Below are 114900 nucleotides of genomic sequence, written 5' to 3'. Positions count from 1 at the left end.
CCCGCGCCCAGTACGCGCCCTATGTCGAGAGGCTGCTGCTCGACGGCGCGCGCTCGAAGCTGACCCGCGCGGCGTTGGAGACCCTGGCGGTGGTGGCCTACCGTCAACCGGTGACCCGGGCCCGTGTCAGCGCGGTGCGCGGCGTGAACGTCGACGCGGTGATGCGTACCCTGGTCGCGCGCGGTCTGATCACCGAAGCCGGTACGGACCCCGATTCGGGTGCGGTCACCTTCGCAACCACCGAGTTGTTCCTGGAACGGCTCGGATTGTCGTCACTGACCGACCTGCCCGACATCGCGCCGTTGCTGCCGGATGTGGACGTGATCGACGATCTCAGCGAAAGTCTGGACGCCGAACCGCGCTTCATGAAGCTCAACGGGGCAGCGGCGGCGGAGACCCCGGCCGCCATCGATGTGGATCAGGACTGACAATGACCGACGATGACGGGGTGCGCCTGCAGAAAGTGTTGTCGCAGGCGGGAATTGCGTCTCGGCGGGTCGCCGAGAAGATGATCCGCGACGGACGGGTCGAGGTGGACGGGAAGATCGTCACCGAGCTGGGCACCCGGGTGGACCCGCAGCAGGTCCAGATCCGCGTCGACGGTGCGCGCATCGCGCTCGACGACTCGTTGGTGTACCTGGCGATCAACAAACCGCGGGGCATGCACTCGACGATGTCCGACGACCGCGGCCGGCCCTGCGTGGGCGAACTGGTCGAACACCGAGTCCGCGGGAACAAGAACCTGTTTCACGTCGGACGGCTGGACGCCGACACCGAGGGCCTGCTGCTGCTGACCAACGACGGCGAGCTGGCGCATCGATTGATGCACCCGTCGTTCGAGGTGCCCAAGACCTATCTGGCCACCGTGGCCGGTTCGGTGCCGCGCGGGCTCGGCCGCACTCTGCGCGCCGGGGTCGAACTCGACGACGGCCCGGTCACCGTCGACGATTTCGCCGTCGTCGACGCCGTGGCCGGCAAGTCCCTGGTGAAGGTCACCCTGCACGAGGGACGCAAGCACATCGTGCGACGGCTGCTGGCCCATGTCGGGTTCCCGGTTCAGGAGCTGGTGCGCACCGACATCGGCCCCGTGGCGCTCGGTGACCAGCGTCCGGGCAGCATCCGGGTGCTGACACAGAAGGAAATCGGGGAACTGTACAAGGTGGTAGGACTGTGAACCGAGCCCTGGTGGTGGCCATCGACGGACCGGCGGGTACGGGAAAGTCCACCGTGGCAAGGGGTTTGGCTACCGCGCTGGGTGCGAGCTATCTCGACACCGGAGCGATGTACCGGATCGTGACCCTCGGGGTGTTGCGTGGCGGTGTCGACCTCACCGACCCGGACGCCGTCGCGCGGGCCGCCGCCGAGGTCGAGGTGGCGGTGGGTCATGACCCGGCGCAGGACAAGTGTTATCTCGGTGGCGAGGACGTCTCGGCGGAGATCCGCGGCGACGCCGTCACCGCGGCGGTCTCGGCGGTCTCGGCGGTGCCCGAGGTGCGCCGCCGGCTGGTGGCGCTGCAGCGTGAGCTGGCCGGGGCCGAGGGTTGTGTGGTGGTCGAAGGACGGGACATCGGCACCGTCGTGTTGCCCGATGCCGAGGTGAAGATCTTCTTGACGGCCTCGGCGGAGGAGCGGGCCCGGCGGCGCAACGCGCAGAACATCAGCAACGGGTTGCCCGACGCCTACGACGCGGTGCTGGCCGACGTCCGACGGCGGGACCACCTGGATTCCACCCGCGCGGTGTCGCCGCTGCGTGCGGCCGACGACGCGGTGGTCGTCGACACCAGCGACATGAGCCAGGCCGAGGTGATCGCCCATCTGACCGGGCTGGTCGAACAGAAGGCAGGTGCAGCGCGATGACCGACGACGCCGACGGCACCTGGGTAGACGAAAGCGACTGGGAACTGGGCGCCGAACAGGTCGCCGACGCGGTCGAGGAGGCTTCCGCGCCGCCGCCGGTGGTGGCGGTGGTCGGGCGGCCCAACGTCGGGAAGTCCACGCTGGTCAACCGGATCCTCGGGCGCCGCGAAGCCGTGGTGCAGGACGTCCCCGGGGTGACCCGCGATCGGGTGTCCTATGACGCGTCCTGGTCGGGGCGCCGGTTCGTCGTCCAGGACACCGGCGGATGGGAACCCGACGCCAAGGGTTTGCAGCAACTGGTGGCCGAGCAGGCATCGGTGGCGATGCGCACCGCCGACGCGGTGATCTTCGTCGTCGACAACGTCACCGGCGCCACCACCGCCGACGAGGCCGCCGCCAAGATTCTGCAGCGCTCCGGCAAGCCGGTGTTCCTGGCCGCCAACAAGGTCGACAACGAGCGCGGCGAGGCCGACGCCGCGTCGCTGTGGTCGCTGGGGCTGGGCCAGCCGCACCCGATCAGTGCCATGCACGGCCGCGGGGTGGCCGACCTGCTCGACAACGTCCTCGAGGCGCTGCCCGCGGTCTCGGAGGTCGCCGGGGGATCGGGCGGTCCGCGTCGGGTGGCGCTGGTCGGCAAGCCCAACGTCGGCAAGTCCTCGCTGCTCAACCGGCTCTCCGGCGACGAACGGTCCGTGGTGCACGACGTCGCCGGCACCACTGTGGATCCCGTCGACTCGCTGATCGAGATGGAGGGCCGGCTGTGGCGCTTCGTCGACACCGCGGGTCTGCGCCGCAAGGTGGGCCAGGCCAGCGGGCACGAGTTCTACGCCTCGGTGCGCACCCACTCCGCGATCGACTCCGCCGAGGTGGCGATCGTGCTGATCGACGCGTCGCAGCCGCTGACCGAACAGGACCAGCGGGTGCTGGGCATGGTGATCGAAGCCGGCCGCGCACTGGTGGTGGCGTTCAACAAGTGGGACCTGGTCGACGAGGACCGCCGCTATCTGCTCGACCGCGAGATCGATCTGCAGTTGGCGCAGGTGCAGTGGGCGCCGCGGGTCAACATCTCGGCCAAGACCGGCCGAGCGGTGCAGAAGCTGGTGCCAGCGCTGGAGACGGCGCTGCAGTCGTGGGACAGCCGCATCTCGACCGGCCGGCTGAACACCTTCTTCAAGGAGATCGTCGCCGCGACACCGCCGCCCGTGCGCGGGGGCAAGCAGCCGCGGATCCTGTTCGCCACCCAGGCCACCACGCGGCCACCGACGTTCGTGTTGTTCACCAGCGGGTTCCTGGAGGCGGGGTATCGCCGCTTCCTGGAACGGCGGCTGCGGGAGACGTTCGGCTTCGAGGGCAGCCCCATCAGGATCAACGTCCGGGTGCGCGAGAAGCGCGGCCACCGTTCCCGGTGATTTCGGCGTGATTCGCGTCGGTCAGCGTCGATAACCACGCCCAAATCGCTCGGATAGGGTGCCCGAGTGCCCGTTGTCGACATGCTGTTGATCGCGTTGGCCGGTGTCGGCGCGGGTGCCATCAACGCGCTGGTCGGCTCCGGCACCCTGATCACCTTCCCGACCCTGGTCACCCTGGGCTATCCACCGGTCACCGCGACGATGTCGAATGCGGTCGGGCTGGTCGCCGGCGGGATCTCGGGGACCTGGGGATACCGGCGCGAGCTGCGCGGCCAATGGGATCGGTTGCGCTGGCAGCTGCCCGCGTCGTTCATCGGCGCCGGCTTCGGCGCCTGGCTGCTCCTGCACCTGCCCGAGCGGGTGTTCGTCACCGTCGTGCCGGTGCTGCTGGTGGCCGCGCTGGTGCTGGTGGTGATCGGGCCGCGTATCCAGAGCTGGGCGCGCAGCCGCGCCGAGGCCGCCGGCCGGTCCGCCGACCACGTCTCGGCGGCGCGGATGACCGCGCTGGTGGCGGCAACGTTCGCGGTCGGGGTGTACGGCGGCTACTTCACCGCGGCGCAGGGGATTCTGCTCATCGCCGCGATGGGTGCGCTGCTGCCCGAGGACATGCAGCGAATGAACGCGGCGAAGAACCTGCTGTCGCTGGTGGTCAACGTGGTGGCGGCGGTGGCCTACACGGTGGTGGCGTTCGACCGGATCAGCTGGGCCGCGGCCGGGCTGATCGCGGTGGGTTCGCTGATCGGGGGATTCCTCGGTGCGCACTACGGCCGCCGGCTCTCGCCGGCCGTGCTGCGCGCCGTGATCGTGGTGGTGGGACTGATTGGGCTCTACCGGTTGTTGACCGTGTAGTCTGACCGGGGTTTACGAACTTCAGACGTTGGGACTGTCGATGGTTGATTGCGTGGTGGTGACACCGGCGCCGTCCGACGTGTCCGCGCTGCAGCCGTTCTGGCCCTCCCGCCGCTTGATGGCGTTCGACGAATGGTGTTGTCCGCGTCCCTGACGCGTACCCATCCGTTCAACTGTGGTCGCCTCGCGGTGACCCTGCCTCCTGAAAGCAGCCATGCGTTCGCTTCTCATCTTCACGCTCGTCGGTGCCGGTGCTCAGCTCGTCGACGGGGCCCTGGGAATGGCGTTCGGGATCACCGCGACGACGCTGCTGGTGCTCTCCAGCGTCGGCGCGGCGCAGGCCAGCGCCGCGGTCCATCTCGCCGAAGTGGGCACCACCTTCGCATCGGGCTTGTCGCACTGGAAGTTCCAGAACATCGACTGGCGGTTGGTGCTCAAGCTCGGTGGGCCGGGTGCGGTCGGGGCGTTCCTCGGCGCGACGGTGCTGTCGTCGCTGGCCACCGAGCACGCCACCCCGCTGATGGCCGCGATCCTGATGTGCATCGGCACCTATGTGCTCCTGCGGTTCTCGCTGCGCACCCCGTTGACGTTCGGTGCGCGGGGCACCAGCCACAGCGCGAAGTTCCTGGCCCCGCTGGGCCTGTTCGGCGGTTTCATCGACGCCTCCGGTGGTGGCGGTTGGGGACCGGTGACGACGAGCACGCTGCTCTCCCAGGGCAAGACCGCACCTCGGACGGTGATCGGGTCGGTCAGCGCGTCGGAGTTCCTGGTCGCGGTGTCGGCGTCGGCCGGATTCCTGATCGGGTTGCGCGAGGAGTTCCTGGCGAACTGGCCGGTGGTGGTCGGGCTGATGGTCGGCGGCGTGGTCGCCGCTCCGTTCGCGGCCTGGCTGGTCAGCCGGGTCAGCCCGGCGCTGCTGGGCAGCGCGGTCGGCGGGGTCATCGTGTTGACCAACAGCCAGAAGCTGGTGCACTTCTTCGACATCCACTGGCCGTGGTCGACGGTGATCTACTCGCTGATCGTGGTGGTGTGGCTGTCGCTGCTGGGCTACGCGTGGCGGGTCTCGCGGGCGCCGCGGTTCGCGCCGGAGGACCAGCCGGTCAGCGAGCCGGAGTCAAAATCGGTCCCGCGCTGACTCCTGCTCCAAAACCGCGTCGAGATCGCCGAGCCGCTCCATCGACGACACTGCGCGCCGGGTGCGCATGTTCTTGGCCAGCCGGTCCCGGTGGCGGTGGGTGAAGGCCCAGTAGCCGGCGGTGAACGGGCACGCGTCGTCGCCGAGGCGCTTCTTCGGGTCGAAGGCGCAGTCCCCGCAGTGGTCGCTCATCTTGGCGATGTAGGCGCCGCCGGAGGTGTAGGGCTTGGTGGCCAGCAGGCCGCCGTCGGCGTGCTGGCTCATCCCGATGACGTTGGTCGGCATCACCCAACGGAACCCGTCGACGAAGGCGGTGGCGAACCACTCGGTGAGCTCGTCGGGGCGGTAGCCGCGCTGCAGCGCATGGCTGCCCAGGATCATCAGGCGCTGGATGTGGTGGGTCCAGCCGCGGTCGTGCACGCCTTGGAGCGCGTGGTGCAGGCAGTTGGCGGTGACGGCATCTGCGTCGAGGTCGGTCCACCACTTCGGTAGCTTCGTGCGGGCGTCGAGCGCATTGTTCTTGCGGTAGTCCGGGCCGAAGTGCCAGTACAGGTGCCACATGTATTCGCGCCAGCCCAGGATCTGGCGGATGAACCCCTCGACGGCGGACAGCGGGGCCCTGTTGTCCCGGTAGGCCGCCTCGGCGGCCTCGACCGCGTCGAGGGGGTGCAGCACCCCGAGGTTGAGCGGCACCGACAGCAGCGAATGCGACATCGCCCAGTCCTGGCTCATCATCGCGTCCTCGAAGCGGCCGAACAGGTCGAGGCGGTGATCGATGAAGCGTCTGAGGGCGCGCTTGGCCTCGGCGGGGGTGACGGCGAACAGCCGGGGCCCGTCGGCGCCGACGGTGTCGAGGTTCATCGTGTCGAGGTCGCGGCGGACCTGCGCGTCGATGTCGTCCTCGCGGGGCTTGTACGGCGCGGGCACGTCGAGCCGGGACTGCTTCTTCGGCGGCGGTTCGCGGTTGTCTTCGTCGTAGTTCCACCGGTTGCCGACGGGTTCCGCGCCGTTCATCAGGACGCCGAAGCGGCGGCGCTGGTCGCGGTAGAAGTCCTCCATCCGGAACCGGGTGCGGTTGCCGGCCCAGGTTTCGAAGTCGGCGCGCGGCAGCGCGAACGTGGGCGTGGGCAGGACCTCGGCGACCAGCCCCCGCTCGTGGAGTCGGTGGACGAACCTCTCCGCCGCGTGGGAGGTCGGCTGGTGGACCAGGACGGGACGTTTCACGCGCTCGAGGCCGTCGGTGTAGGTGTCGGCTTTGATCAGGGTGGCGCGGTCGCCGAGGTCGCGTTCGGCGTGGCGCAGCGCCGAGAGGATCAGGTGCAGCTTCTGGCGGTGGTAGCGGCGCTTGGCCAGTGCCGACGTCGCCTCGATCAGCACGACGTCGCGGTGCGCGTGTTCACCGCCGTGCACCGCGGGGCCGAGCTGGTCGGCGAACAGCCACAGCGGGGTGTCGTCGCGCGTCGTGGTCACCCGCCAGAAGTACCCACCCGCGGGACCGGCGACGCGGTTGGGATTCGGAGGAGAGCCTGCGGTAGAGTTTCGTCCGCCTACCGGCGATCCCGGAGGCACCGCGGGCTGTGGCGCAGCTTGGTAGCGCACTTGACTGGGGGTCAAGTGGTCGCAGGTTCAAATCCTGTCAGCCCGACAACGAAAAACCCGCTCTGGCCAGTGTCGGAGCGGGTTTTCTGTTTCGGTGGTTTCGTTTGATTTTGAGCCAATGGGCCAGCAGTGTCCCAAGGGAGTTCTAGCGGGCCAGACCTATCCGAAGAGGGCGGCGCCGGCAGCGCGCAGGTCGTCCCGCTGGGCGTCGGAGTAGATCGACAGCGAGACTGCCGGATCGTGGCCGTGCCACGCTGCCACGACGTGCACCGGCAAACCGCCGGCCAGCATCAGGCTGACGCTGGTGTTGCGTAGTCCCTTGAGGTGGATGCGGCGTAGACCGGCGCGCTGGCGGAGGCGTTGGAATTCGTCTGAGTACCACTCGTGGCGGATCGGGGAGCCGTCCTCGCGTACCGCGACCAGACCGTCGTCCGACCACGGAATGCCGAAGGCTTTGGCTTCGTCTTGCTGGCGCGTCTTGAGGTCTTCCAGCGCGCTCGCCAGCTCGGCGGGCAGCGGTAGTTCCCGAAGGCTACGGCGGGACTTTGGCATTCCCTCGATGGTCTCTTTGCCGACCGCGACGCGGCTGCGGCGGATCGACAACGTGTCGCCTTCAAGTGCAGACCACCGGATACCGAGGACCTCGGAGCGGCGAAGCCCGTAGCAGCTCAGGAGCCAGCAGGCGAATAATCTGTCGTTGCGTATCGAGACGCGGAACTTCTGGACCTCGGCGGGAGTCCAGGATTTCGAGGTCTCGGGCTTGTCCTCAATGAGTTCATCGGCCGGGCGCTCTACGAGCGCGACAACGTTTCGCGGGAGTGCGCCCTGGTCGACGAAAGACTGAACGACCATTCCGAAGGTGGTCAGTGTCGAGCGGACAGTTACGGGTTTGACCCCGCGCACAGACGACCCCTCTGGCTTCGCTGTATTGATGGCGTAGACGCCTCGGCGAAGCCGGGTGACGCGACTGGCTCGGAGCAGACCTGCCAAGCAGGTGTGGACGTCCTCACCGGGGTAGGCAGCCGCGAGGCTTGCTGCGGAGATGCCCTCGGGGTGTTTCGCGATCTGTTCCGTGACGCGTCCCGCCAGACTGCCCGGGCGGGATCGCTTTCGTGAGCTGCGGCCCTGTGTGAGCATCCAGTCAACCAGCGCATCGCCGTCGGCTTTGGTGAGCTGCTGCAGCTTCTTGTTGCCCAGGAATCGGCGTACTGCGGCGAGGTCGTGGGTGTAGCCCTGGAGGGTCACGCTACGGACCCCGCGGCGTCCAGCCAGCCATTCGTCGCACGCTCCAGCGACAGTAATGACTGATCTCTTTGTATATTGACCTGCGGCGACTTCCGTTGTGATGCGACGGTATTCGCGCTTCGCCTCAGCCAAAGTTCGGTAGGTAAACCGGCGGCGATCCCGACTGCCGTCAGGCTTGCTGCCGACGTCTGCACGAAACTCGTAGGTGACCAAGCCGTTCTTCGAAGATCTCTTGGTGATCGGCTCTGCGCGGCGCGTGCGCTTGACCGGCTGTGCTTCGCCATCGACGTGGCCGGCGGTTTCGGGGCTCACCGCGAATCCTCCTGCCGTTGGAGTCTGCCAGACCGTTGGACGCGGGAGACGTCACGTCTCGTCGGCCGCGGAGGCAACACGAGGCGAGCTTCCGCTGCGGGTAAGCACAGGGCTTTGGACTGGGTCATGCTGCGACGAGCTCGCGAAGTTCTGAAGTGACGATATAGATGCGGCCGCCGAGGCGCCGGGACGGCAGTTCTCCTGTGGCCGCGAGACGGTACGCCGACGCGCGGCTGATACCCAGTAGCTCGGCCGCCTGGGGAACAGGGAGAAGTAGCGGGAGTGCATCAAAACTTTTGCTATTCACTGTGATTCACCTCCTCGCTATCCATCCGACAGTGATGCTCGCGACCCGTCCCGTTTGACGGGTCGCGTCGGCTTTGTGTCGATGGATTGGAGAGTATGGGAATCCCGGACGAACCGTCCACCACGATCGCCCACTTAGCTCGAAAGATCCTTAAAAGCAGTCAAATTCGCCATCTGTCCGCATCGAGCGCGGACAGGTGGGGACAGTGCGCAGCTTGGTTTACGTCCATGGGCAGATGCACCGAGTGACGGCCGAAGGCGGTCGGGCCACGTCGACGCTGCTTGACGTCGGACTGTCGTGTGCGCAGGCGGGCCGGCGCTATACCTCTGCTAAAGAGGCTGCGCGGAATCACCGCTGTCAGCGGTGCGCAGGCCTTCTCCGGATTCGTTATGGGAGTCGAGGAGCCGACTGGCCGGTACGCCGAGCGCATCAGCGATGTCGAACAGCCGCTCATAGAGCAATCCTCGTCGACCATGTTCGACGGCGAGCAGCACATTGCGAGTGACGCCCGACTGCAGGGCAAGCGCCTCCTGCGTCAGCCCGCAGGAAATGCGCAGCCTACGGATATTATCGCCCACAGTACGACGGTGCGCCGCCCATGCCGAGACCCGCTCAGGATCATTCTGGCTGGGTCGCGTAGGCACGTTACCCAGTAACGGGTGCTCAAGGTTCGAGCACTGCCCTACTAGTAGTACATTGCCGAAGTGTGACCGAGAGCAACGACAGGCCAGATGATGACTCGGCGTCGCCGCTGGGACTTCAGATCCTCGAAGAGCTGCGCATACATCTGCTTCAGTGCCAGCTGGTGCTGATTTCACTGGCCGATGAGGTCGATCTGAACTTCGAAGAGTGCATTGCTGGCCTGACCGCAGTCCGCGATCTAGTTGGGCATGCGTCGGGCGCTGCGAGCCTACTGTCGCAGAACGCCGCGCTCGATTCCTCGTGGTCCATAGGTCCGTCGAGGCCGAAGGCCATTTACGCCCGGCACACTGCTGCCGTCAACGCGGGTGCGTCGCGTCTGACTCCGACTTCGAGTCTGATCGACACAGTGGAGGCTCGGCTTGAGCGGCTCCCGCATTCCGACCTGTCGCAGAATTACTCTGGGTCTCGGCCGGTCTGCACCGGCTATGTGGCAAAAACTGGCAAGCGCTGCACCAACACTGCCATCTATCTTGGTGCGGGATCTTTTGCGCAACATTGCTATTCGCACTGCACGCCCGGTGAACGCCAACGCTATCGCGAGCATCAAGACCGCCAGAACCAGGCTCTTGAAGAGTCGTGGTTACAACGGCAGGAGCTATTGCAGTGCATTGGACGAAACATCATTGACGAGTGGGTTCAGAATCGAACACAGCCACCGCCATGGTTGATAGAGCTGGTCGACATGCCGTAGGCGACCACCGCAATCCGTAGCGAGCGGGAACTTCGGCAGCGACTCACGAAGGTCTGCGATATCGGGTGGGTCGTCTAATTCTCGGCTTCACCGATTTGGTCCTGGAAATCCGCATCTAGGGATTCCCAAGCATCAACTTCGCCTGGAGGTAGCGGCTCATCGAAGTCAGCCTGGACACGCAGGCCGGGAAGCTGACCGAAGCGGCGTCGCGGAGTAGGCAGAGGACGTCCGGACCCATTGTCGCCGCCACCCTCGCTTGCCATCGTTCTACGATAGGCACCGCCGTTAAGCCGTCAAACCCAAACGAGCAGGATTCGCTGGGTGTATCGCACTCTGTTGCGCCGCCGTCTCGTCGCGTCCTACGCAGCCGGTGTGCCACTGACGGGCTTGTTGCATACGGCGCCATATCGTCGTCCGGTGTTGCAGCCACTGGGCTGAGGGAAGGTTTGGGAGCGTCACCGGATCCGCGTATAAACCTGACACTGGCTGGCTCAGATATGAAAAAGTATAAAGGCGGTAACGTGCGGCGATTGTGTCGTGCCATCGTCAACGCTTGGGCGGCAAGGCTTTTGTCCACTCTTGCTTTTCGTTGAGGTTGTCAGTCCATGTCACGGTGACTTGATCGCTGACGCCCCAGGCGTTCAGACCCGTGAACTGGACCTCCTGAAATGCCGGCACTTCGACTTCCCGAATCGGTCCTCGAAGTACAGCGTCCCCCGAAATCTTGACGTCGTCTTGTGGGTACTGAGTGCGATTCACCAGCGCATACTTGGAACCGTTAACGTGCTCCAGGCTCCATGTAGGTCCGGGTACAAGAACCGGCTCGGATTCGGCGCTTGATGCGCTTGCCCAATCCCGGATCGCAGAAGCGACTTCCTCGACCGCCTTGGCTGACCGCTCGGATGCAGAAACGGTTCGCCGCTTCAGTTCCTCTGCGTCTTCGGCTGACCTCTTGGATCGCCGCTCTGAGACGTATGCCCTTATAGCGATGACGATGGACACGATGACTGCTGCCCACGAGGCGAGTGCTCCCCAGTCCATGAAGTTAACCCGTCATCAAAGTGCATAGGTTTTCCACCGCTCCGAGCCGATCGCAGACTTCGACCGTGCCCGCGAGCACCAGGAGCAGCACAAAGGCGATCTGGAACCTCAAGGCTCTCTTGAGTCGGTTTGCCCGATTCTGGTTCTCTGGACGAACACTCTTGATGAATTCGACGTCTCGGATAGCGGCGATCCGTCCCGCTTCGCTGTCGGACACTCCCCACTTGTCTCCGACCATCAAGTCCAAAGTGCTGTCAGCGGTCAGCATGTATTCGCTCGTTCCTGCTTGAACCCGAGCAGCAAAGATGACCGATACGACAAAGGTGCCGACAGCGATCAAAGTGACGAATGCCGTAATAGGGGAGACGTGGAGCGGCATTGACCGCCCGATAGTGAAGGTGGCGATCGCGGCGGCAGCCGTCAGAAGTGCCAAGTCTGTCCGCAGGATCAACGCGCCGCGACCCTCAAGCGTTTTCATCCGATCGAACTCAAGATCCCGGAGACCTGCTATGTGCTCGGAGAAGACCCCGCCGGTTCGGTCACCATCTGCCACAGCCTTGTCACCTGTCGTCGGGCGGCGGGCCACAGCTACCAGTTAATGCCTGGCTGCAACCCCAGTCGGTAAAGGCCGCTTCGTCGGGCTGTCCTTGTGCGGTGTCCGAGATGATGACTTCAATCTTGTCACCGCCTTCGCCTGGTATCACGACGACTTCCGCTTATCGTTCGGATCGTCGTCGCTGCGGGTAAACAGCTCGCTGCTACCCCAGTCATCGAAGGGAGGGTCGTCGCACTCCTGATGCGAATCGACCTCGTTGGACGAATCGACGTCCTGTTGGTCTCGTGGTCCGGTCATATCGTCCCCTGGGTTCTGTCAACCGCTCATCTTACAGCGATGTAATTTTCGCTGCTCCTGCAAAACGGCGAGCGGACGGGCGGTTAGTGCGGAAGGCGTTGAATGAGATTGGTCCAGGTGTCGACGAGGTCGTAATGCACGTGCTCTCGGCCCATAGCCGCGGTTCTCAAAGCGCAAGCCCAGGGCCTGATGGCGACGCGTGGGTGGAGAGGACGCTCGTCGCCGCGGCCGGTCAGCCCACGTTGGAGCGGCGTCGTCTCGGTAGCCGGGGCCGAGCTACCCGCGGTGCGACGGGTGGACCCGAGCCGCGGCGATCTGCTCCAGCTCGTCTATGGACAGCAGGTAGTCGTCCGGGTCGAACCCTCGGCTGCGGCTGTCCTTGATGCGGCGGTGCTGGGCCAGCATCCGCGTGTAGGTGTCGAGTACCCGGTGGTGGGAGTTCCCGTCGTCGTGGCGTTTCAGCTGCGGCTGCAGCTCGGCCCACCGGCCGTCGCTCATCAGGTGCTCGACGTAGCTGGCCATGTGGCCTTCGAGTCCGTCGTTGTGGTCGAAGCCGCGGAACTCCAGCTGGTATCTCAGCTCCTTGCTGGCGGTGGTTCCTTGCTGTTCCAGCCGTTTGATGCTGTAGGTGATCGCGCGGAACATGTCGAGGAGGTCCAGTACGCGGCCGCAGTCACGCTTTGATAGCTCGGTTCTGAATCCGGCGACTTCCCGCCAGTACTCCCCGGTGAAGCCCGACTCGATTACCCGCGCCCGCCTTAGCTGGTATTCCGCGTCCCCATCCTCGTCTTTGGCATCCTCGGGCAGAACGCGCGCGAGGATGCGGTGAAGCAGCGAGAGCGTCTGCCGGTCGGTGATCCGCATGGTTTCTGGTGCCGGCTCGTCGCCGTGCCGCACTGGCGGCTCGTACACGGGGACGATCGCCGCCATGACTAGATCGCGGACGTACTCGCTGACGGTAACTCCCTCAGCATCGGCCATTTCCTTGAGCTGATCGCGGATCCGGTCTTCGACTCGGATGTTCAAGACAGCCATGCCGCCTCCTCCGCGTTTGTGTATGACGAAGATCGTATCACTGTCATACAAAATTACGCACGATGTATCGGTGGCGGATCTCCTGGAGTAGATGGGGGCAACATGTGCGTAGTGGCGCGCGCGCCGGTATCTCCAGTCCAGAAACGAGACAGGGCTACATGCCTCGGGTTGCGGTCAGATAGCACCACGTCGCGGTGTCTCATTTCTTGTCTCACACGGGGTGTCTCATATCCTCGATGTCGGAGGGCAATGAGACGGTAGCGGTGTGACAGCGATTCTCGGGTACGCGCGGGTCAGCACGCTGGGTCAGGACCTCGATGCGCAGCTCGCCGCGCTCGCCGCCCAGGGCGTCGAATCCGGCCGAATTTTTGCCGACAAGCTGTCGGGTGCGGTGAACACCGTTCGGCCGGGCCTGGCGGCCCTGCTGCATTACGCCCGCGAGGGCGACATTGTGGTGGTCACCGCCATCGATCGGCTGGGTCGATCCGTCGCGGAAGTAACCCGCACCATCGCGGATTTGGGTGAGCGCCGAATTCTGTTGCGCGCCTTGCGTGAAGGCGTGGACACCGGCACACCAACAGGGCGCGCGGTGGCCACCATCATGGCGACGCTGGCTGAGCTGGAACTCGAACTCGGCCGTGAGCGTCGCGCCGCCTCGCGTGACTCGCGACGAGCCCGCCAACTACCGGCTACAAAGCCGGCCAAGCTGACCCCTGAACGTCAAGAGCAGCTGCGCCGGCTCGCCGGGACGGGCGAGCCCGTACACGAACTTGCTCAAGCGTTCGGGGTAAGCCGGGCGACGGCCTACCGCTACCTGGCGAAACTCAGTTTCCAGTCAGGAGTCGCGTGATGACCGCCGACGATTTGCACCCGTCCACTCACCTGCGGGCCGCAGCGTGGGTCCCCGATGACGTCGAGGATCGGCCGTGGGAGGAAGCCGTCGCCCTGGCCGCCGACTGGATTTGGGAACGCAGTCGCGAGGAGGATTTGGCGCCGCTGCTGGTGAGCAATGCGCAAAATGCGGCGAGCTTTGGTTATGCCGACCTCGACGAGATCATCCGAGCGGGCGGGCATGCCACACCGCAGAGCAGTAGCCGACCCGATCGCGGTCCTGTTCTGGCGTTCGTGCCAGACGAACGGTCGTTGCACTTTGCGATGGGCTTGGCTCGGGGTTACTCGCTTGCTGTCGTCGAGGGCTCCACTCCCTTGGCCGAATGGGCTGCTGGCGCGGCCGCGATCAACCTGCTGACCGGACAGGTCACAACGTCCCAAGTCGACGACGATGTCCGTAAAGACCTTGATTCCGTCATCTTCTACGGCGGGCGTAACGGCTGGACCGGAGCAGATGAGAAGGCTCAAATGCGGCGGTATCTGGGCGACCACATCAGCGGCGGCCGACTGACCCCTGATCAGGCCGCTGCGTATGCCCTGTCGTCTCAGTCGGTGTCAGACCGCGGAGCCAAGCGACTGCGCGAGCTACTCAACCGCAATCGGTGATCACCACGCGCAAGTGTGTCTAAACCGTCTTTTTAGACACACCCGCCGTCACCTGCACTGATTTGCCAAGTGTTATCTATAGGCAACAGAGCTGCGGAAAGTCGCCATTTCGAATGTGCCTGCGGCGGTGGCCGGGTGTCACTTGCTCGCGATAACGTCGTGTCATGACCATGAGGGACCGGCGGCGTCACCGCACCGGGATCACCGCCGCCACGGCGGCATTCGTGGTCGCAGTAGGTGCCGTGGTGACCAGCGGCCTGGCCCTCGCCCATCCGACCGTACCAGCCCGGCACACAGTGAACGTGGTCCCCTCGCCGCCACCCACCTACAGCAGCAGCGACACCCAGCCCGCCAAGGCGGCCGCCTGCACGGCGTGGGATCGAGCGGCGCGGTCGACGGCGCGGGCGAGCAAGTCCAGCGCCGAGGCGATAGAGCAGAGCTGGACAAGTCCGGAGAGCCTCGCCGCATTGGCCACGGAGAAACGTACCGGTGTGGCTGCGGTCTCGTATCTGCGTACGCAACTGTCTGACGCCACACCAGCTTCAACGGCAAAGCCTCTGCGTGCCTGGATGACAACGAGAATCGACATGCTGCACGCGCTCAACATGCGGCACTGGGACGAGGCCGCCCGTGAACTAAAACGCGGCAACGATCTGATCGATGCCATCACGTCCGAGTGCGGGTTGCGCTGATGCCTGCTGTCGGAGGGTCTGCGGGATCGTATGGGCGGCTGATCGTTACGCCAGACATGGAGCCACCGGACGCTGGGCATTGGGACGCCCAGGAGCAGACCTACCGGGTCGGTGCGACGACGTGGGACGGAATCCACCAGAAGATCGTCACTGACAACGCGGAGTTTCGCGATGCCGCGGATTCGCAGGGCTTCGACGAAGCCCACCGGGCGGGCGCAGTGTTGGCCGAGGAAGCCAAGACGATCGCTGAGTGGCACGACAAGTGCGCCAACAAGTGCGCCGATATCGCCACGGTGCTGCGCGATACACGCGCCGGTCAAGAGCAGCTCGTCCGCGAGGCAGACGCCAAGATCGCGAGCGCGAAGCTCCCAGGCGAAGCCGAAGCCCTGGTGACCCAGTACCACGGCATAGCCCGATACCAAACCGAGGCGGGAGTAACCGCCGCAATGGCCTCCCACACCGTCTTCAAGGCGAGCACCGAAAACACCAGGGCACTCGATCTTTTGACGAAGTGGGGCGATGCTCCTACCGCTCCACCAGTCCAGCCCGTCGACCACACGTCGCCGGGAATCGAACAGGACGAAAACCCCTACAGCGACACCGAAAAGCGGGAAGCTGGGGCCGACGCACCTAAGCCTGTGGACGACGCGCCGACCGATCCTGCAGGTACGTCAACCACGCAGCCTGGAGTTAGTCCCGGCAGCAAGTCGGCCGCTGGTGATGAGAGCATCAAGGCCGCGACCGGGCCGGTAACGCAGCCGACGCCTGGCGTGACTTCTTCACCAGCGGCCTCAGCGCTCGGCGGTGCCGGCATGCCGTCGATGGGCGGTATTGGTGGCGGCGGGATGGGTTCCGGTGGCGGAATTCCGAAGATGCCCGGCGGTCTGGGCAGTGGCGGCATGCCGGGGATGGGGTCTAACCCCAATACCGTTCAGTTAAGACTACATGGGTGTAGTTTGTTGGTATGCCTCGCGCGGGTTGGCGGAAGCCTGAATCGGATCGTCGGTTGTCGGATCTGGTGTCTGTGGGTGTCCTGACGAGGGTGTTCCCGCCGGCGATGGTTGATGAGGTGATCGAGGCGACGGGGCGTACTCAGGTGCGTCATCGTGCACTGCCGGCACGGGTGATGGCGTATTTCGCCATCGGCATGGGCCTGTACTCCGATGGCTCCTACGAGGATGTGTTATCCCAGCTCACGGATGGTTTAGCGTGGGCTTCCGGGTGGCGTGAGCAGTATCAGTTGCCGGGGAAGTCGGCCATTTTCCAGGCGCGGGAGCGATTGGGGTCCCAGCCGTTGGCTGCGTTGTTCGCGAGGGTCGCTCGTCCGTTGGGCGCGGCGGATACGCCGGGGACGTGGGTGGCCGGACGCAGGGTGGTCGCGATCGACGGGACGTGCCTGGATGTGGCGGATAGCCCGGTCAATGAGGAGTTCTTCGGGCGTCCGGGGGTGAACAAGGGTGAGAAGTCGGCGTTTCCGCAGGCGCGGTTGTTGGCGGTCGCCGAGTGCGGCACTCATGCGATCTTCGCGGCCACGATCGGCGCCTACCGCGACGCGGAGTCCACGATGGTCGAGCACGTGCTCGATGCACTGACACCGGAAATGCTCGTGCTGGCTGATCGTGGATTCTTCTCATACGCGTTGTGGCGTAACGCTTCCGATACCGGAGCCGATCTGCTGTGGCGCGTGAGCACCGGACGCAACGGCCCGACCCCCACTCACGTCGAGGATCTCGCCGACGGTTCGTGGCTGGCCCACCTGCGCGCGGCCAAGGACCGACACGGCGAGCCAATGCTGGCTCGCGTCATCGACTACACCGTCGACGACGGCCGCGACAACCCCGTGGCCTACCGGTTGCTCACCACGCTGACCGACCCGGACACCGCACCCGCGGTCGAGTTGGCGGCCGCGTACGCCCAGCGCTGGGAGATCGAGAGCGTCTTCGACGAACTCAAGACCCACCAGCGTGGGTCGAAGGTGGTGCTGCGGTCGAAGTCGCCCGACCTCGTCCTGCAGGAGATCTGGGGATACCTGTGCTGCCACTACGCGATTCGCTCGTTGATGAGCCAAGCCGCACACCACAGCGGACACGACCCGGACCGACTCAGCTTCACCGCCGCGTTGCGCGTCGTGCGCCAATCCGTCGCCCATCAGGGCGCTTTTTCCCCCTAACCGGCGCCGATCCGCCGACCCTCACTGGCAGGCGTTCCTCCGTCGCCTCCTCGACCGCATCAACCCGGCACGCCGCACACGGTCAGCTCCCCGCGTGATCAAACGCAAAATGCCCAAGTGGCATGTCAAAAGATCAGCGCACCAACACTGGCCACAACCCGAACACCCACCCAGCGTCACCGTCATCAGCCACTAACTGAACGGTATTGGGTCTAACCCGCTGAGTGGCGGTGTCGGTCAGATGCCCGGCGCAGCAAGTGGTTTGCCGAACCCAGGAGCCGTGCCAGGTGCGGGCAGCGCGTCGCCGTTGTCGTCGGCGTTCAACCAGGGAATGGCGACTACGGCGGGGATGGGCGGCGGAATACCGTCTGCACCACCTCCAGCCCCAGCGAGTCCGTCACCGGCCCTATCGGCCGGTGGTGGGCATGCGGCGCCCCCGGTGTCGGCGGCCCCCGGTGGGGGAGTCTCGCCGGCCGGGGCGCAGGCGGGCATGGTGTCCCCAGCCACCCCGGCGGCCGCCGCGCCTACCGGCGCGGGGATCGGCGGCGGTGGTGCGCCGATGATGCTGCCGCCGGGTTCGATGGGTCCCCCAGCAGGTGCGCCACCCCCGGCACCGACCGTGCCGGCGGGCACTGTCGGCTCGACAAGTGCCCCGGCAGCGCCCGCCCCGTCCGCAGCGAGTGCGGCTGCGGGCCCGACTCTGATTCCGGCCAGTGTGGTCGCTGCGGGTCAGACCGCAGCCGCACGGGAGCGCCGCGAGTCCGCAGACGCCGCGGCGGCCAAGGAGTTGGTCTGGAAGCTGCAGCACGCCGCGTACGTGGCGCTCAATCCCGCGGCGGGGTGGGCGGTCGGGGTGTTCCGGTCTCCGAGCGGCACCGAGACGGTCATCACCTCCAATGACGGGTCCAGCTACATCCCGGCGGGGGTGTTCGTTCCGCGCTCCGTGCGGGTGTTGGCCACAGATCCGTTGGTAGACGATTCTTTTCGGCAGAGGTGGTTTGGCTGGGGCGATCCGGCACGGGTCCTCGTTGAGTACGCCCAGCTGCGCGCCCAGTGGGGCTGGAAGCTGGTTGCAGCAGCCACCACGGCGGGGGTCAGCGTCTTGCGCGATGCCGGGGTGGAGCATCCGCCGTCGTGCTCGGGAGACACCAACCCGCTGCTACAACAAGGCGTCGATGTGCCCGCCCCGGTGCTCGACGACATGCACATTCATCGGCTAGCGGTGCTGTGGCCCGAGGTGTATCCGCGGCTGCTGCGCATCATGGACGCCGACCCTCTCTGTCAGGACCGGATTGTCTCGGCGGTGACCGCGGCGATGATCAACGCAGCAACGACCCAGGCTCAAGTCATCGATGGCGGTATCGACGAGGCGTTACGCCTGGTCTGGGCGGTCCGCGGGAGTGACCGCGAGCCAACCGTGCAGCAGTGGGCGGACTACGACAAGGCGGCCAAGGCGCTCAACGTCATGACCGCGATGCGCCGACCGGCTTTCGCCACCAATACCGGCGCGGTCGCCGATCCCAGCGACACGACCGAATTTCTGGCCGACTACCGGGCGCACTGGCTGGTTGCGCGTACCGCCGAACACATCGGCGGGTGGTCCAGGCGCCCGCTGCCGCTCCCCGATATGTGTTACGCCGCAGCCGCTACCGGCGACCCTGACCTGCGTGACATGATCGTCAAGGCCCTTGTCAGCGTTGAAGAGGACCTCCAATATGAGGCTCCTCGATGACGACTCCAGAGGGTGCGGACGGCGCGGCCTGGAGGGTCGAGCTGGAGCGCTGGCATGCCGAGCTGGCCAACACCATCGACCAAGCGTTTCTGTGGGCACGGGAGTTTCACGTGTCCACCGGGGACGGTCGCTGGGGCGCGACCTCGGCACCGCGGAGCTATCCGCTGCTCGGGTACGCCCACCGGCTGGAACAGATCGGCGCGACGCTGAAGATGGTGTGCGCGAACGCCTCTCTCGACCCGCCGGTCTTGAGTTGGGATCGCACCACGCTGCAAGCACCGCCGAAGATCGGGATACCTGGGCGCGACCCCGATTGGCGAGAGGCCGACTACATCGAGGGCGGCCAATATCTCCTGCACATCCGGCCAACCGCCCCTAATCCCGATATCGTTACTGCGCAACAGCATTGGCGCACTGCACTCGGGTTCGCCGCTCCGTCGGTGCTGGAACGCGATTTCGGGATACCGCAGCTCGCTACCTACGCGGAGCAGGCTCAAGGGCTGTTCGACATCGCCCATGACACGGTGCGTGCGGCGTTCCGTGACAGCGTGGCCGCCACCTACGGCCGGATATGGGCCACGTGGCCCACAAACGGTGAAAGTGCCCGACCGCTGATGATGTGGATGACAGAGCTTACTCAGTTCGGCTGTTCAGCCGAGGAGTGTGAAGCCGTGCTCCGCGATATCGAGGTGATCGATTCTCAGGCCGTCGCCATTTGCCGCGCGACTCTTACAACCTGGCTGCGGGACACAGCCTGACCGTTGGGGTTATGCGGCGGTGATGGCGATGTGGAGGCGTTTCCCGCAGGCTGCGGCGAGCCGTTCCAGGGCGTCGATACCGGGGATGCGTGCACCGTTCTCCCAGGCGGCGACGGCGGATTGGCTGGTGCTCATGGCGGCGGCGAGCTGGGTTTGGGTGAGGCCGGCCTCGGTGCGGGCGGCGTAGACCAGCTCGGCGAGGTCCATCGCCCGGCCGGCGTCGTGGTAGGCCTGCTCGTAGGTCTGGCGCTGCTCGTCGGTGAGGGCGGCCTGGCGCTGGGCGCGGGCGGTTCGATAATCGACCCCACCGCTGGCGGTGGCGACCTTCTTGGTGGCGACCTTCTTCGCAGCGGCGGGGGCTTTCTTGGCGGCCTTCTTCGGGGCAGCGGTCTTCTTCGCGGTGGCGGTCTTGACGGCCATGGTTGGGTTATCCCTTCTTGGTCTGGTGGCGGCGTAGCGCTTTGCGTGCGCGGGTGATCTCGTTGCGTTCGTTTTGGCGTTGTTTGCGGAAGGTGGTCAAGGTGACCAGCTGGCGGTCGGGGTCGGCGGTGTAGGTTATGCGTTGGTTGACCTGTCCGCAGCGAAACCGCAACTCCCACAGTTTCTCTGAGAGATAGCGGTTGTGCGGCATGCCCAGGGTGATGCCCTCGGCGGTGAGCCGGTCGAGGGCCTGATCGGCCTGGGCGAGTTCACTTTCAGACAGACCGGCATACCAGCGCTCCACTTCGCCGCTGAGCATGATCCGCCACTCACCCACGCCTCCACTATATCGATTCCGGTATATACCGTCAACGGTATATGCCGGGTGCGGTGGGTGTGCCCGTTAGTCGATGTCGAGGCCGTGTCCGCGGTCGCGGTCTCTGCCTCGATCGCGCGTGGGTCCGGTGGTGAGGGTTCTCCAGCTGCGGGCGGCGATGGCGCGGTGTTCGTCGGCGGCGGCGGCGAGTCTGGGATTGTCGATGCCCGCTGCGGGGCGGGTGTTTTCAGCCCAGGGGAGGGTGAGTCCGTCGAGGAGTCGTCGGGCGCTGCCGAGCTGTCCGTTGTCAACGAGTAGGAGGCGGCCGTGTGCGGGGACCAGGGCGGTGGCCACCGCTGCGAGGGCGTCGGGGTCGGCGGCGGCGTCCTCGACGACGATGACCGGTCCGCGCCGGGTGGGTTCGTGGATGGTGATCTGCTCGGCGAGGTGGTTGAGGCTGAGCCGGTCGGGCTGTGGTGTCGCGGTGATGCGGACGTGGTGGCGGTTGGCGTCGGTGGCCGCTGTGTGGATCGCTTCGGCGAGTTCGGGGGTGTAGCGCTCGGCCGCCACGGTGGCCACGACGTAGGGCAGCGACAGCGCGACCGCGGCGGGGTCGGTGCGTGGCCGCGCCAGGGGGAGCGGGTCAGCGTTGCGCCAGGAGGCGGCCAGAACCTCGACGAGCGCACGCTCAGCGGCAATGCTTGCGTGCAGGCCGTCGCCCTGGGCGGTGGCGTGGTCGACGACGGTCCGATCGGGTATGGCCGCAGTGCGGGACAACGCGTCGGCCAGCCGCCACCACAACGCCGCGGCGGGCATCTCATCGGGCAACGGTCCTCGCTGGGCCGCCGCGGTGATCGCATCGCTAATGTCGTTGCCGCGCGCGGCATTTGTGAGGTGGGCGGCCAGGGTGGGCCAGTAGGCGTCGGCGCGGATGCGGGGGTCGATCTGGTCGAGGAGGTCGTTGAAGCGGGTGGGGTCGGCGCTGTTGCGCTCGATGGCGTCGGTGCCGTGGCGTTGCAGCAGGTCTTGGATTGCGCGGGTGGCCACCGGGTATTGGGCTGGGCCGGTGAGGCGGGTGTCGGCGCCGTCGACCCCGGTGGCGGCTCGGAACACGGCGATTTCTGCGGCCAGGGCAGGGTTGGCCGTGACCAGGGGCTGTGCCCAGCTCGGCGCGGTATCGGGGGTCCACGCGCGGGCTTGTTCGCGGATCTGGTCGGCCAGGTCGCTGACGAGTTGTCCGCGGCGGCGCAGGTAGTCGCCCCATTGCGGGTCGCCGGCCAGACGGTCGGGGATGGCGGGCAGCCAGCGCAGCGGCCCGCAGTCGCGGCCGGCGGAACCGGTGGGGTCGATGCGGTAGTCCAGCACCGCGGCCGCGTCGGCGGCATCGTCGAGGCCGCCTCGAGCGTGGGCGGCGGCCAACAGTTCGCCGGGATCGGCACCGGAGAGCGCCCGGACGGCCAGGCGACGACGCAGTACCGGCCACGCTGCGCAGGTACTGAGATCGGTATGCACTGATTCAGCGATGGCGTCGAGACGGTCGCGGGCACCCGCGCCGAGCTGGTGCTCGGCCGCAGCGCCGAGAGCGTCGGTGAACATGTCGGCGGCTGCGGCCAGTCTGCGGGTCGGGTCGGCGGCCTGGCGGGCGGTGGTGGTGGCCGAGACCTGGCCGCCGCCGCGGGCCACGATCCGGGACAGGACGTCCACGGCGGTGTCGGGGTGGGTGGCCTTGGGGGCCAGGATGCGGTGCGGGTCGGTTTCGGCGGTCGAGAGGTACAGGTGGTTTTCGGCGCGGCCGCGGGTGAGGGCGACGTAGAGCTGTTGGCGGGTCAGGTGCTCAGCACCCACCACGTGGCAGCTGTACCCGGCGGTGGAGCCCTGGGCGCCGTTGATGGTGCTGGCATAGCCGAGGGTGACGTGTTCGGTGACGTAATCGGCCGGCAGGGTGATCTCATGCCCGGTGCCGCTATGGCGAGCCCGGAGCGCTCCGTCGCGGGCGACATCGAGGATGTCGAAGGTGTAGCCGTTGCGGACGTAATCAGTGCCCGACAGGGGCAGCCAGCGGGCGTTGTGGCGGGTGCGGATGACGTCTCCGACGCTGGCGCGGAGTTGGTCGGCGAGCACGGTTTCCCGACCCGGCCGCCAGTTCGGGTCAGCTTCAACGTGGGCAGCAATTCGTGCGGTGCGGGCGCGGGCGTTGAGGTCGTCGACGATCGCGTTGGTGGGTCCTAGGAGCAGGCTGTCGCGCCCGGCGTTGCGGTCGGCCAGCCACGCCGAAAACGCGGTGTCCGCGGCGGTTTGTTCGGTACCGACGTGGATGCGCCCGGAGTCGATGTAGAAGCCGATCCCGGCCGGATCGCCGCCGCGCAGCGCCAGCGACGCCGCGGCCTCGGCGCGGGAGTGAAACCGCACGACTTCCGAAAGCGTCAGCGCACCGGTCTCTGTGGCGATGTCGCGCAACACCCCGCCAGCGGAAATCGACGCCAATTGGCAGTCATCAGCCACCAGCCGCACACTCGCGCCCTTGCGCTGCGCGTCAGCGATCATCGCGTCCAGACCCGCGGTGGACGCCATGCCGGCCTCATCGACGATGATCAACGTGTCCGGTCCGATGTCGGTGAACCACTGCGGTGTTCCGAATGTCGCAGCGTTGTCCGGATCAGCGCAGTGGACGTACTTGTCGAGGGTGTCGGTGGTCGCGCCCAGATCCTCCCCGAGCACGATCGCCGCGGCCGCGGTCGGGGCCAAACCGAGGACATGTCCGCCCGAGCTGCGCCACGCATGCGCCAGCGCGGCCATGGCCGTGGTCTTGCCCGCCCCGGCGGGCGCCAGCGCCAATGCGACGCGGCGTCCGCTGGTGGCCATCTGCTCGACGAGCGCGGCCTGACCGAGGTTGAGTGGCTTGCCGCGGGCGGCCGAATCTGACAGCGCGAGATCGACCTCGGACGCCGTCGCCATACGACCGTCGCGGCGTGCGACAGCGGCCAGGATGCGCTCCTCGGCAGCGAGCACGTCGCGGCTGGTGTAGGTCGCCACGCCGTGGCGGCTGTAGACGCTCGAACCGTCGCGACGACGCAATGCGACAGGCTCGCCCAACTCGCCGTCCTCGACGCGGGCGTGGGGCACCGAGAACGCCTCGGAAAGTGCGGTGTCGGTGAGCCGTTCGACAAGCCCCGCCACGTGTGCGACGCCTTCGGCGCGGACCATCCGCAGGGCCTCGGCGCGCACGTGGTGGGCCTGCCACGTCGCGCGTGTTTCGGCCACGGTGGCGACGAGTGCGACAGCACGCGACGCCACCCATTCCGCGGTGATTTCCGGCGTCTTCTGGGCGCGACGCGGGGCCAAAACTGTGGCCAGCATGCGGTTCAATCCATCGTGTCCGAGGACTTCAATAGCTTGGTTGCGCCAGGTGGCGCGCTGCTCTGCGAACGAGCGCGGTTCGTGCTTGGCTTCACGCGACTCCAGCGTCGCTTGTTGAGCCAATGCGAGGGATTCGATGGTGGTGGGTTCGCGGCCGTGATCGTGCTGGAACTGCTTGGCCAGCTCGGCGGTGCGGGCCTTGATCGCGATACCGCGACTCGACCACCGCATCATCAATTCCACTGACATCCCGACGATCTCGCGCACGGGTCGTTTACCGCGTCCACGGGACGCCTCGGCGAAGTCCACACCGAGGCGGTCGATGGTGTGAACTTCCATGCGGGTGTTGTACATCTCCGAAGCCGCCACGATGACTCGGTGCAGCGGTTGTCCATCCAGCGCGAGCCAGCGGCGCACCCCATTTTGATCGAGGTAAGACACCTTGTTGGCGATCGCTACATGGGTGTGTAGATCGGGGTCCCCGGCACGCGAATCGCGATGGGTGAACACCGCCGCGATGAGCCCTTCGGTGTCGACCTGTGCGACACCGTTGGTGCCGGTACGGGTGAAGGCGGCTTTGTCTTGCAGCCACTCCAACACGTCGGCCACCGCGGCCTCGTGAGCGGCCTCGATCTGCTCGGCTATCTCCGGCGGGGCAATCGCCCACAGCGCCGAAATCGACTTCACCGGAGAGAACGTCAAGTCATAGCCGGCCACCGCTGTAGTGCGTGCCCTGGTGGCCCGCGCAACGAACCCTGACAGCTCCCGATCATCGGCCGGGTCGCGGCCAAATTGCTCGGCGAACATCTCCCGGGCCACCTGTGTACGGATGCCTGCCCGCACGTCATCGTCGATGGTGGCGTTGCCCGCCAGACCGGCCTCGATGTTGTGAGCGCGGAACGCTTTTCCGACACGACGGGTGAACTCCGACGACGGCTCCTCCTGCGCAGGATATTTGCGGCCTAACTGGCCAGCCGCGGTTGCGGGTTGAACGCCCAACCGCGGGGACAGATGGCCATAAATCTTGTCGGCGTTGGGGTGCCAACCCAACCCAAACAAGGCCTTCATTTGCGCCTCAGTGACCACGGATCCGCCTTCGACGGCCCACACGTTTTGACGCACTTCGTCGCTGACCTCACGGGCTCCGGTGTCGGCCAACGCAGCCAGGCCGCGGCCCATCCAGCGGCCCGGCGATTCGCCCTTAGCCGAGTAATAGTCAGCGAGGCTGGAGCGGCCCCGTTCGGTGCTGTCGGCGGCCGCGACTTGGCGCACCAGGTACAGGTAACCGTCCCCGGCGGTCAGCTTGTGCATCGACATCACCGCCGAGCGCACCCCTCGGTCTGCATGCGCCCGAAAGTACGGAGCCAGCCGCGGAAAAAGCCACCACCACAGCCATCTTCGAAATCGCCGTTACCAAACCGTGACCTTCATGCAAGAGGTGTGTGGGCTTTCTGTGGGTCGTGGAAGGGGCCTGTGAGGGGGTGAGCTGAGTGGGCGGTGCGGCGGCGGTGCGGGGACGGGCTGCACGGATGGTGAGCGGAGCGCGGTGGTGCGGTAGGGGCGGCGAACGAAAAAACTGGTGGGTGGCGAATGTGGCTGTGGTGGTGGCACGTCGGGCCCGGCCGGTTTTATTGTCCCGGTCATGACAGCAGCAGGAACGTCCAAGTTGGAAGCCCGGCGACGGGCCGTGGAAGCGACCCGGCGCGCCAACGAAGCGTGCGCTGCGCGGGATAAGGCGAACATCGACGACGCCACGAACTTTCTATACGAGGTCGGCAACGTCGCCGAGGTCGAGGTTTGGAAGAAGGAGCGTATGGCCCAGCTGCGCGAGCAAGTCGACGCCGAAGCTGCGAAGCGAGTCGCTACCCACCGGGCGAAGGCCGGCGCGGCGATTGCACGCATGCAGGGCCGTGGTGAGACGCTGACCACGATCGCCGCACGGACAGACGTCGGGATCGGAATGGTGCGGACCATTCTGCGGCACGCTCCGAAAGTCGAGAAGTCCACGCCCAGCAACGGTTCGCATGCAGTTGTCGGCGGCGATGGGGTCGCATAGTCAGCAGCGAACCCCAGCGGTGTCGCTCCCGACAATCTCTGGGCAGACTCGGCGTGACGGCGGAGATGCCGGGCGGCGCTGTGCCGAGAGTCTGGAGCATAGTGGCGCGACCAGGCCGCGGTGCACGGGTAGCACGGTGCTCAGCTGCCCGCTGTCGAGCGCACCGACACGCGACAAGGAGCCGCGCTGTCGGCGGTCAGCTCTTGGTCCGACGTAGCCGGCCCGAGTGGGCAGCGTCCGCCACTGCGGCCGCGGCGTGTGTCGGTGCCCGGTTCTGGGGTCGAAGGTTACGAAGAGCGCGGGCCTACTGAGTGCGATCGGCAGCTGCATGCCGCCGAGATTGCGCGCTTCCAAATTCACGTCGTCTGCGGGCCAAAAGCCTTCGGACTGCGACATATGGCCCGTGCGGTCGGGAAGGACGGCTACGACCGGTTCTACCTCACGCGCGACGGCGTGGGGTTCTGGGTGCGTCCGTATCGCTCCGCGTCGGCGATCGCAGGTCGCAGGGTGGCAGCGGGGGGACTGGCTTACATGAGTGCGACAACCCGGTATGCGTGAAGTGCATGGCCGACACGGATGTTCGACAGCACGTCGTTTCCGGCACAGTCGCGATGTGCGGCGCGGACCTTCGGTGGCGCTGCGTATGCGGTACGGCACGGCTGGAATGCTGCAGCGGTGCACGCGGCGCAGCTTGGCGACCAGCCCACGCTGTGGTGAGCACTGCGTCTCGCTGAGGTGCTCGAACGCGGTGTCGGCAGTGGGCCCCGGGGCCGGGGCCCACGCGGGGGGTGGCGCGCCGTGTCGCAATGCCCGAGCCGAGGAGCTGGAACGGGCTGAGCAAGGGCCCCGCTGCAGCGTTCAGCGGTGGTGAGCTCATACAGGCCGGTGTGACGTGTAGCGCGTGCCCGGTTGAAGCCAGGAGGAGCCCGGTATTCGGTCCTTGCGACCGACCCGGGCTCTTTGCTTTGAACAGCGTTGCCCGCGGCTGAAAGCCCACCTTCCTTCTTGGCAGCTGCACGACGACGAGCGACCGCGACCCGAGAAGCCGCGTACGACGCTTTTGGGTTGGGCCGCCAGTAGCCCCTCGTTCTATGCCGAGGTTTGTCGGCTCGACCTGGGACAATGGCGCCAGCACGGCCGCGACCGCTTGCCTGGAAAAAAACTTTCTCCGGGTTTCAGGGGTCCGCGGTACGTGCGGACTTAAGAGGAAGCGACAACCGTAGGGATCGGTTGTCTCTTTCTCGCCTCCTGGAGATGTAGCCATGGATCGACCGGCCCGCCGCCCCGGCCCGCCCGTTGATGCCGCGCGCTTACAACAGGACATCCAGGCCGACATCCAGCACATCGACGATGGCGTAGTCAGTGCCTGGCTCGACGGCCCTGATCTCACCGCCGAACTCGCTGACGAACTGGAACGAATCCGGCGTCTTCAAGCAGACGAGGAGCTGCTGTTGGCCCTGCAGTTGCACCAGTTCACCGGCCGGCTGTGGGAGCGGTTTTCCCGCGAGCTGTCCCGTTACGGCCTCGGGGTGCTGCGCGCCTGGATCCGCCACGGCACCATCTACGGCAAGGCCAAGGCGCTGACCGGCTACGGGCTGGGCCGCATCGAGGGCTGGCCCGACGATCAGACCATCGACGACATCGCCACCGACACCGTGGTCGCCGCGCTGATCTACTTCCGCGACAAGGTGCTGATGACCCACCGCTGGCAATCCTCGGGAGGCGCGTCGCTGGGCACCTTCTTCATCGGCCAGTGCCTCTATCAGTTCGCCAACATCTACCGCAGCGCCCTGCGGGCCGAGAAAGAGCGAATCCAGGAGGCCACCACGCCGATGGCCGAGCTGCCCGAAGACCGGTTCGACATCATCAAGGGCATCGAGGAGACCATCGTCGCCAACGACACGGTGGCCGAGGCGATGGCGCTGCTGAGCACCGACCGGGCACGCCGAGCCCTGTTCATGCAGGAGCACGGCTTCACCCAGCGCGAGATCGCCGACGAGCTGGGCCTGCCCGACGCCAAGCGCGTGGAAAACCTCCTCGGCTATCAACTCCGCCAACTCCGAAAGAGGACGTCGTGACCACCATCAAGCACCTCACCGCACTCATCAACGCCAGCTCGTTGGGCACCCGCACCGCGCGGGCAGCACGCAGGTCGGTGACCGCCGCCGAAGGCGACGCACTGGCCCGGCGTGCGGCTGAGGGCGGCCATGGGCACGACGACTCACAGGAATTCAGGGGTCGAGCCGCCCAGCGCACTTATAGACCGGTATCCGGCTCAACACCGGGCCGGAAAACACGAAAGGACAAAACAATGGCCAAGGGACATCACCGCAGCGCAGCCACCGGTCGCTACGTCAAGGCGTCCACCGCGGCGCGCAACCCCAAGACCACGGTCACCGAACGGGGCTCCAACCGCAGCAGTGGAACTCATCACCGCAGCGCCATCACCGGCAAGTTCGTGAAGGGCTCCACGGCCGCACGTCACCCCAACACCACGGTCACCGAACGCGGTTGATTATCAACCGAATTCGGCGGTGTCCCCTCGGCTGGACAGGCGGGCTGAGGGGACACCAGACCGACCACTTCTGAGAGGCAATCCGATGATCCGTACCACCGTTGAAGCCCTGGGCGGCGCGCAAGCTGTCCCCAGTGAGCTGATCCCGGCCCGCGAACTGCACCAGCACCTGATAAATCAGGTGGCCACCAGCGCAGGCAACGTCATCCTGGCCGATACGGCCAGCAAGCCCGCGGCCGTCGTCATGTCCATCCAGCGCTATCAGCAGCTGCTCGATGAGCTGAACTCGCTGCGCGGCAACAACTCCAACGACACCTGACAAGGGAGGGCATCGCGTGTTGACCGACGACGACGTGCTGACACTGGATCGACGAGCCCGTGAGGTCGGCCGCCACATTGGCTGGGATCTGCAGTTCGTCGTCGCGGGCAATCCCGAGTTCGTCGGCCTGGTGGTTGGCGGCGGGGCTGATCAGGCTGAGCAGATCGTCGTCCTGGGGCCCAGCCGCATAGCCGATCTCGCCGTCCATGAGATTGATCTTGCGCTCGACGCGCTCCAGCGCGGCGATCCGCACATCGTGCTCGACGAAGACGGCGACCCCCGCCTGATCTGAATGCGGCTCGTCCTTCGCGGGCAAATTCTCAACCCTCGCGGGAGGGGCGTCCGTCCCACGTGGCCAGCTCCGTCTCGGGTAGTGGGTCGTCGAAGTCATCTGAGACCGCAAGGTCGGGCAGCTGACCGAAACGGCGCGGGGGAGCGGGGGACAGAGGCAGCGTCGACTCGGTGTCACCGCACTCGCTCGTCACGTCTCCAGGATAGGGAAGTCGGAACATCTGGCGTAGGAACTGGGCAGCCCGCTCTCCCAGCCAGGCGATACGCCCAGGATGCTTGCTTCCCTGCTGGCGCATCTAACTGCGAGTACAGTGAATGAGGTGCCGTTAGTGCGCCCAAAATCCGGTTAGCGCGCCGACACGCCCACCAGTGAGACGTCCTCTCCGTTGCCCTACCTCGACAGGTAAGATTGCCGCACAGATGCAGTGGCTCGACTGTGCCCACATCCAGTCGCTACCGCGAAATCTTCCTCCCGCCCCTGCTGGCGGGGTCCACCGAACAACTGGCGTACACAGCCAGTTCCGTATGTCGTCCAGTCATCCAAATGTAGTGCTGGACTGATCTTTTCATGGTTTTACCATGAAAGGGCGCGCTTATTTGCGCGTTGAAGTCGGGGTCTTCCCGGCTTTTTTTGTGCCCGGCCATCGGTCGGGCACTTTTCTGTTGGTACACCTCGCAAGGAGGTCAATGTGGTCGTCTCGGACGCGTGGAATCTGGTCTGGATTCTGCTTGTACTGGTGATGGTCAACCGGGCGGTGTTCTGCCGGCGCGATGAGCCGATGGAGCGCATCATCGCCTTCCTGAAGGGGCTGACCGAGTTAGTCGGCGCTGCCGCGGTCGCGCTTCGCGAGTGGCGGCGTTAGCCCTCTTCTGATGAGCACTCTTGTCACCGGGAGAATCCTGCCGATGCCGCCGTAACCGCCTGCGCGCCGGGCGGCCACCGTCAGCGGCCCCCGCATGCGCACACCACGCTGGCTTTCGCCTCGCAGACGTCGAATCTCGATTTCGACGCGCGAGGCTTTTTCATGCCCGCACTCGGATTGGGATATATGCCTAGCATGCGGGCGATCTGGGCGCGGGGATGCCAGGCCTGCTCATCGAGAGGCTTGGGCGGCCGCGATGGTATCGACCGTATGGACTGGGTAGGAGTGATCAACTTTTGTCCCCTTTCGATGTGGCAGCGCGACGGTCGGTGCGGAGGCGCCCCAATCCGGGTAGGAAGCGACCAACAGTGGCGGTGTAGCGGTCATAGGGTTCGCCGTGGATGCGGTGCAGGTGGGGCTCCTCGATGCGGCGCACTTGGGTTTCGATCCCAACGAGGGCAAGGACCCAGCCGATGAGTGCGACGAGGTTGGGGACCATGAGTGTCAGGCCGAGGATCGTGACTAGCACCGCGGTGAAGATGGGGTTGCGCACCCAACCGAACGGGCCGCTGGTGACCAGTGCGGTGCGTTCACTTTGGTCGACCCCGATCCGCCAGGACGCGCCCAACGCCATCTGCGCACCGAAGGCGGCCAGGATGCCCAGAACCGCCAGGACCACGCCGAGCACGTGAATGGGAGGGTGCTGCAGCACGCTCACCGGCGCTAGCCCCAGCCAGTGCGCCAAGGGGCCGCCGACACCCACCATGAGGTAGCCGACGTCGGTGGCGGTGAGTGCCGACCAGCCCAGCGAGCCGCGCGGTGACAGTGTGCGCCGGTTGCCGCTGTCACCGGTGCGGTGCCGTTGGATGAGGGTGCGCAGCGCCCCGGCGAGCAGCATCATGACCACGAACAGGGTCAGCGCGGCCGCGGCCATCATCGCCCACCGTCCGCAGCGAGTGGCTTGGCGGCGACGCCGAGCAGGTAGTCGCCTTGGATGCGGGTCACCGATCCGAGAATGACCAGCCCGTGCCGGCCCAACTCGTCGAGGAAGTCCTCGGCGGTGAACCGGTCATCGGTGGGGTGGTCGAACAATAGCCGGTAGGTGGGGCGGCTCAGGGCGTGGGCGGTGACTTCTTCGAAGTAGAACCGCCCGCCGGGGATGAGCACTCTGGCGGCTTCGGCGACCGCAGCGCGCCAGTCGGGGATGTGATGGATGATCCCGAAGTCGAACACCGCGTCGTAGCTGCCATCATCGGCGTTGAGCGCCTCACGCAGATCGGTGGCGCTCCCGGTAGCCAGGTGTACCCGGTCGCCGTAGGGGGCGAGCCGGGTTCGTGCCCGCTCGATCATCGCCGGGTCCAGATCGACCGCGTCGATCCGCGCGGCGCCGAAGCGCTGCAGCACCAGCTGCGAGCCGTAGCCCGACCCACAGCCAATTTCGAGGGCGCCGCTGCCCGGGGGAAGCCGACCCCCGAAGCGCAGCAGCACCGGCACCTCATAGAGGCGCTGCAGCCAGCGCCGAGGTGGCGAGTTGATCAGAGCTGTTTCTGCCCGGTTCATCAACACCGCAACTCCTTCCACTCAGTAGCGGTTGCCACAGCGTCCGAATGATCGCCCTTCGTCGGTGGCATCGCCGTTTAACGATCTATGGAAGACGCTATCATCGTTTAGTGACGATGAATAGGCTTGGCGGTAATGCAGCTGCCGGTCCGCGCTGGGGCGGCGCGGCGCGGCTGCGGCCGGGTTGCTGGCCTTCACCGGATCGATCGGCCCCACTGACACCCATGCCCACCATGCCGTTCAGATCATCACCGCAACAACGGCGTTCACGGTGCTCGACGAGCACGGCGCGCGGACACTGCGGCACGGAGGTGGTCGTGCCCGCCAACGCGACACACCGGATCGAGGTCGGCTCGGAGTCCGACCTCACTTCGAAATATCGCCGGCGACCGGGTATCATCGTCATATGACGATGAATAAGGCGGATGGCTGCCTCACCGGAACCACCTCGGAGAGCTCGAATCTGGATGCCGCGGTGGCGCTGTTTCACAGTCTCTCCGATTCTGCGCGGTTGGCGATCGTGCGCCGCCTGGCTGACGGGGAGGCCCGCGTGGTCGACTTGATCGGGGAGCTGGGCCTGGCGCAGTCCACCGTGTCGGCCCACGTAGCGTGCCTGCGGGACTGCGGCCTGGTCACCGGTCGCCCCGAAGGTCGGCAGGTGTTCTACTCGCTGACCCGCCCCGAGCTGCTCGACCTACTGGTCTCGGCCGAGACGCTGTTGGCCGCCACCGGCAACGCCGTCGCGCTGTGCCCCACCTACGGAACCCGCTCCGGCACCGTCGCGACGCCGGGTACGCAGGAGGCTCACCGATGAGTGATGCATGCGGCTGCGGCAACGACGAACCCCGCGGTGCTGAGGAGCAGGAGCGTGAGCCCGAGCGGCTCTGGCAGATCAAGGAACTGCAGTTCGCCGCCCTCTCGGGGGTGTTCCTGCTGACAGCGGTGATCGCCGGCTTCCTCGACGCCGCTGAGCCGGTCGTCGTGGCGCTGGAAGCGGTGGCGCTGCTGGCCGGCGCCTACACCTTCGTGCCGTCCACTCTCAAGCGGCTGGTGAAGGGCAAGATCGGGGTCGGCACGCTGATGACCATCGCCGCAGTGGGCGCGGTGATCCTCGGCGAGGTGGGTGAGGCCGCGATGCTGGCCTTCCTGTTCTCCATCAGCGAGGGACTGGAGGAGTACTCGCTGGCCCGCACCCGCCGCGGGCTGCGCGCGCTGTTGTCGCTGGTCCCCGACGAGGCGACCGTGCTGCGCGACGGCGCCGAAAAGACCGTCGCGCCTGCGGATTTGCGGATCGGCGACCGGATGCTGGTCAAGCCCGGTGAGCGTGTCGCGACCGACGGCATCGTCCGCCAGGGCCGCACCGCGCTGGATGTCTCGGCCATCACCGGCGAGTCGGTTCCCGTGGAGGCCGGGCCCGGTGATGAGGTGTTCGCCGGGTCGATCAATGGCACCGGGGCACTCGAGGTGGAGGTCAGCACCACCGCCGAGGACAACTCGCTGGCCCGCATCGTGCGCATCGTGGAGGCCGAGCAGTCCCGCAAGGGCGCCTCCCAGCGCTTGGCCGACCGCATCGCCAAACCCCTGGTGCCCGGAATCATGATCGTCGCCGGGCTGATCGCGGTGATCGGCAGCCTGCTCGGGGACTCGGCCACCTGGATCGAACGAGCCTTGGTCGTGCTGGTCGCCGCCTCACCGTGCGCCCTGGCGATTTCGGTGCCGGTCACCGTGGTGGCCGCTATCGGCGCCGCCAGCAAGCTCGGCGCGCTGGTCAAGGGCGGCGCCGCACTGGAAGGGCTGGGCAAGATCCGTGGCGTCGCGCTGGACAAGACCGGCACGCTCACCGCGAACCGGCCCGCCGTCATCGACGTGGCCACCACCAACGGTGCGACTCCCGAGCAGGTACTTGATGTGGCCGCAGCGTTGGAAGCGCGCAGCGAGCACCCGCTGGCCGCGGCGATCCTCGCCGCAGCCGATGACGTCATCCCTGCCACCGACGTCGAGGCCGTAACCGGCGCCGGACTCACCGGACGTCGCGACGGGCACACGCTTCGCCTCGGCCGGCCCGGCTGGCTCGACCCCGGCCCACTCGCCGGTGATGTCACCCGGATGCAACAGGCAGGGGCCACCGCGGTCCTCGTCGAAGACAACGGCCAGGTGATCGGTGCCATCGCCGTGCGCGACGAGCTGCGGCCCGAGGCCGCCGAGGTGGTCGCACGGTTGCGCCGCGACGGCTATCACGTGGCGATGCTCACCGGCGACAACCAGGCCACCGCCGCCGCGTTGGCCGCTGATGTCGGAATCGAAGCCGTACACGCCGAGCTGCGCCCCGAAGACAAGGCGCGGCTGATCGAACAACTGCGGGCCCAACGCCCCACGGCGATGGTCGGCGACGGCGTCAACGACGCTCCTGCGCTGGCCACCGCCGACGTGGGCATCGCGATGGGCGCGATGGGCACCGACGTGGCCATCGAAACCGCCGACGTCGCGTTGATGGGCGAAGACCTGCGCCACCTGCCCCAAACGTTCCGCCATGCCCGCCGGGCGCGGCGGATCATGCTGCAAAACGTCGGCCTGTCCCTGGGCCTGATCATCGCGTTGGTGCCGCTGGCGCTGTTCGGGGTGCTCGGGCTGGCCGCGGTGGTGCTGGTCCACGAACTCGCCGAGATCGTGGTCATCGCCAACGGTGTGCGAGCCGGACGCACCACACCGCTGGCCGCCGCACCGATCGATCCGGCACCCAGCCATACCCGCGCGGCGCCAGTGGGCGCGCCGTCGTGACCGCCGGCCACACCGGCGTTGTGGCTAGTCGCCCGGTCAGCGACACCGCAGACACGGGGGGAGCCCCATGATCCTGTCGTCTGTTCTGCCCGCGATCGGCCTGTTCATCGTCACCAACATCGACGACATCATCGTGCTCTCGTTGTTCTTCGCCCGCGGCGCGGGACAACGCGGGACCACGGCCCGGATCACCGCCGGGCAATACCTGGGATTCGCGGGAATCCTCGGCGCGGCTGTGCTGGTGACGCTGGGTGCCGGAGCATTCCTTCCCCCGCACGTCATCCCGTACTTCGGGCTCATCCCCCTGGCCCTGGGACTGTGGGCGGCATGGGGAGCCTGGCGTGGCAACGACGACGATGACGACGATAACAAGGTCGCCGGCAAGAACGTCGGTGTCTTAACCGTCGCAGCAGTCACCTTCGCCAATGGCGGAGACAACATCGGGGTCTACGTTCCGGTCTTCTTGAGCGTGGGACCGGCAGCCGTGGTGGCCTACTGCGTCGTCTTCCTCGTGCTCGTCGCGGTCCTCGTCATCGCCGCCCGATTCGTCGCCACCCGCCGGCCGATCGCCGAAGTCCTCGAACGCTGGGAACACGTCCTGTTCCCGATCGTCCTGATCGCCCTGGGCATCTTCATCCTGGTCAGCGGCCTTGCCTTCGACAACTAGGCAGTCATGAACACCGGCGGTGGAATCGGCGACAACGTGATCGTCGAGAGGAGTACTCGTGACTAGCCTCAGGCGATCTGTCGCCGTCGTGGCAGCCCTTGTCGTCGCAACAGCCTCGGTCACCGGCTGCACCACCGGCGAGGATGCCGTCGCCCAAGGCGGCACCTTCGACTTCGTCTCACCCGGCGGCAAGACCGCGATCTTCTACGACCCTCCCTCGACACGGGGCACGATCGGCAATCTGAGCGGACCCGATCTGTTCACCGACGAACCGATCCGGCTGTCGGATTTCACCGGAAAGGTCGTCCTCATCAATGTGTGGGGCTCCTGGTGTGCGCCATGCCGCACCGAAACTCCGGAGCTGGAAACGGTGTACGGCGAATATCGCGACCGCGGCGTGCAGTTCCTCGGTATCGACGTCCGCGACAACCGCGACACCGCACGCGATTTCGTCACCGACCGCAACGTGCAATATCCCTCCATCTTCGACCCCGCAATGCGCAGCCTCATCACACTGGGACGCAGCTATCCGACCAGCGTGGTGCCCACCACCATGGTCCTCGACCGCCAGCACAGAGTCGCCGCGGTGTACCTCATGGCACTACTAGCCGAAGACCTACGGCCGCTACTGGACCGGCTGACCACCGAGCGCTGACGCCCCACACCGACGGCAGCTTCGAGGGCCCGGTCGCCGTGGCGGTGTTCATCTGCTGGTTACGGCTGCGGCGAGGTCGTCGGGAATGGGCATCGGTGTCATCAGTCCTGCCGTGACGCGGCCGGTGTTGCCGACGGGATACCGACCGGTCATCGACCCGGGGGCAGCGACAATGAGGCGCAGCACCTGCCCGAGTGCTTCGCGGCGGTTGCGCTGGCGCACGGCCAACACCAGCATGGCGGCGTGGTTGCCGGTGTGCAGCCACGGATCTGGCTGCGACACGATGTGAGCCCGCTCCAAATGTCGCCACCGCACCAGCGAATCGTCGGCTTTCCTGGCGGCGTCCATCTCGTCTCGATACACAAGGCGGGCCTGCGCACTGATCCTCGGCATCACACTCACGCTCCTATCCTGCGGTCGGCAGCTCGGGCATCGCAGCAAGACTGATACCGCGACCAGCTGCAAAACTGTTACTTGTCAACGCTTTTCACGTCCGCCCGGAAGTCGGCCGCGGACTGCGGGCTACAGCAAGCATCAGCCACGATTCGGGCTTACTCCAGCAACCGCGGCCACACCGGTCAGCACCGCTGCCGTCAACTGTCGCCCGCGCTCGGTCAGCCGATACATGACCATCTTCCCCTGGCGCCGCGAGGACACCAGTGACGCATTCTTAAGCTGGCGCAGATGGTGCGACACCAAACCTTGAGACAACCCGACCACCCAGGCCACGTCGCAGACGCACAATTCCTCGCCCGCGGCCAACGCGGCCGTAATGGACAGCCGGGTGCCATCCCCCAACCCACGCGCGGCCGCGGCGGCGGCCTGCACCGTGGCGCTGTCGGGCACCGCGGCCCGGATCTCCTCCGCGTGGAGCAGGCCTAAACACAGAAGATCGCACGTATCGAGCGGCTCGGCCATATCGATATACTAAAGTACGTTGATATGAACATGAAGGGCCTCGGCTCGATCCTGGCCAACACCCGCGTGCTCCTCACGGTCTTCGTCATCGCGGTCGCAATGGTGGGGACCGTGGTGTTTCTCTCCGTTCGCGACAAGGACTCAGCTCCCGACATCGCACTTGACGGGTCACCAGCCGGGCAGACGGTCAGGGAGAACAGTCACCGACTCAACTCAGTACCCGACAGCGAGGTCTATTTCGTCGAGTTCCTCGACTTCGAGTGCGAAGGCTGCCGGGCGCTCTATCCCGCGGTCGAGCAGCTGCGCGCCGAGTACGGCGACCGGGTGAACTTCGTGCTGCGCTACTTTCCGCTGCGATCCCACTTCAACGCCGAACGCGCCGCACGCGCGGTGGAAGCCGCCGCCCAGCAAGGCCAACTCGAAGCCATGTACCGCAAAATGTATGAGACACAAGCCCAGTGGGGCGAAAAGCAGATCCCCGCCGATGACGTGTTCCGCGGCTTCGCCCAACAACTGGGCCTGGACATGGAGGCCTTCGACGCCACCTACAACGACCCCGCGACCCTGGAACGCATCCAACTCGACATCGCCGACGGCACCGCACTCGGCGTGCAGGGAACTCCCACCTTTTTTATCAACGACGAACGGATCCAGCCCCGCAGCTACGACGACCTGACCACCGCACTCGACCAGGCCTTGGAACGTGGATAGGGCCACTGTCTCGTTTTCTAGCAGGACGCGCGAATATAGAGCCCGGTTCACAAGCCGTCAATGAGTCGATCAGCAGCCCGGCGCCGCAACGCCCCGGTCAGCTGTGTGACCGTCGGCAACCCCATCAGGCCCGCATCGGTCTGGTACAGCCGGCACGCCAACTCGGTCACCGGCAGCGCATCGTCAAAAGCGTCTGTGTCATCGAGGAGGATGGTTGGAGAGCCCGCGAACGGCAAGGCCGCCGCCTCTGTGTCCGTAGTGACTCGCCGATAGGTGATCTCGACGTCAACCAGTCCTGCTGCTGCCGCGTCCACACGCGCACCGACTTCCTGCCAGTTCGGGCATCCGTCGAAATAGAGAATCTCCACTCTCATGTGCCAATTATGGACGCCATCGCTAAGGGATCACCCCCAATCAGAGGCCTCTCCGCACCCCACCCTGAATCTCGTTTCTAAAGAAATGAGACGGCCTTGCATGGCTCACGCTGTAGTCGCATCGCGCCAGGTCGCGGTGTCTCATGTCTTATCTCACACGGCATGTCTTAGATCCTCGATGTCGGAACGAGACGGTGGTGGTGCGACAAAGCGATCCGGACGCTCGAGCACCGCAGGAGAGGACCTCGGTCCGTAGCTCACCGCGCTTGCCGCAGCTGGTGTCGAACCGCGTCAAGTCTTCATCGCTCCGTCGCCGAGGTCGGCGACACCGAGATGGTCGTGCCCTCAAGTGAATTGCGTGTCGGAGACCGAATGCTGGTCAAGCCCGGTGAGCGGATCGCCACCGACGGCATTATCCGGAACGGCCGCACCGCGCTGGATTTCTCGGCCATCACTGGTGAGTCGGTGCCCGTGGAAGCCGAACCGGGCCACGAGGTGTTCGCCGGCTCGATCAACGGCACCGGCGTGCTGGAGGTCGAGGTCACCACCACCTCCGAGGACAACTCGCTGGCCCGCATCGTGAAGATTGTGGAGGCCGAACAGTCTCGCAAGGGCGCCTCTCAGCGATTGGCCGACCGCATCGCCAAGCCGCTGGTGCCCGGGGTGATGATCGCCGCGGCCCTGATTGCAGTGATCGGCAGCCTGCTCGGCGATCCGGCCGTGTGGATCGAACGTGCTCTGGTGGTACTGGTCGCGGCCTCGCCGTGCGCGTTGGCGATCTCGGTGCCCGTGACCGTGGTCGCCGCGATCGGTGGGGTGCGCGGCGTCGCCCTGGTCAAGACCGGCACCCTGACCGCCAATCGGCCCGCTGTCGTCGAGGTGGCCACTACCCACGGCGCCACTCGCGAGCAGGTGCTCGATCTGGCCGCAGCGCTGGAAGCGCGCAGTGAACACCCGCTGGCCGCGGCGATCCTGGCCGCCGTCGACGAGGTCACCCCGGCTACTGACGTGCAGGCGGTGACCGGCGCCGGGCTCACCGGCCGCCGCGACGGCGACACGATTCGCCTGGGCCGCCCCGGGTGGCTCGATGCGGGCGCGTTGGCGGATGCCGTGGTACGGATGCAGCAGGCCGGCGCCACCGCCGTGCTCGTCGAAAACGACGGCCAAACGGTCGGCGCGATCGCCGTGCGCGACGAACTCCGTCCCGAGGCGGCCGAGGTCGCCGCCCAGCTGCGCCGCGACGGCTTCCACATCGCGATGCTCACCGGCGACAATCGCACCACCGCCGCCGCGCTCGCCAAAGATGTCGGTATCGATGACGTGCACGCCGAGCTACGTCCCGAGGACAAGGCGCGGCTCATCGAAGAGCTGCGTGCCCAGCGCAACACAGCCATGGTCGGCGACGGGATCAACGACGCCCCCGCCCTGGCCACCGCCGACCTCGGTATCGCGATGGGGGCGATGGGCACCGACGTAGCCATCGAGACCGCCGACGTGGCATTGATGGGTGAAGACCTGCGCCACCTGCCGCAGGCATTCAGCCACGCCCGCCGCGCCCGACGGATCATGCTGCAAAACGTCGGCCTGTCACTTGCGCTGATCATCGTGTTGATACCGCTGGCGCTGCTCGGTGTGCTCGGTCTGGCCGCCGTCGTGCTGGTCCACGAGCTGGCCGAGGTCGTCGTCATCGCCAACGGTGTGCGCGCCGGCCGCGCCAAGCCCCTGCCCCTTGCACCGGCCGACCAACCAGCAACAGCCCACACAGCAGCGGCGCCTTCATGATCGGCGGGAGTTGTCCGACAATCTCCATCAGCGCACACGCCCCGTGGCAGGGAAAGCGAACCGGGCTGAGGCCGCATGCCAACCCACACACCACACCGCGCACACAGGGCCGGTCAAGGGCATATCCGCGGGCGGTCGGGTCGCCGGAGCGGCACGGATCGCCACGCCGTGTTGGATCCGCCCCGAAAACCGCCCTTGCTATACCCGCAGGGGTATTGGAGAATAGGGTTCACGCTGAGAGGTAGCAGGAAAATGATCCTCGAGCCAATGCCGCCGAACTACGGAGACAGGCACTTTCTGGTTTCGGCACGGCTTGCGGGCATGTTGAGGCACATCGGCCCTACCGCCCGAGCGCCCTGCCAGTCCATCGTGGTGTCAGGTGAGACATTTCCCGGCCAGTCAGATGAAAGGGGTTCACCACCATGATGTACGGCACAGACGACTGCATGTGGGGCGGTTGGGGATGGGGCGGCTGGATCCTCATGGGCGTGGTGATGGTGCTGTTGTCGGCCGCCCTGATCACCGCGGTCGTGCTGGCCGTTCGGCATCTCGCCGGTAGCGATGCACAGCGCAACCGCACGGATTCAGGGACCTGGTCGCGGCCGGAAGATGCTCTAGCCCAACGGTTTGCGCGCGGCGACATCGATGAGGATGAGTATCTGCGGCGGATGACGCTGCTGCGCGAACACCAGGAACCGCGATGACTCACGTGCCGACAGCTCAGCGTCGGCCGATAGCGCGGTGCCAGTCGACCGAGGACCTCAAAAATGGATGCAGCGAAGGAGATTGAAAGAATGACCGATACACCTGAATCAACGAGCGAACGAATCGCCGCGGCCGGACAGCGCAGAGGGGTGAACCACGCCTTGGCGTGGAGTGGTATTGCCGCCGCTGCGGTGTTCATCGTTGCGGTGGTGTTCTTTTCCGGGTTCTTCATCGGCAGGGCCACCGACGGTTTCGGCGGCAATCGGGGGCACTGTCAAGGAACGCCCGGCATGATGGGACCCGGCATGATGGGACCCGGCATGATGGGACCGCAGGGCTCGTGGCCACCGGGGAACATGGGGCCCTCTGGCCCCTGGGGGCCCGGCCAGTCGCAGCCGCCGACAACCACTCCAACCACACCTCGGCCGTAGCGCACAAGCACAGGTTCACGCTGCGACGGCAGCAATTTCACGTTGTCTCGTCGAGTCGGCCATCGTCGGCCACGAAGCCGCCATAGCCCCAAGACGGACGCAACTCGCACCGCGCGTTCGCCCACAACGCGATTGTCACGGCACACGTCGAGCACGCGAAGGGATCATCGGAAATGACCGGAATGAGCAGGCGAGCGGCGCTGAGAATGCTCGCCACCGGTGGGGCCCTCTTCGGCCTGGGGTATGTCTTGCGCAACATTATCGACATACCAATCAGCCGTGCCCAACCCGGGATGGGTGGCGCGACCGGCATGGACATGCGCGCCTACATGAACATGTTCATGCGGCATCAGGAGCTTCGACGCAGCGTGGAAGAGATTCCCGGAGGCGTGCGCACCACCACCGAATCCGACTCCGCCGACCTCGTCACCGAACTGCAGGCCCACGTCTCATCGATGTACACCCACCTCGATCAGGGCAGTGAAGTCACCTGCATGAGCTCAAGCCTGCCCACCCTGTTCCGCCGCGCTGCCGATTATCAACGTCAGATCACGCTCACACCCAGCGGCGTGGTGGTGGTCGAAACCTCCAGCGACCCAGAACTGACCAACGCCATTCGCGAACACGCCCGCGAAGTCACCGGATTCGTCGTTGAAGGGATGCCGGCGATGATGAGCGGAATGATGGGCGGCGGGATGATGGGACCTGGCATGGGCCACGGAATGATGGGTCCCGGCATGGGTCACGGCACGATGGGACCGGGCCGCTGAACCGAAGCAAGCAACTCCCACCGGACGGAGCCGCCACAGGCACTGGTAGTTGCCGCAGCACGGCACCATGTGGTGACTAATGACACGGCGGGCACCGCACGGGCCCGACTAGCGATTACGCAAGACAACCTTCCTTCGGCCCCCCTTAACAACATTGACAAGTGCCAGTGAAGTAGAAGCAACTTTGATCAGCAGCGCCGCGACTTCGGGCCCAGCGGCTCACGGCGATGGTCGACGATGGCGTGAACGACGCTCCTGCGCTGGCACCGCCGACGTGGGTGTCGCGATGGGAGGTGCGCCGACGTGGACATCGAAACCGCCGACGTGGCGTTGATGGGCGAAGACCTGCGCCACCTGCCCCAAGCGTTCAACCATGCGCCGGGCGCGGCGGATCATGCTGCAAAACGTCGGGCTGTCCGTGGGCTTGATCATCGCGTACCGGCTTCGGCGCCGGCGCACGTCTCGGCAGATCCGATAATGGGCCTGAACTGCTGTTACAGGATTCCTGTAGTCGCAGGTAGGAGGTGTCGTGTGCCAGTCCGGTTGCCGGCTTCAGTCGTGTGCGCCGTCGAACGTCGCTCGTCGCCCGAGGGCGTCATTGCGCAGCGGAAGGCCCTACCCCCGCTGTGCCGAGAGTGTGCCAGGACGTGCAGCGACAGTCGCTATAGCCATGGACGTTTGGACACGGACGAGACGGCTGAGCTGGACGTATGTGCATCCATGCAACGACCTTGAACTACAGGGAATTCAGTGCTGCGAAATTTACACACCAGTGGTCGACCGTTCGATCGTCCGAGGTAACCAGGGTGCTTTCACGGGCCAACGTGGTGACCGGTGAGATCGCCGCGTCCGCTTGTGTTAGCAAAGTGCCAACGGCTCGGCCGTTATGAGACCAGCTGGGCGTCCTGCTCGGGGAGCTGAATCACCCGGGATTCCTGGATACATCGACCTCCAAGGTGCGCCTCAGAGAGGGTCGAATCGCTGCGTGGCCCGGTGTCCCATCAATGTCCCAAGACACGCTCAGACGCCGCTAGATGAGGCGACACAGATGAGACATGCAAAACGCCCTGACCATTACCTATGCGACGCAGCGGAACAGCAGTTCACACATTTGAGCTCCCTGGGGGTCAAGTGGTCGCAGGTTCAAATCCTGTCAGCCCGACAATGTGATGTCGCAAGACATCGGAATAGCCGTGGACCTACTTCAGGTCTGCGGCTTTTTCTGTTCTCGGGCCTCGGCGGCGCGGTCCTTCACGGTTGCGGTGCCGCGTCCTGCTCGATCATGACGGGCTTGTGTACGGTGTCGCTGCGGCGGTCGCCGGGAAAGCAGGGCGACGACCCGATCCGCGAAGGCGCTTGCGCTGGCTCGGGGCGCCTGGATCTGAAGGGTGTAGCCGTCGGGCCCGTAACCGAACCGGTTCGGCTTGTTGAAGCCGTCTCTTTCGAGCACCTCCCACCCCCACTGCTGCCATACGCCTCCGGTCTGCGCGATGAGAGCAGCGAAGTCGGTGCCTGCGTGCGATGAGCGCGCGTAGCCGTTTGTCTCCATGCACGACGTGAAATGTAGGGGCTGTCCATCCGGGCTCGAGCGGAGTAGGACTGCCAGCATGATGACTGCGGAGGAGTTGGCTCGCGAACTCGCTCACCCTGGCGCCCAACAGTTGCTCTCGGGGGCGATGGCCCGGTTGGCCTACAACGGCCCTGACGGCTTCCCGCGCGTCGTTCCCGTCGGGTTTCACTGGAACGGCAAGCGCATCGTCGTGTCCACCGCGCCGACCTCCCCGAAAGCGCGCGCACTGGCGGTCCGTCCCGAGGTCGCGTTGACCATCGACACCGGCTCCACGCCGGAGGAGGCCAAAGCTCTTCTCGTGCGCGGCGTGGCGATCCTCGACACCGTTGAGGGGGTCAGCGACGAGTACCTGGAGTCGGCGCGCAATTCCCTGGATGACGCCGCGTTCACCGAGTTCGAACGAAACGTGCGTGCGACCTATCCGCAAATGGTGCGCATCTCCATCGAGCCCCGGTGGGCCCGCTTCTTCGACTTCGGCGCGGGCCGGCTGCCGGCCTTCCTCGCCGACCTTGTCGGCGGGGGCGACGGGTCGTGAGCGCCACAGCCCGGCCCGGTTTCCGGAGCGTTACGGCACTGTTTCGGTCGTCACAGTCATGGCGGGTATGAAACCGACTGGTGCACAGACGACTTCGTCACACCGCGCGACCCGTCCGGTCGTGCGGATCTAACATCTGTAGCGCCGCTGTTCCCCCGACTCGGAAGTTGCGCATGCCTCTCATCCTCATCCCCCGTGCGGTTCTCACCGCGGACCCCGTGACCCAGGAAGTGTCCTGCGTCTCCGATCAGGCGGTGGTGATCGAGGGTGGGACCATCACCGAGGTCGGCGCCGCCGGCCCGATATGCCAGAAGTACCCCGATGCGGCTCCCCAGCGCTTCGAGAACTCGCTTCTGACACCGGGTTTCGTCAACGGCCACCACCACGTGGGAGTGACGCCGGTGCAACACGGGTCCCCGGACTCGCCCCTGGAAACCTGGATCGCCGCCCGAGCGGCCAACGTGGAGATCGACCTCGGCGTCGACACCGCCTACTCCGCGATCCAGATGATCCGCAGCGGCGTCACCACCGTGCAGCACCTGCAGGGATGGTACGACAGCGACGCCACCGACCCCGCCGCCGCCGGCCGCGCGGCGATCGACACCTACCGGCGGATCGGGATGCGCGCCTCCTACGCCAAGCTTCTGCGCGACCAGAACTTCTTCATCCACGACGACGATCTCGCGCTGCTGCCGGAGCTGCCCGAACGCTGGCGCCCGCGGTTCACCAGCCTCGTCGAGTTCTTCCGCACGCCGCTGGACGACACGCTCGCCGCCTTCCACACCTTGACCGAGCGGTACGCCGAGGACCCGCTGGTCGCAATCCAACTCGGCCCCTGCAACTTTCACTGGCTCAGCGACGAAGCGCTGAGCCGCATCGGTGACCTGTCGGCGCAGACGGGTGCGCCGATGCACCTGCACCTCCTCGAAACCGTCTACCAGTCGCAATACCTCGACGCCCGGGCCGGCGAGCGGCGCCTGCAGTACCTCGCCGACTCCGGCGTGCTCGGCGACCGGCTGACCCTCGGCCACGGCACCTGGCTCCGCCCCGATGACATCACGGCGCTGAACGATGCCGGCGCCAGCGTCTGCACCAACTGCAGCTCCAACTTCCGCTTGTCCAGTGGCCGTCTGCCGCTGCTCGACGTCCTCGACGCGGGAGTCAACGTCGGTATCGGCATCGACGAGGCCGGCCTCAACGACGACCGAGACATGCTGCAGGAGATGCGCCTGATCTACACCGTCAACCGCGAGCCGGGCTTGTCCGGACGCCGGGTCACCGCAGAACAGGTCTTCGCAATGGCTACTCTCGGCGGAGCCCGCACCACGGGATTCGGGAGCGGCCACGGCACCATCACCGCCGGCGCGCCGGCCGACCTGGTGCTCTTCGACGAGAACAAGCTGCGCCATCCGTTCCAACTCGGCGGCGTCGGTGAAGTCGAACTGCTGATCGCCCGCTCGCGCACCGAGACCATTACCGACGTGATGATCGGCGGCCAGTGGGTGATGAGGGAGGGCGAGCTCACCACCGTCGACGAAGCGGGCGTCGTCGACGAAGTCGCCCGGCAGTGCGCGGCGGTCGACCGCGACAAGCATTGTGGCGACCGGGAATTCGCCGTTGCGCTGCAGCGCGCGGTCCACGGCTGGTTCCTTCGGCGCTACGGGCTGTAGGGCGCCGGTCGCGGACCCACCCGAGCCGCGGACGATGTCGACTTTTGCGGAACTGTTGATTTCCGGAACTGAGTAGTTCAGGATTGTTCCATGGGCGCGATCCCGCTGCCGACCGAGGGCAGTGTCCGGCGCGGGCGACCGCGAGACGACCGTCTCGACGCCGCCATCATCGACGCGGCGATCAAAGAGGTCGCCGCCAAGGGTTGGTCGGGAGCGACGATCGAGGGCATCGCCTCCCGCGCGGGCGTCGGCCGCGGTTCCATCTATCGGCGCTGGTCCAGCAAGAACGAGCTGTTTCAGTACGCGGCCTCGTCGATCACGCGATCCGCCGACGTGGTAGACACCGGCTCCTTCATCGACGACCTGTTCGCGGCGATGCTGCCGATCGCCGAGATGCTCATCGATCCCGAACTCGCCGCCCTGTTGCCGGCGCTACTCGCCGAAGCGTCCAACGACGACTCGATCCGCCAGACGCTGTACACGTTCGCCGGGCAGTCTCGCCAGCACGCAATCGACGCGGTCGAACGTGCCCGCCGCCGCGGCGACATCCCCGGCGACACCGACGCCGACGCACTCGTCGACATGCTCGCCGGCGGCCTGGTCTACCGCCGGCTGCTGCGTGGCCAGACCACCGATGCCGACACGGTCCGAACGCTGATCAGGCAGGCCGTGTCCAGCCTCAACCAGGCAGGAGAACAACCGTGACCGAACTCCTCGACGTCGATCTCACCGACCCGCAGCTCTACACCCAGGGCTTTCCGCACGACGTCTTCACCGAGCTGCGCCACCGCGGCGCGGTGCACCGGCACGCCGCGGTCGAGGGCCGCCCGGCGATTCCGTCCATCCCGTTCTGGTCCATCGTCACCCACCCGGAGGTGCAGCAAGCCAACCGCGACTGGCAGACCTTCGCCGCTGCCGGCGGGCCGATGATGGACGCCGACCCGCTGCTCAACGCCGGGCGGGTCATCGTCGCGCTAGATCCGCCCGAGCAGGCCCAGCTGCGCCGGACGATCACCTCGGAGTTCACGCCCCGGATGATCGGCCGACTGGAGCAACTCATCGCCACCCGAACCCGAAACATTCTGGCCACGGCCGCCGCCGGCGGCACCTGCGATTTCGTCTCCGATATCGCCTACCAGGTGCCGATGCATCTGATCGCCGACATCGTCGGCATCCCGGAGTCCGACCGCGGCTGGGTGTTCGAGCGAACCGATCTGCTGCTCAAAACCGGCAACCCGTACAACGGCTACACCGACGAGGAGCGCCTGGCCGTTCAGGCCGAACTGTTCGACTACGCCCAACGGCTGACCGCCGACAAGCGAGCCAACCCGACCGACGATGTGTGGACCAAACTGGCGGGCCAGCTCGACGGGTTCGAGCTGGAGATGTTCTTCCTCATCCTGGCCATCGCCGGCAGCGAGACCACCCGCAACGCGTTGACCCAAGGGCTGGTCGCGCTCCTCGACGATCCGGACCAATTCGACCAGTTGCGCGCAGAACCCGCCCTGGCCGTGACAGCGGCCGACGAGGCCATCCGGTGGTCGAGCCCGGTCTTGTTCTTCGGCCGCACCGCCACCCGCGATGTGACCGTCGGGGGACAGGACATCACCGCCGGTGACCGCGTGCTGTTCTGGTATCCGTCGGCCAACCGCGACGAGAACGTCTTCGAAGCTCCGTTCCGCTTCGACATCCACCGCTCACCCAACCCGCACGTGTCCTTCGGCGGCGGCGGCGTGCACTACTGCCTGGGCGCCAATCTCGCCCGCAAGGAGGTGCAGGTGGTGCTCGGGACCGTCGCGGCGGGCTACGACGTCGAGCTCGCGGGCCCGCCTGTGTGGGCCGGCGGAGGACCGGTGCACAACGTCGGCATCGGGATCGATTCGCTACCGGTACGGATCACCGCGCGCTGAGGTGTCACCACCGCGCCGACACGTTGTCGGCGATCTGCGTGGCGACCCGCACCGCCGAGTCACCCGGGTTCGCGGCGCAGGTGTTGATGTCGACGATCACATTGTTGCGCAGGGCCAGCGCCCGCCCGCAGGCCCAACCGCCGGCACGCGCATGCTGCTGGGTCGCCACCACACTGAGGACGCCGTCGGCGTTGGTGATCGGACCAGGAACCCACTCCGTACCGCTCTGCAGATGGGTGTAGTACCGGCACTGCGGCCACTGCTGAGCCGACGCATCGAAGAACGCCTGGGCCTTCTCGACGAGCGGGAACACCACCACCGCCTGCTTGAGGTAGTGGGTGAAGTCGTCACCGTTGTTCAGGCTCTCGTCGCGCGAGGCGCTGTAGCCGCTGCCGGCATAGACCGGCGCCTCCGCGGCCGCGTCGACGGCCAGGCACTCGATCGGCGCCATGTCGGCGCTGCTGTCGGACAGAGCAGTCTGCGAGCCGGTCAGCGCCATCCCCGTGGTCCCCATCGTGACGTTGATTTCGTCTGGGCTGAGCAACAATTCGGGTAGCTCGCGCTCGACGAGCGGGCGCGGGATCATCGTCCTGGTCGGCGTGATCGACTCGGCGTTGCCGATCGAACTGCCACACCCGGCGACCAGGGCGCAGATCATCGCCAACCCGAAGGTGGCTGCTGGCTGGCGCATGCCTTCCTCCCATACAGATGTGCCCAACCGATCCGCGCGGCGCGCATCCCCCGCGAGGCACGACGCGTGCATTCATCGTGCGAGATCGCACTTGCCGATGGTCGCAACCCGGCGGCGTTTCTCGGTAACGATGCGCGTGGCATTTGGTAACGAATGCGCGCGACCGCAACCCCGTCAAATGCGGCGTGTCGCCGCGGAGAGCCGCGTAATTTACGCGAAGGTACAAATACCTGTCATCGCCGTCAGGTGCGCCCGCCGCGCCCGCCGGCCTGCGGAGGGAGCCTCATGGGCCACGCCACCTGTATCGGCCGCATCGGCGCGCTCGCGGTGACACTCGGCGTCGGTGTCGCGCTGGGCAGCATGCCGGCCGTTGCGTCCGCCGAGCCGGGAACCTCGTCGGAGTCCTCCCAGGGCTCCCAGCCGTCGCGCGAGCGCGACACTGCGTCCTCGGGTTCGCGCACGGGCGACACCACCGAGCGCCGGAGCAATCGCCGGGAGAGCCGATCCGAGGAACGGACCACTTCTCGACGAGCCACCCGGGACAGCACCGAGGCCACCGTCGACGAGGCGTCCGACGTCGCGGCGCCGGCCCGCAAGCAGGAACGCGATCACGACCTGACGGCGGAAGCGGCCGTGGTTGCGCCGGCCTCCTCGCCGCCCCCGTCCGGCGAGGACGTCACCGCACCCGAGTCCGCCACCCCCCGAGCCGAGGAACCGGAGCCGGCAGTCACCCCAGCCGCGAGCACGACCCAGGAGGCCACCACCATCCAGACGACCCGGACGCTGCAGACGACGCCGACCACCCCGCAGCGCCGCGCCCCGAAGTCGGCGCCCACCCGCGAACGCGCCACCCTGGCCGGTGCGGTCTCCAGCTTCGTCTCCGCACTGCTGAACCCGACGGCCGGCCCGGGCCGCGGAACCCCACTGCAGGCGCCGGTGATGCTTGCCGCGATGGGTGCGGTGCGCGACGAGCTCGAACGCAACACGGAGCGCCGGCTGGCGAATGAGGTTGCGGCGCAAGTGAATGCCCAAGCACTCGCGGAGAACGTTCTGGTGATCGGCGTCGACGGGGTCAACCTGAGCCGGGTGCTCACCAACCCAGCGATGGTGAACTTCTGGAACCTGATGGGCGACGCCACCACCGCCCCGGCGAGCATCGTCGGCCACACCACCATCTCCAACCCGTCGTGGACGGCGATCCTGACCGGCGTATGGGGGGAGCGCACCGGCGTCATCAACAACGTGTTCACCCCGTGGACCTATGACAAGTGGCCGACGGTCTTCGATCTGATCGAGGGCCAGAGCGCGGCGGTCCAGACCACCTCGATCGCGAACTGGAACGTCATCTCGGCCATCGCCGACGCCGGAAACGGCGGCGCCGACGTCGTCGTCAACGTCGACCAGGTGCCAGGGGACACCGACTGGCTGTTGACCGACGACGCGGTCGGCGCGGCGACCGTCGCCGCCATCAACGGCGCGAATCTGGCCGACCCCAATTTCGTGTTCAGCTACTTCGTCGGCGTCGACGAGAACGGTCACCTGTACGGCGGCGCGTCCGATCAGTACCGCATCGCGCTGGAGAACTTCGACGAGAACCTCGGCGCGATCCTGACCGCGATCGACAACTCCGACGAGGAGTGGACGATCTTGATGGTCACCGACCACGGCCACCAGCCCCAGAAGGGTTTCGGGCACGGTTTCCAGTCCCCGGACGAGACGTCGACGTTCGTCCTCGCGCGCAACGGCGGGCTGTTCACGCCGGGCGCGATGAACCTGCAATACGAGATCGTCGACGTCACCCCGACCGTGCTGGCCCTGTTCGGCCTCGACACCCCCGGCGATCTGGACGGCGAATCCCTGATGGACCAGGGCGGCACCGCCGTGCCGGTCGGCGACGACCCCGACGAGGCCCTGCGCGAGGCGCTGCAGGATGCCATCGACAACTACGGCTACCCCGACATCGGAACCCAGATCGCGTTGGGCGCGCGCACCGTTTTCGGCGCGATCCCCTATTACGTGGACGGGCTGACCGACACCGTCACCTCGGGGCTGCAGGCGGTAGCCGAGATGGACATCTTCCTGGTCAGCCTGCTGGCCGAGGTGGCGATCGCCCCGGTGCAGCTACTCGGCGACGTGCTCTACGTCGCGACCAACATCGTCGCCCAGATCGTCGCCCGGCTCACCGGGGTCACCGGGGCGAGCATCTTCCCGCTGTGGCCGCCGGCCCCGCCGCCGTCGGAGTTCACCCCGCAGGATCCCGCCGACGCCCGGATCGGGTCCGTGTGCGGTGCGCGCTCGGCGGCGGTGCTGCTGTGCAGTCCGGACAGTGTCGCGGTGTGACCGCTACCGCTGCATCGACCCGATGAAGTAGGTCTCGTCGCCGGTGGGGTAGCCGCCGCCGTCGGTGGCGATGTGCACATGGTCGAAATGGTTCAACGTCTCCGAGCCATAGTCGGCGGTCCAGCTCGGCGCACCGATGCCCGGGTAGAAGCCCTGCCGCCAGATGACGTGCAGCACGCCCCAGCGTTTCGCGTTGGCCAGCGCGAACCCGGCGATCTGGTTGCCCAGTTCGATGCCCTCGTCGCTGTTGTGGTTGGGAATCATCACGTCGATGGCCAGCCCGTTGGGGTGCCACTTCAACGGATCCTGCCGGTACCCGCCGATGGTCTTGATCTCCGGGAACATCATGCTGATCGCCCTGGCCGCCCAGATCGTCTTGACCTGTAACCCGCCCTCGTGGGTAACCCCGGCCGGCAGCGCCATGTCGAAGACCCGGGCGTCGACGGGCGCGCTGGCGGCCAGCAGTTCGGCTTCGGTGGGTACCGGGGCCGACGCCGCGACCGGCGGCGCCGGATCGAACGCTGCCGGGGGAGCCGCGGGCTGCTCGGCAGCCGGCGGCACCACAGCGGTCTGGGCGTAGATCATGCCCGCCGATGCGACCACCGACACAGCAACAGCCAACCACCGGCCGCGGCCGTTAGCTAACACCTTGCTGCCCACCAGAGCACCATAAACGGCGACCTCCGGGCACCGGCGGCTTTTGTCGCACCCGGCGGCGCGTCGGGACTCAGAACGGCTGCACGCGGTCGGTCCCGACGATGGCCCCGCGACCGGTCCGGTCATTGGTGAACCGCATCCCCGTCGGGGTCACCGCGATGGTCCAGCCCAACGCCCGGTAGGTCTGACCCGACAGCGTGACCGGCTCGGCCGCGCCGAGATTGCCGTCGACGTAGGAGCCCGTCCCGTCGGCGTTGATGCGAACCCCGTGGTACGGCCCGCTGCCGTCGGCGTGCTGCGGCCAGCCGGTGCCGCTGGTCTGGCAGCCGACGAACGCGGCCTCCACGATGCACTGCGTGTCGCCGCCCGCGGTCTGCACCACGACATAGCCGAACTGGTTCGGCGCCAGATCGACGACCTGACCCGAGGGCAGCGTCGCGGGGGTATCGCCGACGCCGCGCTGCAGGGCCGTCGAGCGGTAGGACACCACCTGAAAGCCGAACTGATCGAGCGGCTCGAGGTCGCTCGCCTCGCCCGACGGGGTCCAGATCGCCATCGGCTGTCCGTCGACGACCGTCTTGGCGATGTGCGGAGACGGGGTCCACGACAGCACCGAATCCATCGCCGCGGCCGATTCGAAGTGATCGAAATGCACAACGCCGTCGCCGTCGGCGGGCACGCATGAGGAGCCGCGCACGATGTGCCGGGTTCCCGACGCGTCGGCGGCGCCGTCGCGGCACACCGCGGCCTGCCAGTCCGACGGCGTCCCGGACACCGCGACCTCGGCGGCGCGGGCGGGCGCCTCCGGTGTCGGGGCCGACGAGCACCCCACCATGGTCAATCCCACCACCGCGGCCGCGCCGCAGGTCGCCCACCAGCCGGCCGGTGTGAGTGTCATATCGATGTCCTTCTGCCCGAACCTCGCCGAGTTTGCTCGACGGCGTGAATGTATCTGCGCCCCAGCGGCGCAACGTCCAACGCGCCGGATCCTGTCCCAACCGTGACGGTGCCGTGACGGCAGCGAAGCCCGAGCTGACCCTCCGTGGGCCATCCCACGTTCGGTAGTCTGCGCCAGAAGGGTCACAGCTCTTCGAACTGACGCCAGAGACCTACGCCGGGAGACAGCACACATGAGCGCCGAGCAGCCGACCATCATCTACACGCTGACCGACGAGGCGCCACTGCTGGCGACGTTCGCCTTCCTCCCGGTGATCCGCACCTTCGCCTCCGCGGCGGGCATCGACGTCAAGTCCACCGACATCTCGGTGGCCGCGCGCATCCTCGCGGAGTTCAGCGACCGGCTCACCGACGAGCAGAAGGTGCCCGACAACCTCGCCGAGCTCGGCGAGCTGACCCAGCTGCCCGAGACCAACATCATCAAGCTGCCCAACATCAGCGCCTCGGTACCGCAGCTGCTGGCCGCCATCAAGGAGCTCAAGGCCAAGGGTTACGACCTGCCCGACTACCCGGGCGACCCCAAGAACGACGAAGAAAAAGAGATCAAGGACCGCTACGCGAAGGTTCTCGGCAGCGCGGTCAACCCCGTTCTGCGCCAGGGCAACTCGGATCGGCGCGCCCCGAAGGCGGTCAAGGAGTTCGCCCGCAAACACCCGCACAGCATGGGGCAGTGGTCGCAGGCCTCCCGCACCCATGTGGCGACCATGAAGGACGGCGACTTCTACCACGGCGAGAAGTCGATGACCATCGACAAGGATCGCAAGGTCAAGATGGTGTTGACCACGAAGAGTGGCGAGGCGCTGGTGCTCAAGCCGGAGGTGGCGCTGGAGGCCGGCGACGTCATCGACAGCATGTTCATGAGCAAGAAGGCGCTGTGCGACTTCTACGAAGAGCAGATGCAGGACGCCTACGAGACCGGCGTGATGTTCTCGCTGCACGTCAAGGCGACCATGATGAAGGTCAGCCACCCCATCGTGTTCGGCCACGCGGTGAAGGTCTTCTACAAGGACGCGTTCGCCAAGCACCAGAAGCTGTTCGACGAACTCGGGGTCAACGTCAACAACGGCATGAGCGACCTGTACGACAAGATCGAGAAGCTGCCCGCGTCCCAGCGGGACGACATCATCGAGGACATCCACCGCTGCCACGAACACCGCCCCGAGCTGGCGATGGTCGACTCGGCGCGCGGAATCACCAACTTCCACTCGCCGTCGGACGTGATCGTCGACGCGTCGATGCCGGCGATGATCCGGCTCGGCGGCAAGATGTACGGCGCCGACGGCCGCACCAAGGACACCAAGGCCGTCAACCCGGAATCCACGTTCTCCCGGATCTACCAGGAGATCATCAACTTCTGTAAGACCCACGGCCAGTTCGACCCCACCACCATGGGCACCGTCCCCAACGTCGGGTTGATGGCGATGAAAGCCGAGGAGTACGGCTCCCACGACAAGACCTTCGAGATTCCCGAGGACGGGGTCGCCGACATCGTCGACGTCGACACCGGCGAGGTGCTGCTGAGCCAGAACGTCGAGACCGGTGACATCTGGCGCATGCCGATCGTCAAGGACGCCGCGATCCGGGACTGGGTCAAGCTGGCGGTCAGCCGGGCCCGGGCGTCGGGCATGACCGCGGTGTTCTGGCTCGACGACGAACGCCCGCACGAGAATGAGCTGCGCAAGAAGGTCAAGACCTACCTCAAGGAAGAGGACACCGAGGGTCTGGAGATCACGATCCTGCCGCAGGTATGGGCGATGCGGTACACGCTGGAACGGGTGATCCGCGGGCAAGACACGATCGCGGTGACCGGCAACATCCTGCGTGACTACCTGACCGACCTGTTCCCGATCCTGGAGCTGGGCACCAGCGCCAAGATGCTCTCGATCGTGCCGCTGATGGCCGGCGGCGGCATGTACGAGACCGGGGCCGGCGGCTCGGCACCCAAGCATGTGCACCAGCTGCTCGAGGAGAACCACCTGCGCTGGGATTCGCTCGGCGAGTTCCTGGCCCTCGGCGCCTGCTTCGAAGACCTGGGCCGCAAGACCGACAACGAACGGGCCGCGCTGCTGGGCAAGACCCTCGACGCGGCGATCGGCACGCTGCTCGACAACGACAAGGGCCCGTCACGCAAGGCCGGCGAACTCGACAACCGCGGCAGCCAGTTCTATCTGAGCCTGTACTGGGCCCAGGAGCTGGCCCAGCAGAGCAGCGACAGCGAGCTCGCCGAGTACTTCAAGCCGCTGGCCAAGGCGCTGGCCGAGCAGGAGGAGACGATCATCTCCGAGCTCAACGAGGTCCAGGGCGAGTCAGTCGACATCGGCGGCTACTACTACCCGGACCGGGAGAAGACGACCGCGGTGATGCGCCCGAGCAAGACCTTCAACGAGACGTTGGAGCGCGCCGGCAGCTAGCGCGGCCACAGCTATCGCGGGGGCTTCGCGGTGTGCGGGTGGCGGGGTTCGCCGTCGGGGATCCGGCGCCGATGGGTGACCTGAGTAACATCTGTCCCAGGAGCACCGATAAACAGCCATCACTGGTAGTCGACTAGGGGTAGCTATGCGGGTAATGGGCTTGTCACTGACCGCGACGAGCGCGGTGTGGGTGCTTCTCGACACCAGCAGCGGCACGGTCCTGGCCGAGGAGGTCGTCGCGGTCACCTCGGTCGACGAGGTAGCCAAGGCTGCCGCGCAGAGCGTGCAGGCGTTCGCCGCGCAAACCGACCACGACATCGACAGCGTGCATCTGACCTGGACCGAGGACGGCCGCCAGCACGGCATCCGGCTGCGGACCAAGCTGCGGCTCTACGGCTTCGACGCGATCGAGACGATCACCCCGGACGAGGCCCGCGAAGGGCGCAACCGCACCGCGCGGCACATCGCCCCGCACCTGGCGATGGCCTACGGCGCCGCTCGGGCGACCCACGCCGACGACACCGGTTCGGCGTTGCAGCGGCTGACGGCGCTGGTACCGCACCGCTCCGCGGAGCCTGGCCCCGTCCGCGACGGGGTCGGCGCCCGGCTGGCCGCGGTCGGCGACAACGCCCGCGACTCCATGGCCCGGCTCGTCGACACCAGTCGTGCAACTCTGCAGTCGGCGGGTGCCCGCGTCCCGCTGCGGATCGCCGCCGCGGTCGGCGTCGCCGCCGTCGTCGGAGTCGCGTTGTACGCCTTCGTCGGTGTCAGCCCGACCCCGGCGCCGGCACCTGAACCGGCCAGCGCCGTAGCCGAGCCGACCTCCGCCCCCTCGGGAGACCCCGAACCCGCCGTCCCGGCACCGGCACCCGAGCCGGTGCTGGCACGGCCGGACGTAGCCGGCGCCACCCAGCGCGACGCCGGCTCCTCGCCGGAGTCGACGATCGTCGCCGAAGCCGCGCCCGCGGTCGAGGCGGTTCCGGAGGTCAGCACCCCGCGGCGATCGGCGTCGGTGCCGGTGACCCCCGCGGTCGAGGACACTGCGGTCGCGAACAGTGCAGTTGAGAACACCGCCGTCGCCGAAACAAGCCCCCAGGTTTCCCCGGTGGCAGAGGTGGCTTCGGCGCCAGCCCAGATGGCACCCGCCGAACAGATGCCGTCACCGGCCGGGCGCCCGCATCTGAGCAATCCCGCCCCGGTGGCCGGGCCCATCGCCGTTCCGGAGCCTTCGGCGCCGGTCGCGCCCGCGGCGCCGGAACCGCCGCCGGGACCGCTGAACGTCTTCCTCGGAGCTCTGCCCTGACGGGCGTCAGCGCCCCATCGGCACCGAGATCAGCCGACTGCCCGCGGCTTTCACCGAGCCAGGCAGCACCTGCGCGACGGCGCCCCATCGCCTTTGAGCTCAGTGAACTGACCACCACCTGCTTGCCCCCGCGCATGAGTGCCTCGAAGCCCTGACGGGCTACGTCGGCCGGGTCGTCCTTGCTGCCCTGGAGGCGCCGGTGACGAGGGCCCCCTTCAGTCATGACTGCCGCGTACCCGGCCCGGAGGAGCGAAAGCCCGAGCGGTGCCCGGGCCCCGGCGCACCGTTTTCGCAACACGCGCGCCAACTTTCGAGAAAAACTTGATTCCGTCCAGAAAAGGGGCCAAGATCGAGAGGATGGCCGAAGATTCCGACTATGCGGGCGCGCTCCGCTCGGCCGCTCTGCGCGTCACCCGTCCCCGGATGGCGGTGCTGCAGGCAGTCGAACAGCATCCGCATGCTGACACTGAGCTCATCATCAGGGCTGCACGCGACGTGCTGCCCGACATCTCCCGTCAAACGGTCTATGACGCGCTCAACGCGCTGGCCGCGACGGGGTTGGTTCGACGGATACAGCCGGCAGGCTCGGTGGCCCGGTATGAGACCCGGGTCGCCGACAACCACCACCACATGGTGTGCCGGTCCTGCGGGGTGATCGCCGACGTGGATTGCGCGGTCGGCGACGCCCCGTGCCTGACGGCTTCCGACGACCTCGGCTTCGACGTCGACGAGGCGGAGGTCATCTACTGGGGGTTCTGCCCTCGGTGCACGGCATCTCGTATGTCCCGATCACATCCGTGATCAAACAGCCCCATCATTTACCGAATGTATGGATCAGGAAGGGAACACAGTGTCATCTGATACCTCCGATGCTCGGCCCCCGCACGCTGACAGCAAGACCGCCAGCGACAGCGAAAGCGAAAACCCGGTCATCGAATCCCCGAAGCCCAAGTCGCACGCTCCGCTGACCAACCGCGACTGGTGGCCCGAGCAGGTCGACGTGTCGGTGCTGCACAAGCAGAACGAGAAGGGCAACCCCCTCGGCGCGGACTTCGACTACGCCGAGGAGTTCGCCAAGCTCGACGTCGAGGCCTTCAAGCGTGACGTCTTCGAGGTCATCACCACCTCCCAGGACTGGTGGCCGGCCGACTACGGCAGCTACGCGGGTCTGTTCATCCGGATGAGCTGGCACGCCGCGGGCACCTACCGCATCTTCGACGGCCGCGGCGGCGCCGGGCAGGGCGCGCAGCGCTTCGCCCCGCTCAACAGCTGGCCCGACAACGCCAACCTGGACAAGGCCCGCCGCCTGCTCTGGCCGATCAAGCAGAAGTACGGCAACAAGATCTCGTGGGCGGACCTGATCGCCTACGCGGGCAATGCTGCGCTCGAGGTCTCCGGCTTCAAGACCGCCGGTTTCGCGTTCGGCCGCGAGGACATCTGGGAGCCCGAGGAGATGCTGTGGGGCCAGGAGGACACCTGGCTGGGCACCGACAAGCGCTACGGCGGCACCAACGACAGCGATCGCAAGCTGGCCGAGCCGTTCGGTGCGACCACCATGGGCCTGATCTACGTCAATCCCGAAGGCCCGGAAGGCAAGCCGGATCCGCTGGCCGCGGCCCACGACATCCGCGAGACGTTCGGCCGGATGGCGATGAACGACGAGGAGACCGCCGCGCTGATCGTCGGTGGCCACACCCTGGGCAAGACCCACGGGGCCGGCCCCGACGAGGGCATGGGTCCCGAGCCCGAGGGTGCTCCGCTCGAGGAGCAGGGCCTGGGCTGGAAGTGCCCGTTCGGCTCCGGCAAGGCCGGCGACACCGTCACCAGCGGTCTGGAAGTGGTCTGGACCGACAAGCCGACGCAGTGGAGCAACCGCTACCTGGAGATCCTCTACGGCTATGAGTGGGAGCTGACCAAGAGCCCCGCCGGAGCGTGGCAGTTCGAGGCCAAGGACGCCGAGGCGGTGATCCCGGATCCGTTCGGCGGTCCGCCGCGCAAGCCGACGATGCTGGTCACCGACGTGTCGATGCGCCAAGACCCGATCTACGGCAAGATCACCCGGCGCTGGCTCGATCATCCCGAGGAGATGGACGCGGCCTTCGCCAGTGCATGGTTCAAGCTGATGCACCGCGACATGGGACCCGTGAGCCGCTACCTCGGGCCGTGGATCCCCGAGCAGCAGCAGGTCTGGCAGGACCCGGTGCCGGCGGTCGACCACGAGCTGATCGACGAGTCCGACATCGCCGCGCTGAAGACCAAGCTGCTCGACTCCGGCCTGACCGTGCAGCAGCTGATCAAGACGGCGTGGGCGTCGGCAGCCAGCTTCCGCGGCACCGACAAGCGCGGCGGCGCGAACGGCGCCCGGGTCCGGCTGGAGCCGCAGAAGAACTGGGAGGCCAACGAGCCGGCCGAGCTGGCCAAGGCGCTTCCGGTGCTCGAGCGGGTGGCGCAGGAGTTTAACTCCTCGGCCACCGGCGGCAAGAAGGTGTCGCTGGCCGACATCATCGTGTTGGGCGGTTCGGCGGCCGTCGAGAAGGCCGCGCGCGACGCGGGCTACGAGATCGACGTGCACTTTGCGCCGGGACGCACCGACGCCACGCAGGAGCAGACCGATGTGGAGTCGTTCGCGGTGCTCGAACCGCGGGCCGACGGTTTCCGCAACTTCGTCCGGCCGGGTGAGAAGGCGCCGCTGGAGCAGCTGCTGGTCGAGCGGGCCTACATGCTCGACCTGACCGCTCCGGAGTTCGCTGCGCTCATCGGTGGTCTGCGCGTGCTCAATGTCAACCACGGCAGCAGCAAGCACGGCGTGTTCACCGACAAGCCGGGGGTGTTGAGCAACGACTTCTTCGTCAACCTGCTCGACATGCGGACGGAGTGGAAGCCTTCGGAGGCCACGGAGAACGTCTACGACGGTCGCGACCGCGTCACCGGTGAACCTCGCTGGACGGCCACGGCCAACGACCTGGTGTTCGGCTCGAACTCGGTGCTGCGCGGCATCGCCGAGGTCTACGCGCAGGACGACAGCAAGGGCAAGTTCGTCGAGGACTTCGTCGCTGCCTGGGTCAAGGTGATGAACAACGACCGGTTCGACTTACGGTGACCCGCAGGCCCTACAGGTAGTTCTCGGGTCCGAGGAGCGCCCACACCGTCTTCCCGTCGGTCCTGGGGTGAGAGCCCCACGCGCGGCTCAGCGCCGCGACGATGGCCAGACCGGAGACGGTGTGGGCGCCGGACTCTGCATGCTCGTGCCGCACCGCGGGTCGATGGCTGCTGTCGCTGACCGCGACGGCCACGGTCCTCGGGCCGGCTTCGAGCACCAGCGTCGGTGCGCTCGAGGTGTGGCGCAGCACGTTGTCGATGAACACGGTGGCGATCGTCTGCGCGGTGATCCCGGCTTCCGGGCGATCCCATTCGTGCAGCCACTGCGAAATGAGCTGACGGCTTCCGCGCAGACTGCTCAGCGTGGCCGGTAGCTCGGCTCGAGCGCGCCGACGGACGCGGCGTGTGTCCACGATCAACTCGGAGTCTCCGGGTGAGTGGGCGTAGACGGGGACATAGCGCTCGATCGCGTTGCGTTTGATCGCGGCTCGGCGCTGGTCGTCGCTGCAGACCAGGATGATCGGGATGTCGGGCCACGTACTGACGTGCCAGCGGGCGCTGGTGAACGCCGTCCACGCTGAACCGGACGGCACCTGCAGGTTGCTGACGTCGACCTCGACGACTCTTGGCTCGTCGAGGGCGGCCTTGATGACGCTGTCGCGCACCTCCCGGTAGGTCGAGCTGTCCAGGTCCCCGACATCGCCAGGGTGATCCGGTCGGGTCCGTATCGGATGGTGATGGACACCAAGTGCTGTTCAGACATCTCGCGGAGTGGGTCGGGGTGTCGAGGGGGCCAGCCTCTCGCGCAGCACGGACTGGGCTTTGTCGGCCTCTTCGGCCAGCGCGAGGTAGCGGTCGCGCACCGCAGCCGACGTCGCCTTCACCGCGAGCTGATGCACCAGCCGCGACTTCTCATGCAGGATGCGGACCGCGATCCAGAGAGCCCGCTGGACTTCCTCATCACGCTCCGAGAGCAACGAGTCGGCTGTCCACGCGTGGCCCACCTGACAACGGAACCGCCCGTCGCCGAGGGCATGCAGGGAGCCGTTGCAGTCAGGGCAGGTGAACCCTGAAGGCGGGCCCAGAGACTCACCGCTGATACCGGTGGAGAAACGGTCCGCCATCGCGATGCGGTTCTCCAGCTCCATGTAACCGTCCGGCGGACGGGGGACGTCGCAGTCGCGGTGACGTTTGCAGAGTTTGCCGATCAGCGGGCCGAGGTCGGCAGCGGTGGCGGTCTGATCGACGACGCCCGCCTGGATTGCGTGCGCCGGCATGTCGGGAAACAACGCATCCGAAGGCGTCTGGCACAGGGTGACCCCGCCGCGGGCGCGGACCGCTGCCAGCCCGAGCACACCGTCGTCGAGCACCCCGGAGAGCAGCACCCCGATCGCGGCGGGGCCGAACGCGAGCGCGACCGAACGGAACATCGCGTTCAGGGCCGGGCGGTGGCCGTTCTCGCTCGGCCCATCCGAGAGCACGATCCGATGATCGCAGCTGAGCAGGTGGCGGCCCGGCACCGCGACATAGATGTGTTCTGCCTGCATGACGGCTCCCTGCTGGGCCGAGACCGCCCTGAGGGGACCCCGGCGTTCGATGATCTGCGCGAGCACACTCGGGCCGCCCGCGGACAGATGCAGCGCCATCAGCACCGCGTACGGCAGGTCCGCGGGCAGCCCGGCGGCGATCTTGGACAGCGCCTCCACGCCACCTGCCGATCCGCCGATCGCCACCACGCCCTCGGCCTGCTGCTCCGAGTCGGAGTTCACGAACGCGCGCATACCCCCACTATCGGCCGTTATGCAGACGATGAGGGGCAGACCGCTCATATCCGAAATACGAACGGTTCGGGACGCCGAACGAAGCGATCCGGTCGAAAAGTTTGCGTAGCCAACGAAGTGGACTCCCAACCTGATGGGTGCAGAGTCGCCGTCGTAGTGAGGGGTTGTATGAGACTGGCTTTGGTGGGGGATCTGTCGGACCGAACCTACGATCTCGCCACGATGGCCGACGCGCTGACCCGACGAGGCCACGACGTGCAGGTGTACTCCGCTGACGGCACCGACCGCCAGGCCCGGGACGCCCGCTACGTCCCGGTGCCGGTGCCGGTGCACACCATCGACGATCGCCGACCGGAAGCCCTCCTGCCGTTGGTCGGTGAGATGAGTCGATTTCTGCTCGATGCCTGGCAGTCCGACCGACCCGACGTCGTGCACTGCACCGGCCGGGCCTACGGGCTGGCCGCCCAACTGGCAGCCAAGAAGGCGCCGGTGGCCACAGTGCAGGGCTTTCACGGGCTGTCCACCACAGCTGCGCGGTATGCAAGACCCGCCGGCGCACCGAACGACGCGGCCAAGATCGAGGCCTTGTTGGCCAAGAACGCCACCATGGTGACCACCACCTGCACCGATGACAAACTCGAGGTGATCCGGATGGGGTGCCCCCGAGCGCGGGTCGCGGTGTTGCCGGCCGGTGTCGACGTCGACGAGGTCGGTGCCGCGACGCCACCGGCTACGCCGAGTCCGAGCCGCCACCGCGTGGTGTCACTGACACACAACCTCGCCGAACATTGCGGCGTCGACGAACTGATCACGGTGATGCCGTCACTGACCACCGCCGAGCTGACGATCGCCACGATGCAGCCGGCCGACCCGCGTGATCTCGACCGGGTACACCGCATGGTGCGGCGCGCCGGTGTCGGCGCCCGGGTCGGCGTGCTCGCCGCCCCCACCGAACACGAGCTCTGTGAGCTGCTCAGAACCGCCGACACGGCCGTGTGCCCGTCGGCCTACGACCCGCACGCGACCCTGGCGCTGCGGGCGATGGCATCGGGTGTGGCGGTGGTCGCGGTCGAGGCGGGTGGCCCGCGGGACGCGATCGTCGCCGACGTCACGGGGCTGCTCGTACCGCCCGGAAACACCCGAGCGCTGGGCCGCGCCGTGCACTCCGTGCTGCATCGGAGTGTGCTGCGGCAGGGCATGGGACTTGCCGGGCGGGCCAGAATCCGGTCGCGGTACTGCTGGGACCGAATCGCCACCGACGCGGAGATCGTCTATCAGGCTGCCGTGGAGGGCGTCGACGCCGCGCTGGCCCGGTAACAGCCACGCGGCCCACGAAAACGCCTGTCCAGAAGGTCATTTCGTATGGCTGGAAGGTTGCTGCCCGCCCCGTAGGACCTGCGTTTCCGCGCAATGGGCGAGCCAACGGCCCGATTCTGGCATTCTCGGCGCATGGACTCCGGTGTGGACGACGACTCCGACGAAGAGGCTGAGGCCTTCGAAGCACTTCTGCGGTATGTCCGGGATACCCGTGGGTTCGACTTCACCGGATACAAGCGCACCTCGCTGATGCGACGGGTGCCGCACCGCATGGAACAGGTGGGGCAGTCGTCGTTCGAGGAGTACCTCGACACGCTGCAGGCCTCCGCCGACGAGTTCTCCATGCTGTTCAACACGATTCTGATCAACGTCACCGGCTTCTTCCGGGACGCCCCGGCATGGGATTATCTGCGCGCCGAGGTCGTGCCGGCCCTGCTGGCCGAGCGGAATCCGTCCGACCCGATCAGGGTGTGGAGCGCAGGCTGTGCCTCCGGTCAGGAGGCCTACACGCTGGCGATGATTCTGGCCGAGGCCGTCGGCGCCGAGGAGTTCCGCCAACGCGTGAAAATCTACGCCACCGATGTCGACGATGAGGCGCTCAGTGAGGCGCGTACGGCCTCCTACGACGCCAAAGCCGTCGAATCGGTACCCGCAGAGCTGCTCGACCGGTACTTCGAGCCGGTCAACGGCCGGTACGTGTTCCACAAGGACCTGCGCCGCGCGGTCATCTTCGGACGCAACGACCTGGTCAGAGACGCCCCGATCTCGCGGGTCGACCTGCTGGTGTGCCGCAACACGCTGATGTACCTCAACGCCGACACCCAACGCAGCGTGCTCAGCCGCCTGCACTTCGCCCTGGCCCGCGAGGCGTGTTGTTCCTCGGCCACGCGGAGATGCTGCTGAGTCACACCGACCGGTTCACACCGCTGAATCTGAGGTATCGGATCTTCCGCCGGGTCAGCACCGACCCCGCCGGCGCTGAGCGCTCGGCGCCGGGCGGGATGGTTGAACGCCACGCCGAGGTCTCCGGGATGGACGCCATCCGCGACCTCGCGTTCCGCGCCAGTCCGGTGGCGCAGATCGTGGTCACCGGAGACGACACCGTGGCCATGATCAACCAACAGGCCGAGGTCACGTTCGGCCTGTCGGCTCGCGACATCGGCCGGGGACTGCGCGACCTCGACGTGTCCTACCGTCCGGTCGAGCTGCGCAGCCATGTCGAGCAGGCGAAGGTGGAACGCCGAACGGCCCTGATCCAGGATGTGCAGTGGCAGCGGGCGGGTTCGGATCCGGCATGGTTCGAGATCCACGTCGACCCCCTCGTCGACGTCGAGAACGGTCTGCTGGGGGTGTCGATCGTGTTCTTCGACGTCACCGCCAACCGCACCTTGATCGACCAGGTGGTGGAGACCAACCGCCAGGTCGAAACCGCCTACGAGGAACTGCAGTCCACCAACGAAGAACTCGAGACCACCAACGAGGAACTGCAATCGACGGTCGAGGAACTCGAGACCACCAACGAGGAACTGCAGTCCACCAACGAAGAACTCGAGACCATCAACGAGGAGCTGCAGTCCACCAACGACGAACTGCACACCATCAACGAGGCGTTGCGGGAACGCAGCCTCGAGCTCGACGAGGCCACCGCGTTCACCGAATCGCTGACCGGCTCGATACGCATGGGCCTGGCGGTGGTGGACCGTCAGATGCGGGTGATGCTGTGGAATCGCAAGTGCGAGGAACTCTGGGGTCTGCGTCGCGATGAAGCGCTCGGCGTGCCGCTGTCCAACCTCGACATCGGATTGCCGACCGAAGCCGTGAAGCCGTTGCTCGGCCGAGTCTTCGTGGATGCCGGCTCCATTGAGGAGATGACCGTCGACGCCGTCGACCGCCGGGGACGTTCTACGCGTATTAGGTTGATGTGCACAGCATTTCGCGGCACCGACGATTCGGTAAACGGTGCAGTGCTGCTGATGGAGGTGGTCGGGACTACCGATCAGGCAGAGGTGCGCGGCGCGTAGCGCAACAGGGCGGCCACCCCGTCGCGAGGGGCGACGCGCTCGTCCAGCGCAACCAGATTCGCGTCGACGGCGACCGCGGCCAACGGCAGCGCCTCGTCGGCGCGCACCGTGGTCGCCGAGCCTCCGGCACCGAGTTCGGAAAGCACCTCAGGGGTGGGGGCCAGCAGCGTCGGTGAATCTCCGACCAGGACTGTGGCAGCACCGATGTCACCGATCATCAACGTGTCGACCGCTCCTTCGCGCAATGCTGCGCACACCCCGGCGAGTCCCTCGGTGGCGAGGCCGGATTCCCGGTGCAGCTCGGCTTGAAAGCGTTGTGCGGCTTCGTCGATGGTATCGACACGGCGCAGCTGCAGACGGGTGTCGATATCGTGCCGCAGAGCCTCCTCGTCGATGCTGCCGCGGGCACCGGCGTTGACCTCCACCACACACTCGGCCACCCGCTGGGGGAGGTTGGCCACCAGGTCGGCCCGCGAGCGCACTTCCCCGACGACGAACACCAGCTCCGGCCCCACGTCGTCGAAGGTGGTGGTGACGACCGCAGCGGCTTCCTGAATGTTCTTCAGGCGCGCCCCCTCGGCGGTGCGCTGGGTGTCTCCGTAGCCCGCGTCCTCCGAACCCGACGCCTTGTGCACCGGGTAGGCGTCACCTTCGGCGGTGATGCTCTCGCTGCGCCCGTTGCGGTGGGACGTGACGTCGACGCCGGCGTGATCGACGACCACGGTGAGGTAGGGCGGGTCGTCGATTCCGTGGATGATCACCGGGACCAAGTAGGGCAGTGCCGACACCCGCGTGGTCGGGATGTCGGGAGAACGGATCAACCGCTCGACGAGTTGCGCGCCGTCGCGGGTCGCCACCACCGCCCTGCCACCGCGCCCGACAGGCTGCGCACCGGCCGACAGGCCACCGTGTACCGCCTCGATGAGGGCGTCGTCGGCGCCCTGCGCGCCCAACTCCTCGGCGACGGCGCGCCACCGCAGCTCGAACTGCTTCTCGGCGTCGGCGGTGTTGTGGGAGTCGTCGACGACCACAGAGGCGAACGGCCCCGCCGTGTCGACGAGCGGACGAAAACGTGTGGGCTGCATGCCTTGCTGGGTGCCCGCAGCCGCCGGAGTGAAACGTGGTTCAACCGTCCAGAAGTCGGGCGGCGAAGCGCAGATCGGCCACCAGCGACGCGAAAGACTCCTCGCGGGCGGCGTCCGGCGCACGCCGGTCCTCGAACAGCTGGCCGCCGCGGCACCGCTGCGCCGCGGCGGCCAGATCGTCGAGGTCCCGGCCCGGTGACAGGAAGTCCGCGGCGGTGGCCTTCGGGTTCGAGATGCTCGACGGGGTACCCGGCGCCGAGGCCACTGAGCGTGGCTACTTGCGCTTCCCGCGCCGCGACGTCGCGCGCACGGGCGGCACATCGGAGGCCATCACCGCGTCGGCGCGCTCCCACACCCGGTGCAGGCCCAGCGCGGCCACCAACTCGGCGCTGAACGACGTCGACACATCACCCGCGGTCAACACACCCGGTCCGGAGAGCGCGATATCCGCGCTTTCGAGCAGCTTGCGTCCGTCGCCCCACGCGCCCAGCGGCTTGCAGTGCCGGTACATCTCGTGCAACAGCACCGCGAGCTTGATGTCGAGCCGGTCGGGTGCCCCGTCGGCGATCACCACCGCGTCGAATTCGATCGAGCGGGCGGTGGTGAAGGTCCGGTCCACGGTGACGGTGCGGCGACCCGATTTGAGGGTGCCGCCGACCGGGGCCAGAACCATCGCCTTGGCGCCGACCTTGTCCAGTGCCTTGGCCAGCTTGGCCACACCGGCCAGATCGGAAGAGCCGTCGGCCACGACGGCCACCTTGCGGCCCGCCACCGGGCCGGGCGTGGTCACGACCTGGGAGAGCGCCGGAGACACGACCACGTCGGCCGGCGGGTTGCCCTTGGGCGCCGGCAGCCCGAGACCTTCGGCGACTTTCGCGCACAACTGCGCATCGACGTTGGCCAACACCTGCAGCTGCCGTTCCTTGATCGCCTGCTCGTAGCATTTCCCGAGTTCGAAGGTGAATGCCTCGGCGATGTGCGCCTGTTCTATGTCGGTCAGCGACCGGTAGAACATGGCCGCCTGGGTGAAGTGGTCGTCGAACGAGGCCGGCTGGCCGCGCATCACCTCGCCCTGGACCGGTCGCGGGGTCGGGACGTAGGCACCCTCGTCCTCGTCGGCGACCACCGGCTCACCGCCGTCGATGCTGTTGGGGCGGTACGGGGCCTGACCCGCGTGCACGGCCGTCTGGTGCATGCCGTCGCGCAACATGTCGTTGACCGGGCAGTGCGGACGGTTGATCGGCAGCTGGGTGAAGTTCGGGCCGCCCAGCCGGGTGAGCTGGGTGTCGAGATAGGAGAACAGCCGAGCCTGCATCAGCGGGTCGTTGGTCACCTCGATCCCGGGCACCAGGTTTCCGGTGTGGAAGGCGACCTGCTCGGTCTCGGCGAAATAGTTGGTCGGGTTGCGGTTCAGGGTGAGTTTGCCGATCAGCTGTACCGGCACCAGTTCCTCCGGCACGATCTTGGTCGGGTCCAGCAGGTCGATGCCGTCGTAGGAGTCAGTGCCGTCGTCGGGCATGACCTGCACGCCCAGTTCGTACTCCAGCGGGGCACCGGACTCGATGCCGTCGGCCATGTCCCGCCGGTGAAAGTCGGGGTCGCACCCGGCGGTGATCTGCGCTTCCTCCCAGACCTGGGAGTGCACGCCGGCCACCGGCTTCCAGTGGAACTTCACCAGGCTGGTCTGGCCCTTTGCATTGACCAGCCGGAACGTGTGCACGCCGAAACCCTCCATGGTGCGGAAGGAGCGCGGGATGCCGCGGTCGCTCATGTTCCAGAAGACATGGTGGGTGGCCTCGGTGTGCAGCGACACGAAGTCCCAGAAGGTGTCGTGCGCCGACTGGGCCTGTGGGATCTCCACGTCGGGATGCGGCTTGCCGGCATGGATGATGTCGGGGAACTTGATGCCGTCCTGGATGAAGAACACCGGCATGTTGTTGCCGACCAGGTCGAAGTTGCCTTCGTCGGTGTAGAACTTGACCGCGAACCCACGGGTGTCGCGCACCGTGTCGGCCGACCCACGCGACCCCAGCACCGTGGAGAACCGGCAGAACACCTCGGTCTGCTTGCCCTTGGCGGCCAGGAACGCGGCCTTGGTGAATTTGGCGCCGTTGCCGTAGGCCTCGAAGACGCCGTGCGCGGCGGCGCCGCGGGCGTGCACCACCCGCTCGGGGATGCGTTCGTGGTCGAAGTGGGTGATCTTCTCCCGCAGATGGAAGTCCTCCATCAGCGTCGGACCGCGCACGCCGGCCTTGAGGGAGTGGTCGGTGTCGGGGATGCGCACTCCTTGAGCGGTGGTCAGGTAGCGGCCCTGCTGGCTGCGCGGATCGTCCTGTGGCGCAGTCCCCTTCACTGCCCCGGTGGCGCTGACATCGGCGGGTGCGGATTGCTTCGGGCGGCGGGCGGCGGGCATCGGGCCTCCAGGGAAAAGCGGGTGGTTTGCGGGCGAACGTGCCCGTACCCTCTGCGTCCGGCGATAAACCCGGAGATGAATGTCGTGCCCCCGCGGCGATCGTGTCCCGACCCTGGGATGTCGGTCGGATTCGGTAGGGTCCTGCGCGTGAATTCGAGCACTGTGCAGGGTCCAGCCCCCGCCGCCGTGAAGAGCGTAAACACCCGTCTCGCTGAGGAACTGGGGGTGGCTGAGCGGCAGGTCGCGGCCGCGGTGCGGCTGCTCGACGATGGTGCCACCGTGCCGTTCATCGCCCGGTACCGCAAAGAGGTCACCGGCAGCCTCGACGACGGCCAACTGCGCCGGCTCGAAGAACGGCTGGGCTATCTGCGCGAACTCGACGACCGCCGCGCCGCGGTGTTGGCCTCGATCGCCGAACAGGGAAAACTGACCGACGAACTGACCGCCGCGTTGGCTGCCGCCGAGACCAAGGCCCGGGTCGAGGACATCTACCTTCCGTTCAAGCCGAAACGCCGGACCAAGGCCCAGATCGCCAAGGAGGCCGGGCTCGAGCCGCTGGCCGAGCGACTGCTCGCGGATCCGGCGGTGCTCCCCGAGAGCGCGGCGGCGGCATTCGTCGCCGCCGGGGTCGCCGACACCGCGGCCGCTCTCGACGGTGCCCGCCACATCCTGGTCGAGCGGGCGGCTGAGGACGCCGAGCTGGTCGGCGCGCTGCGAGAACGGTTGTGGGAGCAGGGTTCGGTGCGTGCGCGTCCGTCCGGCGACACCGCGGCCACCAGCCCCGCAGCACAGAAGTTCCGCGACTACTTCGACTTCTCCGAGTCGCTGGCCCAGATGCCGTCGCACCGGGTGCTGGCGGTGTTACGCGGCGAGAAAGAGCAGGTCCTCGCGCTGACCGTGGACCCGGGCGAGGACGGACCGTATGAGGTGATGATCGCCGAGGCGCTGGGCGTCGACCTGGCCGCAGGGGCGGCGGCCACGCCGTGGCTGGCAGCCACCGTCGGATTCGCGTGGCGCACGCGGCTGTCGGTGTCGGCGTCGGTGGACGCACGGGTGCGGCTGAAGATGCGCGCCGAGCAGGACGCCGTCACCGTGTTCGCCCGCAACCTCAAAGATCTGCTGCTCGCGCCGCCTGCGGGCAACCGTGCCACGCTGGGCCTGGACCCGGGCTTCCGGACCGGGGTCAAGGTCGCCGTGGTCGACGGCACCGGCAAGGTCGTCGAGACCGCGACCATCTACCCGCACCCGCCGCAGAAGCAGTGGGACGCCGCCAAGGCGGTGCTGGCCGCGCTGGTCGCCCGCCACGGCGTCGAACTGATCGCCGTCGGCAACGGCACCGCGTCACGGGAAACCGACGCGCTGGCCGCCGAACTGGTCGCCGACATAGGGGCGGCCGGGGGAACGGCACCGACCAAGGCGATGGTCAGCGAGGCCGGCGCGTCGGTGTACTCCGCGTCGGCCTACGCCGCGCACGAGCTGGGCGCTCTCGACGTCACGCTGCGCGGTGCGGTGTCGATCGCGCGCCGGCTGCAGGACCCGCTGGCCGAGCTGGTCAAGATCGAGCCGAAGTCGATCGGGGTGGGCCAGTACCAGCACGACGTGGCGCCGGCGATCCTGGCGCGCAGCCTCGGCGCGGTCGTCGAGGACGCCGTGCATGCTGTCGGCGTCGACCTCAACACCGCATCGGTGCCGCTGCTGGCCCGGGTCTCGGGGATCAGTGAGTCGCTGGCCGAGGCCATCGTCGCGCACCGGGACGAGGCCGGCAGATTCACCAGTCGGGCCGCACTGCTCGATGTTCCGCGTCTGGGGCCCAAGGCTTTCGAGCAGTGCGCCGGCTTCCTGCGAATCCGCGACGGCGAGGACCCGCTCGACGGTTCCGGCGTGCACCCCGAGTCGTATCCGGTGGTTCGCCGGATCCTCGACCGGGCCGGGGTCACGCTGGCCGAGATCATCGGCAACCAGCGTCTGCTGCGGGGACTGAAGCCCGGCGAACTGGCCGACGAACGGTTCGGTGTCCCCACCGTCACCGATATCCTGGCGGAGCTGGAAAAGCCCGGACGCGACCCGCGTCCGGCGTTCACCACCGCCACCTTCGCCGACGGTGTCGAGAAGGTGGCCGATCTGAAGGTGGGCATGGTGCTCGAGGGTGTGGTCACCAATGTGGCCGCGTTCGGCGCGTTCGTCGACGTCGGCGTGCACCAGGACGGCCTGGTCCACGTATCGGCCATGTCGGACCGGTTCGTCTCCGACCCGCACGAGGTGGTCCGGTCCGGGCAGGTGGTTCGGGTCAAGGTGGTCGACGTCGATGTCGAGCGGCAACGCATCGGGTTGAGCCTGCGCCTGGGCGATGACGTCCGCCCCGACCGAGCCAACCGGGGGAGCGGCGGCGCGGATCGGCGCCGCCCCAAGGAGCAGCGCTCCGCCCAGCCGAACCGGCAGAAAGGCAACGACAGTCGCCGCCGGGAGTCCGGGCGGCCCGGCGGCGCGATGGCCCAGGCGTTGCGCGAGGCGGGCTTCGGGCGGTGACCGCGGCGGCGCACCGCCTCCCGGTCGCGGTAGTGGTCGGGGCGGTCGCGCTGGTCGCCTGCACCCGCACGGTCGACAATCCGCAGCCGCGTCCGGAGACGTTGGCCGCACCGATCTCCACGCTGCAGGTCGCCGACCTGCTCAGCCCGAAAGTCGCTGAGGGCGAAGGCAATCTGTTCGTATCCGTCGACCCCGAGCGCTGCAGCGGGCTGGCCCGGGAGGTGGAGCCACCCTTCCTGCGCGCCGGGCGCCCGATGGCCACCGACGGCGGCCACTGGACCTCCGACGACAGCGCGGTCTATGTCGAGGAGATGGCCGCGGTGTACCGGTTCGACTTCGACGGTCCGGCAGCGCTGCAGAGCGCGCGCGAGACCATCGCTTCGTGCCGGGACACCCCGCTGTCGGTCACCACGATGCGGGGCCGCACGTATGTCTTCACCGCCGCACCGGAGCCGGCCCAGGATTCCGAGGACAGTGTGCGGTGGTCTCTTCGAGCGTCCGACTGGAACTGCGACAACGTGTTCGTCGCCGCCCACAACGCCGCCGTCGAGATCACCACCTGCGGCGCCGGCGGTGGATTGGACACCGCGTCACTGGCCGCCGACGCCCGTGCGCGCATCGAAGCCCTGGCCAACACCACCGCCTAGCGCTAGCGCAGATCCTCCTCGGCAGCGGCCAGCGCCGCGAACTCCTCGTCGGGGGAGTTGGCCACCAGATGGTGGCGGCTGTAGATGCCGAAGTACGCCATGAACGCCGCGAACACGACCAGACAGCACAGGGCGGCGATGTGGTCGACCAGGAACGTCGCGATCACCGCCAGCACCGCGATCACCAACGCGAAGCCGGTGGTGACCACGCCGCCCGGGGTCCGGTACGGACGCGGCATCTCCGGGGCCCGCACGCGCAGCACGATGTGGCTGACCATCATCAGCACGTAACTCAGCGCCGCGCCGAACACCGCCATGTTGAGCAGCAGGGCACCCTGGCCCGTCAGCGACAACGCGAAGCCGATCAGTCCGGGGATGATGAGCGCCAGCGTCGGTGCCTTACGGCGGTTGGTCACCGACAGCACCGTCGGCAGGTAACCGGCGCGGGAGAGCGCGAACAACTGCCGCGAGTAGGCGTAGATGATCGAGAAGAAGCTCGCGACCAGACCGGCCAGTCCGATGTAATTGACCACCGTGGCCCAGGTGCTGCTGCCGAGCGCTTCGACCAACGGATTGCCCGACTCCGACATCGCCGCGGCGCCGCCGGCCCCGGTGGTCAACACCAGGACGGTCACGCAGGTGACCAGCAGCACCGCGATCGCCGCGATGATGCCGCGGGGGACGTTGCGTTTCGGGTCCTCGGCTTCCTCGGCGGCCAATGGCACGCCCTCGACGGCCAGGAAGAACCAGATCGCGAACGGTAGCGCCGCCCACACGCCGAGCAGGCCGAACGGCAGCAGCGACGAGGCGCCGGCCGCGTCGGTCACCGGGATGTCGGTCAGGTTGGCCGAATCGAACTGGCCGGCCGCGGCGATGGCGAAGATGACCAGACCGACCAGGGCGATCGCGGTGATCACGAACATGACCTTCAGCGCTTCGCCGACGCCGGCCAGATGGATGCCGACGAAGATGACGTACGCGGCGAGGTACACCCACCAGCCGTCCTGGATGCCGAACAGATTCAGCGATTCGACGTAGGCGCCGATGAACGTGGCGATCGCCGCCGGGGCGATCGCATACTCGATCAGAATGGCGGTCCCGGTGGCGAAGCCGCCCCACGGCCCCAGGGCCCGCCTCGCGAACGTGTAGCCGCCGCCGGCCGCGGGCAGGGCCGAGGAGAGCTCGGCCATCCCGAGCACCAGAGCCAGGTACATGCAGGCGATCACCGCCGCGGCGATCGCCAAACCGCCGAAACCACCTTCGGCCAAACCGAAGTTCCATCCGGAGTAATCACCCGAGATGACGTAGCCGATGCCGAGGGAAGCCAGCAGAACCCAACCCGCACTACCGCTTTTGAGCTGACGCTTCTCCAGATAGTCGGGCGTCTCGCGATGCGCTTCGAAGCTGTGGGCCTTATGGTCGGTGCGACGGTCGGTACTCATGACATACGACTCCGTTCGACGGTGTGAGCTGCACATTACGGAACGACGGGGATCGGCGCCGTGTAACGGCTTGTCACCTATACCCGATTAACCGCACACACTGCTCGGACGACGGAAGGACTTGCCCGTGGGCGTCGTGATGGGGCTGTCGCTGACCTCCGACGAGGTGGTGTGGGTGATCATCACCGACGAGGAGCACCCGGCTGTGGTCGACCATGACGCTCGTCAGGTCACCGACGGCGGCGCGGACGTCGTCGTCGCCTCGGCGCGCAGCGCCCACGTCGTCGCGACCTCCGATGGCCTGGCCATCGACACCGTCCGGATCACCGGGCGCGACGGTGTGCCCGCCGATCTGGTTGTTCGTCTGCGGGCCTTGGGATTCCGACACGTCGAGGTCGTAGATTTCGACGAGGCGCTGGCCGCGGGACAGAGGTGCGCGCCGCAGCTGCAGGCGGCCGCCGGTGCGGCCGTCAGCCGGCCCGACGCCGCGACGCCGCCGGTGCCGGCCCCGCGCCGCCGCGGAGTGATGGCGGCGCTGGTCGGTACCGCCGCCGCGGCAGTGCTGTCGGTGTTGTTCCTGACCACCGGATCGGTGCCGGCGCAGAGCGCGCACGCGGCCCCCGCGGTGCCGGCGGGACCCGCCGCGGTCGAGTCCGGGTGGCGGATCGTGCCGGTGGTGTCTCCGTCCACCGCCACCCAGACCCGCAAATTCGTCACCGCGGCGCCACCCCGGACGTCCGCGCCCGTCTACTACTCGGCATCCGCGCCCAAGACCGCCGCGCCGGCTGCTGGTGCGACCGCCACACCGGCGCTCCAGAACTCTGCCGTCACTGGCGAGCAACATCTCACCGGGACCGCCCTGCCGGCCGGTCCGCAACCGGTCCCGGCGTCGGACAGCGGAACAGTGATGACAGATCTGTCGAACTTGTTCACTGCACTGCCCTGAACCGCTTACCGTCGAGGGGTGACAGCCCCACCCCAGGTCGCTTCGCCGACCCGTGACATCGTCGAATACGCCCGCCGCATGCGCGAACTCGTGGCTGCCGAGGCCGCCGCGTCGGAGCGCGGCAGAACGCTGACGGCGCCGATCGTCGAGGCGATGTGGTCGACGGGATTGATGACCGCCTTCAACCCCGGCCCGGCGGGCGGCGTCGAGCCCTCGTTTGCCGAGATGATCGAGACCTGGATCGAAATGGCCTGGCAGGACGGCTCATTCGGTTGGATCGGCATCGCCAACCTGCCGTCCTCGTTCGCGGCCGCGTGCTATCTGCCCGACGACGGTTTCGCCGAGGTGTTCACCGACAACGCCAACCGCGTCACGATGGGCGGGCAGTTCTTTCCCAACGGCCAGGGCGTCGCGGTCGAGGGCGGTTACCGGCTGACCGGCGCCTGGAGCTTCGGATCCGGAACCGGCCACTCCGAGTACGTCGCGGCGGGCTTCTTCCCGATGGACGACGGGCAGATGCGGTGGGTCAGTGAAGGGGTGCCCGACATGCAGGTTGCGGTCGTGCCCCGCGGCGAGGTCACCTTCACCGACGGCTGGCACGTGCAGGGCCTGAAGGGCACCGGCTCCTACGACTACCGCATCGAGGACGTGTTCGTTCCCCACCGCCGGACCTTCGCGTTGTTCACCCGCGACCCGCACCGCGGCAGTTCGGCGGCCACCCGGATGGGCATGATGCCGGTGACCGCCGCCGGGCACGCGGCGTGGGCGCTGGGCGTGGCCAAGAGCATGCTCGATGACGTCAGCGAGCTCGCGGCCACCAAGTACCGGATGAGCGACATGGCGGCGCTGGCGACCCGCCCGACCTTCCAGAAGGGGCTGGCCCATCACGTCGCGGCGTGGCGGGCGGCCCGCCTGTTGGTGCTCGACGCGTTCAGCACGGCCGAGACCGCGGTCGCCGACGGTGCCGAGCTGACCTCGACGATGCGGGCCGACATGCGGGTGGCGGCGGTGTTCGCCACCGACACCGCCCGGCAGTGCGCCGAGTGGGCCCACCTGGTGGCGGGTACCAGCGCGATCCGGGAGGGCAGCCGCCTCGAGCGCGCGTTCCGGGATCTGTACACCGGCACCCAGCACGCGTTCATCAGCGAGAAGGTCGCCATCGACGCGGCGCAGGTGTGGCTGGGCATCGTCGAGGACCAGTTCGGGCTCTAACCTTCAGCGACCTCGTCGAGGAAGCGCCGACTGGCCAGCAGGTAGCACCCGATGGCCGCCAGGTGCATCACCGGCACCACGCACAGCAATGCGCGGCCCAGCGACATGGCCCCCAGGCTGTCCCGCAGCGCGTCGCTGATCATGCCGGTCACCAGTGGCCCGACCGAGCCGAGGATCGCGCTGAAGAACAGGAACACCGCCGAGGCGGTCGCCCGCTGTTCGGGTGGCACCAGCCGCTGGATCGCCGCGATCGACGGTGCCATGTAAGCCGTCCCGACGACATAGCTCAACGCGATGAAGATCACCGCGACGGCGCTGCCACCGACCAGGAAGCCCAGCGTGGAGAACGGCAGCAGCGCCGCGGTCAGCACCGCCACCAGCCACAGCAACCAGCGGGGGTCGCGGGCCGAGAGCCGGTCGGCGATGCGGCCGACGAGCAGCAGCCCCAGGATGCCGGTCAGACCGGTGGCCAGCCCGTAATAGAGGCCGACGTCGCCGAGCGACATGCCGCGGGCGCGCATCAGAAAAGCCGGTGCGAAGGTGGTCAGCGCGTACCCGGCCACCGAGATGCACGCCGCTCCGGACACGATCGCCAGATAGCTGGGTTTACGCAGAATCTGCCACCAGCTTCCGGATACCGGTGGGGCGACCGCGACCGCGACCGTGGCCTCGGCGCGCGGCGACTGGCGGCGCCCGACCACCGCCAGCACCACCGGGACGAATGCGACGGACAGGGCGCCCATGATGACGAACGCCGACCGCCAGCCGAGCGCCTGGGCCAGCAGGCCGCCCCCGATCAGGCTGGCCGCGCTGGCCAGCGGGATCGCCAGCGTGATGACCGCCAACGGGGCGGCGCGCCGCTCAGGAGGGAAGTTGCGGGCCACGTAGGCGTGGGCGGCGGGGGTGGACCCGGCCTCACCGATGGCGACGCCGACCCGGGTCAGCGCCAGCTGGACACCGGACTGCACCGCGCCGCCGAGCATCGTCATCACGCCCCACAGCGACAGGCACCCGGACACCACCAGGCCATACGCGCCCCGGTCGGAGATTCGGGCGATCGGGATGCCGATCAGTGCGTACACCGCGAGAAAGCCGAAACCGTTGATCACCCCGATCGCGGTGTCCGACAGCGCGAGATCCTGGCGGATCGGTTCGGCGAGCACCGCGGGCAGGAACCGGTCGGCGTAGTTCAACGTCCCCACCACGGCGAGCACCGATACCGCCGCCCAGGCCCGGCGTGGGGTGTGGGTCTCGTCGGTCAGTACGGGTGACGGTGCCGTCATCGGGACCTCCTCGCCCACAGCGCGTTACAGACGGCCATCAGAATGTCATGATCCGCGCGAGCGGGGACGGCGATCCGGCCGTGTCGGGCCCGGGCGCGGCGGGAACCCGGTACACATCCCGCCCCGGGTGGTTAACTATGCTAATCAACCTGACGCCGAACCGACCGAAGGTGAGCTGATGACCCTGACCAAGACCGCGCTGTCCACCGCCATCGCCGGCGCTGCGGCGGCCGGGATGTTGTTGGTCGGCGGCGCGCCGGTGAGCGCGCAACCGGCGCCTCCGCCGCTGCCGGCGCTGGGCGAGCAGCCACCGGCGTGGGCTCCCCCGAAGCCGGCCGAGGTGTGGATCGGCCAACCGGTGGTGTGGAACTCGGCCTGGGGTGGACGATGGGGCGTGTGGATCAACGGCGGCTGGATCTCGTTGACGTCGAATCCGGTCACCGGGGGCGGCTGATCGGATGGACCGCGGACCGTACGTCCGCCACATGTCTAGCTAGGCTATACAATCGCTGCGGAACGAACCGCACCACGGAGCAGGAGTAACGATGACCGGACTGATGGGTCGCGTCGCGCGCGCGGGTCTGGGGATTCTCGGTGCCACGGCGGTGAGCCTGACGCTGGCCGGCCCGGCTACGGCGGATTCCACCGACGACTATCCGATTCCGCGCCGGATCATCCACACGCAGTGCGACGTCGAGCAGTACATGGCCGCCGCCCGCGACACCAGCCCGATCTACTTCGAGCGGTACATGATCGACCGCAGCAACCGGCCCGCAGACGTCCAGCAGGCCGCGTTCGACCGGATTCATTGGTTCTTCTCGCTGGATCCCGTGGGTCGCCGCCAGTACTCGGAGAACACGGCCACCAACGTCTTCTATGAACAGGTGGCCACGCGGTGGGGCAACTGGGCGAAGTTGTTCTTCAACAACAAGGGTGTGGTGGCCCACGCCACCGACGTCTGCATGAACTACCCACGCGGCGACATGTCGGTGTGGGACTGGCCGGTCGCCAGATAGTCTCTGCACCAACGAAATCCGCCCCGCGCATCGTGCGCGGGGCGGTTCTTCTTCGTTGGCCTACCGGGCCTGGTCGAGGATCGGCAGCTTGTCGGGACAGTAGGTGCGCAGCCCGGCCGCCAAGAACTTCCACGCCTGCTCGGTGGTGGAGCCCCGCTGCAGCTGGTTGTGCACGAACTCGGCCGCCTCGAACGCGTCGGCGTCCACACCGGTGGCGATCCGCTTGCAGGTGATCTTGCCGATCCAGGCGTTGTAGTCCTTCTGCCCGTAGATCCCGTAGGTGTTGAGCTCGTTGGTGAACGCGGTGTCCGGGTCGGCCGCCGCCGGTGCGGCGAAGATCAACCCTGCCGCCGGTGCGGCGAAGGTCAACCCCATCGCCACCGTCGCCGCACCGATCAGTGCACGCCTCATGCTTTCACTCCTTCTGACGGATCCGATTGCAGCCCACCGGGTCTCGGCCAGGGCGACGGCACCGGCCGGGTACGGACCCGTTGCGGCCACCAGAACCACGGGCCCAGCAGCGCGGCGATCGACGGCGTCATGAACGCCCGGATCACCAGGGTGTCGAACAACAGCCCCAGCCCGATCGTGGTACCGACCTGCCCGATCACGGTCAGCTCGCTGACCGACATCGACATCATGGTAAACGCGAAGACCAGTCCGGCGGCGGTTACCACCGACCCACTGCCGCCCATGGCCCGGATGATGCCGGTGCCGATGCCGGCATGGATCTCCTCTTTGAGCCGGGATACCAGAAGGAGGTTGTAGTCGGCGCCGACGGCCAGCAGGATGATCACCGCCATCGCCAGCACCATCCAGTGCAGCGGCTGTCCGAGGATGTGCTGCCAGAACAGCACCGACAGACCGAACGACGCGCCCAGGGACAGCACGACCGTGCCGACGATCACCGCGGCGGCGACGATGGCCCGGGTGAGCAACAGCATGATGATGAAGATCAGTGCCATGGCCGCGATCCCGGCGATCAGGAGGTCGTAGTTGTTGCCGTCCTGCATGTCCTTGTACACGGCTGCGGTTCCGCCGAGGTAGATCTTGGATCCTTCCAGCGGCGTGCCTTTGATCGCTTCCTTGGCGGCGGTCTTGATGTCATCGATGCGCTCGATGCCCTCCGGGGTCAGCGGATCCCCCTCGTGGCTGATGATGAAGCGCACCGCATGACCGTCGGGGGACAGGAACTGCTCGAGACCGCGCTGGAAGTCCTTGTTCTCGAAGATCTCCGGCGGCAGGTAGAACGAGTCGTCGTTCATCGAGTCGTCGAAGGCCTCACCCATGGCGTCGGCGTTCTCCGACATCGCCGCCATCTGATCCTGCATGCCCTTCTGCGACTGATACATCGTCAGCATCATCGTGCGCATGGTCTTCATGGTCTGGATCATCTCGGGCATCAGCGCGACCATCTGCGGCATCAGCGCGTCGAGCCGCTGCATGTCAGGCAACAGTGCCTTGATGTCGTCGGTCATCAGGTTGATGCCGTCGAGCGTGTCGAACACCGACCGCATCGCCCAGCAGACCGGGATGTTGAAACAGTGTGGTTCCCAGTAGAAGTAGTTGCGGATGGGCCGGAAGAAGTCGTCGAAGTTGGCGATGCTGTCGCGCAGGTCCTCGATGTTGCCGACCATGCCTTCCATCTTGGTCACCATGTCGTGGGTGATCGAGGCCATCTCCTCGGTCAGGTTCGACATCTTCTCCATCGTCTTGATGGTGTTGGCCATCTCGTCGGCCTGCACCAGCATGTCGGCCATCCGGTCCTGCATGTACTTCTCGTTGAGCCGCTGGGTGGTGCCCTGCATGCTCATCTGGAACGGAATCGACGTGTGTTTGATCGGCTTGCCGTCGGGGCGGGTGATCGCCTGGACGCGGGCGATGCCCTCGACATCGAACAGCGCCTTGGCGATCTTGTCGATCACCAGGAAGTCCGCGGAGTTGCGCAGGTCGTGGTCGCTCTCCACCATCAGCAGCTCGGGGTTCATCCGGGCCTGCGAGAAGTTCCGGTCGGCCACCGCGTATCCCTGGTTGGCGGGCAGATCCGCCGGCAGGTAGTTGCGGTCGTTGTAGTTGGTCTCGTAGCCGGGCAGGGTCAGCAGGCCCACCAGGGACAGGGCGATGGTGGCGACCAGGATCGGGCCGGGCCAACGCACCACGGCCGCACCGATCTTGCGCCAGCCCCGAATCCGCATCGCGCGCTTGGGTTCCAGCAGCTTGCCGAAGCGGGTGACGATGCTGATGATCGCGACCATCAGCACCACGCCCGCCATCACGACGACGAACATGCCGATGGCAAGCGGCACACCCATCGTCTGGAAGTACGGCAGGCGGGTGAAGCTGAGGCAGAAGGTCGCGCCGGCGATGGTCAGGCCCGAGCCCAGCACGACGTGGGCGGTGCCGTGAAACATCGTGTAGAACGCGGACTCCTTGTCCTCGCCCAGTGTGCGCGCTTCCTGGTAGCGGCCGTTGAGGAAGATCGCGTAGTCGGTGGCGGCCGCGATCGCGAGCGTCACCAACAGGTTCGTCGCGAACGTGGAGAGTCCGATGATCTCGTGGTAGCCGAGGAACGCCACCACCCCGCGTGCGGTCAACAGCGACAACACCACCATGAACAGCGTGATGATCACCGTCAGGATCGACCGGTAGACCAACAGCAACATGACGATGATGACGGTGAAGGTCGCGGCCTCGATCAGCCGCATACTGCGGTCGCCGGCGATGTGCTGGTCGGCGGCCAGCGCCGCGGGGCCGGTGACGTAGGCCTTGACGCCCGGCGGTGGCTCCAGGCTGCCGACGAGATCCTGAACGGCCTCGACGGATTCGTTGGCGATCGCCTCACCTTGGTTACCAACCAGTTTGACCTGGACGTAGGCGGCCTTGCCGTTGTTGCTCTGCGACCCGGCGGCGGTGAGCGGATCGCTCCAGAAGTCCTGCACCGACTGCACATGCGCGGTGTCGGCCTCGAGCCGATCGACCAATTCGTCGTACCAGGCGTGTGCCTCGTCGCCGAGCGGTTCCTCGCCCTCGAAGACGACCATCACCGAGCTGTCGGAGTCGCCCTCCTCGAACAGCTCGCCGACCTTCTTCATCGAGATCATCGACGGCGCGTCGTCGGGGCTCATCGACACCGCCTGCATCTGCCCGACGGTTTCCAGCTGCGGCACGCTGACGTTGAGGAACGCGATCACGCCGATCCAGATGAGCACGATCGGCACCGCGAACGTGCGGATCAACCGCGGGATCAGTGGGCGGTGCGGGGGCCGGGCAGGCGGGAAGGCGTCGGTCGGGGCGTCGTTGACGGAGGTGCTCATGCGTTCTTCACCAGACAGAAGGTCTGGGCATTGACGCCGGTGGAGGTGCGCTCGTCCTTCAGTTCGTCATCGACGTAGATCCGGCAGGTGATGGTGCTGCCGTCGCCCTGCGCGACGATGTTCGGCGCGGCCGAGGGCTCGGTGGTGCTCAGGGTCAGCGACCACGGCAGCGCCACCGCATCGACACGTTGCGGCTTGGCCTCCAGGTCGAGATAGTTCACGTCGGCGTACGATCCGGTGCCGCTGATCTCATAGCGCACCACCTTGGGGTCGAAAGGCTCCGGAAGGTCGGCGAAGTTGCGGGGTGTCTCGATGATGCCCTCGGAACCGAAGAAGGTGCGGATGCGCGATACTGTGAGTCCGGCGATCACCACGACGACCACGATCAGCAGCGGGAGCCACGTCTTTTTCAGGACGGCGATCATGACGTCAGATCCCGGCACATGCCCCGCATCCCACCTTCACGCGTCGTATCGATTGTTCGGACGATCGTAACTTAGCCGGTATAACTTCTCACTCGGCGCCAGATTAGCTCAAGTCATTGTGTTGCTGCCAACGTGAGGACGGCGACTGCGGTCCAGATCACCATGCAACCCTTGACCGGCGTCGAACCGCGCTGCTACACATACCGAACCCGGAATGCTGTGCGGTCGCCCAACCGCGGCCGTTGAGGAGCGTGCACTCGATGACGGTGTACTACGACCCCTATGAGGTCGGAATTACGACCGACCCGTACCCGACATATGCCGCCCTGCGGGACGAGGCGCCCCTGTACTACAACAAACGCTACGACTTCTGGGCGCTGTCGCGGCACTCCGACGTCGAGAAGGCTCTGTCGGATTGGGAGACGTTCTCCAACAGCCGCAGCGACATCCTCGAACTGGTCAAGTCCGAGTTCGACATGCCCAAGGGCGTGATGATGTTCGAGGATCCGCCGGCGCACACCATGTTGCGGGGGTTGATGGCGCGGGTGTTCACGCCGCGCCGGATGGCCGAGATCGAGGACCAGATCCGGCAGTACTGCATCGCCTGCCTGGACCCGCTCGTCGGATCCGGAGGATTCGACATCATCGCCGAGTTGGCCGCGATGATGCCGATGCGGGTGATCGGGATGCTGCTGGGCATTCCCGAGTCCGAACAGGTGTCGGTACGCGACGCCAATGATGCCAACCTGCGCACCAAGCCCGGCGCGCCGATGAAGGTCGCCGACGCCGACCGTATCGCCGACGGCCGCATCTACGCCGACTACGTGGAATGGCGGTCGGCCAACCCGTCCGATGACCTGATGACGGCCCTGCTCAACGTCGAGTTCACCGACGAGCAGGGCGTGCACCGCAAGCTCACCCGCAAGGAAGTGCTGCACTACACCCAGGTGGTGGCCGGGGCCGGAAACGAGACCACGGGCAGGCTGATCGGCTGGCTGGCCAAAGTGCTCGCCGAGCATCCGGAGCAGCGGCGCGAGATCGCCGAGGACCGGTCCCTACTGCTGCGCGCGGTCGACGAGACGCTGCGCTTCGAACCGACCGGTCCGCACGTCGCCCGCTGGATGGCCCGGGACTTCCAGGCCTACGGCATGACGGTGCCGGCCGGCAGCGCCATGCTGCTGCTGTTCGGCGCGGCCAACCGCGACGAGCGCCGCTACCGCGACCCGGACACCTTCGACCTCCACCGCGACAACATCAGCCACCTCACCTTCGGTAAGGGTCTGCATTACTGCTTCGGCGCGAACCTGGCCCGAATGGAGGGGCGCGTCGCACTCGACGAGCTCCTCAACCGGTGGCCCGAGTGGGACATCGATTACGCGACCGCGCGGCTGGCGCCCACCTCCACCGTCCGCGGCTGGGAGCACCTGCGGATGCTGGTGAACTGACCGCTCTCAGCCGGAGGCGTCGTCGTGGTCGGATGCGTCCCGGTCGGCATCGTGGCTGCCTGTCGCGTCGAGCACGCTGACCGCGATGCCGTAGGGCAGAAAGCGCACCCGGCGCTTGGGGTCGGTGTTGTTCTTGTTGGCGCGTAGCGCGTCCAGCTCGGTGGGGTACACCTGCTCGATGTGCGCGCCGCCGGCGTCGTCGACGGTGTAGATGGCCCACACGCCGTCACCGGTGTCACCGGTGGTCGGCGGCTCGGCATGCCGACCGGACGGCCGGGTGAACTCGCCGAACAGCGCCGACCAGCCCGAGCGTTCGGAAGTCGACATGAATCTGCCGAGGCCGTCGAGCACCTCGCGCAGCCCTTCGCCGGCTTCGCGCACGACACGGTCGAAGTCCTCGGGGTCGAAGCCGAACGGCCCGCTGCTGCTCATGGTGGTTCCTCCTGACGGCCGGGCGGACGCGCTCGGCGTTACCGTCCAGTGTGCCCGCCCCGGCGAGGGGAGTCGACTGCTGCAGCGTCAAGTGGTAGGCAACGATATGGCGTTCACCCGGGCTGACGTGCTGACCGCGGCACAGCGGTCGCTCCTGGCCGCCAATGCGCATGACCGGGACGGCTGGATCGGGCTGTTCACCGACGACGGGCGGGTCGAAGACCCGGTCGGGTCCACGCCGCACCGCGGCCGCACCGCGATCGCCCGGTTCTATGACACGTTCATCGGCCCGCGGACCGTGGACTTCCGCGCCCACCACGACATCGTCAGCGGCACCACGGTGGTGCGCGACGTGACACTCGAGATCGCGATGTCGTCCGCGCTGACGATGCAAGTGCCCACGTTCATCCGCTACGACCTGCGGGAGGAGAACGGCGCGCTGCGGATCGCGGCGCTGTCGGCGTACTGGGAACTGCCCTCGATGGTCGGCCAGTTCGTCCGCGGCGGGGTGGCCGCGCTACCGGCGGGGGCGGCGCTGGGGCGGACCATGCTGACCAATCAGGGGCTCATCGGCAGCCTCGGGTTCGCCGGGGGGTTCTTCACCTTGGGCTCGGCCGGCAAGAAGTTGTTCGCGAGCTTTCTCGGTGCGGCGTGCAGCGGCGATGAGGTCGGCTTGCGCCGCGTCACCGCGGCGACCTCGCTGACCCGAGGTGACGACGGTCCGGCCACCACGTCGGAGCTGGCGGCCGAGATGTCCGGGGCGCGCTGGGACAAGCTGATCGCCTCCGGTCGTTCGGTGGCTGCGCGGGTCGAGCGCGACGGAACCGCCGGAGTGCTGTTCGGCCAGGTGCGCGGTCGGGTGGGACAGGAACGCGCGGCCCTGTCCCGGCTGTGCTGGTTCACCGATCAGACCTGAACACGACGCCGCCGATCGGCGGGGTTGTCACATTGTGCGCGGACGGCATGCAAAGCTGACACCACCATGGTTAACTCCGCCGACGCTGCGACTTACGTGTCCTACGAGGAATTCGGCCGCCGGTTCTTCGAGGTCGCGGTCAACGAAGAACGCGTCGGCAGCGCGATTGCCGAGATCGCGGGGGAGGCCTTCGAGATGGGCCCGATCGCCCAGGGCCCCGGCAAGCTGGCCAAGGTCACGGCCAAAGTGCGGATCCAGGCGCCGCGGGTCAGTCGCAACCTCGGTGAGCTGATCACCTTCGCGATCCGGATCCCGCTGGAGATCGACATGGTGGTCGACCTGCGCATCGACAAGCCGAAGTTCATGGTGTTCGGCGAGATCGCGCTCAAGGCGACCGCGCGGGCCGCCGAGCCGCTGCTGCTCATCCTCGACGTCGAGAAACCCCGGGCCTCCGACATCTCTATCCATGTCACCTCCAAGACGCTGCGCGCCGAGGTGGTCCGCATCGTCGGTGGCGTCGACGCCGAGATCAAGCGCTTCATCGCCATGCACGTCGCCGGCGAGATCGACAGCCCGGAATCGCAGCAGGCCAAGGTCATCGACGTAGCCCAGCAGCTCGACGAGACGTGGACCGGGATCTGAACGCCGACGCGCAACGGCGGGGGTGACGGTGGCCAGGCTCAGCGCCGGTCTGTTGTTGTACCGCGACACCGGGGGCCGTCTCGAGGTGCTGATCGGCCATCCCGGCGGCCCGTTCTGGGCCCGCAAAGACGATGGCGCATGGTCGATTCCCAAGGGGGAGTACGACATCGGGGAGGATCCGTGGACCGTCGCGCAGCGGGAGTTCGAAGAGGAGCTCGGCAAGCCGGCACCGGCGGGCCCGCGAATCGATCTGGGGGAACTCCGCCAACCCAGCGGCAAGGTGACCACCGCTTTCGCCGTGCACGGTGACCTCGATCTCGACGGCACCGTCAGCAACACGTTCACCCTGGAATGGCCCCGCGGCTCGGGACGACTCACCGAGTTCCCGGAGATCGACCGGGCGCAGTGGTACGACCTGGCCGCCGCGAGGGTCAAGCTGCTCAAGGGGCAGCGGCCACTGCTGGACCGGTTGCTCGCCGCGCTCGACGTCGACGAATAGCGCCTCTACAAGTCCAGGGTCAGCGCCGAACCGCGGGCTGCCCGCGATACGCACGTCAGCATCTGCCGCGCCGCGCGTTCCGGCTCCGACAGCAGGGTGTCCCGGTGGTCGACCTCCCCGGCCAGTACCTGGGTTCGGCACGTCCCGCAGAACCCCTGCTGGCACGAATAAGGTGCTGCCACTGCATTTCTGCGCAGTGCTGCCAGCAGCGTCTCGTCGGCGCCGACGGCGACCGTCTGGCCGCTGGAGGCCACGGTGACGTCGAACGGGTGCCCGTCGACGACCGGAGCCGCGGCGAACCGCTCGAAGTGCAACTCGACGTCGTCGCGACCGGCCAATGCGGCTCGCAGGGCGGTCAACATCGGCGCCGGTCCGCACGCGTAGACCGCGGTGCCGGCGGCGCAGTCGCCGAGCAGTTCCGCCGCGCCGGGCGTCCCGTTCCGGTCGTCGGTGCGCACGACAACCGCGTCACCGAACGCGCCGACCTCGTCGAGAAACGGCAGGCTGTCCGCCGAACGCCCGGCATAGATCATCGACCAGTCGATGCCCAACTGCTGCGCGCGCTGCAGCATCGGCAGGATCGGAGTGATGCCGATGCCACCGGCGATGAACCGCAACCGCCGCGTCGGCGAGCCGAAGCCCGGGACCGTCAGCGGGAACGCGTTGCGCGGGCCGTGCGTGTGGACCTGCGTCCCGAGCGGCAGATCGTGCACTTCAACCGAACCGCCACCGCCATCGGGGATGCGCCGCACCGCGATTCGGTAGCCGTCGCGGGATCGAGGGTCCCCGCACAGCGAATACTGACGGATCCGGCCGCTGGGCAGGTGCAGGTCGATGTGGGCGCCGGGATACCACTCCGGCAGAGCGCTCCCATCGGTGGCCGTGAGCGTCAGTTCGACCACATCCTGGTCGCGGGCCACGATGCGCCGTCGCGTGACCGTCAGCGCGATCAGCCCGTGCGGTGCGCCGCCGGGCGGACGGGGCCGTCGCAAAGCCGAAGCGGCCGAGAGCATTCCGCCGATCGCGACCCCGGCCACCCGGACCATGATGCTGCGGGTCCGGGGGCGCTCCTGCGAACGCGCCGTCACAGGTGCGCGGCGCGGGCCGCGGGGGAGGCCGCCAGATAGGCCACGGCCTGAGCGGTGGAGCCCACGTCGGCCGGGGAATACCGCGGCCGGAAGTAGGCCAGCGTGCTGGTCCCGAACAGCTGCCGGTAACGGGGCAGCAGGCCGAGCTTCGAGTCGCGCATCCGCATCCGGTTGAACGTCCACCAGTTCGCGTCGACGTTCGGGTCGGTCCTGACCAGGTACCACGCGCCGCGCTGGAAGAACACGAACAGCATCGTCGCCGCGACGCTCATCGCGCGGATGCGGCTGAGGTAGCTGTCGTCGAAGTAGGTGGCCACGTCGTGGGCGACGCTGCGGTGCTCGACCTCCTCGCTGCCGTGCCAGCGGAACAGGTCGACCAGCGTCGGGTCGGCGTGGTGGTCGTCCCAGGCGCAATTGAGCGCGAAGTCGCCCATGACCGCGGTGTAGTGCTCGATCGCGGCGATCAGCCACAGCCGCTCGCGCAGATGGTTCATCCGGCGACGCGGATCCGGGGTGTCCGACGGGGCGAGGGCGCCGCTGAAGATGTGCTCGATCTGGGCCAGCAACGGGGCGGCATCCACCCCGTGGACCTCCATGTACTCGTGCAGGATCCGCTCGTGCACGTCGGCGTGGGTGGCCTCCTGGCCGATGAACCCACGTACGTCGTCGGCCAGCTTCGGATCCTCGATGAACGGCAGGGCCTCGTTGAACGTCTGCACGAACCAGCGCTCGCCGGCCGGCAATACGACGTTGAGCATGCTCACCACGTGGGAAGCCACAGGATGTCCGGGAATCCAGTGCAGTGGGATATCGGCGACGTCGAAGTGCACCCGCCGGGCCTGGATCTGCACCGGGCCGGGGTCGATCTCACGGTCGCAACGGTGCGGTCGCAACATCAACGGCTCCTGTTCGTCGTGACTGTATTGCGAGTCTACGACGAACGGGTCAGTTAGTGGGAACGCCGGTCATGGATATTCGTGTCAGGGGCGCGGCGAGGTGTTGGCGATGATCGGCGCGACGTTTCCGGCCACACCGGGCGCCACCGGCGTTCCGGCACCGGGTGCGCCCGGGATCGGCACCATAGGCGTCGGGGTCACCGTGGTGACGCCGTTGGCGCCGACGCGCGGACCGCCGGTCGGGCCCATGGCCTTGATCTGATCGGCGGCCTCCTGCGTGCAGTCCAGCATCAGTTGCATGCGGCCCTGGCCGGTGATCTTCTGTTGGCTGACCAGGCACGCCGACTGCGGCAGCACGCTGCCGGTGGAACCGCCGAAGTACGCCTTGACCCCTTGGCTCTTCAGGATCGCCAGCGCCCGGCCGTACTGTTCGCCCAGCACGTTGTGCGGGTGGGAATCGGACGGCTGGGAGATCGCGACACCCGCTCCGAACAGGGCCACGGTGCCCGCGGCGACGAGTCCGCCGCTGAACACGACGATCTTTCTCACGACTGATCTCCTCGCTCGGTGCTGATGCGGTGCGAACATATCGCAGCGGTGTCGGATGTGAAACCGCTGCAGCCGGCTCCAGCGTTACATGCCGACCGTCAGCGCGCAGCGCCAGCGCCGCGCGCCGAGCGTGAATTCACGGCGGGATTCGGGCCTTGATCTCAAGTGGTCGCTGCAACACCTGAGCTTATGGAGGGTTGTTGCTCGATGGGGTTTCGGATGCATGGCTGCAAACAAGTGCCAGAGTCTGTCCGCGAGGTGTTCTTCGCAACGTTGAGGTCGGGGGTGTCGCCGACGGCGGCGGCGACAGTGGCCGGGGTGGCTGGTGCCACGGGTCGCAAATGGGCCAGAGACGCCGGTTATCAGACCACTAAGAAGCATTACGGCACACGGTATTCGCAAGAGGCTCGGGACGCGTTTTGGACCGCGTTGCGGTCGGGGTCCTCGCCGACGCAGGCCGCGGTGTTCGCCGGCGTGTCGGAGCACACGGCCCTGCGGTGGGTCCAACAGGCTGGTTACGTGCCCAGAACACCTCTTGCTGTGGTTAGCGATCTCGACACCGCGTCATCACCGGCAGGGCCGATGTCGTTTCTTGAACGCTGTCGGTTAGAAGAACTGCTGGAGACGGGGCATTCACCGGCTCGGGCCGCAGCATTGCTGGGGCGACATCGGTCCACGATCAGTCGTGAGACCCGTCGCGGGCAGACCGCCTCGGGATACCGGGCGCGCGTCGGGCAGGGCAGCGTTGAGGCCCACGCCAAACGTCCCAAGCCACGCAAACTCGACACCAACCCCGTCCTGCTCGACCAGGTTGTGCAACGCTTGAAGCATCGGCACAGCCCCGAGCAGATCGCGGGCCGGCTGCGCGAAGAGTTCCCCGACGACCCGGAGATGTGGGTGTCGCACGAAACGATTTATCAGTCCATGTATGTCCAGCCTCGCGGGGAGCTTGCCCGGCTGGTCAAGACCGCGCTACGCACCGGCCGCACTCAACGAAAACCACAGGGCCGCACCCCTACTGGCACCGGAAAGCTCAAGGGCATGGTCAACATCAGCCAGCGACCTGCTGAAGCTGACGACCGCGCGATCCCGGGTCATTGGGAAGGCGATCTGATCCTGGGCAGTACCGCCTCGGGCTCAGCGATCGGCACCATGGTCGAACGCACCACCGGGTTCGTGGTGCTGCTGCATCTGCCCGCCGATCGCACCGCAGCCACCCTGGCCGAGGCCATGTCGGCCAAGATCCCCGAAATCCCCGAAATCCTGCGCCGCTCACTGACCTGGGACCAAGGCAGCGAGATGGCATTGCACACCAAGATCACCGAAGCCACCGGCCTGCCGATCTACTTCTGCGACCCGCACAGCCCCTGGCAGCGCGGCACCAACGAAAACACCAACGGACTCTTGCGGCAGTACTTTCCCAAAGGCACCGACCTGTCCTTTTACGGCCCCGGCTGGCTAGACGAGGTCGCCGCCGAACTCAACGCCCGACCCCGCAAACGCCACAACTGGCGCACCCCCGCCGAGGAACTTAACCGGCTACTCTCAGACCCGTCCACATTTGTTGCAACGACCGCTTGAATCCAAGGGCCGATTTTCCGCCCAGGATTCACGCTCGGCGAGAGATTGGTTCGACCGCTTCACTCAGATGCGCGGTTCGACCGCTTCACTTAGATGCGCGGTTCGACCGCGGCCCGCAGCGCTTCGCACAGCCTGGCGACACCCTCGTCGACGAACACGTCTTCCAGCAGCACCTGGTGTCCCTGCGAATCCGCCAGCGGGACGCGCCAGTTCGGGTATTCGTCGGTGGTCCCGGGCTGATTCTGGGTGCGGACCTCGCCGACGGCGTCAGCCAGCGACAGCGCCAGCAGCCGCGACGGCGCTCGTCCCAGGTAGCGGTGCAGTGCCAGGACCACCTCGTCAACCTCGGCACCGGATCCATCGGCGAGCAGGCCGACGCGGCGCAATTCGGCCAGCCACGCGTCCTGCTGTTGTCGGTCCGCGGCGAGTTCCGCATCGGCCGGACGGGTGAGCAGTCCGAGCTGATCGCGCAGCCGGACATGCTCGCCGGCGAGGTAGCCGGCCGTCGGCGGCAGGTCGTGGGTGGTGACCGCCGACAGGCAGAACTCCCGCCACCGCTCGGCGGGCACGGGCCGCCCGTCGCCCTCGTGATCGTTCTCGAACCACAGGATCGATGTGCCGAACAGGCCCCGATCGTGCAGGTAGTCGCGCACCCACGGCTGCACCGTGCCCAGATCCTCACCGACGACGACGGCCCCGGCGCGCTGCGCCTCCAACGCGACGATGCCGATCATCGCCTCGTGGTCGTACCGCACGTAGGTGCCCTCCGTCGGTGACGCGCCCTGCGGGATCCACCACAGCCGGAACAGACCGATGATGTGGTCGATCCGGACCCCGCCGGCGTGCCGCAGCACCGCACGGACCAGCGCCCGGAACGGCTCGTAGGCCTGTTCGGCGAGGCGGTCGGGGCGCCACGGCGGCTGTGACCAGTCCTGGCCGAGCTGGTTGAACTCGTCCGGCGGCGCGCCCGCGGTGACACCGAGGGCCAGCACGTCCTGCAACGCCCACGCGTCGGCGCCGTTCGGGTCGACCCCGACGGCGAGGTCGGCCATGATGCCCAGCGCCATGCCCGCCGAGACCGCCCGGGCCTGCGCCGTGCTCAGCTGTTCGTCGAGCAGCCACTGCAGCCACCGGTGGAAATCGACCTCGGCGGGGTGCTCGGCGGCGAACGCGGTGACCGCGGCGCTGCGGGGGTGCTGCAATTCCGCGGGCCACCGGTGCCAGTCCGCGCCGTAGTGCTCGGCCAGCGCGCACCAGGTCGCGAAGTCGTCGAGGCTGGTGCCCTCGCGCCGACAGAACGCCTGATAGGCGATCTCGCGTCCGGCCGAGAACTCGACCAGGTACACCGTTTCCAGCGCCGCCCGCTTGGCCTTCCAGGCACGGTCGCGGTCGATCCGGTCGGACCGGTGCGCACGGGCCTGCACCTGCTCGCGAGCCTTGCGGATGCGGTTGCGATGCCGCACCCCGGCGTACTCGGGGACGGCCTCGACCCGCAAATAGATCGGATTGACGAAGCGGCGGGACGTCGGCAGGTAGGGGGAGGGCTCCATCGGCGCCACCGGAGCCGCCGCATGCAGCGGGTTGACCAGGACGAAACCCGCGCCGTGGCGGGCGGCCGACCACACCGCCAGATCCGTCAGGTCGGTCAGGTCGCCGATGCCCCACGAATCCCGCGACCGGGCGCTGTAGAGCTGGGTGGCCAGCCCCCAGCTGCGGCCCGCACCCAGTCGGGGCGGGAGCTCCAGCCGGGCCGGTGTCATGATCACCGCGGTGCTGGTCTCGTACGCGCCCGCCCGCAGGTGGAGCCGGTGATAACCGAGCGGGGTGTCCCCGGGCAGTTCGAACGTCGCCTCCCCGACCAGTCGGCCGTCGAGGTCGTAAGGCGCAGTGTAGTTTTCGAGCTGTCGAAGGCCGGTGCGGACGGTGCCGTCCTCCAGCGTCAGCCACAGCTGGACCGGATCGCCGTGCGTGACGTGCACCCAGAACGGTGTCGTGGACCCGCTGCGGCCGATGACCACCGGGGGCAGGGACCGGGCCCAGTAGGTGCGATCGTGCTCGGTCAGCGCGGCGGCGCGCTGCTCTTCGGTGGCGGCGGGTACCCCGAGCGCTTCGAGGACCGCGGTCAACGTCGATTCGGGGACCGGCACCTGGCGGCCGCGCCAGTCTTCGTATTCGGTGGCCACCCCGTAGCGCGCAGCGAGTTCGGACAGCGACGACGGGCGCGTGACATCGGCCATGGCGCCATCTTGCCCCGTCGGCGGCGATCGCAAACGTCGAGCGACCCGGTCGGTCGGGCTCTTCGGTAGGGTCGACCTCCATGGCGCCCGAACGGCCCGGCGCCGGCGAGGCGCGCACCAGGCGGGCACGTATCGCCATCGCCGCGGTGTTCCTCACCAACGGCGCACTGTTCGCCAACCTGCTGCCTCGATATCCCGAGATCAAGGCCGACCTGGCGATGTCGAACGTGCTCTATGGGGCTGCGGTGGCGTCGTTTTCCGCCGGCGCGCTGCTGGCCGGCCTGACCGCGGCCACACTGATTCGGCGCTTCGGCTCCGCCCCGGTGGCGTTGGTGACCACCTACCTGCTGGCGGCGTTCATGGTGGTCGCGGCCGCGGCCCCGGCACCGCTGTGGTTCGCGGGCGCACTGTTCCTCGCCGGCGCCAGCGACGCAGTCACCGACGTCGCCCAGAACACCAACGGCCTTCGGCTGCAACGTGAGTACGGCCGCTCGATCATCAACTCGCTGCATGCGGTCTGGGCCGTCGGGGCCATCCTCGGCGGACTGATGGGCACGGCGGCGATCGCGCTGGACATCGGACGCACCCCGCACCTCGCCGTCGCCGCCGCCGTCTTCTGCGCCGTGGTCACCGTGGCCTATCGGCATCTGCTGGACGATCCCGACCACGCGCGGCACCCTTTCGCAGAGCCCGCCGGCGGACGCGGCGCCGGGGCCGTGTACCTGGCGCTGCTGGCGTTCGTCGCCATCGCGATCGCCGGGGTCACCGTCGAGGATGCCGGAAACACCTGGGCGACACTGTATTTGCGGGACAGCCTGGGAGCCCCGGCAGCGGTGGCGCCGTTGGGTTACGTCGCACTGGTGACCTTCATGTTCCTCGGCCGCCTCGCCGGCGACCGCCTCGTCGACCGCTTCGGGGAACGCGCCGTCACCCGGGTCGGCGGGCTGATCACCGCGCTCGGGATGGGGTTGGCGCTGCTCCTGGAGTCGGTGCCGGTGACCATCGCAGGGTTCGCCGTGGCGGGCCTGGGGGTGGCCACCGTGGTCCCGGCCGCGATGCGCGCAGCCGACGAACTGCCCGGGCTGCGCGCCGGCACCGGGCTCACGGTGCTGAGCTGGCTGATGCGCGCCGGGCTGCTCGGCGCCCCATTGCTGGTCGGCGTGATCGCCGACGCAACGAGTCTGCGCCTGGGGTTACTCACCGTCCCGGTCGCCGGATTGGCGCTCGTCGCGCTGGCCGGGACGCTCGCCGAGCGCGCGCGCCGATGAACAACGGAACAACACACCCCGCTGGTACAGTTACGTACCAGTTACCGATCCAAGGAGCTCGGAATGACCGCGGAGGCGACAACCCGCAACGAGGCCGCGCGGCCGGTGGTCGACACGACCCACGGCCCGGTGCGCGGCGTCGACGATGGGACCGTGCAGGTCTGGAAGGGCATCCGGTATGCCGCCGCGCCCGTCGGCGACCTGCGCTGGCGGGCGCCGCAGCCCCCGGCGCGATGGACCGAACCCGTCGACGCCAGCCGGGTCAGCCCGGTGTGCCCGCAGCCCACCGACGCCCAGTTGCCGATCGATCTCGGCGCGCCACAGGGCGAGGACTTCCTCACCCTCAACGTCTGGGCGCCGCCGGGGACCGCGGCCGGCGCCGACAAGCCGGTGATGGTGTGGGTGCACGGCGGTGCCTACGTGCTGGGGGCGGCCAGCCAACCGCTCTACCACGGCCGCCGGCTGGCCGTCGACGGCGACGTGGTGGTCGTGACGGTCAATTACCGCCTCGGCGCGCTGGGCTTCCTCGAACTGGCCACCGTGGGCGCCGACAGCGAACGGTTCAGCACCAACATCGGAGTGCGCGACGTACTGGCCGCACTGCAGTGGGTCCGCGACAACATCGCGGCGTTCGGTGGTGATCCGGGGCGGGTCACCGTGTTCGGGGAATCCGCCGGCGGCGCGATCGTGACCACGCTGCTGGCCAGCCCGGCCGCAGCGGGACTGTTCCACGCAGCGATCGCGCAGAGCCCGCCGGTCACGTCGTCCTACGAGTCCGACCGCGCCCGCCGGGTCGCCGAACGCTTCCTCGATGTCCTCGGCATCGGTCCCCGCGACCTCGGCGAGCTGCCCCGGTTGCCGATCGACGCCGTCGTCGCGGCATCGCGGACGGTGTTCGACGAGATTCCGACGCGCACCCCGGGCACCCTGGCGTTCGCGCCGATCGTCGACGGCGACGTCGTCCCCGACTACCCGGTGCGGGCCGCGCGGGCAGGCAGCACCCACCCGGTGCCGCTGATCATCGGCACCAACAAGCACGAAGCGGCACTGTTCCGGTACATGAAGCGGCCGCTGATGCCGATCACGCCCGAGTCGGTCAAGGCGATGTTCGCCGAGATCGCCGCCGAACAGCCCGAAGTGCGGCTGCCCAGCGAGGACGAGCTGAAGGGCCACTACCGGGGGCGGGGCAAGACCAGCGGCCTGCGGGTGTCCAGCGACATCGGGTTCCGGATGCCGTCGATCTGGTTCGCCGACGGTCACCGCGCGTCGGCCCCGGTCTATCTGTACCGGTTCGACTTCGCCACGCCACTGCTGCGGGCGGTGCGCCTGCATGCCGCGCACGCCACCGAGTTGCCCTATGTCTGGGGCAATCTGGTGGCGGGTCGCAAGGACCCGACCTTCGCCCTCGGCGGACTCAAGGCGGGCAAGGAGGTGTCGCGCCGGCTCCGGGCCCGCTGGACGAACTTCGCGCGTACCGGCGAACCGTCAGCGCCCCCCGGCGAGCCGCAGTGGCATCCCTACGACGCCACGCGACGACCGACCCTGGTGATCGACAAGCAGGACCGGGTCGTCGACGACCTCGATGCTCGGGTGCGCCGCGCCTGGGGCGACGACATCCTGAGCTTCCGGTAGAGAAGAGGCGCCCGAATGGACCTCCTCGAACTCCTGCCCCCGCCGATGCGCGAGCCGGTGCTGTTCGCCATCCCGTTCTTTCTGCTGCTGCTGGCCCTCGAGTGGACCGCCGCACGCCGACTCGAACACCTCGACGACGGTGACCGTCCCGGTGCGGGCGCCTACCTGACCCGGGATTCGTGGGCCAGCGTGTCGATGGGGCTGGTGTCGATCGTGACGATGAGCGCCTGGAAGCTCCTCGCGCTGTTGGGGTATGCGGCGATCTACACCTATGTGGCGCCGTGGCAGCTGTCGGCGACCCAGTGGTACACGTGGGTGATCGCCCTGGTCGGCGTGGATCTGCTGTTCTACCTCTATCACCGGATGGCCCACCGGGTGCGGCTGGTGTGGGCCACCCATCAGGCACATCACTCCAGCGAGTACTTCAACTTCGCCACCGCGTTGCGACAGAAATGGAACAACAGCGGCGAGATCCTGATGTGGCTCCCGCTGCCGTTTCTGGGCGTGCCGCCGTGGATGGTGTTCTTCAGCTTCTCGATCAGCCTGATCTACCAGTTCTGGATTCACACCGAACGCATCGGCACCCTGTGGCGGCCCATCGAGTTCGTGTTCAACACGCCGTCGCACCATCGGGTGCACCACGGCATGGATCCGGAGTACCTGGACAAGAACTACGGCGGGATCCTGATCATCTGGGACCGGCTGTTCGGCACCTTCCAGCCCGAGACGTTCCGGCCGCACTACGGGTTGACCAAGCCCGTCGGCACCTTCAACATCTGGAAGCTGCAGACCCACGAATACGTCGCCATCGGCCGTGACGTGCGCGCCGCCCGCGGCCTGCGCGCCAAGCTCGGCTTCATCTTCGGGCCACCGGGTTGGCACCCGGCCGCCGCGCCCGCGCCGGCGAGACCGCTGACGGCCTCCGATGCCGCGTCGTAATCTGCGCCGTGTGCAGACCGCTTTCGACGTCCCCGTCGACCCGGCGCTGATCGACCGCGCCCTGGCCGACAGCGCGCTGGGGTCGATGTGGCTCGACCTGACCGAGCGGCCCGACTTCGGGACGCCCTCGGGACCGGTGACTTGCGACCTGCTGGTGATCGGCGGCGGATACACCGGATTGTGGAGCGCGCTGCACGCCGCCCGCCGGCACCCCGACCGGCGCATCGTGCTGGTCGAGGCCGAGCGGATCGGGTGGGCCGCCTCCGGACGCAACGGCGGGTTCGTCGACGCCAGCCTCACCCACGGCTACGAGAACGGCAAGGCGCGCTGGCCCGACGAAATCGACCTCCTCGAGACGATGGGCCGGGAGAACCTCGACGCGATGGGCGCCGAGCTCGCGGAGCTGGGACTCGACCCGGAGTGGCAACGCACCGGGATGCTGTCGGTGGCGACCGAACCTCATCAGGTCGAATGGCTGCGCGAGGCCGCCGCCGACGGTCAGGGCGAGTTGCTCGACCTGCGCGAGGTACGCGAGGACGTGCACTCACCGACCTATCTGGCCGGACTGTACAGCCCCGATACGTGTGCGCTCGTACACCCGGCGAAGCTCGCCCTCGAGCTGGCCCGCGGCTGCCGGGAAGCCGGAGTCGAGATCTTCGAGCACACCACCGCCGGCCGCATCGTCTCCGGCGGCGCGGCGTTGCGGATACACACCGACGGCCCGGTGATCACCTGCCGGCAGGTGGTGCTGGGCACCAATGTGTACCCAAGCCTGTTGCGGCGCAACCGATTCCACACCGTTCCCGTCTACGACTACGTGCTGGCGACCGAGCCGCTGACCGACTCGCAACTCGACCGGATCGGGTGGCGGCGCCGACAGGGCATCGGCGACTCGGCCAACCAGTTCCACTACTACCGGCTGTCGGCCGACAACCGCATCGTCTGGGGCGGCTACGACGCCGTCTACCACTACGGTCGCCGCGTGGACGCGGCCTACGAAGACCGGCCCCAAACCTACCGCCGGCTGGCGGCGCACTTCTTCCTCACCTTCCCGCAGCTCGACGACGTCCGCTTCTCCCACCGCTGGGCCGGCGCGATCGACACCAACACCCGGTTCTGCGCGCATTGGGGCCTGGCCCGCGAAGGTCGGGTCGCTTACGTCAACGGCTTCACCGGCCTCGGAGTGGGCGCTGCGCGCTTCGCCGCCGACGTGTGCCTGGACCTACTCGACGGTGACCAGACCGAACGTACGCGCCTGGAGATGGTGCGCCGCAAACCGCTGCCGTTCCCGCCGGAGCCGCTGGCCTCGGCGGGGATCCAGGCCACCCGCTGGTCGCTGGATCGTGCGGATCACCACGCCGGACGGCGCAACCTGCTGCTGCGCGCGCTCGATTCCGCGGGGCTGGGCTTCGATTCGTAACAGCGGCACCGCCTGTAACGCACCTTTACCGAACCGCGATGAGCCAGTTACACCAGTCGAGAGCGCGGGTATCTACCGATATCGCGTTCGCGCGGAGTAGCCAACACCTCATCACTCGGGGAGAGCGGAGAAGGCTGTGTCTGTTCGTTCGTCGAATACGCCGCTGCGGCGCTGGCTGCAGGCACTGCTGATCGCCCTGGCCCCGGTGGCCGCCCTGGCGCTGCCGCCGGTCTCGGCGACCGCCCAGCCCGGCGTGGTGGTGCACCCCGGCATGGAAATTCACCAGGACTCGGTGCTGTGCACCCTCGGCTGGGTGGACCCGCAGACCCGCACCGCCTACACCGCCGGCCACTGCCGCGCCTCGGGCACCGTGACCGACAAGCAGGGCAGCTTCATCGGCGCGCAGGGCCCCTACCGCGACAACACCCCCAACGGCACCACCGTCGACACCAACCACCAGATCACCGACTGGCAGGTCATCCACCTGGCCCCGGAGGTGATGGTCAACAACGTGCTGCCCGGCGGCAAGGTGCTGGTGACCGACCCCGCGGTGCTGCCCGTGAAGGGAATGCCGGTCTGCCACTTCGGCGTCGTGACCGGGGAAAGCTGCGGCACCGTCGAGTCGGTCAACAACGGCTGGTTCACCATGGCCAACGGGGTGGTGAGCCGCAAGGGCGATTCCGGCGGACCGGTCTACACCCCGACCCCCGACGGCCGCACCGTCCTGATCGGCATCTTCAACAGCACCTGGGGCACGTTCCCAGCGGCGGTCTCCTGGCAGGTCGCCCAGCAGCAGGCGCAGCAGGACACCATCTCGGCGGCCTCGGCCACCCTGCCCGCCGCACCTGCGCAGCCCTAGTCGACGAGCTCGAACACCGGAATCGACGGCGCGATCGTTCGCAGCTGCTCCTCGGTGGAGTCCGGCGTCAGGCCTCCCACGTGATGCTTGACCTGCCAGTACCACCGGCGCAGGTAGGCCGAGAGCAGATCCGGCTTGGCATGGTCGGGTAGTTCGACCGCACGGTAACGGCGCACGTGCCGACGGGCGCCCACCTCGATCTCGCCGGCCGCCCGGACGTTGCGTGCCCACTGGGTGTTGCCCCGCGGGGAGACCAGGAACCGGCGCCCGTCGCTCGTCAGCAGGTTGACCACGACGCTGTGCGGCCGCCCCGATCTCCGACCGCGGACCTGCACCGCGGTGCTGCCCTGAATGCTGATGCCGCGCTCGGCCAACCAGCGGATGACGCTGTTGAACGCACGGGCGCCATCGCTGGGGACGTCGTAACGAACGGACATGACAAATCCTTTCCAAAAAGAGAGCGGTGCTCACTGATTGACGATGCCATGCTTGGTAACACAAAACAAGAGCACCGATCTCTATTCATGCGACACTGAGCCGGTGGGTCGACGTCAGGACGCCAGGGACCGGACCGAACGTCGCATTGTCGAACTGGGCCGCCGGCAGCTTGCCGATGTCGGCGCGGCAGGATTGTCCCTGCGCGCGATCGCCCGCGACCTCGGGTTGGTGTCTTCGGCGGTGTACCGCTACGTCGCCAGCCGCGACGACCTGCTGACCCTCTTGCTGGTCGACGCCTACACCGAACTCGCCGAGACGGTCGACCGGGCCGCCGGCGATGCCGGCGATCACTGGCGGACCCAGCTGCGCGCGATGTCGCGCGCCCTGCGGGGATGGGCGGTCGACCACCGGGCGGAGTGGGCCCTGCTGTACGGCAGCCCGGTGCCCGGTTACCGCGCGCCGCGAGATCGCACGGTCGGCCCGGGCACCCGGGTGATCGGCGCGCTGCTCGCGGCGGTATCCGCCGGCGCGGCCACGGGGGAGGTCACGGGCGGGCCGCCGGTCGACCTGAGTCCCACGTTGACGGCGGACCTGGCCGCGCTGCGCACGGAGTTCGGGGTGTCTGTCGGCGACGCGGCCCTGGTCAAGTCGCTGTTGCTCTGGGCAGCGCTGATCGGTGCGGTCAACCTCGAGGTTTTCGGCCACTACGGCCCCGACACCTTCACCGGGCCGGCGGAGGTCTTCGACGTCCAGGTGGAACTGCTCCTCGACATGCTGGCGCAAAATTAGAACACGTTCTAGCCAGCGTGGGCTGCTGACGATATTCTCGAACCGATGCCAGACCAGACACCTGTCCAGATTGCGTGGGTGACGAACGACCTCGACGCCACCGAGGCGATGTTGACGGCACTGCTCGGCGCCAAGAGCTGGGTGCGGATGCCCGCCGTGCACTTCGGCCCCGACACGTGCACCTACCGGGGCGCACCCGCGGACTTCGTCGCCGACATCTCGTTGAGTTACGCCGGCGACACCCAGCTCGAAGTCATCGCGCCGGTATCGGGGGACAGCATCTACACCGAGTTTCTCGATCGCAGCGGCCCCGGTCTGCACCACGTCTGCGTCGAGGCCGCCGACGCCGAAGATTTGTCGGCGGCGGTCACCGCCGCCTGCGCGGCGGGCGCCTCGGTGGTGGCCGACGGCACCATGGCCGGCGGCATGCGGTTCGCGTACGTCGCGGCGCCCGGTGCCGGGGTGCCCTATCTCGAACTCGCCTACATCCCGCCCCAGATCCGCGCATTCTTCGACCATGTGAAACAGGAGCAGCAGTGAGCATGAAAAACGTCCCCGCCATCGTCCATGCGGGCGAGGTAGACGAGTGGTCCGACGAGGCCGATGTCGTGGTGCTGGGATTCGGCATCGCCGGCGGATGCGCGGCGGTCAGTGCGGCCGCCGCCGGGGCGAAGGTCCTGGTGTTGGAGAAGGCCGCCGCAGCCGGCGGCACCACGTCGATGGCCGGCGGGCACTTCTATCTGGGCGGCGGCACCGCGGTGCAGCAGGCCACCGGCCACGACGACTCGGCCGAGGAGATGTACAAGTACCTGGTGTCGCAGTCACGCGACCCCGAGCACGACAAGATCCGGGCCTACTGCGAGGGCAGCGTCGAACACTTCAACTGGCTCGAGGCGCTCGGTTTCGAGTTCGAGCGGACGTTCTACCCCGGCAAGGTGGTCGTCCCGCCGGGCACCGAGGGCCTGTCCTACACCGGCAACGAGAAGGTGTGGCCGTTCTGCGAGCAGGCCGCGCCGGCGCCGCGCGGCCACTCCGTGCCGGTGCCCGGGGAACTCGGCGGCGCGGCCATGGTCATCGATCTGCTGCTCAAGCGTGCCGACGAACTCGGTGTGCAAATCCGTTACGAAACGGGTGCCACCGCGCTGGTCGTCGATGACGACGGCGCGGTATGCGGGGTGGCCTGGAAGCACTTCGCCGAGACCGGCTACCTCAAGGCCGGCGCGGTGGTCATCGCCGCGGGCGGCTTCGCGATGAACGACGAGATGGTGGCCGAGTACACCCCCGCGCTCGGACAGGAACGCAAGACCAAACATCACGGCACCGTGGCGCCCTACATCCTGGGCAACCCGAACGACGACGGTCTGGGCATCCGGCTCGGTGTCTCGGCCGGGGGCGTGGCGCTGCACATGCAGGAGCAGTTCATCACCGCGGCGGCCTATCCGCCGGAGATCCTGCTCACCGGCGTCATCGTCAACGCCGAGGGTCAGCGCTTCGTGGCCGAGGACTCGTATCACTCACGCACGTCGGCATTCGTGCTTGAACAGCCCGACCAGATCGCGTATCTGATCGTCGACGAGGCGCACATGCAGATGCCCGAGATGCCGCTGATCAAGTTCATCGACGGGTGGGAGACGGTCGCCGAGATGGAATCGGCGCTGGGCATCCCGGCCGGCAACCTCGCGGCCACCCTCGAGCGGTACAACGCCAACGCCGCGGCCGGCGTCGACCCGGACTTCCACAAACAGCGCGAATACCTTGCCGCACAAGACAACGGCCCCTGGGCTGCATTCGATTTGTCCCTCGGCCGCGCGATGTACTCCGGATTCACCATGGGCGGTCTGAAGGTTTCGGTGGACGGCGAGGTGTTGCACCAGGACGGCTCGGCGATCCCCGGCCTGTACGCCGCCGGCGCATGCGCGTCCAACATCGCCCAGGACGGCAAGGGTTACGCGAGTGGGACGCAGCTCGGGGAAGGCTCGTTCTTCGGGCGGCGGGCGGGAGAACACGCAGCGCGGCGGGCGGGAGAACACGCAGCGAGGCGGGCGGGAGAACACGCTGCGAGGCGGGCGGGAGAGCACACCGCCGGCGCTTAGCGTGCCCCGGCGGTGACGCCCAGCTGCCAGTCGCCGTCGCCGACGAGCTTGAGCTCGCGGGTGTGGTGCTGTTCGACGGTGCTGCGGTGGCTGACGCTGACCAGGATGGTGTCGGGCAACTCGGTGCGCACCAGCCGGTAGAGCACCAGCTCCAGCCCCTCGTCGAGCGCCGAGGTCGACTCGTCGAGGAACACCGCCTTCGGCTTGGTCAGCAGAATCCGCGCGAACGCGACGCGTTGCTGCTCGCCGGGGGAGAGCACCTTGGCCCAGTCCTGCACCTCGTCGAGCCGATCGCCCAGGTGCGGCAGTGCCACCTTGTTCAGCGCGTCGCGCAGCACCTCGTCGGGTAGATCACCCGGGTTGCGGGGATAGGACACCACGGTGCGCAGATCACCGAGCGGTACGTAGGGCAGCTGCGACAGGAACAGGGTGGAATTGTCTTCCCCCGGAGCGCGAATCGTGCCCGACGCGTAGGGCCACAGCTGGCCGAGACTGCGCAGCAGCGTCGTCTTGCCGCTGCCCGACGGGCCGGTCACCAACAGCGCGTCGCCGGGTTCGAGCGTCACGTCCAGCGGTCGCACCAGCTGTCGGCCGTCGGGGGTGCGAACCTCGACGTCGTCGAGTTCGACCCGCCCGTCGCGGGAGTCTTCGGCGTTCAGCGTGGGCAGCGCCCGGCCTTCCTCATTGGCGACCACCAGACCGTAGAGACGGATGATGGCCGCCCGGTAACCGGCGAAATCGTCATAGGCGTTCCGGAAGAACGAGAGCCCCGACAGGATCTCGCGGAAGGCGCTCGCGGTCTGGGACAGCTGCCCCAGCGTGATCTCGCCGTTGTAGAACCGGGAGAACTGCACGATGTAGGGGATGAGTTCCTGGGCCTGGGTGATCGACAGGTTCCAGCCGAGGAAGCCCGCCATCCGATTGACGTAGCGCTTGTAGTTGTCCACCACCGGCCGGAACAGCCGGCGCAGCCCGGTGCGCTCGGCCAGCTCCCCGCGGTAGAACGCCACCGCCTCGGCGGCGTCGCGCAGCCGCACCAGCGCGTACCGGAACGCGGCGTTGAACTTCTCGTTGCGGAACGCCAGCGTGATGATCGGCCGCCCGATCCAGAACGCGACCACCGTGGCGAACAGGATGTAGACGATGCCGATCCAGAACATCGCCTTGGGCAGCTCGACGCCGACGAACGGCAACGTCACCGGACCGGAGAGGTTCCACAGGATCGCGGTGAACGAGATCATCGCCGCGATCGACGAGATCGCGCCGAACAGCAGCGTGGTGCCGGAGGTGTTGTTCGGCCGGTTGGGCAGCGGGCCGACGCCGGCGGTGAAGATGTCGATGTCCATCTGGATGCGCTGATCCGGGTTGTCGATGGTGTCGTCGATGAACCGCGACCGGTAGTAGGCCTTGCCGTCGAGCCAGTCTCCGGTCAGCCGGTCGGTCAGCCAGGCCCGCCACCGCAGCATGAACCGCTGGGTCACCAGCAGGTCGAGCATGATGGTGGCGACGTTGATGACCGCCAGCACCGCGAAAACGCCCATGGACAACCAGAATCCGTCGCGGCCCGACGCGCGGACCGTGTCGTCGCCGGCACCGACGCCGGCGGCGATCACCTGGAAGCTGGTCATCATGTCGTTGCCCTGGAAGCTGAACAGCACCGACAAGCGCACGCTGGCGATCACCAACAGCAGGATCCCGGCCAGCCACAGCCAGACGATGACGCTCTCGGGCCCGGTGAAGTAGCCGCGCGTGACACGCCAGAACTGCCCGCCCCAGACGGTGAACCGCACGATGAGCACCAGCACGACCATGGTGGCCACCGCGGCGTAGGCCCAGCCCTGGGCGATCCACCACAGCGAGGTCCACAGCTCGTTGCCCCAATCCAGTGTCGGGGTGAACGTTTCCATGCGGTGCAAAGTACCGCGCCGTCACCGCGGCAGCGTGGTGGAGGCGTTATCCCGACGGCGCGAGTCGTTCCAGCCGCCAGGCGCCGTCGCCGACGAGGTCGAGGCGACTTCCGTGGAACGGATGCACGCTGCTGCGGTGGCTGACACTGACGATGATCGCGTCGGGCAGTTCGGCGCGCAGCAGCTGGTACAGCATCAGCTCGAGGCCCTCGTCGAGCGCCGATGTCGATTCGTCGAGGAAGATCGCCGCCGGCCTGCTCAGCAGGATGCGGGCGAACGCGATGCGCTGCTGCTCACCCACCGACAGCGCGTTGGCCCAGTCCTTGTCCTCGTTGAGCCGGATCGCCAGATGCGCCAGGGCGACGTCGAGCAGGGCCTTCTGAACGCGCTTGTCGTCCACCGCTCCCGGCGGCTGCGGATACGTCACCACCGTGCGCAGATCACCGACAGGCAGATACGGCAACTGCGGAACGAACATCACCTCGTCGCGGCCCCGCGGCAGCCGGACCCGGCCCGACGCGAAGGGCCACAGGCCGGCGATGCTCTGCAGCAGCACCGACTTGCCTATGCCGGATTCCCCGGTGATCACCAGCGCCTCGCCGGGCCCGACCGTGAGGTCGAGGTCGTGCACCAGCGGGGTGCCGTCGGGGCGGCGCACCGCGACACCGGCGACCTCGAGTGCGCCATCGCCCGACGTGGCGATGTGCACGCTGCTGAAATCACCTGCCCGGTCGTTCTGTTCGGCCAGGCCGTCGAGCCGGATGATGGCTGCCCGGTAGCTGGCGAACTGGTCGTAGGCGTTGCGGAAGAACGACAGCGACTCGTGGATGGCGCCGAACGCGTTCGACGACTGCCACACGTCGCCGAACGAGATGCGCTGCGCGAACAGGCCTTGCGCCTGCACCAGCCACGGCAGCGGGTTGATGGCCTGGCTCACCGTCACGTTCCAGCCGAAGAACAACATCATCCGGTTGAGCCAGTGGCGGTAGTTGGTCATCACCGCGTCGAGCCGTCCGCGCAGCAACGACCGTTCGGCGGGTTCGCCACGGTAGAGCCCGATGGCCGCACCGGTCTCGCGGACCCGCACCAAGCCGAAACGGAACGCCGCGTTGCGCCGCTCGTTGAGGTAGCTCAGCCGGATCAGCGGTCGGCCGATCACGAACGCCACCACCGTCGCGACGAACACATAGATCAGCACCACCCAGAACAACGCGTGGGGCACCGTGACGCCGCCGAGGGTCAGCGGTTCGGAGAGCCGCCACAGAATCGGCCCGAAGGACAGCACCGAGAGCACGGCGTGCACCGCGCCGAACAGCAAGGTGTCGCTCGAGGTGTAGTTCGGGTTGTTCTGGTAGCCCCCGACACCGGTGGTGAAGATGTCGACGTCCTGCTGGATCCGCTGATCCGGGTTGTCGATCGGCCGCCCGGCGAACTGGGCGCGGTAGTAGGCCAGGTCTCCGAGCCAACCGTCGATGAAGCGGCGGCTCAGCCAGATCCGCCACCGCATGATGAACCGCTGGGTGAGATAGAGGTCGAGCAGCAACCGCACCAGGAAAAGTCCGGCGAGCACCGCGAACACCAGCATGGTCGCCCAGAAGCCGGCGATGCCGCTGTCGCGCCCGGCACCGCCCGGACCGCCGGCGAACGCCACCTGCAGTGAGGTGAACAGGTCGTTGACGTAGTAGGTCAACAGCACGTTGATGCGCACCGAGACGATCACCGACAGCAACAGCAGCCCGACCATCAGCCAGACGACCAGGCTGCGCCGACCGGTGAAATACTCACCGCTCACACGCCAGAATTGCCGCCCCCACTCGGTGAAACGAGCGATCAGCGCCAGCACCAGCAGCAGGCAGATCGCGGTGAGAATCCACGCGGTGGCCACCCACACCGCGGAAGCGAATACCTCCCGGCTCCAGTCCAGGGACGGCTGGAACGTCTGGGTGTCCACGCGTGTGCGACCTCCCCTGGGAGCGGAACCAGCCTGCGGCGAAGCTACCGCAGTGACGAGACCCTGTGCGGGCGACCCGCGGACCGTTGTGTGCCCGGCCGGGCAGCCGCCGGGCCGCGTACCGTGATCGTGTGGCACGCACCTCCTCGAAGACGTCAAAGAAAGCTGGATCCGCGCCGGGGGCCAAGCTCAAGACCGGACGCTCGGCCAACCCGTTCTGGAAGCTGCTCGGCGCGCGGGTCGACAAGGACCAGGGCCGCTCCATGGACCTGGTGCGCAGGTCCGCGGAGTTCGACGCCAAAGCCGCCGAACTCGACGACGAGCAACTCCGCAAGGCCGCCCGCCTGCTGGAGCTCAAGGACCTAGCCGACGCGTCCGACATTCCGCAGTTCCTGGCGATCGCGCGCGAGGCCTCCGAACGCGCGACCGGGCTGCGGCCGTTCGACGTGCAGTTGCTGGGCGCGCTGCGGATGCTGGCCGGCGACGTCATCGAGATGGCCACCGGCGAGGGTAAGACGCTGTCCGGGGCGATCGCCGCCGCCGGCTACGCGCTCGGCGGCCGCAGCGTCCACGTCATCACCATCAACGACTACCTGGCGCGCCGCGACGCCGAGTGGGTCGGACCGCTGATCGAAGCGATGGGACTGACCGTCGGCTGGATCACCGCCGACTCCACCGCAGCCGAGCGCCGCGCGGCCTACCAGTGCGACGTCACCTACGCCTCGGTCAACGAGGTCGGCTTCGACGTGCTGCGCGATCAGCTCGTCGTCGACGTCGCCGACCTCGTCTCCCCGAACCCCGACGTCGCGCTGATCGACGAGGCCGACTCGGTTCTGGTCGACGAGGCGCTGGTGCCGCTCGTGCTGGCCGGGACCAGCCACCGGGAGACCCCGCGGGTGGAGATCATCCGGATGGTCGGCGAGCTGACCGAGGGCAAGGACTTCGCGACCGACAGCGACAGCCGCAACGTGCACCTCACCGAGGCCGGCGCGCAGAAGGTCGAAGCCAAGCTCGGCGGTATCGACCTGTATTCCGAGGAACACGTCTCCACCACGCTGACCGAGATCAACGTCGCGCTGCACGCGCACGTGCTGCTCCAGCGCGACGTGCATTACATCGTGCGCGACGACGCGGTGCACCTGATCAACGCGTCGCGCGGGCGGATCGCGACGCTGCAGCGCTGGCCCGACGGGCTGCAGGCCGCAGTCGAGGCCAAGGAGGGCATCGAGACCACCGAGACCGGCGAGGTGCTCGACACCATCACCGTGCAGGCGCTGATCAACCGCTATCCGACGGTGTGCGGCATGACCGGCACCGCGCTGGCCGCCGGCGAGCAGCTGCGCCAGTTCTACAAGCTCGGGGTGTCGCCGATCCCGCCGAACAAGCCCAACATCCGCGAAGACGAGGTCGACCGGGTCTACGTCACCGCCGCGGCGCGCAACGACGCCGTCATCGAACACATCAAAGAGGTGCACGAGACCGGGCAGCCGGTGCTCGTCGGGACCCGCGACGTCGCCGAGTCCGAGGAGCTGCACCGCCGGCTGGTCAAGGCCGGGGTGCCGGCCGTGGTGCTCAACGCGAAGAACGACGCCGAAGAGGCCGCGGTGATCGCCGAGGCCGGCAAGCTCGGCGCGGTCACTGTGTCCACCCAGATGGCGGGCCGCGGCACCGACATCCGGCTCGGCGGCTCGCACGCCGACGAGCACGACGCCGAGAAGGAACAGGTCGCCGAGCTGGGCGGGCTGCACGTCATCGGCACCGGACGCCACCACACCGAGCGGCTCGACAACCAGTTGCGCGGCCGTGCCGGCCGCCAGGGCGATCCCGGTTCGTCGGTGTTCTTCTCGAGCTGGGAAGACGATGTCGTGGTCGCTCACCTGGAGTCCGGCAAGCTGCCGCTGGACTGCGACGACACCGGCCGGGTCACCCACCCCAAGGCGGCCAGCCTGCTCGAGCACGCACAGCGGGTGGCCGAGGGCCGGCTGCTCGACGTGCACGCCAACACGTGGCGCTACAACCAGCTGATCGCCCAGCAGCGCGCCATCCTCGTCGAGCGCCGCGAGACGCTGTTGCGCACGACGACCGCACGCGACGAACTGGCAGAGTTGTCGCCGGACCGCTACGCCGAGTTGGTCGAACAACTCGCGCCGGACGGCGAGGAGAAGCTCGAGAAGATCTGCCGGATGATCATGCTGTTCCATCTGGACCGCGGATGGGCCGAGCACCTGGCCTACCTCTCCGACATCCGGGAGAGCATCCACCTGCGTGCGCTCGGCAGACAGAACCCGCTCGACGAGTTCCACCGGATGGCCGTCGATGCGTTCGCATCGCTGGCCGCCGACGCCATCGAAGCCGCCCAGCAGACCTTCGAGACCGCGCCGTCGATCGAGGACGAACCCGGCGTGGACCTCTCCAAGCTGGCACGCCCGACGTCGACGTGGACGTACATGGTGCACGACAACCCGCTCAACGACGACACCCTGTCGGCGCTGAGCCTGCCCGGCGTGTTCCGCTAGGTTCAACGGCATGGCCGAGACATCGGCGATCGGAAACCCACCGCCCGGGGACCGGGTGCTGACGGTGCCCAACGTGCTGTCGGTGATCCGGCTGGTGCTGGTTCCGGTATTCCTTTACCTGCTGCTGGTGGCCGGGGGGCCGGCCGCCAACGCGTGGGCGGTCGCGATCCTGATGTTCAGCGGCGTGTCCGACTGGGCCGACGGCAAGATCGCGCGGCTGTTCGACAACCAGTCCTCCCGCCTGGGCGAGCTGCTGGACCCGGCCGTGGACCGCATCTACATGGTCACCGTGCCCGTCGCGATGGCTCTGGCCGGACTGCTGCCGTGGTGGCTGGTGGGCGTCCTGCTGGGCCGCGACCTGGTGCTGGCCGCCACGCTGCCGCTGTTGCGCCGGCGCGGTCTGACCGCGCTGCCGGTCACCTACATCGGCAAGGCGGCGACGTTCGCGCTGATGTCCGGGCTGCCGCTGGTCCTGCTCGGCCAGTACGACGCACTGTGGAGTCGGGTGGTGCTGGCCTGGGGGTGGGGGTTCGTCGTCTGGGGCCTGGCGATGTACCTGTGGTCCGGCGCGCTGTATCTGATCCAGGTCGGGATGGTGGTGCGCATCCTTCCGCCGAAGAGTCCACCGGCGCACACCACGGAGCCGGCCCGAGGATGAGCATGCTGGGGGGCTACGACACCACATCGGGCGGCAACGCGCACCGGGCGGATGCGCCGACCCGGATCCCGGTGCCGTCGCTGCTGAGGTCCCTGCTGTCGGAACACCTCGACCCCGGTTACGCCGCCGCGGCGCGAGAACCGAAATCCCCGAAACTCTCGAGCCGTGCCGCGCAGTGGGGCTGGCAGCTGCTCGCCGCGGTGACCGTCGCCGCGGTCTTCGCGCTGGCCTGGTCGCAGGCACAGGCGACCGCCCCGGGCATGCGGGAGTCCCAGCGGGTGCTGGCGGGCACCGTGCGCGCCGCGGAGAGCGAGACCGCGCAGACAGCCGCGCGCCGCGACGAACTGGCCGCCGTGGTCGAAGTCGAACAACGACGCCGGCTCGAAGGCGACGCCACCGGACGGATGCTGCTGGCCGACCTCGACCGGGCCAACCTCGCGGCCGCGGCCACCCCGGTGATCGGGCCGGGGCTGACGGTGACGGTCACCGACCCCGGCGCCACCCCGGACCTCACCGACGTCTCCAAGCAGCGGGTACCGGGCAGCAGGCAGGTGATCCTCGACCGCGACCTGCAGCTCGTCGTCAACTCGCTGTGGGTCAGCGGCGCCGAGGCCATCTCGGTCGGCGGGGTGCGCGTCGGCCCCAACGTGACGATCCGCCAGGCAGGCGGCGGCATCCTGGTGGACAATCAACCGATCGCCAGTCCCTACGAGATCCTCGCCATCGGGCCGCCGCACGCGTTGCAGGACAACTTCGGTCGCAGCACCGGGCTGCAGCGACTGCGGCTGCTGGAGACGTCGTACGGTGTCGGAGTACGGGTCTCGGCGGGGGAGGGCCTGTCGCTTCCCGCCGGCTCCGTGCGAGACGTCAACTTCGCCACAGAGACGGGACCATAGATGATCGGCATCGTCGCTCTGGTCGTCGGCATCGTGCTCGGCGTGATCTTCCGTCCGGACGTGCCCGAGGTCGTCGCGCCGTACCTGCCGATCGCGGTGGTCGCCGCGCTCGACGCGGTGTTCGGCGGCCTGCGCGCGTATCTGGAGCGGATCTTCGACGCCAAGGTCTTCGTCGTGTCGTTCGTGTTCAACGTGCTGGTGGCGGCTTTGATCGTGTACCTCGGCGATCAGCTCGGCGTCGGCACCCAGCTCTCGACCGCGATCATCGTCGTGCTCGGCATCCGCATCTTCGGCAACGCCGCGGCGCTGCGGCGGAGGCTTTTCGGCGCATGACCGAGCACAAACCGCAGCACTCGGCCCCCCACCAGCACGGCCGCCACGAGTTGCCGCCCGAGCACGCCCGCCCCGGGAGCGGCGGGCTGAACGCGGAGGTGACCGGGCGGGGCCGCTCGCAGCTGGTGTTCGCAATGCTGGGCGTCCTGCTGTGTCTGCTGCTCGGGGTGGCCATCGCCACCCAGGTGCGCCAGACCGACTCGGGTGACTCGCTGGAGACCGCCCGCCCGGCCGACCTGGTGATCCTGCTCGACTCGCTGCAACAGCGGGAGGCGGCGTTGAGCACCGAGGTCGCCGAGCTGCAGCAGACGCTGGCGCAGCTGCAGGCCTCGGGCGACAACGACCAGGCCGCGATCGAGAACGCCCGCGCCCGGCTCGCGGCGCTGTCGATCCTCATCGGCACGGTGCCGGCGACCGGCCCCGGAGTGATCCTGACCATCACCGACCCCACCGGCGGGGTCGCCGCGGAGACCATCCTCGACGTGATCAACGAGCTGCGCGCCGCCGGGACCGAGGCGATGGAGATCCGCGGTCAGCGCAACGGACAGCAGGTCGCCGTCCGCGTCGGCGTGGAGACCTGGGTGGTCGGGGAGCCCGGCGCGCTGATCGTCGACACCACCAGCGTGGGTCCGCCGTATTCGGTTCTGGCCATTGGTGATCCGCCGACCCTGGCGGCGGCCATGAACATTCCCGGCGGCGCGGTGGACAGCATCGAACGTGTGGGCGGCACCATGACGGTGCAACAATCCGAACGGGTCGACGTCACCGCCTTGCGGCAACCGAAAGCCCGCCAATACGCTCAGCCCGTCAAATGACGGACCAGCGATCGACCCAGTTTCAAGGAGCCCCGTGACCGAGATCCCCGCCGACCTGTCTTTCACGACCGAACACGAGTGGGTGCTGCGGACCGGCGACGACACCGTGCGGGTCGGCATCACCGATTACGCGCAGTCCGCGCTCGGCGACGTGGTCTTCGTCCAGCTGCCCGACGTCGACAGTCAGATCACCGCGGGGGAGTCGTTCGGTGAGGTGGAGTCGACCAAGTCCGTCTCCGACCTGTATGCGCCTGTCAGCGCGAAAGTCATTGCCGTCAACAGCGATCTGGAGACCAACCCGCAGCTGGTCAATTCCGACCCGTACGGCGAGGGCTGGCTGGTCGAGCTCCAGGTCGTGGACGGCGCGCTGGAGAGCGGCCTCGCCGAATTGCTCGACGCGGAGGGCTACCGTGCCCACGTGACCGAGTGATGTGTTGTTAGGGTTCGTGCAGACCGGATACAACGAGTGAGATCCGGTCGTGGTGGATACAACGCGGTCCACCGCGCGGTACGGTCGACACAGCGGCAGACGGCTGGAGGTCCGACCGGACACCGCCACAGCAGCCAGTGAGGAGCAGCGGGTGACGGAAAAAGACTTCAATTCGGGGGCGGACTCTGACGAAGTCACCGTGGAAACGACGTCGGTCTTTCGCGCCGACTTCCTCAACGAGCTGGACGCGCCTGCGGCCCCGGGCGGGGAAACCGCGGTATCCGGCGTCGAGGGGCTGCCCGTCGGCTCGGCTCTGCTGGTCGTCAAGCGCGGCCCCAATGCCGGGTCCCGTTTCCTGCTCGACCAGCCCACCACCTCGGCAGGTCGTCATCCCGACAGTGACATCTTCCTCGACGACGTCACCGTCAGCCGCCGGCACGCGGAGTTCCGGCTGGAATCCGGTGAGTTCCAGGTTGTCGATGTCGGCAGCCTCAACGGCACCTACGTCAACCGCGAGCCGGTCGACTCGGCGGTGCTGGCCAACGGCGACGAGGTCCAGATCGGAAAGTTCCGGCTGGTGTTCCTGACCGGGCCGAAGGGCGACGACGCCGCCGCCGGCAACTGACAGACGGCCCATCACCGCCGACCGCCGAGTGACCGCCACGAGCCGATGACACAGCCCGAGACCTCTGCACTGAACGGGATGTCGATCGGGGTTGTCCTCGATCTACTGCGCGGCGAGTTCCCCGACGTCACCCATTCCAAGATCCGGTTCCTCGAAGCGGAGGGCCTGGTAACGCCGGAGCGCACGGCGTCGGGGTATCGGCGGTTCACGGCGTACGACTGCGCACGGCTGCGGTTCATCCTGACCGCCCAGCGCGACCAGTACCTGCCGTTGAAGGTGATCAAGGCGCACCTGGACGCGCAGCCCGACGGTGAACTCCCGCAGACCGGATCCCCGTATGCGACACCGCGTCTGGTGCCGGTCGACGACAGCGCCGGCAGCGTGGGTGGTGTCACCGCACCGCCACAGCCCAGCCAGGTCCGGCTCAGCAGGGAGGACGTGCTGGCACGCTCCGGGGTCGACGAGGAACTGTTGTCGTCTCTGGTCAAGGCGGGCGTCATCAGCCCATGCTTCAAGAGCGCCAGCGCAACCTTCTTCGACGAACACTCGGTGGTGATCGCCCAATGCGCCCGCGCGCTGGCCGATTACGGTGTCGAACCACGGCATCTGCGGGCCTTCCGGTCCGCGGCCGACCGGCAGTCCGACCTGATCGCGCAGATCGCCGGCCCGGTGGTCAAGGCCGGGAAAGCGGGTGCGCGCGATCGCGCCGACGACCTCGCGCGCGAGGTCGCCGCGCTGGCGATCACCTTGCACACGTCACTGATCAAGTCCGCGGTCCGCGACGTTCTGGACCGCTGAGGACTAGACTCGCCGTGACGGGTTATCCGTCGGGTCCGGGCCGGCGACGGCCGGGATGAATTGGAGCAACACCAGTGCGGGAGGCAGGCACACATGGGTGAGGTTCGCGTGATCGGCATTCGAGTTGAGCAGCCGCAGAACCAGCCCGTCTTGCTGCTGCGGGAGTCGAACGGCGACCGATATCTCCCGATCTGGATCGGGCAGTCCGAGGCCGCCGCGATCGCCCTGGAACAGCAGGGCGTGGAACCGGCCCGTCCACTGACCCACGACCTCATCCGCGATGTGATTGCCGCGCTTGGCCATTCATTGAAAGAGGTGCGCATCGTCGACCTGCAGGAAGGCACGTTCTACGCCGACCTGATCTTCGACCGCGACATCAAGGTGTCGGCACGCCCGTCGGACTCGGTGGCCATCGCCCTGCGCGTCGGGGTGCCGATCTATGTCGAGGAAGCGGTGCTGGCCGAGGCCGGGCTGATGATCCCCGACGAGAGCGACGACGAACCCAGCGGCGCGGTGCGCGAGGACGAGGTCGAGAAATTCAAGGAGTTCCTCGACAGCGTGTCGCCGGACGACTTCAAGGCCACCTGACAAGACAGCGATCTTGGTCACGGATGCGTCTCGCCCTGGTCGACACGCGGGGCGCATTTCCGTCGGGCCCGATTCCGAGCGCCATACTTGAGCCCGACGGGCAGTCACAAGAAGGCCCTCAAGCGTATGCTCGGACCAAGGTTCGGGCTCGGGTACGTGCGCCCACGCAGGTCAGCGGACGCGGTTCGATCGGCGAGAGGATTCGACAAGTGGGAGACACGCCACGCCAGGAGCAACTGGATCTGTCCACCGGCTCCCCGCAGGCGGATTCGCTTCCCCGCGTCTCGGCGCAGCCCGTCCAGGCCGGACTGTTCCCGGACGACTCGGTGCCCGACGAGCTGGTCGGCTACCGCGGTCCCAGCGCCTGCCAGATCGCCGGCATCACCTACCGCCAGCTCGATTACTGGGCCCGTACCTCGCTGGTCGTGCCGTCCATCCGCGGCGCCGCCGGTTCAGGCAGCCAACGGCTCTACTCGTTCAAGGACATCCTGGTCCTCAAGATCGTCAAGCGGCTCCTCGACACCGGTATCTCGCTGCACAACATCCGCGTCGCGGTCGACCATCTGCGCCAGCGCGGGGTGCAGGACCTGGCCAACATCACGCTGTTCTCCGACGGCACCACCGTCTACGAGTGCACTTCCGCCGAGGAAGTAGTCGACCTGCTCCAGGGCGGCCAGGGCGTGTTCGGTATCGCAGTGTCCGGGGCGATGCGGGAGCTGACCGGCGCCATCGCGGACTTCCCCGGCGAGCGGGCCGACGGCGGCGAGTCGATTTCAGCGCCGGAGGACGAGCTGGCGTCGCGACGCAAGCACCGCGACCGCAAGATCGGCTAGTAGCGGTAAACTCGCGGGCGCATCGCCCGAGCGCGGGAGAGTTTCGTGGCCGCCAGCCGCGGACGCCGAAGGAGCAACACCTCTCCGTCAACCTCTCAGGCACCCAGGACCGCGCCTGGCCCCGATGCCTCTGGAAAGAGGTGTGTTCACACCCGCCCATGGGGAAAGGCTCCGGCAGCGCTGTCGGTTCCGAATCTCTCAGGCACCCGGTCGCGGGCGACGACAGAGGGGGAGGAGCAGCCCCGCATGCGCCCCGTGCGCTGCGGACGCCCCCGGGAGAGACCCCACGTGACAGATCAGCAGCCCACCCCCCGCGAGTTCGGCTTCGTCGACCGGCACATCGGACCCGACCCCGACGCGGTCGCGACACTGCTGCACACCATCGGAGTCGAGTCCCTCGACGACCTGGCCGCCAAGGCGCTGCCGGCGGGGATCCTCGATCAGCTCTCCGGGGACGGAGTCGCGCCCGGGCTCGACGCGCTGCCCCCGCCGGCCACCGAGGCCGATGCGCTGGCCGAACTCCGCGCGCTGGCCGACTCGAATACCGTGGCGGTGTCGATGATCGGGCAGGGCTACTACGACACCCTCACCCCGCCGGTGCTGCTGCGCAACATCATGGAGAACCCGGCGTGGTACACGGCCTACACCCCCTACCAGCCCGAGATCAGCCAGGGGCGCCTCGAGGCGCTGCTGAACTTCCAGACCATGGTCACCGACCTGACCGGTCTCGAGGTCGCCAACGCATCGATGCTCGATGAGGCCACCGCTGCCGCCGAGGCGATGACGTTGATGCAACGCGCGGTGCGGGGACCGGCTCGCCGCCTGGCCGTCGACACCGACGTGTTCGCCCAGACCGCCGCAGTGCTGCAGACCCGGGCCGAGCCGCTGGGCATCGAGATCGTGACCGCCGATCTGCGCCGGGGGTTGCCCGAGGGCGACTTCTTCGGCGTCATCGCCCAACTGCCCGGCGCCAGCGGCCGCGTCACCGACTGGAGCGAGTTGATCGCCTCGGCTCACGACCGTGGCGCCCTGGTGGCTGTCGGCGCCGACCTGCTCGCGCTGACGCTGATCACGCCGCCCGGGGACATCGGCGCCGACGTCGCGTTCGGCACCACCCAGCGGTTCGGTGTGCCGATGGGGTTCGGCGGACCGCACGCCGGATACCTGGCCGTGCACTCCGCGCACGCCCGTCAGCTGCCGGGCCGACTGGTCGGGGTGTCCAAGGACGTCGACGGCGCCGCGGCCTATCGGCTGGCGCTGCAGACCCGTGAACAGCACATCCGCCGGGACAAGGCCACCAGCAACATCTGCACCGCACAGGTGCTCCTCGCGGTGATGGCGGCGATGTATGCCAGCTACCACGGCGCCGAGGGGCTGACCGCGATCGCGCGGCGCGTGCACGGCCACGCGCGCGCGCTGGCCGCCGGGCTGTCCGCCGCCGGCGTCGAGGTCGTGCACGACACCTTCTTCGACACTGTCTTGGCTCGCGTCGCCGGGCGCGCCCGCGACGTGCAGGCCGCCGCGAAGGAACGCGGCATCAACGTCTGGTGCGTCGACGACGACCACGTGTCGGTGGCCTGCGACGAAGCGACCACCTCCGGCCACATCGCCGACGTGCTCGCGGCGTTCTCCGCCGAGGCCACCGCCGGTGAGTACGCGGGGCCGGCGCCGGCGCCGCGCCGCTCGGCGTTCCTGACTCACCCGGCCTTCACCCGGTATCGCACGGAGACCGAGATGATGCGCTATCTGCGGTCGCTGGCCGACAAGGACATCGCGTTGGACCGCAGCATGATCCCGCTCGGTTCGTGCACGATGAAGCTCAACGCCGCAGCCGAGATGGAAGCCGTCACGTGGCCGGAGTTCGGCCGTCAGCATCCGTTCGCGCCGTCCTCGGACACCCCGGGCCTGCGGCGGCTGATCTCCGACCTCGAGACCTGGCTGAGCGGTATCACCGGTTACGACAACGTCTCGCTGCAACCCAACGCCGGTTCCCAGGGCGAGTACGCCGGCCTGTTGGCGATCCAGGCCTACCACGCCGCGCGCGGTGAATCGGGCCGCGACGTGTGCCTGATCCCGTCCAGCGCACACGGCACCAACGCCGCGTCGGCTGCGCTCGCGGGCATGAAGGTCGTCGTGGTGGGCTGCCGCCCCAACGGCGACGTCGACCTCGACGACCTGCGCGCGAAGGTGACCGAGCACGCCGACCGGCTCTCGGCGCTGATGATCACCTACCCGTCCACGCACGGCGTCTACGAGCACGACGTCGCCGACATCTGCGCCGCGGTGCACGACGCCGGCGGACAGGTCTACGTCGACGGCGCCAACCTCAACGCGCTGGTCGGCCTGGCCCGCCCGGGGCGGTTCGGCGGCGACGTCAGCCACCTGAACCTGCACAAGACGTTCTGCATCCCGCACGGCGGCGGCGGCCCCGGCGTCGGCCCCGTGGCGGTCCGGTCGCATCTGGCGCCGTTCCTGCCGGGTCATCCGCTGGCCGAGGAGCTGGGCGACGCCCTGACGGTTTCGGCCGCGCCGTACGGTTCGGCGTCGATCCTGCCGATCACGTGGGCCTACATCCGGATGATGGGCGCACAGGGGTTGCGGTCGGCGGCGCTGGTCGCGATCGCGTCGGCCAACTACATCGCCCGCCGGCTCGACGAGTACTACCCGGTGCTCTACACCGGGGAGAACGGCATGGTCGCCCACGAGTGCATCCTCGATCTGCGCGGCATCACGAAGGCGACCGGCGTGACGGTCGACGACGTGGCCAAGCGACTGGCCGACTACGGGTTCCACGCGCCGACGATGAGTTTCCCGGTCGCGGGCACGCTGATGGTGGAGCCGACCGAGAGCGAGTCGCTGGCCGAGGTCGACGCGTTCTGCGACG

The 114900-nt window shown here is 67.6% G+C and carries 106 protein-coding genes, 1 tRNA gene, 4 pseudogenes and 1 riboswitch (2 of these 112 cut by a window edge); of the genes and pseudogenes, 72 read left to right on the top strand and 39 right to left on the bottom strand.

Annotation, left to right across the window (positions count from 1 at the left end):
- The 5 genes from scpB to G6N31_RS07040 form a co-directional block, all read left to right on the top strand.
- Positions 1-428: the 3' portion of an SMC-Scp complex subunit ScpB gene (gene scpB, locus G6N31_RS07060; protein WP_098006152.1), read on the top strand. The gene continues 289 nt to the left of window position 1, outside the view; 428 of the gene's 717 nt are visible here — the last part of the coding sequence; its start codon lies off the left edge, out of view; it ends in the stop codon at positions 426-428.
- Between the two features lie 2 nt (positions 429-430).
- On the top strand, positions 431-1174 hold the full coding sequence (locus tag G6N31_RS07055) for a pseudouridine synthase (RefSeq protein ID WP_098006149.1): 744 nt from the start codon (positions 431-433) through the stop codon (positions 1172-1174).
- Positions 1171-1857 carry a (d)CMP kinase gene (gene cmk, locus G6N31_RS07050; RefSeq protein ID WP_098006147.1) on the top strand — a complete coding sequence of 229 codons (687 nt, stop codon included), beginning with the start codon at positions 1171-1173 and terminating at the stop codon, positions 1855-1857. The genes G6N31_RS07055 and cmk overlap by 4 nt, the downstream gene beginning before the upstream one ends.
- Positions 1854-3266 (top strand): ribosome biogenesis GTPase Der, encoded by a 1413-nt coding sequence (gene der, locus G6N31_RS07045; RefSeq protein WP_098006145.1) that lies wholly within the window; start codon positions 1854-1856, stop codon positions 3264-3266. The genes cmk and der overlap by 4 nt, the downstream gene beginning before the upstream one ends.
- 81 nt (positions 3267-3347) lie before the next feature.
- Complete coding sequence (locus tag G6N31_RS07040) at positions 3348-4115, top strand: sulfite exporter TauE/SafE family protein (RefSeq protein WP_098006143.1); 768 nt, start codon at positions 3348-3350, stop codon at positions 4113-4115.
- Positions 4116-4136: 21 nt separating this feature from the next.
- Here G6N31_RS07040 and G6N31_RS07035 read toward each other — a convergent pair whose 3' ends face one another.
- On the bottom strand, positions 4137-4280 hold the full coding sequence (locus tag G6N31_RS07035; RefSeq protein ID WP_163722080.1) for a hypothetical protein: 144 nt from the start codon (positions 4278-4280) through the stop codon (positions 4137-4139).
- Positions 4281-4329: 49 nt separating this feature from the next.
- Between G6N31_RS07035 and G6N31_RS07030 the strand changes: the two genes are divergently transcribed.
- Positions 4330-5250 carry a sulfite exporter TauE/SafE family protein gene (locus G6N31_RS07030; RefSeq protein WP_098006140.1) on the top strand — a complete coding sequence of 307 codons (921 nt, stop codon included), beginning with the start codon at positions 4330-4332 and terminating at the stop codon, positions 5248-5250.
- Here G6N31_RS07030 and G6N31_RS07025 read toward each other — a convergent pair.
- Complete coding sequence (locus G6N31_RS07025; protein ID WP_098006138.1) at positions 5230-6720, bottom strand: cryptochrome/photolyase family protein; 1491 nt, start codon at positions 6718-6720, stop codon at positions 5230-5232. The genes G6N31_RS07030 and G6N31_RS07025 overlap by 21 nt on opposite strands.
- A gap of 101 nt (positions 6721-6821) precedes the next feature.
- On the opposite strand from G6N31_RS07025, the gene G6N31_RS07020 reads away from it, so the two are divergent.
- Positions 6822-6895 (top strand) — tRNA-Pro (locus G6N31_RS07020).
- A gap of 113 nt (positions 6896-7008) precedes the next feature.
- On the opposite strand, the gene G6N31_RS27340 is transcribed toward G6N31_RS07020, so the two are convergent.
- The 3 genes from G6N31_RS27340 to G6N31_RS07005 all read right to left on the bottom strand — a co-directional run bounded on the left by G6N31_RS27340 (position 7009) and on the right by G6N31_RS07005 (position 9357).
- Entirely contained in the window at positions 7009-8406 is a 1398-nt protein-coding gene (locus tag G6N31_RS27340; protein WP_011780472.1) for a site-specific integrase, read from the bottom strand.
- 124 nt (positions 8407-8530) lie between these two features.
- The gene (locus G6N31_RS07010) at positions 8531-8713 is read right to left on the bottom strand and encodes a helix-turn-helix domain-containing protein (protein ID WP_083767272.1); all 183 of its coding nucleotides are present in this window, start codon (positions 8711-8713) and stop codon (positions 8531-8533) included.
- 329 nt (positions 8714-9042) lie between these two features.
- The gene (locus G6N31_RS07005) at positions 9043-9357 is read right to left on the bottom strand and encodes a helix-turn-helix domain-containing protein (protein WP_011780471.1); all 315 of its coding nucleotides are present in this window, start codon (positions 9355-9357) and stop codon (positions 9043-9045) included.
- Between the two features lie 62 nt (positions 9358-9419).
- Between G6N31_RS07005 and G6N31_RS07000 the strand changes: the two genes are divergently transcribed.
- Complete coding sequence (locus G6N31_RS07000; RefSeq protein ID WP_133117728.1) at positions 9420-10106, top strand: hypothetical protein; 687 nt, start codon at positions 9420-9422, stop codon at positions 10104-10106.
- 546 nt (positions 10107-10652) lie between these two features.
- Here G6N31_RS07000 and G6N31_RS06995 read toward each other — a convergent pair.
- The 3 genes from G6N31_RS06995 to G6N31_RS06985 all read right to left on the bottom strand — a co-directional run bounded on the left by G6N31_RS06995 (position 10653) and on the right by G6N31_RS06985 (position 13035).
- On the bottom strand, positions 10653-11108 hold the full coding sequence (locus G6N31_RS06995; protein WP_133117727.1) for a hypothetical protein: 456 nt from the start codon (positions 11106-11108) through the stop codon (positions 10653-10655).
- Positions 11109-11151: 43 nt separating this feature from the next.
- Positions 11152-11733: a hypothetical protein gene (locus G6N31_RS06990; protein ID WP_011780467.1), complete on the bottom strand. Its 582-nt coding sequence runs from the start codon at positions 11731-11733 to the stop codon at positions 11152-11154.
- 543 nt (positions 11734-12276) lie between these two features.
- Complete coding sequence (locus tag G6N31_RS06985; protein WP_011780466.1) at positions 12277-13035, bottom strand: YfbU family protein; 759 nt, start codon at positions 13033-13035, stop codon at positions 12277-12279.
- Between the two features lie 265 nt (positions 13036-13300).
- Between G6N31_RS06985 and G6N31_RS06980 the strand changes: the two genes are divergently transcribed.
- The 7 genes and pseudogenes from G6N31_RS06980 (at position 13301) to G6N31_RS06950 (ending at position 19884) form a co-directional block, all read left to right on the top strand.
- Positions 13301-13885, top strand: coding sequence for a recombinase family protein (locus G6N31_RS06980; RefSeq protein WP_011780465.1), 585 nt, complete (start codon positions 13301-13303; stop codon positions 13883-13885).
- Entirely contained in the window at positions 13885-14532 is a 648-nt protein-coding gene (locus G6N31_RS06975) for a hypothetical protein (RefSeq protein ID WP_011780464.1), read from the top strand. Before G6N31_RS06980 ends, G6N31_RS06975 begins: the two co-directional genes overlap by 1 nt.
- 164 nt (positions 14533-14696) lie before the next feature.
- The gene (locus G6N31_RS06970) at positions 14697-15224 is read left to right on the top strand and encodes a hypothetical protein (RefSeq protein WP_011780463.1); all 528 of its coding nucleotides are present in this window, start codon (positions 14697-14699) and stop codon (positions 15222-15224) included.
- A pseudogene (locus G6N31_RS06965) lies at positions 15224-16147 on the top strand (hypothetical protein); the annotation flags it as partial. The gene G6N31_RS06970 and the pseudogene G6N31_RS06965, both read left to right, overlap by 1 nt.
- Before the next feature lie 41 nt (positions 16148-16188).
- Complete coding sequence (locus tag G6N31_RS06960; protein ID WP_011891513.1) at positions 16189-17394, top strand: IS4-like element ISMfl1 family transposase; 1206 nt, start codon at positions 16189-16191, stop codon at positions 17392-17394.
- Between the two features lie 490 nt (positions 17395-17884).
- Positions 17885-19126 carry an EspK C-terminal domain-containing protein gene (locus G6N31_RS06955; RefSeq protein ID WP_234815424.1) on the top strand — a complete coding sequence of 414 codons (1242 nt, stop codon included), beginning with the start codon at positions 17885-17887 and terminating at the stop codon, positions 19124-19126.
- Positions 19127-19236: 110 nt separating this feature from the next.
- Positions 19237-19884 (top strand): hypothetical protein, encoded by a 648-nt coding sequence (locus tag G6N31_RS06950; protein ID WP_234815425.1) that lies wholly within the window; start codon positions 19237-19239, stop codon positions 19882-19884.
- Positions 19885-19893: 9 nt separating this feature from the next.
- Here the strand turns inward: G6N31_RS06950 and G6N31_RS06945 are convergent, their stop codons facing one another.
- From G6N31_RS06945 to mobF, 3 genes are all read right to left on the bottom strand, one after another.
- Complete coding sequence (locus G6N31_RS06945) at positions 19894-20304, bottom strand: type II toxin-antitoxin system RelB family anti-toxin (protein ID WP_011780460.1); 411 nt, start codon at positions 20302-20304, stop codon at positions 19894-19896.
- Positions 20305-20311: 7 nt separating this feature from the next.
- Complete coding sequence (locus G6N31_RS06940) at positions 20312-20641, bottom strand: type II toxin-antitoxin system RelE/ParE family toxin (RefSeq protein WP_109790847.1); 330 nt, start codon at positions 20639-20641, stop codon at positions 20312-20314.
- A 66-nt stretch (positions 20642-20707) separates the two neighbouring features.
- Positions 20708-25294 carry a MobF family relaxase gene (mobF, locus tag G6N31_RS06935; protein WP_179964275.1) on the bottom strand — a complete coding sequence of 1529 codons (4587 nt, stop codon included), beginning with the start codon at positions 25292-25294 and terminating at the stop codon, positions 20708-20710.
- A 325-nt stretch (positions 25295-25619) separates the two neighbouring features.
- Here mobF and G6N31_RS06930 point away from each other — a divergent pair, with 325 nt between their 5' ends.
- The 5 genes from G6N31_RS06930 to G6N31_RS06910 all read left to right on the top strand — a co-directional run bounded on the left by G6N31_RS06930 (position 25620) and on the right by G6N31_RS06910 (position 29159).
- The gene (locus G6N31_RS06930; protein ID WP_049778119.1) at positions 25620-26033 is read left to right on the top strand and encodes a hypothetical protein; all 414 of its coding nucleotides are present in this window, start codon (positions 25620-25622) and stop codon (positions 26031-26033) included.
- Positions 26034-27295: 1262 nt separating this feature from the next.
- Positions 27296-28111 carry a sigma-70 RNA polymerase sigma factor region 4 domain-containing protein gene (locus G6N31_RS06925; protein WP_098004946.1) on the top strand — a complete coding sequence of 272 codons (816 nt, stop codon included), beginning with the start codon at positions 27296-27298 and terminating at the stop codon, positions 28109-28111.
- Entirely contained in the window at positions 28108-28548 is a 441-nt protein-coding gene (locus G6N31_RS27140; protein WP_011780455.1) for a hypothetical protein, read from the top strand. Before G6N31_RS06925 ends, G6N31_RS27140 begins: the two co-directional genes overlap by 4 nt.
- An 85-nt stretch (positions 28549-28633) precedes the next feature.
- Positions 28634-28867 carry a hypothetical protein gene (locus G6N31_RS06915; RefSeq protein ID WP_011780454.1) on the top strand — a complete coding sequence of 78 codons (234 nt, stop codon included), beginning with the start codon at positions 28634-28636 and terminating at the stop codon, positions 28865-28867.
- 16 nt (positions 28868-28883) lie between these two features.
- Positions 28884-29159: a hypothetical protein gene (locus G6N31_RS06910; RefSeq protein WP_011780453.1), complete on the top strand. Its 276-nt coding sequence runs from the start codon at positions 28884-28886 to the stop codon at positions 29157-29159.
- Positions 29160-29187: 28 nt separating this feature from the next.
- On the opposite strand, the gene G6N31_RS06905 is transcribed toward G6N31_RS06910, so the two are convergent.
- Positions 29188-29352 carry a hypothetical protein gene (locus G6N31_RS06905; protein ID WP_234815426.1) on the bottom strand — a complete coding sequence of 55 codons (165 nt, stop codon included), beginning with the start codon at positions 29350-29352 and terminating at the stop codon, positions 29188-29190.
- 495 nt (positions 29353-29847) lie between these two features.
- Between G6N31_RS06905 and G6N31_RS26990 the strand changes: the two genes are divergently transcribed.
- Positions 29848-30021 (top strand): hypothetical protein, encoded by a 174-nt coding sequence (locus G6N31_RS26990; RefSeq protein WP_011780451.1) that lies wholly within the window; start codon positions 29848-29850, stop codon positions 30019-30021.
- Between the two features lie 289 nt (positions 30022-30310).
- Here G6N31_RS26990 and G6N31_RS06900 read toward each other — a convergent pair whose 3' ends face one another.
- Positions 30311-30958, bottom strand: coding sequence for a methyltransferase family protein (locus tag G6N31_RS06900; RefSeq protein WP_011780450.1), 648 nt, complete (start codon positions 30956-30958; stop codon positions 30311-30313).
- Positions 30955-31581 carry a class I SAM-dependent methyltransferase gene (locus tag G6N31_RS06895; protein ID WP_011780449.1) on the bottom strand — a complete coding sequence of 209 codons (627 nt, stop codon included), beginning with the start codon at positions 31579-31581 and terminating at the stop codon, positions 30955-30957. The genes G6N31_RS06900 and G6N31_RS06895 overlap by 4 nt, the downstream gene beginning before the upstream one ends.
- A gap of 406 nt (positions 31582-31987) precedes the next feature.
- On the opposite strand from G6N31_RS06895, the gene G6N31_RS06890 reads away from it, so the two are divergent.
- The 4 genes from G6N31_RS06890 to G6N31_RS06875 all read left to right on the top strand — a co-directional run bounded on the left by G6N31_RS06890 (position 31988) and on the right by G6N31_RS06875 (position 35681).
- Positions 31988-32395 (top strand): ArsR/SmtB family transcription factor, encoded by a 408-nt coding sequence (locus G6N31_RS06890; RefSeq protein WP_011780448.1) that lies wholly within the window; start codon positions 31988-31990, stop codon positions 32393-32395.
- On the top strand, positions 32392-34359 hold the full coding sequence (locus G6N31_RS06885) for a heavy metal translocating P-type ATPase (protein WP_011780447.1): 1968 nt from the start codon (positions 32392-32394) through the stop codon (positions 34357-34359). Before G6N31_RS06890 ends, G6N31_RS06885 begins: the two co-directional genes overlap by 4 nt.
- Positions 34360-34426: 67 nt before the next feature.
- Positions 34427-35026: a cadmium resistance transporter gene (locus G6N31_RS06880; RefSeq protein ID WP_011780446.1), complete on the top strand. Its 600-nt coding sequence runs from the start codon at positions 34427-34429 to the stop codon at positions 35024-35026.
- Between the two features lie 58 nt (positions 35027-35084).
- Entirely contained in the window at positions 35085-35681 is a 597-nt protein-coding gene (locus G6N31_RS06875; protein WP_011780445.1) for a TlpA family protein disulfide reductase, read from the top strand.
- Positions 35682-35729: 48 nt separating this feature from the next.
- Here G6N31_RS06875 and G6N31_RS06870 read toward each other — a convergent pair whose 3' ends face one another.
- Positions 35730-36074: a DUF3703 domain-containing protein gene (locus G6N31_RS06870; RefSeq protein WP_011780444.1), complete on the bottom strand. Its 345-nt coding sequence runs from the start codon at positions 36072-36074 to the stop codon at positions 35730-35732.
- Between the two features lie 141 nt (positions 36075-36215).
- Positions 36216-36599, bottom strand: a complete 384-nt coding sequence (locus G6N31_RS06865; protein WP_011780443.1) for an ArsR/SmtB family transcription factor — start codon at positions 36597-36599, stop codon at positions 36216-36218.
- Between the two features lie 24 nt (positions 36600-36623).
- On the opposite strand from G6N31_RS06865, the gene G6N31_RS06860 reads away from it, so the two are divergent.
- Positions 36624-37310 (top strand): DsbA family protein, encoded by a 687-nt coding sequence (locus tag G6N31_RS06860; protein WP_011780442.1) that lies wholly within the window; start codon positions 36624-36626, stop codon positions 37308-37310.
- 47 nt (positions 37311-37357) lie between these two features.
- On the opposite strand, the gene G6N31_RS06855 is transcribed toward G6N31_RS06860, so the two are convergent.
- Entirely contained in the window at positions 37358-37684 is a 327-nt protein-coding gene (locus tag G6N31_RS06855) for a hypothetical protein (RefSeq protein WP_011780441.1), read from the bottom strand.
- A 327-nt stretch (positions 37685-38011) separates the two neighbouring features.
- Between G6N31_RS06855 and G6N31_RS06850 the strand changes: the two are divergent.
- The 5 genes and pseudogenes from G6N31_RS06850 to G6N31_RS27330 form a co-directional block, all read left to right on the top strand.
- A pseudogene (locus G6N31_RS06850) lies at positions 38012-39466 on the top strand (heavy metal translocating P-type ATPase); the annotation flags it as partial.
- Between the two features lie 422 nt (positions 39467-39888).
- Positions 39889-40170 carry an SHOCT domain-containing protein gene (locus G6N31_RS06845; RefSeq protein WP_098004947.1) on the top strand — a complete coding sequence of 94 codons (282 nt, stop codon included), beginning with the start codon at positions 39889-39891 and terminating at the stop codon, positions 40168-40170.
- A 63-nt stretch (positions 40171-40233) separates the two neighbouring features.
- Positions 40234-40602, top strand: a complete 369-nt coding sequence (locus G6N31_RS27335; protein ID WP_098004948.1) for a hypothetical protein — start codon at positions 40234-40236, stop codon at positions 40600-40602.
- A gap of 173 nt (positions 40603-40775) precedes the next feature.
- Complete coding sequence (locus G6N31_RS06835; protein WP_011780438.1) at positions 40776-41372, top strand: hypothetical protein; 597 nt, start codon at positions 40776-40778, stop codon at positions 41370-41372.
- A 200-nt stretch (positions 41373-41572) separates the two neighbouring features.
- Positions 41573-41805, top strand: a pseudogene (locus tag G6N31_RS27330) (heavy metal translocating P-type ATPase); the annotation flags it as partial.
- A gap of 771 nt (positions 41806-42576) precedes the next feature.
- On the opposite strand, the gene G6N31_RS06830 reads toward G6N31_RS27330, so the two are convergent.
- Positions 42577-42921, bottom strand: a complete 345-nt coding sequence (locus G6N31_RS06830; RefSeq protein ID WP_098004949.1) for a hypothetical protein — start codon at positions 42919-42921, stop codon at positions 42577-42579.
- A gap of 61 nt (positions 42922-42982) precedes the next feature.
- Between G6N31_RS06830 and G6N31_RS06825 the strand changes: the two genes are divergently transcribed.
- The 4 genes from G6N31_RS06825 to G6N31_RS06810 all read left to right on the top strand — a co-directional run bounded on the left by G6N31_RS06825 (position 42983) and on the right by G6N31_RS06810 (position 47057).
- A complete protein-coding gene (locus tag G6N31_RS06825; RefSeq protein ID WP_098004981.1) occupies positions 42983-43477 on the top strand; it encodes a pyridoxamine 5'-phosphate oxidase family protein in 495 nt (164 codons plus the stop codon).
- A gap of 173 nt (positions 43478-43650) precedes the next feature.
- Entirely contained in the window at positions 43651-45147 is a 1497-nt protein-coding gene (locus tag G6N31_RS06820; RefSeq protein ID WP_098004950.1) for an amidohydrolase family protein, read from the top strand.
- Between the two features lie 90 nt (positions 45148-45237).
- Positions 45238-45852, top strand: coding sequence for a TetR/AcrR family transcriptional regulator (locus G6N31_RS06815; protein WP_098004951.1), 615 nt, complete (start codon positions 45238-45240; stop codon positions 45850-45852).
- Positions 45849-47057, top strand: a complete 1209-nt coding sequence (locus G6N31_RS06810) for a cytochrome P450 (protein ID WP_098004952.1) — start codon at positions 45849-45851, stop codon at positions 47055-47057. The genes G6N31_RS06815 and G6N31_RS06810 overlap by 4 nt, the downstream gene beginning before the upstream one ends.
- Before the next feature lie 4 nt (positions 47058-47061).
- On the opposite strand, the gene G6N31_RS06805 is transcribed toward G6N31_RS06810, so the two are convergent.
- Positions 47062-47748, bottom strand: coding sequence for a sensor domain-containing protein (locus G6N31_RS06805; protein WP_098004953.1), 687 nt, complete (start codon positions 47746-47748; stop codon positions 47062-47064).
- 285 nt (positions 47749-48033) lie between these two features.
- On the opposite strand from G6N31_RS06805, the gene G6N31_RS06800 reads away from it, so the two are divergent.
- On the top strand, positions 48034-50088 hold the full coding sequence (locus G6N31_RS06800; RefSeq protein WP_234815428.1) for an alkaline phosphatase family protein: 2055 nt from the start codon (positions 48034-48036) through the stop codon (positions 50086-50088).
- Between the two features lie 3 nt (positions 50089-50091).
- Here the strand turns inward: G6N31_RS06800 and G6N31_RS06795 are convergent, their stop codons facing one another.
- A complete protein-coding gene (locus tag G6N31_RS06795) occupies positions 50092-50748 on the bottom strand; it encodes a VldE C-terminal domain-containing protein (protein WP_098004954.1) in 657 nt (218 codons plus the stop codon).
- A gap of 67 nt (positions 50749-50815) precedes the next feature.
- Positions 50816-51643, bottom strand: a complete 828-nt coding sequence (locus G6N31_RS06790; RefSeq protein WP_098004955.1) for a hypothetical protein — start codon at positions 51641-51643, stop codon at positions 50816-50818.
- A gap of 232 nt (positions 51644-51875) precedes the next feature.
- On the opposite strand from G6N31_RS06790, the gene G6N31_RS06785 reads away from it, so the two are divergent.
- The 4 genes from G6N31_RS06785 to katG all read left to right on the top strand — a co-directional run bounded on the left by G6N31_RS06785 (position 51876) and on the right by katG (position 58516).
- Entirely contained in the window at positions 51876-54113 is a 2238-nt protein-coding gene (locus G6N31_RS06785; RefSeq protein ID WP_098004956.1) for an NADP-dependent isocitrate dehydrogenase, read from the top strand.
- 154 nt (positions 54114-54267) lie between these two features.
- Positions 54268-55416: a DUF7159 family protein gene (locus G6N31_RS06780; RefSeq protein ID WP_234815429.1), complete on the top strand. Its 1149-nt coding sequence runs from the start codon at positions 54268-54270 to the stop codon at positions 55414-55416.
- Positions 55417-55773: 357 nt separating this feature from the next.
- Positions 55774-56217 (top strand): Fur family transcriptional regulator, encoded by a 444-nt coding sequence (locus tag G6N31_RS06775; protein ID WP_098004958.1) that lies wholly within the window; start codon positions 55774-55776, stop codon positions 56215-56217.
- Positions 56218-56266: 49 nt separating this feature from the next.
- Positions 56267-58516, top strand: a complete 2250-nt coding sequence (katG, locus tag G6N31_RS06770; RefSeq protein WP_165776265.1) for a catalase/peroxidase HPI — start codon at positions 56267-56269, stop codon at positions 58514-58516.
- A 10-nt stretch (positions 58517-58526) separates the two neighbouring features.
- Here the strand turns inward: katG and G6N31_RS06765 are convergent, their stop codons facing one another.
- Together G6N31_RS06765 and G6N31_RS06760 are read right to left on the bottom strand one after the other, a co-directional pair.
- The gene (locus tag G6N31_RS06765) at positions 58527-59180 is read right to left on the bottom strand and encodes an ATP-binding protein (RefSeq protein WP_234815430.1); all 654 of its coding nucleotides are present in this window, start codon (positions 59178-59180) and stop codon (positions 58527-58529) included.
- A 90-nt stretch (positions 59181-59270) separates the two neighbouring features.
- Complete coding sequence (locus G6N31_RS06760) at positions 59271-60296, bottom strand: chemotaxis protein CheB (protein WP_098004961.1); 1026 nt, start codon at positions 60294-60296, stop codon at positions 59271-59273.
- Positions 60297-60464: 168 nt separating this feature from the next.
- Here G6N31_RS06760 and G6N31_RS06755 point away from each other — a divergent pair, with 168 nt between their 5' ends.
- Together G6N31_RS06755 and G6N31_RS06750 are read left to right on the top strand one after the other, a co-directional pair.
- Entirely contained in the window at positions 60465-61613 is a 1149-nt protein-coding gene (locus tag G6N31_RS06755; protein WP_098004962.1) for a glycosyltransferase family 4 protein, read from the top strand.
- Between the two features lie 132 nt (positions 61614-61745).
- Positions 61746-63634 (top strand): annotated as a pseudogene (locus G6N31_RS06750) (CheR family methyltransferase).
- Here the strand turns inward: G6N31_RS06750 and G6N31_RS06745 are convergent.
- Genes G6N31_RS06745 through G6N31_RS06735 form a run of 3 tightly spaced genes read right to left on the bottom strand, consistent with a single transcriptional unit; the run spans position 63610 to position 67132 of the window.
- On the bottom strand, positions 63610-64719 hold the full coding sequence (locus tag G6N31_RS06745) for an Rv2629 family ribosome hibernation factor (RefSeq protein ID WP_098004963.1): 1110 nt from the start codon (positions 64717-64719) through the stop codon (positions 63610-63612). The pseudogene G6N31_RS06750 and the gene G6N31_RS06745 overlap by 25 nt on opposite strands.
- Before the next feature lie 40 nt (positions 64720-64759).
- Positions 64760-64984 (bottom strand): hypothetical protein, encoded by a 225-nt coding sequence (locus tag G6N31_RS06740; protein ID WP_098004964.1) that lies wholly within the window; start codon positions 64982-64984, stop codon positions 64760-64762.
- Between the two features lie 9 nt (positions 64985-64993).
- Entirely contained in the window at positions 64994-67132 is a 2139-nt protein-coding gene (locus G6N31_RS06735) for a catalase (protein WP_098004965.1), read from the bottom strand.
- A 117-nt stretch (positions 67133-67249) separates the two neighbouring features.
- Between G6N31_RS06735 and G6N31_RS06730 the strand changes: the two genes are divergently transcribed.
- Both G6N31_RS06730 and G6N31_RS06725 read left to right on the top strand, forming a co-directional pair.
- Positions 67250-69658 (top strand): Tex family protein, encoded by a 2409-nt coding sequence (locus G6N31_RS06730; protein ID WP_098004966.1) that lies wholly within the window; start codon positions 67250-67252, stop codon positions 69656-69658.
- Positions 69655-70305, top strand: coding sequence for a sensor domain-containing protein (locus G6N31_RS06725; protein ID WP_098004967.1), 651 nt, complete (start codon positions 69655-69657; stop codon positions 70303-70305). Before G6N31_RS06730 ends, G6N31_RS06725 begins: the two co-directional genes overlap by 4 nt.
- A 2-nt stretch (positions 70306-70307) precedes the next feature.
- Here G6N31_RS06725 and eat read toward each other — a convergent pair whose 3' ends face one another.
- A complete protein-coding gene (gene eat / locus G6N31_RS06720; protein WP_098004968.1) occupies positions 70308-71747 on the bottom strand; it encodes an ethanolamine permease in 1440 nt (479 codons plus the stop codon).
- Positions 71748-71874: 127 nt separating this feature from the next.
- Between eat and G6N31_RS06715 the strand changes: the two genes are divergently transcribed.
- On the top strand, positions 71875-72693 hold the full coding sequence (locus G6N31_RS06715; protein WP_098004969.1) for a hypothetical protein: 819 nt from the start codon (positions 71875-71877) through the stop codon (positions 72691-72693).
- Positions 72694-72771: 78 nt separating this feature from the next.
- Entirely contained in the window at positions 72772-73905 is a 1134-nt protein-coding gene (locus G6N31_RS06710; protein ID WP_098004970.1) for an acyl-CoA dehydrogenase family protein, read from the top strand.
- Here G6N31_RS06710 and G6N31_RS06705 read toward each other — a convergent pair.
- The gene (locus tag G6N31_RS06705) at positions 73902-75188 is read right to left on the bottom strand and encodes a spinster family MFS transporter (protein WP_098004983.1); all 1287 of its coding nucleotides are present in this window, start codon (positions 75186-75188) and stop codon (positions 73902-73904) included. The two genes, G6N31_RS06710 and G6N31_RS06705, sit on opposite strands and share 4 nt — an antisense overlap.
- 178 nt (positions 75189-75366) lie before the next feature.
- On the opposite strand from G6N31_RS06705, the gene G6N31_RS06700 reads away from it, so the two are divergent.
- Positions 75367-75642 (top strand): hypothetical protein, encoded by a 276-nt coding sequence (locus tag G6N31_RS06700; RefSeq protein ID WP_098004971.1) that lies wholly within the window; start codon positions 75367-75369, stop codon positions 75640-75642.
- 91 nt (positions 75643-75733) lie between these two features.
- Positions 75734-76204 (top strand): DUF5078 domain-containing protein, encoded by a 471-nt coding sequence (locus G6N31_RS06695; RefSeq protein ID WP_098004972.1) that lies wholly within the window; start codon positions 75734-75736, stop codon positions 76202-76204.
- A gap of 60 nt (positions 76205-76264) precedes the next feature.
- Here the strand turns inward: G6N31_RS06695 and G6N31_RS06690 are convergent, their stop codons facing one another.
- Genes G6N31_RS06690 through G6N31_RS06680 form a run of 3 tightly spaced genes read right to left on the bottom strand, consistent with a single transcriptional unit; the run spans position 76265 to position 79943 of the window.
- Positions 76265-76615: a DUF732 domain-containing protein gene (locus tag G6N31_RS06690; RefSeq protein ID WP_098004973.1), complete on the bottom strand. Its 351-nt coding sequence runs from the start codon at positions 76613-76615 to the stop codon at positions 76265-76267.
- Complete coding sequence (locus tag G6N31_RS06685) at positions 76612-79518, bottom strand: MMPL/RND family transporter (protein WP_098004974.1); 2907 nt, start codon at positions 79516-79518, stop codon at positions 76612-76614. Before G6N31_RS06685 ends, G6N31_RS06690 begins: the two co-directional genes overlap by 4 nt.
- Entirely contained in the window at positions 79515-79943 is a 429-nt protein-coding gene (locus tag G6N31_RS06680) for an MmpS family transport accessory protein (RefSeq protein WP_098004984.1), read from the bottom strand. The genes G6N31_RS06685 and G6N31_RS06680 overlap by 4 nt, the downstream gene beginning before the upstream one ends.
- A 260-nt stretch (positions 79944-80203) precedes the next feature.
- Here G6N31_RS06680 and G6N31_RS06675 point away from each other — a divergent pair, with 260 nt between their 5' ends.
- Entirely contained in the window at positions 80204-81388 is a 1185-nt protein-coding gene (locus tag G6N31_RS06675) for a cytochrome P450 (RefSeq protein WP_098004975.1), read from the top strand.
- Positions 81389-81394: 6 nt separating this feature from the next.
- Here the strand turns inward: G6N31_RS06675 and G6N31_RS06670 are convergent, their stop codons facing one another.
- A complete protein-coding gene (locus G6N31_RS06670) occupies positions 81395-81820 on the bottom strand; it encodes an Rv0313 family protein (RefSeq protein ID WP_098004976.1) in 426 nt (141 codons plus the stop codon).
- Between the two features lie 91 nt (positions 81821-81911).
- Here G6N31_RS06670 and G6N31_RS06665 point away from each other — a divergent pair, with 91 nt between their 5' ends.
- The 3 genes from G6N31_RS06665 to G6N31_RS06655 all read left to right on the top strand — a co-directional run bounded on the left by G6N31_RS06665 (position 81912) and on the right by G6N31_RS06655 (position 83877).
- Complete coding sequence (locus tag G6N31_RS06665; protein WP_234815431.1) at positions 81912-82736, top strand: nuclear transport factor 2 family protein; 825 nt, start codon at positions 81912-81914, stop codon at positions 82734-82736.
- Between the two features lie 66 nt (positions 82737-82802).
- On the top strand, positions 82803-83378 hold the full coding sequence (locus G6N31_RS06660) for a hypothetical protein (RefSeq protein ID WP_098004978.1): 576 nt from the start codon (positions 82803-82805) through the stop codon (positions 83376-83378).
- A 28-nt stretch (positions 83379-83406) separates the two neighbouring features.
- Positions 83407-83877, top strand: coding sequence for an NUDIX hydrolase (locus G6N31_RS06655; protein WP_098004985.1), 471 nt, complete (start codon positions 83407-83409; stop codon positions 83875-83877).
- A 5-nt stretch (positions 83878-83882) separates the two neighbouring features.
- Here G6N31_RS06655 and G6N31_RS06650 read toward each other — a convergent pair whose 3' ends face one another.
- The 3 genes from G6N31_RS06650 to G6N31_RS06640 all read right to left on the bottom strand — a co-directional run bounded on the left by G6N31_RS06650 (position 83883) and on the right by G6N31_RS06640 (position 86410).
- Positions 83883-84923 carry a PDR/VanB family oxidoreductase gene (locus G6N31_RS06650; protein WP_098004986.1) on the bottom strand — a complete coding sequence of 347 codons (1041 nt, stop codon included), beginning with the start codon at positions 84921-84923 and terminating at the stop codon, positions 83883-83885.
- Positions 84924-84961: 38 nt separating this feature from the next.
- Complete coding sequence (locus G6N31_RS06645; protein ID WP_098004979.1) at positions 84962-85861, bottom strand: metal-dependent hydrolase; 900 nt, start codon at positions 85859-85861, stop codon at positions 84962-84964.
- 84 nt (positions 85862-85945) lie between these two features.
- The gene (locus tag G6N31_RS06640) at positions 85946-86410 is read right to left on the bottom strand and encodes a hypothetical protein (protein ID WP_098004980.1); all 465 of its coding nucleotides are present in this window, start codon (positions 86408-86410) and stop codon (positions 85946-85948) included.
- A gap of 207 nt (positions 86411-86617) precedes the next feature.
- Between G6N31_RS06640 and G6N31_RS06635 the strand changes: the two genes are divergently transcribed.
- Positions 86618-87991 (top strand): IS30 family transposase, encoded by a 1374-nt coding sequence (locus G6N31_RS06635; protein ID WP_163722078.1) that lies wholly within the window; start codon positions 86618-86620, stop codon positions 87989-87991.
- An 89-nt stretch (positions 87992-88080) separates the two neighbouring features.
- Here G6N31_RS06635 and malQ read toward each other — a convergent pair whose 3' ends face one another.
- A complete protein-coding gene (gene malQ, locus G6N31_RS06630) occupies positions 88081-90228 on the bottom strand; it encodes a 4-alpha-glucanotransferase (protein ID WP_098006085.1) in 2148 nt (715 codons plus the stop codon).
- Positions 90229-90308: 80 nt separating this feature from the next.
- Between malQ and G6N31_RS06625 the strand changes: the two genes are divergently transcribed.
- From G6N31_RS06625 to G6N31_RS06605, 5 genes are all read left to right on the top strand, one after another.
- Positions 90309-91496, top strand: coding sequence for an MFS transporter (locus G6N31_RS06625; protein WP_098006086.1), 1188 nt, complete (start codon positions 90309-90311; stop codon positions 91494-91496).
- 63 nt (positions 91497-91559) lie between these two features.
- Positions 91560-93128 (top strand): carboxylesterase/lipase family protein, encoded by a 1569-nt coding sequence (locus G6N31_RS06620; RefSeq protein WP_098006088.1) that lies wholly within the window; start codon positions 91560-91562, stop codon positions 93126-93128.
- A gap of 15 nt (positions 93129-93143) precedes the next feature.
- Positions 93144-94067 carry a sterol desaturase family protein gene (locus G6N31_RS06615; protein ID WP_098006090.1) on the top strand — a complete coding sequence of 308 codons (924 nt, stop codon included), beginning with the start codon at positions 93144-93146 and terminating at the stop codon, positions 94065-94067.
- A 10-nt stretch (positions 94068-94077) separates the two neighbouring features.
- On the top strand, positions 94078-95487 hold the full coding sequence (locus G6N31_RS06610; protein ID WP_098006092.1) for an NAD(P)/FAD-dependent oxidoreductase: 1410 nt from the start codon (positions 94078-94080) through the stop codon (positions 95485-95487).
- 136 nt (positions 95488-95623) lie between these two features.
- Positions 95624-96346, top strand: coding sequence for an Rv1815 family serine proteinase (locus G6N31_RS06605; RefSeq protein WP_234815477.1), 723 nt, complete (start codon positions 95624-95626; stop codon positions 96344-96346).
- On the opposite strand, the gene G6N31_RS06600 is transcribed toward G6N31_RS06605, so the two are convergent.
- Positions 96343-96783: a nitroreductase family deazaflavin-dependent oxidoreductase gene (locus G6N31_RS06600; RefSeq protein ID WP_098006095.1), complete on the bottom strand. Its 441-nt coding sequence runs from the start codon at positions 96781-96783 to the stop codon at positions 96343-96345. The genes G6N31_RS06605 and G6N31_RS06600 overlap by 4 nt on opposite strands.
- Before the next feature lie 103 nt (positions 96784-96886).
- Here G6N31_RS06600 and G6N31_RS06595 point away from each other — a divergent pair, with 103 nt between their 5' ends.
- Genes G6N31_RS06595 through G6N31_RS06585 form a run of 3 tightly spaced genes read left to right on the top strand, consistent with a single transcriptional unit; the run spans position 96887 to position 99666 of the window.
- A complete protein-coding gene (locus G6N31_RS06595) occupies positions 96887-97573 on the top strand; it encodes a TetR/AcrR family transcriptional regulator (protein ID WP_098006097.1) in 687 nt (228 codons plus the stop codon).
- A 45-nt stretch (positions 97574-97618) separates the two neighbouring features.
- Complete coding sequence (locus tag G6N31_RS06590) at positions 97619-98113, top strand: VOC family protein (RefSeq protein ID WP_098006099.1); 495 nt, start codon at positions 97619-97621, stop codon at positions 98111-98113.
- 2 nt (positions 98114-98115) lie between these two features.
- A complete protein-coding gene (locus tag G6N31_RS06585) occupies positions 98116-99666 on the top strand; it encodes an FAD-binding protein (protein ID WP_163722076.1) in 1551 nt (516 codons plus the stop codon).
- Here G6N31_RS06585 and G6N31_RS06580 read toward each other — a convergent pair.
- Both G6N31_RS06580 and G6N31_RS06575 read right to left on the bottom strand, forming a co-directional pair.
- Positions 99663-101573: an ABC transporter ATP-binding protein/permease gene (locus G6N31_RS06580; RefSeq protein WP_098006103.1), complete on the bottom strand. Its 1911-nt coding sequence runs from the start codon at positions 101571-101573 to the stop codon at positions 99663-99665. The genes G6N31_RS06585 and G6N31_RS06580 overlap by 4 nt on opposite strands.
- A gap of 46 nt (positions 101574-101619) precedes the next feature.
- Positions 101620-103524, bottom strand: a complete 1905-nt coding sequence (locus G6N31_RS06575) for an ABC transporter ATP-binding protein/permease (RefSeq protein WP_098006106.1) — start codon at positions 103522-103524, stop codon at positions 101620-101622.
- Between the two features lie 224 nt (positions 103525-103748).
- Between G6N31_RS06575 and secA2 the strand changes: the two genes are divergently transcribed.
- The 11 genes from secA2 to gcvP all read left to right on the top strand — a co-directional run.
- Positions 103749-106040: an accessory Sec system translocase SecA2 gene (secA2, locus tag G6N31_RS06570; protein WP_435404849.1), complete on the top strand. Its 2292-nt coding sequence runs from the start codon at positions 103749-103751 to the stop codon at positions 106038-106040.
- A 10-nt stretch (positions 106041-106050) separates the two neighbouring features.
- Complete coding sequence (locus G6N31_RS06565; RefSeq protein ID WP_098006109.1) at positions 106051-106698, top strand: CDP-alcohol phosphatidyltransferase family protein; 648 nt, start codon at positions 106051-106053, stop codon at positions 106696-106698.
- On the top strand, positions 106695-107594 hold the full coding sequence (locus tag G6N31_RS06560) for a DUF881 domain-containing protein (protein WP_098006111.1): 900 nt from the start codon (positions 106695-106697) through the stop codon (positions 107592-107594). The genes G6N31_RS06565 and G6N31_RS06560 overlap by 4 nt, the downstream gene beginning before the upstream one ends.
- A complete protein-coding gene (locus G6N31_RS06555; protein ID WP_098006114.1) occupies positions 107595-107927 on the top strand; it encodes a small basic family protein in 333 nt (110 codons plus the stop codon). It abuts the gene before it with no gap.
- Positions 107924-108742, top strand: coding sequence for a DUF881 domain-containing protein (locus tag G6N31_RS06550; protein ID WP_098006116.1), 819 nt, complete (start codon positions 107924-107926; stop codon positions 108740-108742). Before G6N31_RS06555 ends, G6N31_RS06550 begins: the two co-directional genes overlap by 4 nt.
- A 34-nt stretch (positions 108743-108776) precedes the next feature.
- The gene (gene gcvH, locus G6N31_RS06545) at positions 108777-109172 is read left to right on the top strand and encodes a glycine cleavage system protein GcvH (RefSeq protein ID WP_098006118.1); all 396 of its coding nucleotides are present in this window, start codon (positions 108777-108779) and stop codon (positions 109170-109172) included.
- Between the two features lie 151 nt (positions 109173-109323).
- Positions 109324-109797, top strand: coding sequence for a glycogen accumulation regulator GarA (garA, locus tag G6N31_RS06540; RefSeq protein ID WP_098006120.1), 474 nt, complete (start codon positions 109324-109326; stop codon positions 109795-109797).
- A 45-nt stretch (positions 109798-109842) separates the two neighbouring features.
- On the top strand, positions 109843-110595 hold the full coding sequence (ftsR, locus tag G6N31_RS06535) for a transcriptional regulator FtsR (RefSeq protein ID WP_098006122.1): 753 nt from the start codon (positions 109843-109845) through the stop codon (positions 110593-110595).
- Positions 110596-110688: 93 nt separating this feature from the next.
- Entirely contained in the window at positions 110689-111183 is a 495-nt protein-coding gene (locus tag G6N31_RS06530; RefSeq protein ID WP_098006125.1) for a bifunctional nuclease family protein, read from the top strand.
- A gap of 209 nt (positions 111184-111392) precedes the next feature.
- On the top strand, positions 111393-112016 hold the full coding sequence (locus G6N31_RS06525; protein WP_098006127.1) for a MerR family transcriptional regulator: 624 nt from the start codon (positions 111393-111395) through the stop codon (positions 112014-112016).
- A 23-nt stretch (positions 112017-112039) separates the two neighbouring features.
- Positions 112040-112138, top strand: a riboswitch (glycine riboswitch).
- A 166-nt stretch (positions 112139-112304) separates the two neighbouring features.
- Positions 112305-114900, top strand: the 5' portion of a protein-coding gene (gcvP, locus tag G6N31_RS06520) for an aminomethyl-transferring glycine dehydrogenase (protein ID WP_234815478.1). It continues 263 nt past the right edge of the window; 2596 of the gene's 2859 nt are visible here — the first part of the coding sequence; the start codon lies at positions 112305-112307; its stop codon lies off the right edge, out of view.

The sequence above is a fragment of the Mycolicibacterium duvalii genome (genome assembly GCF_010726645.1).
In the GTDB taxonomy this organism is placed as follows: domain Bacteria; phylum Actinomycetota; class Actinomycetes; order Mycobacteriales; family Mycobacteriaceae; genus Mycobacterium; species Mycobacterium duvalii.
This window is presented reverse-complemented; position numbering and strand designations above follow the sequence as displayed.

Bases quoted from the DNA above. Each gene is read 5' to 3' on its own strand.
- G6N31_RS06970 (WP_011780463.1), top strand. From the start codon at position 14,697: ATGACCATGAGGGACCGGCGGCGTCACCGCACCGGGATCACCGCCGCC.
- G6N31_RS06680 (WP_098004984.1), bottom strand. From the start codon at position 79,943: ATGATCGCCGTCCTGAAAAAGACGTGGCTCCCGCTGCTGATCGTGGTC.
- G6N31_RS06705 (WP_098004983.1), bottom strand. From the start codon at position 75,188: ATGACGGCACCGTCACCCGTACTGACCGACGAGACCCACACCCCACGC.
- G6N31_RS06585 (WP_163722076.1), top strand. From the start codon at position 98,116: ATGAAAAACGTCCCCGCCATCGTCCATGCGGGCGAGGTAGACGAGTGG.
- G6N31_RS06930 (WP_049778119.1), top strand. From the start codon at position 25,620: ATGACAGCAGCAGGAACGTCCAAGTTGGAAGCCCGGCGACGGGCCGTG.
- G6N31_RS06690 (WP_098004973.1), bottom strand. From the start codon at position 76,615: ATGAGGCGTGCACTGATCGGTGCGGCGACGGTGGCGATGGGGTTGACC.
- G6N31_RS06815 (WP_098004951.1), top strand. From the start codon at position 45,238: ATGGGCGCGATCCCGCTGCCGACCGAGGGCAGTGTCCGGCGCGGGCGA.
- eat (WP_098004968.1), bottom strand. From the start codon at position 71,747: ATGAGTACCGACCGTCGCACCGACCATAAGGCCCACAGCTTCGAAGCG.
- G6N31_RS06755 (WP_098004962.1), top strand. From the start codon at position 60,465: ATGAGACTGGCTTTGGTGGGGGATCTGTCGGACCGAACCTACGATCTC.
- G6N31_RS06590 (WP_098006099.1), top strand. From the start codon at position 97,619: ATGCCAGACCAGACACCTGTCCAGATTGCGTGGGTGACGAACGACCTC.
- G6N31_RS06865 (WP_011780443.1), bottom strand. From the start codon at position 36,599: ATGGCCGAGCCGCTCGATACGTGCGATCTTCTGTGTTTAGGCCTGCTC.
- G6N31_RS07035 (WP_163722080.1), bottom strand. From the start codon at position 4,280: ATGGGTACGCGTCAGGGACGCGGACAACACCATTCGTCGAACGCCATC.
- G6N31_RS06885 (WP_011780447.1), top strand. From the start codon at position 32,392: ATGAGTGATGCATGCGGCTGCGGCAACGACGAACCCCGCGGTGCTGAG.
- G6N31_RS06960 (WP_011891513.1), top strand. From the start codon at position 16,189: ATGCCTCGCGCGGGTTGGCGGAAGCCTGAATCGGATCGTCGGTTGTCG.
- G6N31_RS06735 (WP_098004965.1), bottom strand. From the start codon at position 67,132: ATGCCCGCCGCCCGCCGCCCGAAGCAATCCGCACCCGCCGATGTCAGC.
- G6N31_RS06860 (WP_011780442.1), top strand. From the start codon at position 36,624: ATGAACATGAAGGGCCTCGGCTCGATCCTGGCCAACACCCGCGTGCTC.
- G6N31_RS06685 (WP_098004974.1), bottom strand. From the start codon at position 79,518: ATGAGCACCTCCGTCAACGACGCCCCGACCGACGCCTTCCCGCCTGCC.
- G6N31_RS06695 (WP_098004972.1), top strand. From the start codon at position 75,734: ATGACCGGACTGATGGGTCGCGTCGCGCGCGCGGGTCTGGGGATTCTC.
- malQ (WP_098006085.1), bottom strand. From the start codon at position 90,228: ATGGCCGATGTCACGCGCCCGTCGTCGCTGTCCGAACTCGCTGCGCGC.
- G6N31_RS07030 (WP_098006140.1), top strand. From the start codon at position 4,330: ATGCGTTCGCTTCTCATCTTCACGCTCGTCGGTGCCGGTGCTCAGCTC.
- G6N31_RS06890 (WP_011780448.1), top strand. From the start codon at position 31,988: ATGACGATGAATAAGGCGGATGGCTGCCTCACCGGAACCACCTCGGAG.
- G6N31_RS06710 (WP_098004970.1), top strand. From the start codon at position 72,772: ATGCGCGAACTCGTGGCTGCCGAGGCCGCCGCGTCGGAGCGCGGCAGA.
- G6N31_RS06880 (WP_011780446.1), top strand. From the start codon at position 34,427: ATGATCCTGTCGTCTGTTCTGCCCGCGATCGGCCTGTTCATCGTCACC.
- G6N31_RS06615 (WP_098006090.1), top strand. From the start codon at position 93,144: ATGGACCTCCTCGAACTCCTGCCCCCGCCGATGCGCGAGCCGGTGCTG.
- G6N31_RS06870 (WP_011780444.1), bottom strand. From the start codon at position 36,074: ATGCCGAGGATCAGTGCGCAGGCCCGCCTTGTGTATCGAGACGAGATG.
- G6N31_RS06625 (WP_098006086.1), top strand. From the start codon at position 90,309: ATGGCGCCCGAACGGCCCGGCGCCGGCGAGGCGCGCACCAGGCGGGCA.
- G6N31_RS06650 (WP_098004986.1), bottom strand. From the start codon at position 84,923: ATGGTCCGGGTGGCCGGGGTCGCGATCGGCGGAATGCTCTCGGCCGCT.
- G6N31_RS06845 (WP_098004947.1), top strand. From the start codon at position 39,889: ATGATGTACGGCACAGACGACTGCATGTGGGGCGGTTGGGGATGGGGC.
- G6N31_RS06985 (WP_011780466.1), bottom strand. From the start codon at position 13,035: ATGGCTGTCTTGAACATCCGAGTCGAAGACCGGATCCGCGATCAGCTC.
- G6N31_RS06915 (WP_011780454.1), top strand. From the start codon at position 28,634: ATGATCCGTACCACCGTTGAAGCCCTGGGCGGCGCGCAAGCTGTCCCC.
- G6N31_RS27335 (WP_098004948.1), top strand. From the start codon at position 40,234: ATGGATGCAGCGAAGGAGATTGAAAGAATGACCGATACACCTGAATCA.
- G6N31_RS06560 (WP_098006111.1), top strand. From the start codon at position 106,695: ATGAGCATGCTGGGGGGCTACGACACCACATCGGGCGGCAACGCGCAC.
- G6N31_RS06600 (WP_098006095.1), bottom strand. From the start codon at position 96,783: ATGTCCGTTCGTTACGACGTCCCCAGCGATGGCGCCCGTGCGTTCAAC.
- G6N31_RS06805 (WP_098004953.1), bottom strand. From the start codon at position 47,748: ATGCGCCAGCCAGCAGCCACCTTCGGGTTGGCGATGATCTGCGCCCTG.
- G6N31_RS07040 (WP_098006143.1), top strand. From the start codon at position 3,348: ATGCTGTTGATCGCGTTGGCCGGTGTCGGCGCGGGTGCCATCAACGCG.
- G6N31_RS06745 (WP_098004963.1), bottom strand. From the start codon at position 64,719: ATGCAGCCCACACGTTTTCGTCCGCTCGTCGACACGGCGGGGCCGTTC.
- ftsR (WP_098006122.1), top strand. From the start codon at position 109,843: ATGACACAGCCCGAGACCTCTGCACTGAACGGGATGTCGATCGGGGTT.
- G6N31_RS06730 (WP_098004966.1), top strand. From the start codon at position 67,250: ATGTCGGTCGGATTCGGTAGGGTCCTGCGCGTGAATTCGAGCACTGTG.
- G6N31_RS06825 (WP_098004981.1), top strand. From the start codon at position 42,983: ATGACTGCGGAGGAGTTGGCTCGCGAACTCGCTCACCCTGGCGCCCAA.
- G6N31_RS06975 (WP_011780464.1), top strand. From the start codon at position 13,885: ATGACCGCCGACGATTTGCACCCGTCCACTCACCTGCGGGCCGCAGCG.
- G6N31_RS06635 (WP_163722078.1), top strand. From the start codon at position 86,618: ATGGGGTTTCGGATGCATGGCTGCAAACAAGTGCCAGAGTCTGTCCGC.
- G6N31_RS06645 (WP_098004979.1), bottom strand. From the start codon at position 85,861: ATGTTGCGACCGCACCGTTGCGACCGTGAGATCGACCCCGGCCCGGTG.
- G6N31_RS06820 (WP_098004950.1), top strand. From the start codon at position 43,651: ATGCCTCTCATCCTCATCCCCCGTGCGGTTCTCACCGCGGACCCCGTG.
- G6N31_RS06785 (WP_098004956.1), top strand. From the start codon at position 51,876: ATGAGCGCCGAGCAGCCGACCATCATCTACACGCTGACCGACGAGGCG.
- G6N31_RS06700 (WP_098004971.1), top strand. From the start codon at position 75,367: ATGACCCTGACCAAGACCGCGCTGTCCACCGCCATCGCCGGCGCTGCG.
- G6N31_RS06775 (WP_098004958.1), top strand. From the start codon at position 55,774: ATGGCCGAAGATTCCGACTATGCGGGCGCGCTCCGCTCGGCCGCTCTG.
- G6N31_RS06900 (WP_011780450.1), bottom strand. From the start codon at position 30,958: ATGATGGCCGCGGCCGCGCTGACCCTGTTCGTGGTCATGATGCTGCTC.
- G6N31_RS06660 (WP_098004978.1), top strand. From the start codon at position 82,803: ATGGTTAACTCCGCCGACGCTGCGACTTACGTGTCCTACGAGGAATTC.
- G6N31_RS06830 (WP_098004949.1), bottom strand. From the start codon at position 42,921: ATGGAGACAAACGGCTACGCGCGCTCATCGCACGCAGGCACCGACTTC.
- G6N31_RS06530 (WP_098006125.1), top strand. From the start codon at position 110,689: ATGGGTGAGGTTCGCGTGATCGGCATTCGAGTTGAGCAGCCGCAGAAC.
- G6N31_RS06675 (WP_098004975.1), top strand. From the start codon at position 80,204: ATGACGGTGTACTACGACCCCTATGAGGTCGGAATTACGACCGACCCG.
- G6N31_RS06790 (WP_098004955.1), bottom strand. From the start codon at position 51,643: ATGACACTCACACCGGCCGGCTGGTGGGCGACCTGCGGCGCGGCCGCG.
- G6N31_RS06580 (WP_098006103.1), bottom strand. From the start codon at position 101,573: ATGGAAACGTTCACCCCGACACTGGATTGGGGCAACGAGCTGTGGACC.
- G6N31_RS06620 (WP_098006088.1), top strand. From the start codon at position 91,560: ATGACCGCGGAGGCGACAACCCGCAACGAGGCCGCGCGGCCGGTGGTC.
- G6N31_RS06955 (WP_234815424.1), top strand. From the start codon at position 17,885: ATGGTGTCCCCAGCCACCCCGGCGGCCGCCGCGCCTACCGGCGCGGGG.
- G6N31_RS06760 (WP_098004961.1), bottom strand. From the start codon at position 60,296: ATGCGCGCGTTCGTGAACTCCGACTCGGAGCAGCAGGCCGAGGGCGTG.
- G6N31_RS06780 (WP_234815429.1), top strand. From the start codon at position 54,268: ATGGGCTTGTCACTGACCGCGACGAGCGCGGTGTGGGTGCTTCTCGAC.
- G6N31_RS06835 (WP_011780438.1), top strand. From the start codon at position 40,776: ATGACCGGAATGAGCAGGCGAGCGGCGCTGAGAATGCTCGCCACCGGT.
- G6N31_RS06550 (WP_098006116.1), top strand. From the start codon at position 107,924: ATGACCGAGCACAAACCGCAGCACTCGGCCCCCCACCAGCACGGCCGC.
- G6N31_RS06895 (WP_011780449.1), bottom strand. From the start codon at position 31,581: ATGAACCGGGCAGAAACAGCTCTGATCAACTCGCCACCTCGGCGCTGG.
- G6N31_RS07055 (WP_098006149.1), top strand. From the start codon at position 431: ATGACCGACGATGACGGGGTGCGCCTGCAGAAAGTGTTGTCGCAGGCG.
- G6N31_RS06565 (WP_098006109.1), top strand. From the start codon at position 106,051: ATGGCCGAGACATCGGCGATCGGAAACCCACCGCCCGGGGACCGGGTG.
- G6N31_RS06945 (WP_011780460.1), bottom strand. From the start codon at position 20,304: ATGGCCGTCAAGACCGCCACCGCGAAGAAGACCGCTGCCCCGAAGAAG.
- mobF (WP_179964275.1), bottom strand. From the start codon at position 25,294: ATGTCGATGCACAAGCTGACCGCCGGGGACGGTTACCTGTACCTGGTG.
- G6N31_RS06925 (WP_098004946.1), top strand. From the start codon at position 27,296: ATGGATCGACCGGCCCGCCGCCCCGGCCCGCCCGTTGATGCCGCGCGC.
- G6N31_RS06800 (WP_234815428.1), top strand. From the start codon at position 48,034: ATGGGCCACGCCACCTGTATCGGCCGCATCGGCGCGCTCGCGGTGACA.
- G6N31_RS06555 (WP_098006114.1), top strand. From the start codon at position 107,595: ATGATCGGCATCGTCGCTCTGGTCGTCGGCATCGTGCTCGGCGTGATC.
- G6N31_RS06670 (WP_098004976.1), bottom strand. From the start codon at position 81,820: ATGAGCAGCAGCGGGCCGTTCGGCTTCGACCCCGAGGACTTCGACCGT.
- der (WP_098006145.1), top strand. From the start codon at position 1,854: ATGACCGACGACGCCGACGGCACCTGGGTAGACGAAAGCGACTGGGAA.
- G6N31_RS06855 (WP_011780441.1), bottom strand. From the start codon at position 37,684: ATGAGAGTGGAGATTCTCTATTTCGACGGATGCCCGAACTGGCAGGAA.